Below are 86144 nucleotides of genomic sequence, written 5' to 3'. Positions count from 1 at the left end.
AATGGCTGCCGAAGCTTTTAATAGAGGAGGTATTGATGACAATAAAGCACAGCAATTTTTAAATAGGGTAAGAAACAGAGCCGGTTTAGGAAATGTAACTGCAACAGGTAATTCATTGACGACAGCCATATATAACGAGAGAAGGGTTGAACTAGTTGGGGAGGGCCATCACTTTTTTGATTTAGTAAGAACCGGCCGTGCAGCTCAGCAAATTGATGGTTTTACATCCGGAAAAAATGAATTATTCCCAATTCCGTCTATCGAAATTGAATTGGCAGGAAGCAGATGGGCACAAAACCCTGGTTATTAATAAAAATAAACTTTGAAAAAATGAAAATTATAAAGCAATTATCGGTACTATTTTTAGTAATCAACTTATTTAATGCGTGCACAAAGAAGGAGACTTCATATGCATTGCAGCAAATATCTGCCCCTACAGATGTTAGTGCAGAATTTAATATTGCCCAGGACGATTGAGGTTTATTTCGGGGATGTTGAAAATGAGGAACCTTCACTTGTAGCCCTTGGTGAAACCGTCGTTCATGTATATGCAGAAGGAGAATTCACTTTAAAAATTGTTGCCATTGGATTATCAGGGTTAAAAAGCGAGTTAAGTCGGATAGTAACCATTTCATTTGCTGCTCCAACAGATCTGGAGGCCACAATAGAACAAACTAATGCACTAGAAATTACAGTCACACCTACAGCGACTGGAGCAACAGTTTTCGATATTTATTTTGGGGATGTGGAAAATGAGGAACCCACAATTATTATGGCAGGAGAGGCGGCTGTAAATGTTTATGAAGTAGCTGGAGACTATACAATTCGTATAGTGGCTCGTGGTGCGGGAGCAGCTACAATAGAAATTTCTGAAGTGGTAACAGTAAATGATTCAGTATTTACTTTGGCTGAAAGTTTCCCGATTGATTTTGAATCTAATGAAACCCTTTCTGGTGTGTTTGAAGAAAGTGGTGGCGTTACAGGAACACCGATAGCTAATCCGGATGCATCGGGACTAAATACCTCTGCAACGGTTTATGAGTTTAATAAGGCAGATGGTGCCCCCTGGTATTCCGGTATATTCCATATATTTCCACAAGATATTGATCTAAATGCAAGCCAGGAATTTACCATTAAGATCTGGTCACCTAAAGCTGGTGTTAATGTAAGATTCCAGCTCGAAAAAGAAGGTGGTGGAGGCGGACCTACAGTATCTGTAGATCAAACAGTTTCTACGGCAAACGAGTGGGTTTCCTTAAGTTACGACTTCTCAGGCCTTGTAAATGCTGCTGATGCTTATGATAAATTCGTGATCTTCCCGGACTTTGATGACGTGGGTCAACCTGCCGGAGACGGTTCCATTTATTATTTAGACGATGTTATTCAAGGTTCTGAAGGTCCAATAGTAGCTACTAGCTTCCCAATTTCTTTTGAAATGAACGAGACCCTCTCCGGAGTGTTTGAGGATTCTCAGGGAGTAACGGGTGCACCAATAGCTAATCCCGATCAATCAGGTATTAATATGTCTTCAACAGTATTTGAATTTAATAAAGCAGCCGGAGCCGCATGGTATTCTGGATTATTCCAGATCTTCCCTGCCGATTTTGATATTAGTACAACACAACAGTTTACCATTAAGGTCTGGTCGCCTAAAGCAGGTATCAATGTGCGCTTCCAGATAGAGAAAGAAGGAGGCGGAGGCGGTCCTACCGTTTTCGTAGACCAAACGCTTGCAACGGCAAACGAGTGGGTATCTTTAACCTATGACTTCTCAGGTCTTGTAAATGTGGCAGATGCTTATGATAAATTCGTCATCTTCCCTGATTTTGATGACGTCGGGCAGCCTGCTGGTGATGGTTCTGTTTATTACGTGGATGACATACAACAAGGTGTTCCTCCGCCAACCGTGGCAACAAGTTTTCCGATTGGCTTTGAGATGAATGAAACACTGTCAGGTGTATTCGAAGACTCACAGGGAGTTACCGGCCAGCCGATTGCTAATCCAGATCAAACAGGAATAAATACTTCAGCTACCGTTTTTGAATTCAATAAAGCAGCTGGTGCTGCCTGGTATTCGGGGATGTTTCAGATTTTCCCTGCGGATATGGATATAAGTACAAGTCAGTCATTTTCTTTTAAAATCTGGTCACCTAAAGCAGGTATCAATGTGCGCTTCCAAATAGAAAAAGAAGGAGGTGGGGCAGTAACTTATCAACTTGATCAAACCTTGGCAACCGCTAATAGCTGGGTTACATTAACCTATGATTTCTCAGGAATTGTTAATCCTGCAGATGGGTATGATAAGATTGTAATATTCCCCGATTTTGATGATGTTGGTCAGCCTGCGGGAGATGGATCTATCTATTATATAGATGATATAACACAAGACTAAAAATATTTAATATGAAGAAGGTAATAAAAAGATATGGTTCATTTTTACTGATTTTTCTGGTCTTTATGGCCTGTCAGGAAGATGAACCCGGATTGACAACCTTAATAGTACCCACTAATTTAAGTATAGCGACAGATATTGCGAGTGACCAATCCGGAAATGTTTCGGTAACGACAACTGCAGATAATGCCCTTAATATTCATGTTATTTTCAAAGAGAATAATGAGCCTGTAGTGGTAAGACCCGGTGAACCGGCAACGTTCCAATATACCCAATCTGGTGAGTATTCCCAGATAATCACTGTTGTGGCATATGGTGCAGGTGGAACTGCCTCTTCAGAATCGATTAGTATTGATCTGGATGTAAGACTATTGATAGATCCTGCTATTTTGCAGAAATTGGCTGGTGATGGTACAAAGAGATGGGTTTGGAATAAAGAAGAGACCGGGCATTGGGGAGCAGATGCGGCCTTTAATGAGCAGAATGATGGTTTTCCGGCACCGCCGAACAGTATGAATCCATGTCTTTATGATGATGTTTTGGTATTTTCCTATGATGAAAACGATAGCTACGGCTATCAGTTAGAAACAGGAGTTAATGATGAAACGCTTATTGGATGGGCCGACGTACAATATTTCTTTCCAAATGCTACACCGCAACAATTTGTAGATGAATGTCACGATATTTCAACCGCCAATAGTACGGCGGTAAAAAGCATTGATACAGATACCAGCTTTCTGGTTGTGGAAGAGGATGGCGAATTATATTTGGAAGTGGAAAACAGTACGCTTTCCTTCTGGTCTGGCGCTACCAGGTATAAAATTATTGAACTCACGGACGACTTTTTACACGTACGCGGAGATCATCAACCCATACTGGAAACTATAGAGATTGCCTATTACCATCAATTCAGACCGGAGGATTACGACCCCGATGCAGCGTTCGAATCAGAATTTAATACCCTTTTCTGGTCAGAAGAGTTCGATGTTGCAGGCGCTCCCGACCCTGCCATTTGGAACTATGATTTGGGCGATTTGGGAGTTAACAATGAAGAGCAAATCTATACTAACGATCCCAGCAATATTATCGTCGAGGACGATTTACTCAAGATTACTGCTATTGCAGATGGCAGTGGTGGGTATACTTCTGCCAGGATTCAGACACTTGATAATTTTGAATTTCAATATGGAAGGGTGGAGATCAGAGCAAAACTACCTACCGGAGAAGGAACCTGGCCGGCACTTTGGATGCTTGGCGGAGACCTTTTGACTAATCCATGGCCCGCGGCAGGGGAAATTGATATTATGGAGCATGTTGGCAATAACCAGGATGTTATCCTGGGGTCTACACATGATCCAAATAATTTTGCCGGAAATGCACGCTCCGTTACAACAACACTTCCTGGGGCTTCTGATGATTTTCATTTGTACGGCATAGAATGGACGGCAGGAGAAATTACATTCTTAATAGATAATGAACCTTATGGAACACTGGAGAACAATGGTAGTTTACCATTTAATAAAGATTTCTTCTTTATTTTAAATGTGGCTATGGGCGGTGATTTGGGTGGTACAATAGACCCTGCTTTTACACAGTCAACTATGGAAGTAGATTATATAAGGGTATATCAATAATTCTCTTTAGTTAATTTGTTTAGCAGAAAAAAGGTTAGCTGGTTCCCCTAACCTTTTTTTGATTAAATTGTACAGGATAACGATGTTCGTGCTCTTTAGGTGGCAAATTGTACTCAAGAATTACTTAAAAAAAGTACTCCTTAAATTAGTTCCTTTACTGGAATCTATAGTCAGGCATCAGTTTATCACTGTAATTTCAATAGTAATCTAAATGTCTCTTAAAATGAAACAAAGAAATAAGCAGCAGATGGTTAAAAGAATAGCGGCTATGCTATCATTATCACTGTTATTCGTTAATTGCTCAACCAAAGAAAAAGAATCGCCCGAAAAATTGGTTGCAGAACCTGAAATAAAAATAATATCTACGACAGACATGAATGCCAGCATTTATACTACTGCCCATAAGACCGATCTAAAACTTTCTGAGACAGGAGCATTGGCATTCAATGATTTTAAACAACCTTTAGAGACTGAAATTGACGTACTGGTTGATCCGAATAAGCAATTTCAAACTTTATTAGGAATTGGTGCGGCTTTGACTGACGCAGCTGCAGAGACTTTTTATAAACTGTCAGAGGAAAATCAGAAATTATTTTTAGAAGCCTACTACAGCAAAGAAAATGGTATTGGATATTCTTTGGGGAGAACTATTATTCATAGTTGTGATTTTTCAACTGGGAGTTATACCTATGTAGAAGAAGGAGATGCTGAGCTAAAAACATTCAATATTGATCACGATCGCCAATACCGGCTTCCATTTACCAAAAAGGCGATTGAAGCGGCAGGGGGTGAATTAACTATGTATGCCAGTCCCTGGAGTCCGCCGGCATTTATGAAAACGAACAACAATATGTTGCAGGGCGGGAAATTAAAGCCGGAGTTTTATCAACCCTGGGCCAATTATTATGTAAAATTTATAGAGGCCTATGAGGCAGAAGGCATTCCTATTTGGGGCCTTACCATACAAAATGAACCTATGGCCGTACAGCGCTGGGAATCTTGTATTTATTCGGCAGAAGAAGAACGTGACTTTTTAAAGAACTACCTGGGACCAACACTGGAAAATGAGGGGATGGGCAATAAAAATATCATTGTTTGGGATCATAACAGGGATCTCCTTTTTCAGCGTGCCAGTGTTATTCTAAATGACCCGGAGGCGGCTAAATATGTTTGGGGAGTGGGCTTTCACTGGTATGAAGATTGGAAAGATGGTATTCCAATGTTCGATAATGTGCAAAATGTTCACGAGGTATTTCCGGAAAAGAATTTGATTTTTACTGAAGGCTGTAACGAAGGTTATGATATTACCAAAATAGAGGAAGTAAGACTTGCCGAACGATATGGAAGGTCTATGATAAATGACTTTAACAATGGTACTGTTGCCTGGACAGACTGGAATATTTTATTGGATGAAACAGGAGGTCCCAACCATGTGGGGAATTTATGTTTTGCTCCGGCACATGGAGACACCAAAACAGGAGAACTTACATTAACTTATTCATATTATTATATAGGACATTTTTCAAAATTTATCCGTCCCGGTGCCAAAAGAATTAGCAGTGTTTCAAGTTCAAATTCTTTGCTGTCAACTGCATTTGTAAATGAAGACGGTAGTATAGTGATCGTTGCAATGAATCAAAGTGATGATCTCCTAGAATACAGCGTTACAATGAATTCAAAAACAGCAAAAGTTGATATTCCCGGACACGGAATACAAACCATTGTGATGTCAGAATAGTAATTAATATGATTACTAATAAAACAAACTAAATAACAAACCAAATAAAACTCAAAGACATGGTAGAAGGTCATTCAGAAACAAAAATGAATAAGTCCTATACCATACTCATAAGCCTTATAGTTGCTCTTGGAGGGTTTTTATTGGGTTTTGACAGTGCCGTTATTTCTGGTGCGGTCAAGGGGATTCAGGTCTACTTTGAAATGACAGAATGGATGCTTGGATTCTCAGTTGGCTGTGTAGTTTTCGGGGCAATGGCCGGAAATTTATTGGCGGGGCCTATGAGCGATATGTTCGGCCGAAAGAAGATATTAATTATTGTAGCAGCACTTTTTACTATCTCTGCTTCATGGTCAGCAATGGCAACCGGTTATACAGAATTTATTATTGCCCGGATTATAGGAGGTATTGGAATTGGCGGCGCAATTTTAATAGCACCAATTTATATCGCAGAAATTGCACCTCCTAAACTAAGGGGTAGCTTGGTTTCATTCAACCAATTGAATATAGTAATTGGAATTTCCGTTGCATATTTTTCCAATTACTTTCTTGTAAATATGGAAGGGGAAAGCTGGCGCTATATGTTGGGTGTTGAGGCCATTCCTGCAGCTATTTATTTTTTAGCACTTTTTACAGTACCAAGAAGTCCCAGATGGTTGATCAGGAATTTGAATCAGGTTAAACTGGCAAGAAAGATCCTTGTTAAAATAGGTGGTGAAGAGTATGCCGAACTGACCATTGCTGAAATCCAACGCGGAATGTCATCTACCGAAGAAAAAGGTAAACTATCCGATCTGTTTAAATACAGAAATCGCACCATTATGATAATTGCCATAGGCATTGCTTTTTTTCAGCAAATTACTGGGATTAATGCGGTCTTTTATTATGCCCCAACCATATTTGAACAAGCAGGTGGAAGCACGGATTCTTCTTTTTTACAGGCAATTGTGGTAGGACTTACCAACCTGGTGTTTACCTTAGTAGCCATTTGGTTAATTGACAGGCTGGGCCGAAAACCCCTTTTGCTGATAGGAACTTCCTTTATGACTATTGCACTTTTAATGGCTGCTTTTGCATTTAATAATGCGACCTATGATTTTAATGATAACACCCTGGCCAAAATTAGTAACAATGAAATTAGAACGGCATTGTCAGATTTCAACGGTAAGTCGTTCGATAGCCAGACTGCCCTTTTCGAAGAGGTAGAGCCTGCAATGGATCAGGACCTGTTCCTGCAATTCAAACGAAATGAAATAACCAATTTTATACAGATTAATGCTACTTTAGTTTTAATTGCTATTCTTCTGTATGTTGCCGCTTTTGCCATTTCGCTTGGACCGGTTATGTGGACTTTGATTTCTGAGATCTTCCCAAGCAAGATAAAAGGAATTGCAATTTCGGTAGTGGGCTTTTTTAACTCTTTGGTAAGTTTTTCTGTTACTCAGGTATTTCCCTGGGAATTATCCAATCTGGGACCTACAGTAACTTTCGCCTTATACGCTCTATTATCCTTCTGCGCCATATTCTTTGTATATAAATTCGTTATCGAGACCAAAGGACGAACCCTTGAAGAAGTTCAGGAAATATTAATTAGGAAATAGATTAAAATATGAGACAAATTATATTTTTAGTTTGTTTTTGTGCTTTTTTTCATGCAGGTATAATCCTGAGAAAAAGGATTTTAAGTTAAGAACAATCAAATTATCAATAAATGAATCAACACCCAATATACTTCGGCGATATTAAAGCTCATTTTGAAAAACCTGAGATAAAAGGAGAACCTGTACGTCTTCAAAATGAAAATTTTTATAAAATTTCAAACAGCAATGTCATGAGACCGTTTTTCATGAGCATTGTCAGCAATTCAAACCATTGGATGTTTATATCCAGCAATGGAGGATTAACAGCAGGAAGAAAAAACAGTGAATCATCTTTGTTCCCTTATTATTCGGATGATAAAATTACTGAATCAGCAGATATTACAGGAAGTAAAACTATACTTCAAATACATGCTGATGGCAAAACCCATTTATGGGAACCTTTTTCCGATAGATATTCCGGAATATATAAGACTCAAAGAAATCTGTATAAAAACTTTTATGGGAACAAGATTGTTTTTGAGGAAATCAATCAAGATCTGGGCCTTACTTTCAGGTACCAATGGTGCTCGAGCGATGAATACGGATTCGTAAAAAAATCTACATTGGTCAATGATACCAGAAATGAGATACAAGTAACGGTATTGGACGGTATTCAAAATATCATTCCTTACGGAGTAACATCCGACTTGCAGAATAGACAAAGTAACCTGGTCGATGCTTACAAAAAAAATGAGCTTGAAGCAGAAGTTGGCATTGGCGTATTTGCACTGAGTGCGATAATTGTTGATAAAGCGGAACCCAGTGAAGCCTTAAAAGCCACAATTGCCTGGTCTACCGGAATTGAAAACGCAAAATATTTGGTCTCTTCCTTACAACTTGATAAGTTCAGAAGAGGAATAGAAATTGAACAGGAAGTTGACATAAAAGCTGAAAAAGGAGCTTATTTTCTTTGCGCAGATTTAACTTTAGAGCCTGATTCGGATAAAACCTGGATGATAATTGCCAATGTCAACCAATCAATGGTCAACATCAGTGAAATTTCTGAATTGATTAAAAAGAAAACAAACGTTATTGCTATAATTCAGGAAGATATTGAATTAGGGTCCAAACATTTATTGGAATTGAATGGAGCTTCAGATGGTATGCAATTGACGGCGGATACATTGAGAGATACCAGGCATTTTTCAAATACCCTGTTCAACATCATGCGTGGCGGTATTTTTGATGATGGTTATCAAATTGAAAAATGGGATTTTGTAAAATATATTGAAACCGCCAACAAAAAAGTATTTAAGAAAAAGGAAGGTCTCTTAAATAATCTTCCTGAGGTATTTACACTTGGTCATTTGAATGCATTGGCGGAAAAAGATGTGGATAAAAACTTTAAAAGAATTGCTATTGAATACATGCCTCTTAAATTTAGTAGAAGACATGGTGACCCAAGTAGACCCTGGAACAGATTTTCAATTAACACAACGAATGAATTAGATGGCTCTAAAATATTGGACTATGAAGGTAACTGGAGAGATATTTTTCAAAACTGGGAAGCTTTAGCACATTCGTACCCGGAGTTTATCGAAAGTATGATCCATAAGTTTTTAAATGCAACTACATTTGATGGCTACAACCCTTACCGTGTAACTAAAGACGGATTTGATTGGGAAATCATAGAACCGGATGATCCATGGTCATATATTGGGTATTGGGGAGATCATCAAATCATCTATCTATTAAAGTTTTTGGAGTTTATTGAAGACTATTACCCTAATAAATTAGCAACGTACTTTAAACAAAATATTTTTGTATATGCCAATGTGCCTTACAAAATAAAAAGCTATTCAGATATCTTAATCAACCCTAAAGACACTATTGAATTTGATCATGAATCAGATGAAAGGATTGCTCAAAAAAGAACTGAATTAGGTGCTGATGGTGCCTTACTTAGAGATGAAAATTATTTTATCTATAAAGTTAATCTTGTTGAAAAATTATTGGTAACGGTTCTGGCAAAAGTATCGAACTTTATTCCAGAAGGTGGAATCTGGATGAATACACAAAGGCCGGAATGGAATGACGCTAACAATGCCTTGGTAGGAAACGGCGTATCGATGGTGACTTTGTATTATTTACGACGATTTTTAAATTTCTTTGAAGGAGTAGTTAAAAATATGTCAGATGAAGACAATGAAGTTTCTAAAGAATTAGCCGAATTTTTTAACAAAGTACTCTCTACTTTAAATAAAAATAAAAAGATCCTTTCAGGGAAAGTTTCTGATAAAGATAGAAAGACAGTATTAGACGGACTTGGAAATGCAGGTAGTGATTATAGAACAGGCATTTATGCGAATGGTTTTTCAAGTGATAAAGATACCATTACGAAAAATGATTTGATACACTTTTTAGAAATCTCCAAAAAGTATTTAGATCATTCTATAGATGCCAATAAAAGGGACGACAACTTATTCCATGCATACAATATAATGACGATTGAGAATAATTCAGAAGTTTCTATCTCCTACTTACCAGAAATGTTAGAAGGTCAGGTAGCCGTTTTAAGTTCTGGATATATCTCTGGAGAAGCATCATTAGAGTTGTTGGATGCTTTAAAAAGTAGTGCCTTGTTCAGACCAGATCAATACAGTTATATATTGTATCCGGACAAAGAATTACCAAGATTTGATGTAAAAAACAATATCCCTTTCAAAAAAGTCGAAGCATCAGCCTTATTAAAGCGACTTTTAAGTAACGGAAACAACCAGATTGTTGTAAAGGACGTTCAAGGAAACTACCATTTTAATGGGACATTTAACAATGCAAAAAGCTTAAAAGATGCGTTGTCACAGCTTCCGGGAGAACAATATGGAGCATTGGTTGAAGAAGATAAAGATTTGCTACTAGAAACTTTCGAAGAGATATTTGATCACAAATCCTTTACAGGACGTTCAGGAACCTTCTTTGGTTATGAAGGTTTAGGATCAATCTATTGGCACATGGTTTCTAAATTGTTATTAAGCGTTCAGGAAACTTGTTTGTTAGCCATAGAAAATAAGGAAAATGAAGTAATTATAGGAAAGTTATTAGACCATTATTACGAAATTAATGAAGGCATAGGAGTTCACAAATCACCAGAATTATATGGTGCTTTCCCAACAGACCCTTATTCCCATACACCAGCAACAAAAGGTGCTCAACAACCGGGTATGACAGGCCAGGTAAAAGAAGATATTTTAAGCCGATTTGGGGAATTAGGAGTATTCGTGAGAGACGGGAAATTATTGTTTAATCCACGTTTGTTGAGAAAAGAAGAATTCTTAAATAAGGCAAAGAAATTCACCTTTACTGATATCAACAAGGAAATAAAAGAAATTGAACTGGAGAAAGGATCACTTTGTTTTACTTATTGTCAAATTCCTATCATTTACAAATTGGCAGAGAAACAAGGTTTGAAGGTTGTATTCAACGGAGATGCAATTCTTGAATATGATCACTTAAATCTTGATTTGGCAACAAGCAAAAAAGTTTTTGAACGTACTGGAGAAATTAGTCAAATTATTGTATCCGTTAAAAAATAAATTTAGAGACATGAAAGAAAATATTAAAACAACCATGTACATTTTATTGGTGATCCTCCTATGGCGGTTACAGACATGCTGATCACGATATTGAGCCTACATTAGATGAACTCAAAGAGGATATGAAACTATTATCTGCAATGGGCATTAAAATTGTGCGTACTTATAAAGTTTACTTGCCGGAAGCGACTAACTTATTAAAAGCTATTCGTGAATTAAAACAAGAAGATCCCGGCTTTGAAATGTACGTCATGTTGGGTGCATGGATTGATTGCAAAAATGCCAGGAATGATAAGGAGCCAGATCACGACCAGGAAAATGAAGCCAATACATCGGAAATTGAGGTAGCAGTTAATTTGGCTAATCAATATACAGATATTGTAAAGGTAATTGCAGTAGGTAATGAGGCCATGGTAAAATGGGCCGCTAAATATTATGTGCAACCAGCGGTAATTTTAAAATGGGTTAACCATTTACAAGAGTTGAAAAAATCAGGAAAACTTTCAAAAGATTTGTGGATAACAAGTTCCGATGACTTTGCCTCCTGGGGCGGACTTGGTACTGAATATCATACCGAAGATCTTGAAAAATTATATCATGCCGTAGATTATGTCTCTATGCATACCTATCCTTATCATAATACGCATTATAATCCTGAATTTTGGGGAGTTCCCGAAGAAGAAGAAAACCTATCCGATATTGAAAAGATAGATGCAGCCATGCTCAGGGCCAAAAAGTTTGCAATGTCTCAATACGACAGTGTTTCAGGCTATATGAAAAGTATAGGTGTTGACAAACCAATTCATATTGGCGAAACAGGTTGGGCATCTACCTCTAATGGACATTACGGGCCTGAAGGATCCAGGGCTACCGATGAATATAAGCAAGCGCTGTATTACAAACACATGCGCGACTGGACCAATGCAGAGGGTATTTCATGTTTTTATTTTGAAGGTTTTGATGAACAATGGAAAGATGCTAAAAATGCAAAAGGTTCAGAGAATCATTTCGGACTAATAAATTTAAAAAGCCAGGCTAAATATCCAATTTGGAATTTGGTAGATGATGGCACGTTTGAAGGGTTGACCCGAGATGGAAAACCCATTACAAAGACATTCAATGGGGATAAGGATGCGCTGTTGCAAGATGTATTGGTGCCGCCTTTAGCCAGTGAAACAAAAGCTCCTCAATAATTGAAACCCAATTGAACAGGGTCATGTTGAAAAAACATTCAATTAAAAAGTTTGAAATGATTAAAAAATTCGAATTAAAATTTTTAAAAGGCATTTTATTGCTTTTAACCGGCTTTCTTGTTTCATGTGCAAGTAATTCCAAAGCTGATATTGTTACCATTTCAGGACGCCAAATATTGGTAAATGATGCTCCCTATATAATTAAGGGTATATGTTATCATCCGGTACCTAAAGGGAGTGAGAAAAGGGATTTTGGAAATTTAACTCAAGATTTGTCTTTAATGGCAGATGCAGGTATAAACACAATCCGGGTATATGAACCAATCACTGACAAATCTGTCCTTGACCAGGTTCAGGAAGCTGGTCTCAAAGTAATTATAGGTTTTGGATATGATCAGGGAGGAATCAACGACATACATTCGGGAACGTTTATCGATTATGTCAACACTTATAAAAATCATGATGCCATATTGCTTTGGGAACTGGGAAACGAATATAACTACCATCCGGAATGGTTTGATGGCGATATAAAAAACTGGTATAATGCAATGAATAAATCAGCTCAGCTTATACATGAAAACGACCCTTCACATCCTGTTACAACTGCTCATGGCGAATTGCCTGATTCATTAGCCCTCTCATTATCTGAAAACATTGATGTTTGGGGAATGAATGTGTATCGCTATGATGATCCTACAACTATTTTTTCCGAATGGAGTGCAATTAGTTCTAAGCCAATGTATTTATCCGAAGCTGGAGGAGACAGTTATATGACCATTACAAAAGATGGCTACGATCAAGGTACTAACGAAAAAGCACAGGCAGATGCCAATAAGAAAATTTTAAATTCTGTCTTTAGTGCAAATGATATTTGTTCCGGTGTGGCCATGTTCTCATTTACTGATGGATGGTGGAAAGCTGGAAATCCTGAAACACAAGATCCGGGAGGATGGGCTCCAAACAGTACTGGTGTTCCGTATGATGGTACCCCAAATGAGGAGTTTTGGGGAATAGTGGATATTGATAGAAATAAAAAAGAAACATTTAGTGTGGTAAAAAATATATATACAGGTTTATCTAATAATAAATAAAAGTAAACAGTTTTCAATCATGTACTTTGAAGTCTTAAAATATAAAAAATTAAGTTTTTACCTTTTCAATCTTCTCCTCATTTTTATGATAAGCTGTAATGAAAAAACAGAACAGTTATCAGTTGAAGTATATGAATCTTCAGCTTCAGGAAATAAGTTGACACGAATTACTGAATTCCCTGAAGGGAAGAATGCAGTACAAATAAAAGTGCTCCCGGAAGAAGAATTTCAAACCATTACTGGTTTTGGAGGCGCATTTACAGAGTCTTCAGCATATTTATTAAACAAATTGAGCAAAGAAAATCGCAAAAAAATAATTGATGCCTATTTCAGTGAAGATGGTGCCAACTATTCGCTAACACGTACCCATATGAATTCTTGCGACTTTTCACTAAGCAATTATTCTTATACGCCAGTTGAAGGAGATAAACAGTTAGAGCATTTTACTATCAAGGAAGACCAAGACGATTTAATTCCGATGATCAAGGAAGCCATGGCAGCTTCCAAGGACGGATTCAAAATCTTTGGCTCTCCTTGGACTGCAGCGCCCTGGATGAAAGACAATAACAATTGGGTTGGAGGTAAATTACTTCCGGAATATTACGATACTTGGGCATTGTTTTTCTCAAAATATGTAGACGCTTATAAAGCAGAAGGAATTGACATTTGGGGATTCACAGTGGAAAATGAACCTCTGGGAAATGGTAACAATTGGGAAAGTATGCATTTTACTGCTGAAGAAATGAATGATTTTGTAATGAATCATTTAGGACCTAAACTGGAAGCAGATGGTAAAGGTGATCTCAAAATATTAGGTTACGACCAAAATAGAGATCATTTAAAAGACTGGGTAGATGAAATGTATAAAAATGAAGAAACTTCAAAATATTTTGATGGAACAGCGATTCATTGGTATGCTAGTACGTACGATTGGATGCCTGAAACTTTGCAATATGCTCACAATAAAGCACCAAATAAGCTCTTAATACAAGCAGAAGCATGTGTAGATGCAGAAATTCCGGTATGGCAAGATGATAAGTGGTATTTTGAAAAAGAAGCAACCGATTGGGGTTGGGACTGGGCTCCAGAAAAAGACAAACATTTACATCCTAAATATGCACCAGTAAATCGTTACGCAAGAGATATTATTGGTTGCTTGAACAATTGGGTCGATGGTTGGGTAGATTGGAACATGGTTCTGGATACAAAAGGAGGCCCAAATTGGTTTAAAAATTGGTGTATTGCACCTGTTATCGTCGATCCTGAAAAAGATGAGGTGTATTTTACGCCTATCTATTATGCACTTGCTCATTTTAGTAAGTATATACGACCGGGAGCTGTAAGGATTGGAATTGAAAGTTCAGATGAGACACTAATGGTTACAGCAGCCAGGAATCCGAATGGTTCAATCGCTGTTATAGTTTTTAATGAAGGGGATCAGGTTAAAAATATAAACCTGTCCTTAGATGGAAAAGATATCGATATACAAATAAGTGCACAAGCATTACAAACGGTGATAGTACCAAACATAAAAGAATAAAGTATAAAAACTACTAACTAAACCTAAATAATATGTCAAACATTAAAACTGCCGAAAGAGATAAAGTCCCTATTGGGCAAAAAGCCGCTTTTGGAGCAGGTCATTTTATATTAAACATATTACCTGGAACACTAGGTGTTTTTATTCAATTTTTCTTACTGACAGCTTGGGGAGTTGATCCCTTATGGGCCGGACTTTTGGGAGGTTTGCCAAGAATATTCGACGCTATAACCGACCCCATAATGGGATTCATTTCTGACAATACAAAATCTAGATGGGGACGAAGAAGACCCTACATTTTTATAGGGGCAATAATAAGTGGAATACTCTTCTTTTTGATGTGGCAGCTTGATGATAATGCCTCACAATCATATATCATTTGGCATGTAATGGTTGTTCAAATTCTATTCCTTGTTGGTAATACAATGTTTGCAACACCATTGGTAGGTCTTGGCTATGAAATGACTTCGGATTATAATGAAAGAACGAGATTAATGAGTTTTGCAAACAGCATGGGACAAATCGCCTGGATGATTGTGCCTTGGCTGTATGTAATTATTCCAGATTCAAATACCTTTAATACCCAAACAGAAGGAGTCCGGACTATGGCCCTTATTGTAGGGACAATGTGTGTGGTTTTTGGAATTCTACCGGCATTATTTTGCAAGGGTATTGATTCTTCACATATGGAGAACCGAAAAAAAATTAATTTCAAAACACTTGCTTCCAATATGAAAGAATTGTTTGTTGGAATAGTTCAAGTTTCTAAAAACAAACCTTTTATGAAGTTATGTGGAGCCACGTTTTTAGTTTTTAACGGGTTTCAGCTTGTAGCAGCATTTGGCGTTTTCATTATTGTATTTTATATGTATAGTGGTAGTTACGAACTAGCGGGTACCTGGCCAGCTTGGTTTAATACAATTAATGCAATGATTACTGCATTTTTAGTCATACCCATTATTTCAAAAATGGCAGGTAAATGGGGAAAGAGAAAGGCTTTTATAATTTCCACGGCCTTATCAATTGCTGGCTACCTCTTAAAATGGTGGGGTTTTGATAAAGAACTAAATAGTAAATTTAATGAAACCGGGTTAGGGAAAGGATTAAATTCAGCCATAGGCTCCATCTTCGAAGCTTTAAACCCAATATTAGATGATATTGGAATGTCTTGGTTCTCCATAGATCCGGGTAGTGAAATTCCATGGCTTATATTTTTGCCGATTCCTTTATTTGCTTTCGGAATGGGTGGATTATTTACTTTGATGATGTCTATGACAGCCGATGTGTGTGATTTAGATGAATTGGAAAATGGTATGCCACGTAAAGAAGGCACTTTTGGCGCCATTTATTGGTGGATGGTTAAATTAGGTCAGGCCATCGCACTTGTTCTGGGAGGATTAATTTTAAAGATCGTAGGATTTGATCCAAATGTTACCGAGCAATCTCTGGAAACTATGAACAACCTTAGAATCGCTGATATAGTAGTCCCATCGTTTACAGCAGCACTAGCTATATGGGTGATGTGGAAGTACGATCTTACCGAGAAAAGAGCCAAAGAAATTAAAACAAAACTAATAGAACGTAGAGGAGAATTATAATAAAAATAACAATTAAATAAAATATAATGTCATATGGAAAAGGGCATCAGTTTTCTTTAAAAGAAATCGATCAAACGCAAGATGCCGGAATTAATTTTTCTAAAATTTTAAAAATAAGATTATGTCGTCATTAAGAATAGAAAAGAGATTAGCATTGGCAGCGCTTGATTATGCCGATAAAACAACAGAAGAGCTAAAAAGCTTAGGTAAGCAGGTTTTGAAGAATGGAATGCACGGACTTTGTTTTAGTCCTTATGAGGAAGGTCAAAAGCCCGGGGATTTTATGACGGAAGCACAGATTCGAAGGCGTATGGAAATTATCAAACCATATACAAAATGGATACGGTCCTTTTCCTGCACTGATGGAAATGAGGCTATTCCTCGAATTGCGCATGAATTTGGCATTAAGACACTAGTAGGTGCATGGTTGGGTGATGATCCAAAAATTAATGAACAAGAAATTGCCAACCTAATTAAATTGGCGAACGAAGGTTATGTTGATATCGCTGCCGTTGGCAATGAAGTCATGTATAGGGGTGATTTAACAGAGGATGAACTGTTGGGGTTTATATATCAGGTTAAAGAAGCATTACCTAATGTTCCGGTTGGTTATGTTGATGCCTATTATGAGTTTGCTGATCGCCCCAGGATAACCGAAGCATGTGATGTCATTTTGGCCAACTGTTACCCCTTTTGGGAAGGCTGTGACCTGGATTACTCTTTACTGTACATGAAAGATATGTATCACAGGGCACTACAAGCTGGTAATGGCAAGAAGGTAATTATTTCTGAGACCGGATGGCCTAGCAAAGGCACCAGTCTTGAAGGTGCATTTCCATCATATGAAAACTATATAAAAAATTTCATTAATTCACAAAAGTGGTCTGAGGAAGAAGATATACAAATGTTCTATTTTTCATCCTTCGATGAGTCATGGAAAGTTGGAGCCGAAGGTGATGTTGGTGCATATTGGGGCCTTTGGGATAAAGATGAAAATCTTAAATTTTAGAGTGAATCGCCCACTATATTTTATAACTAATTATTGTTAAATGAATTACATTAACGAATTAAAAATAGAAGCAGGAAAAGCAATTTGCTATTCTGGTTTTAGAGAGGGACAAAGTCCCGGAGGGATTTACCCAAGTTATGAAGAGATAAAGGAGGATCTTTTAATGCTTCATAACCATTGGAAATACCTTCGCTTATATGACTGCGACAGGCATACTGAAATTGTTTTGGAAGTAATTGAAAAAGAGAGGCTGAATTTCAAGGTAATGCTCGGTGCCTATATTGTTGCAGAGGCCAATAATTATGGTTGTCCCTGGGGAGGATCATATTCTGAAGAACAACTGGAGAAAAATAAAATTACAAATGTCGCTCAGATTAAAAAATTGATTCATTTTGCAAACCAGTACCCCGAAATCATTTTCTCTTTATCTGCAGGAAATGAGGCTTGTGTTGATTGGACCGATCACTATGTACCAGTTGATAGTGTTATCAATTATGTGAAGATGATTAAAAAAGGAGCCAAACAAGCTGTTACTTTTTGTGAAAATTATCTTCCCTGGCTTGATAAGTTAAAAGACCTGGTAGAAGAAGTAGATTTTATATCTATCCATACATACCCTGTGTGGGAGTATAAGAACATTCATGAAGCCCTGGAATATACCAAACAAAATTATTATGCCGTAGCCGATACCTATCCCGATAAACCAGTGGTAATTACTGAAGCTGGTTGGACAACTTTTTCCAATGGAAGAGGTATTTGCCCAACGAATGTGAGTGAGGAACATCAGCGTATTTACTACAATGATTTAGTTACTTGGTGCGAAGAAGCAGACATTCTTACATTTGTTTTTGAAGCTTTTGATGAACCATGGAAAGGATCATCGGAAGCTCTGGAACCAGAAAAGCACTGGGGATTATTTAAAGTAGACAGAACTCCAAAACTGGTTATGAGAGAACTGTATTCTAATGAAACGGCTAACTAGGGATTATATGCTTAAAAACTTATAAATAGTATCTATTTTTATGTATGGATGTTCTGAAAACCTAAATAATTCAACCAATTTAAAAGCTGAAAATATCTTAGGCAATCCGCGAATATTCCCGTAACATAATTATAAAATGGGGAGACCTCAAGATCCTCTAAAATTCCATTATGTGCGTATTTGAATGTTTTGACCTTTTATCTTGCTAATGAAAAATCAATTAATTATAGGCATTTTATTGTTACTAACCACCTCAATTAGTAATGCTCAAAATAAGGAGTTACTTTTTGTAGAAAATTTTGATGGGGATCGACTTAATGAAAAATTCTGGAATTTTGAATTAGGTGATGGTTGTCCGGAACTGTGTGGCTGGGGTAATAACGAACGCCAGGTATATACTACGTCTAATCATTCACTAACAGATGGTTATTTATATTTGAATGCAAATTTTAAAGATGGTATATACACTTCCAGTAAAATTACCTCCAAAAACAAGTTCGAATTTCAATACGGTAGGATTGAAATCAGGGCCAAACTACCAGTTGGTAATGGCTTATGGCCAGCCTTCTGGATGTTGGGATCAAATATCTCCCAGGTGGGATGGCCTACTTGTGGTGAAATAGATATCCTGGAGTATGTAGGCAAAGAACAAGGGATGGTATTTAGTACATTGCATACAAAAGACAGCTATGGAAATAGTAAAAATACCAAAAAAGTGCAGATAGAAGATATTGAAATTGGTTTCCATGAATACGCCGCTAACTGGACCAAAGACAAGATCGAGTTCTTTGTGGATAACCAACTTATTTATACCTTTTCTCCGGAGGACAGATCAGTAGAAGTTTGGCCTTTTGATCAACCATTTTATATCATTTTAAATCTGGCTATTGGTGGGGCTTTTGGAGGCCCCGAAGTGGATGATTCTATTTTTCCACAGGATTTTGTAATCGATTATATCAAGGTTTATAAAAATTAACTAACAACTTTTTAATAATTATGAGAACAAATCAAGTACACTGCAAACCTGCTTTATTGGCAATAGCATTCATGGTGCTACTTTTTAGTTCATCAGATATGTATGCCCAAACCACAAATCAAATGAATAAGGAAATAGAAGCAAGTATAGATCGCTTGCTAACACAACTAAGCTTGGAAGAAAAAGTGGCTATGTGCCATGCCCAATCTAAATTTAGCACTCCTGGTGTGCCTCGTTTAGGAATTCCGGAAATCTGGATGTCTGATGGCCCTCATGGGGTTAGAGGAGAAATAAATTGGGATAATTGGGGATATGCCGGGTGGACCAATGATTCAATCACAGCATTTCCTGCTCTAACCAGTTTAGCGGCAACCTTTAACCCTGAACTTTCCAAAGCTTATGGCAAGAGTATAGGAGAAGAAGCCCGTTATAGAAAGAAAGATATTATTCTGGGTCCGGGAGTAAATATTTATCGCACCCCTCTTAACGGCCGTAATTTTGAATATATGGGAGAAGACCCATATTTGGCATCTATAATGGTGGTGCCATATATTCAAGGCCTACAGCAAAATGGAGTTGCCGCCTGTGTAAAACATTTTGTCCTTAATAATCAGGAATTATGGCGAAATCATATTAATGTGGAAGTAAGTGACAGGGCTTTATATGAAATTTATTTACCCGCATTTAAAACAGCGATTCAAGAAGGGCAGGCCTGGTCCATTATGGGTGCATATAACAAGTATAGGGGACAATTTTGCAGCCATAACGAACGATTGCTTACTAAAATTCTAAAGGATGATTGGGGTTTTGATGGCGTAGTGATTACCGATTGGGGTAGTGCCCATGATACCAAAGAGGCCGCACTTTATGGTCTGGATATGGAAATGGGAACCGGTACCGATGGATTAACAACTACCCTAAAAAATGCCTATGATAATTATTATCTGGCTTACCCATTTTTAGAATTGTTAAAAAGTGGCGAGATAGAGGAAAAATATGTAGACGATAAGGTGCGCAGAATTTTACGTTTAATGTTCAGGACCAATATGAATCCCAATCGTTCTTTTGGCAGAATGAATAATCAGGAACACCTGGATGTGGCAAGAAGTGTCGGGGCTGAGGGAATGGTTTTATTAAAGAATGAAGATTCATTTTTTCCAATACCTACTGATAAAAAATTAACGATAGCGGTTATTGGTGAAAATGCAACACGTGCAATGACCGTTGGTGGAGGCTCATCGGAATTAAAGGCTAAGAATGAAATTTCACCACTGCAGGGAATCCGGGAACGGTTTAAGAATGCTACTATTGTTCATGCCATGGGCTATGCTTCCGGACCCCCCGCCTATGGACGTGTAATTCCTTCGGAATTAGATGCTGAGGTTTTGAAAAAGGAAGCTGTTATAGCTGCATCGCAGGCCGATGTGGTGTTGTTTTTCGGAGGATTAAATAAAAATCATCATCAGGATTGCGAAGGCGGAGATCGCCAACAATTTGGACTTCCATTTGGTCAGGATGAACTCTTAAATGAGATCCTGAACGTGAATGATAATGTTGGGGTTGTGCTTGTCAGTGGCAATGCGGTAGGCATGCCCTGGCTATCTGAAGTTAAGGCGGTCATGCAAGCGTGGTATATAGGAAGTGAGGCTGGTCATGCCATAGCTGACGTGCTAAGCGGTACTGTAAATCCGTCCGGCAAGTTACCTTTTTCATTTCCAAAGAAATTGACAGACAATGCCGCGCATTACTATGGTGAAATCTCCTATCCCGGGGATAGCATTAACCAGCATTACAAAGACGATATTCTGGTTGGATACCGTTGGCACGATACCAAAAAGATCAAACCTCTTTTTGCATTCGGACATGGCTTGTCCTATACGACCTATGCTATTTCTGATGTAACAACAGATAAATCTGAATATACCGAAACAGAGTCCATAAAAATAGCATACACGGTTAGCAATACAGGAAACGCAAATGGGGCAGAAGTGGTTCAGGTATATGTAGGAAAGCTGAAATCAAAAGTGGACAGGGCTATAAAAGAGTTGAAGGGTTTTGATAAAGTAAAAGTTAAAAAAGGAACCAAAGAATCTGGTGAAATTTCAATTGATATTGCTGATTTAAAATATTACGAGGAATCTATTTCAAATTGGCGTCTGGAAAAAGGGGATTATATGATTTATGTAGGAAACGCCTCTGATAATATTGTGAAGAAATTAAAAATTAGCATTTATTAATGAGGAAGTTTGTTTTTTAGTACACCGTAGACAAATGTCCCAAATACAGCGGCTGCAATAACAATCAGCATACTTATTACACCCGTGCCCAATAGAACATACAAGGGGCCTGGGCAAGCACCTGCAAGTGCCCAACCAAGACCGAAAACAGTTCCACCTACAATATAACGGATGAAGCCACTGTCTTTTGGTATCAGGTATATTTTATCTCCTTCAATATTTTTTACACTAAATATTTTAAATAACCAAACAAACAAAACGCCCAAAAAAACTGCTGATCCAATGATGCCATACATATGAAACGACTGAAATTTGAACATTTCATAAATCCTGTACCAGGAAACGGCTTCAGATTTTACGAGGACTATACCAAAGAAAATACCTACCAATAAGAATTTTAAAACTTTCATTGTCCGAATATTAAGGGTAAAAGAAAATGGGTCATTATTAATCCCCCTATAAAAAAACCAACTACCGCAATTAGCGAAGGCCATTGAAGATTACTGAGCCCTGTAATAGCATGACCCGAAGTACAACCACCTGCGTAGCGTGTTCCAAAACCAACCAGGAAACCTGCAATAATAAGAATGGCCATTCCCTTAACTGTTAAAACATTATCCCATGCATAAATTTCAGAGGGTAAAAGATCTTCACCTGCATTGCCAAATCCAAGTTGGCCAAGGTCTGCAACGGTTTGAGAATTTAGGGCGATGGTGGAGCCATCAGACAAAAAAGTAACAGCTATAAAGCCGCCAATAATTGCACCCAGAACTACAACGAGGTTCCAACGATAAGCTTTCCAGTCGAACCGGAAGAAATCAGAATATTTTCCGGCACCACCAATACTGCACAGTGTTCTCAGTGTAGTTGACATGCCAAATGTTTTGCCAAAATAAATCAGCAATAACATTACTAAGGTTATTAAAGGTCCTGAAACATACCAGGGCCAGGGTTTAAGTATATAGTCCATTTCTATTATTTAAATCAAATATTACGCAATAATTGTAGAAATCATGGAATTTAAATTACATGTGTTCGACCTACTCAAAGATGCCTCTTTCAGCTTCAATCTTTAGGAATTAAAAATAATGGATTATTGTTTTTCGTAAACTTCACTCATAAAGCCTGGAAGGTCTTCATTAGAAGTGCTCGTCAACCTATCATTATTTAGGGTATACAAGATTAATCTGGTATTAATAAATAAGGACAATTGCGAATTTTGAAATTGCCAGACCCCTGAAGAGGTATTACTATTATCGGCACACCTTATATCAAAAAGACCGCCGGTAATGGAAGCAATATCTAAATTAACTATAGTTGAACTCCATGTACCATCACTATTTATAATTAGTGTTCCAGTAGCACAGGGAAGTTCAGTCAAAATATTCGTAGTCGTATTACCATCCATATTTATATCCTGGGCCGGATTTATATTGAGTTCAGTTAATCTCCAGCTACCCACAACCTCATCACTATTGTCTACAGTTGGTGCATTGTCGTCCGATGAACAGGCCTGTAAAATAAATATGAATACAATTAGGTGTAATAAAACCTTGATTTTTTTCATGGCTATTTTATTTTTTTCATAACCCGCCAAAGGTAAACGTTTTATACTTAAATAAAAACAGAAGTGCAGTGTTCACGGGCTGGGGGGATTTCAGCTAATGAAGCAATTTTTTGCCAAAATATTAATAGTAATAAATAAAAACAGATGTTTAATATTTTCGGGTTCAGTTTATAATAGGCCGTAACTTGTATCGCAACTCACCATTAATCGTTTTAAACTCATTAGGTATACCGGGGAGGCCTTTCCGAAGAAGCCAGGAAATATAATTAGGTATAAACCAGTTTAATGTAAACTTTAGTATTTTCGTTCGACTAACGACCAGGCGTTAGCAATTAAATATAAAACTAACTTGAATGTCTAAAACTTATTACGATCCTGCAGATCTTAGAAAATTTGGGAGCATTACAGAATGGAGTGAAGAATTAGGAACAAAATTTTTTGATTATTACGGTAAAGTATTTGAAGAAGGCGCTCTAACTGCCCGTGAAAAATCGTTAATTGCACTAGCTGTTTCACATGTTGTAAAATGCCCTTATTGCATTGATGCATACACAAAAGATGGTTTACAACGTGGTGTGACCAAGGAAGAAATGATGGAGGCGGTTCATGTTGGCGCGGCTATTGAAAGCGGAGCAACTCTTGTTCACGGTGTTCAGATGATGAACAAATACAATAAATTATCAATGTAATTATAATAAATGATAACAAAGTCCCTAAAGAAAAGAGAAAGTGAATTAGCAAATGTTAATAGGCAATTAGAAATTTTATCTAACGGAATTTTTAAAAGCGGTGAACTACCAACTTTCAAAGATAAAATATCTGAGATTGATCAATTCCCGTTAAAGCCAAGGCAGCTTGAGATACTCCAAATTAATCTTGGGTATATGTGCAATCAGGTTTGCGAACATTGTCACGTAGATGCTGGTCCGGATCGAAAAGAAATCATGACTAAAGAAATCATGGAACAGTGCTTAAAAGTAATAAAATCTACTGCAGCACATACTTTGGATTTGACTGGTGGTGCACCTGAGATGAATCCAAATTTTAGGTGGTTTGTTGAGGAAGCCTTTAAAGTTGGTATTAAGGATATAATCGTAAGGTCTAATCTAACCATTATTAGGTCGAATAAAAAGTACTATGATTTACCTGAATTCTTTAAGAAAAATAATATCCATATTGTTTCGTCAATGCCACATTGGACTCGCGGGAAAACTGATAAGCAAAGGGGTGAAGGAGTTTTCAATAAATCAATTAAAGCGCTTCAGGAACTTAATGCAGTTGGATATGGTTTGCCCGGAAGTAATTTGAGATTGGATTTAGTATATAATCCGTCAGGAGCTTTTTTACCTGGAGACCAAACATCCATGGAAAAAGATTTCAAAAAAGCACTTCTTGAAGATTTTAACATACAATTCCATGATTTGTTTGCGATCACTAATTTGCCAATAAGCCGTTTTTTAGATTATTTAATTGCATCTGAAAATTATGAAGATTATATGTATGCCTTAGTTGATGCATACAATCCTGAAGCGGTGAAAAACGTAATGTGTACAAATACAATTTCCATAAGCTGGGAAGGATGGCTTTATGATTGTGATTTTAACCAAATGCTTGACTTAAAAGTAGAAGGTAAAGTAAAGCATATAAAAGAATATAATGAGGACCTGCTTCAAAATAGAAACATTAGAGTATTTCAACATTGTTATGGCTGTACTGCTGGAGCAGGCAGTAGTTGTCAGGGATCTGTAATATAAAAAACATTATCATAGTCTTTAATAGAAATCCGGAATTAAGATAGATTAAAACTATGACCAAAGCGAATAATATCAAACTTCATGAATATTGAAATTTATGAGGTTTAGGCCTAATTAGAAAGTGTAGCTCAACCATATATGATTACCTTATTTAACGAATTAATTAAAACCCTTTATAAAACTAAAAAATGAGCTATTTAGAAGCAACCCAAAATTTATATAAAGAAGCGGCTTTGACTCCAGATGTTGGACTTTGCTGCACCACTAATCCGGTTTGGGAATTACCGGGATTACAAATTCCCCGTAATATGCAGGATATGAATTATGGATGTGGCAGTACGGTGCGTGCACGGGATCTGACGAATAATCCTAAAATTCTTTATGTTGGTGTTGGCGGAGGTATGGAATTATTGCAATTTTCGTATTTCAATCGTCAAAAGGGTGGAGTTATAGGTATTGATATAGTTGATGAAATGCTTGAAGCTTCGCGAAAAAATTTTATTGAAGCCGAGGCTCAGAACTCCTGGTTTAAAAGAGATTTTGTTGATCTTATTAAGGGGGATGCCCTGAACCTGCCCATTGAAGATAATAGTATAGATGTTGCCGCACAAAATTGTTTGTTCAATATTTTTAAAACCGATGACCTAAAACAAGCTATTGCAGAAATGTATCGGGTTTTAAAACCACATGGAAAATTGGTCATGAGTGATCCTACTTGTGAACAAACTATGAATAAGACACTTCGCAATGATGATAGATTACGCGCTTTGTGCTTAAGCGGAAGTATACCAATAGCGGAATACACTAAAATGTTAACTGATGCGGGCTTCGGAACAATAGAAATTAGAGCACGTAAACCTTACAGAATTCTGGATCCAAAACATTATGCCACAGACGAATTAATTTATATTGAATCTATTGAAGTTGCAGCCATTAAGGATCCAATGCCATATGATGGCCCATGCGTATTTACAGGAAAAGCCGCTATATATTATGGTGATGATGATTATTTTGATGATAATGCCGGTCATATTTTGTTAAAAAATCAGCCTTTAGCTATTTGTGATAAAACCTCTGGGGCATTGCAAGCTTTGAAAAGGGACGATATTTATTTTTCCGAATCTACCTTTCACTATGATGGGGGAGGTTGCTGCTAATAACTTCATGCCTTAAAGTACTAACTCATATACTTCATAAATAAAAATAGCGGGGGTTCATCCCCGCTATTTTTTTGTTTTATTGTGAAATATTTAAAGCAAATTGATGGGTAAATAATATATTGAGAAAAATAAATATCCTGTATTTGTATCACGATGATTTACCGGTGAATGTCATTCGAAATGATTATATTGAAGGAAATTATTTCTGCTTATTTTTCTATCAAATAAAACATTACCTCCAGGCATTTAAATCGTAACCGTTGCTCAAGGTAACCCAATTATGAACTCTATATGTTGCTACCGGCCTGAAATAGATGATTTTTAAGAATTATAATTCAATTTTATATGGCAAACCAATATTTAGATTTAGATACCCTCAAATTTTTGCTTTACGAGGTTCATCAACTTCAAAATGTTTTGGATCAGAGTCGTTTTAAGGACTATGACCAGGAATCTGTAGACCTTTTTTTAAACGCTGTCAAGGATTTTTCCGATAGGGAATTATTCCCTTTTTTCCGTGAAATGGATGAACAGCCTGCCCGTTTTGAAGATGGAGAAATAATTGTCCATCCGCAGGTAAAAAACTACATAAAAAAGGGCGGGGAAATGGGATTAGTTTCCGGACTGTTTGACTATGAAATCGGTGGGATGCAATTACCAGGGATGGTGGTTACTGCGTCGGCTTATATACAGGAAACAGCCAATAATCATTTGCCTGGCTACATTGGATTGACCCTTGGGGCAGCAGAGTTGATTGTAAAATTTGGCAGTAAAGAGCTTAATGATAAATTCATTCCCAAAATGCTCACAGGCGATTGGAATGGAACCATGTGCCTGACTGAACCACAGGCAGGAAGTTCTTTATCTGATATTGTGACCTCTGCTGAACCTTCCGGAGACGGCTATAAAATTTCAGGGCAGAAAATATTTATATCAGGGGGAGACTTTAAAGGCGCTGAAAATGTTGTTCACTTGTTATTGGCCCGAATTAAAGGTGCTCCCGCTGGTACAAAGGGAATTTCTTTATTTGTTGTTCCTAAAAACAGGGGGTCCGCCAATGGTGACCTTACATCTAATGATGTTACAACTTTTGCCGATTTTCAAAAAATGGGTCAAAAAGGCTATTGTACGACTCATCTTTTCTTTGGACATAATGACGATTGTAAGGGATGGCTTGTTGGGGAAGCCAATCAGGGATTAAAGTATATGTTCTTGATGATGAACGGAGCCAGGATAGCTGTCGGACGCGGAGCTGCTGCTATAAGCATGGCCGCCTATCAAGCGTCTTTGTCTTACGCAAGAGAAAGGCCTCAAGGGCGCCGTCTAACCGATACAGGTAAGAAAGACGTGCATCAGGAACAGACCCTTATAATAAACCATCCGGATGTCAAACGAATGCTTATGCTTCAAAAAGTTGTCGCGGAGGGTTCATTAAGCTTGATATTACTTTCCTCAAAATACCATGATTTGTCTGAGACTCATTCAGATAAGAAGGAAAGGGAAAAATACTCCTATTTACTTGAGATCCTTACACCAATTGCTAAAACCTATCCTTCTGAAATGGGGACGCTCTCTGTAAGTAATGGCCTTCAGGTTCTGGGAGGTTATGGGTTTTGTTCAGATTTTATCCTTCAACAGTATTATCGGGACATCCGGATTTTTTCTATTTACGAGGGAACAACGGGAATTCAGTCTTTAGATCTTTTGGGAAGAAAGATGACCATGAATAATGGTAAAGCTTTACAATTGTTGTCTGCAGAAATAATGAAAAGCATAAAAAGAGCATCTAAACATGATGATCTTTTGCCCTATGCAAAGAAACTTGGAACAGCTTTATCCTTAACAGAGGAAGTGTTGAATTTTCTGATGGATTTTGTTAAAAAAGGTGATTATGAACGATTTTTATCAGATGCTACGGTATTTATGGAGTTTTTTGGAAATATTGTGGTTGGCTGGTTGTGGTTGGATATTGCCGTTAAATCTCAAAATGCCATAGCTTTGAGTGACACCAAATTTTCATCCGCATTCTATGAAAGTAAGATCAATGCCATGAAATTTTATTTTAAATATGAAATTCCTAAAACAAAGGCATTGGCTGAGATTTTAATGGATAAACATGTGTTGACTACAGCAAATGAAAATCAGTTGTTTACCTAAATTTTGTCATAAGGCATTAGGGGCCGAAGAAATACTTTTTGAATAAAATAAGCGAAAATAAACGATGGATAGTATAAAATCTAAATTTGACCTAAGTAGTAAAGTCGCTATTGTCACCGGATCAAGTAAAGGAATAGGAAAATCTATTGCCTGGGGGCTGGCTGAAAATGGCGCTAAAGTGGTAGTAAGCAGTCGGAAGCAGGCTGCAGTCGACAAAGTTGCCGATGAATTTAGGGAAGCCGGCCTTGAGGCGGTGGGTATACAATGCCATATTGGCGATTCTGAACAGCGCAAAACACTTATTGCTAAGACTATAGAACATTTTGGAAGAATAGACATCTTAGTGAACAATGCAGCCATAAACCCCTATTATGGTCCTCTGGAGGGCTCAGACGAAGCTGTCTTTGATAAGATAATGAATGTAAACGTCAAGGCGCCATGGCTCCTCTCTAACCTGGTCCTGCCTTACATGAAAGAAAAGGGTAGTGGTAGTATTATTAATATTTCATCGGTTGAGGGATTAACTCCTGGATTTGGATTAGGATTGTACAGCGCAACCAAATCAGCTTTGATAATGCTTACCAAGAATCAGGCTAAAGAATGGGGCCGCTATGGGGTTAGAGCAAACGTACTTTGTCCTGGCCTGATCAAGACCAAATTTAGTGAAGGATTATGGACAGATGACAAATTGATTGCCGGATTTACAAAAGCCTTACCTCTGGGGCGGATAGCTGCTCCCGAAGAAATGGCCGGTATGGTCATGTTGCTGGCATCAGATGCAGGGTCTTATATGACAGGTGGGGTATATGTAGCAGATGGCGGGTACTTAATTTCAGGTTAAAATTCGATTATCGATTAAAATTAATACTATGAATTTTGAATACAGCGAAAAATCCATTGCCTTCCAGGAAAAACTTAAGCTATTTATAGCTAAGCATTTAATACCTGTACAGGAGGAAGTGGAAACTTTCCATAGAGACCCAGCCAATATTTGGAAAAAATGGCCGGGCCTTGAGGCATTGAAAGAAAAAGCCAAAACTGAAGGACTTTGGAATTTGTTTTTACCCGTGGGTTATGGAGCCTTAAGTCCTGGATTAACCAATCTGGAATATGCCCCATTGGCTGAGATCATGGGAAGGATATTATGGTCATCAGAAGTATTTAATTGCAGTCCCCCCGATACGGGTAATATGGAGGTCTTGGCGAAATACGGCTCTTCTGAACAGAAGGAAACTTGGTTGCAGCCTTTAATGCGCGGTGAAATCAGATCTTCATTTTTAATGACCGAGCCCGATGTGGCTTCTTCAGACGCCACGAATATCGAGACGTCTATTGTAGCCGACGGCGATGATTATGTTGTTACAGGTAAAAAGTGGTGGTCTTCAGGAGCCATGGACCCAAATTGCAGTATCACCATAGTAATGGGTAAGACCAGTTTTGATGCGCCCCGCCATCTGCAACACAGCATGATTTTGATTCCAATGGATACTCCTGGTTTAGAGATTATAAGATCATTAAGTGTTTTTGGTTACCATGATTCTCCGGAGGGACACGCAGAAATTGTGTTGGATAAAGTACGTGTGCCAAAAAGCAATCTTATTCTAGGTGAAGGCAGAGGATTTGAGATAGCCCAGGGTCGTTTGGGTCCGGGAAGAATACACCATTGTATGCGATTAATAGGGATGGCACAACGTTCTCTGGAGTTAATGTCCCAAAGGGCCTCTGAACGCAGTCCGTTTGGCAGAACTTTAGATACCTATAGCAGCATTCGTCAGGAAATTGCGCATTCTCGTTGTGAGATAGAACAAACACGTCTGCTAGTACTTTCTGCTGCGGATAAAATGGATAGGGTTGGAAACAAGGAAGCAAAAGACCTGATTGCCATGATTAAGATTGTAGCACCAAATATGGCCTTAAAAGTTATTGATAGGGCTATCCAGATAATGGGAGGTATGGGCGTTTGTGGAGATACCCCATTAGCACACTTTTATGCCTCTGCCAGAACCTTGAGGCTGGCTGATGGCCCGGATGAGGTTCATTTAAGTCAATTAGGGAAAAACACGGTAAAAAAATACACACAAATCTGAAAATGCCGGAAAGGGAACTAACAAAAACTGTTCGAAAAGGAGAAGAGCTTAATGTGCGGAACTTGAAAAAGTTCCTGTTGCATTATGATTTGATCAATGATGAAAAAAACGAATTAATCATCAGGCAGTTTTATAATGGATATTCCAATCTTACTTATCTGTTAAAAATAGAAGATAAGGAATACGTGTTGCGTCGTCCGCCCTTTGCGGCACCTAAACGGGGCCATAATATGGGTAGGGAATTTAAGGTGCTAAACAATCTTCATAAAGTATTCGACAAAACCCCGGAACCTTATGCGTTTTCAGAAGATGCGGAGATATTAGGAGCCCCTTTTTATATAATGAATAAAGTAGACGGAATAATTTTAACCGCCAATGAGGCCAGAGATCGTGAGGTTACTCCTAATGAATTTAAAACCATAGCGGATGCATGGTTGGATGCCTATGTGGAACTGCATGATGTAGACTATAAGGCAGCCGGACTTGAATCGTTGGGAAATCCGGAAGGCTATGTTGAGCGACAAGTCAAAAACTGGGGCAAACAGTACCTTGCTGCGGCAACAGAAGAAGTTCCTTCCGCCAATAAGGTCATGTCATGGATGGAAAAGAATCAGCCTAAAAACTATCATTACAGCCTTATCCATAATGACTATAAGTACGATAATGTCGTATTTGCTGATGATCAATGGAAAAAAATAGCCGCCATACTGGATTGGGAAATGTGCACTTTAGGTGATCCTTTGATGGATTTGGGCACTTCCCTTGGGTATTGGACCACAGCTTCAGATGCTGATTTTTTAAAGCAGGGACTTCCATCTCCAACAACTATGGCAGGCAATCCTACGCGAACAGAAATCGTGCAGCAATATGCGCTCAAAAGTGGCAGGGATATAAATAATCTTACCTTCTATTTTGCATATGGTCTTTTTAAAATTGCGGTAATTGCCCAACAGATATATTATAGATTTAAGCATGGACATACAACAGACCCTCGTTTTGCGAACCTGAATAAAGTTTCTGCCTTATGTTGTAATACAGCATGGAACGCCATTCAGAAGGATAGTATTGACTGACAACATTTGTCTTTTAAAATTTAAAAATATGCGATAAAAGATCAAGGGCGTTTGATTAAATAAAAGCGATATGCAATTAGAAAACAAAGTTGTGATCATTACAGGGGCAGGAAGTGGAATAGGAGCCGCATCCGCTGCTTTGTTGGCTAAACACAAGGCATTGGTCATCGTGTCTGATGTTAATTCTGAAAAGGCCCAAAATGTTGCTGATCAAATTAAAATATCCGGAGGCGAAGCATTTGCATTCAAGGCAGATGTATCTAAGTTTGAAGAAGTAGAATTATTAATAGCTCAAACGGTTAAGAATCATGGTAAGTTAGACGTCATGATAAATAATGCAGGTATAGGTGGTGAAAATCAAAGTAAGACTGCTGACCATACACTGGAAGATTGGGACAATGTTATTGCTGTGAATCAGACTGGTGTATTCTATTGTATGAAAGTGGCTTTGCAGCAAATGATGAAACAAGGCGATGGAAATATTATAAATATCGCTTCATTAGCCGGCTTAAAACCCTCAGGATACAACCTTTCCTATAGTGCCAGTAAATTTGCGGTTGTAGGTATGACCAAATCAGCCGCACTGGAATATGGGCGTAAGAATATTAGAATAAATGCGGTATGTCCGGGGTATACTCATTCCGCACTTTTAGACAAATTACTTGCAAGCAGACCTGATATGGGAGAAACGCTTAAAAAACTCATTCCTATGGACAGGTTCGGCGAGGCAGGTGAAATTGCCGAAGCTGTAGCATGGCTTGCATCTGATAATTCGAAATATATTACTGGTCAAACCATAACACTGGACGGTGGAACATCTTTATTATAAAATAATTTAAAAAATCAATGCTGAACAAAATAAAAATTTTACCCGGATGAATACATTAAAGATTATTAAGAAAGAGGGTTATACCATTGTTCAGATGAACCGTGGTAAGGTAAATGCCATTAATTATGATATGGTTCAGGAGCTTAGGCAAGTGTTCCGGGATATTGAAAATGACAGTGCAGTAAAAGGAGCAATACTTACAGGGCAGCCACACTATTTCTCGGCAGGATTGGATTTAATAGAATTATTTCATTATGACAAAAAGCAGATCGAAGATTTTTTTAATGTTTTTGGTGCACTTTTCATAGAACTAATGCAGATCACCAAACCTGTTATATCGGCAATTACCGGTCATTCCCCGGCGGGGGGCTGCGTTCTTGCAGTGGCAAGTGATAACCGAATTATGGCAGATGGAGAACAATATATTATTGGACTGAATGAGGTTGCTGTAAATATTCAAATTTCTCAGAACCTTGTAGAAACCTATGCCTTTTGGATAGGTCAGGGTTTGGCTAGCAGATATATTATGGAAGGGAAGCTGCTTAATGGAAAAGAAGCCTTGTCTGCCGGATTAGTAGATGAATTGGTTCCTTTAGAGAAAGTATTGCCAAAAGCCGAATCTAAGATGCAACACTATTTACAGGCAGATCAGGAAATACTTCTTAATACAAAAAATAAACTTCGCAAAAATTTACTCAGCAAACTTGATTTGAATGCCGAAAATTCGCTGAAAGAAGCTGCAACCCTATGGTGGAAACCTGAAATTCGAACCAAAATGGAAGCATACGTAAAGAGTTTCTCAAATAAAAAGAAAGGATAAAACAGAAATGAAAAATATGAATAAACAACTAAAATTTGTAAAGAGACCCTTAGGTGAGGCAGATGCTTCAACCTGGTCATTAGAGACTAACCCTATTCCCGAATTGCAGGATGGAGAAATTCTGGTGAAACAACATTATGTTTCCCTGGACCCGGCTATGCGGGGCTGGATGAATGATTCCAAATCCTATATAGAGCCAATGGCTATTGGCTCAGTTATGCGCGCGGGCGCTGTTGGTGAGGTTGTGGCAATTAATAAAAATCCCAATTTCAAAGTAGGGGATTATGTAGCCGGATTTGGGGGTGTACAACAATATGCAATTTCAGATGGTAAGGATTTGCGTATTATAGACCCGAAACTAGCTCCTCTACCAACTTATTTAAGCACCTTGGGCATGACAGGGATGACAGCCTATTTTGGTATTCTTGAAGTAGGTAAAATAAAAGAAGGAGATATTGTGGTAGTGTCAGGAGCAGCAGGAGCAGTAGGGAGTATTGTGGGTCAAATAGCAAAAATTAAAGGATGCCGGGTTGTCGGCATTGCCGGGGGTAAGGAGAAATGTAAATATATTGTAGAGGAGTTGGGTTTTGACGCTGCTATTGATTATAAGAACGAGAATGTTGTAACCAGGATGAAGGAAGAATGTCCAAAAGGCCTGGATGTTTATTTTGACAACGTAGGTGGCGAAATTCTTGATATTGCCCTGAGTAAACTGAGAATGCATGCCCGAATAGTGATATGTGGAGCAATATCGCAATACAACAACAAAACGGCCATAAAAGGCCCCAGTAATTACCTTTCACTCCTGGTAAACCGAGCCACAATGCAGGGAATGGTGGTATTTGATTATGCAAAAAGGTATGGCGAAGCTGCAAGGGCCATGGGTGCCTGGCTGGCAGAGGGAAAATTGAAAGGCAAAGAAGATATATATGAGGGAATTGAGAATTTTCCGCAAACCTATAAAAGGTTGTTTACAGGTGAAAAACTAGGCAAACTGGTGCTAAAAGTAGTAGAAGATGAAGGCCATACGATGTAAAGAATTCGGACCACCTTCTTCTCTGGTTTTAGAAGAAATGCCTGGTTTAAAACCCAAAGCAAAAGAGGTAGTGGTGCAAGTAAAAGCCTGTGGAATAAATTTCCCTGACACATTAATTATCCAGGGTTTATACCAGTTTAAACCAGAGCTTCCTTTCACACCGGGCAGCGATATTGCCGGGGTCGTAAAGGAGATTGGCGATGAGGTAAAACACCTGGCAGTGGGTGATGAGGTCTTCGGATTTGTCTTGAACGGAGGTTTTGCAGAGGAAGTAGTAGTGCCATCCAATACGTGTTTCCTGAAATCAAAAAAAATGAATTTCCCAATTGCAGCGTCATTTATGGTGGCATATGGGACCTCTTATCATGCGCTTAAAGACCGGGCAAAGCTGGCAAAGGGCGAAACATTGCTCGTGCTTGGCGCTTCGGGTGGAGTTGGTTTGGCAGCCGTGGAATTAGGTAAATTAATGGGCGCAAAAGTAATTGCGGCAGCGTCTACAGAAGAAAAATTGCAATTATGCAGAGAATATGGCGCTGATCAAACCATTAACTATTCCGAGCAAGATCTGAAGTCTGAAATAAAAAGATTGACTGATAATAAAGGGGTAGATGTTATATACGATCCTGTTGGTGGCGAATATTCTGAGGCGGCATTTAGGGGGATTGCATGGGAGGGGAGATATCTGGTAGTAGGATTTGCTTCCGGTACTATACCTAAAATGCCTTTAAATCTGCCTTTGCTTAAGACTGCTTCTATAGTTGGGGTATTTTGGGGCGATTTTGCTATGAGAAATCCAAAGGAGAATATGGAGAATACCAGGACTTTAATGAAATGGTATGATGAGGGCAGGTTAAGACCCCATATCCATAAGACTTATGAATTGAAGGAAGTCTCCAGGGCATTGGACGAAATTATAAACAGAAAGGTCAGAGGTAAATTGGTAATAGAAGTTTAAGTTTATCCCATTTCGAGATATTTTGCTTTAAATTAAAGTTCTGCTTAGTTTAAAGGATAAAATTCCGCATATACGGATAAAAACTACATAATTAATGAACTATAAGAAATGAGACTAAAAGACAAAATAGCCATAGTTACAGGAGGTGCCCGTGGAATTGGCCAGGCCATATCCGAACTCTTTGCAAAAGAAGGAGCGACAGTAATTATTATGGACCTGCTGCCGCAAGGACAGAAGGTAGCTGATAGCATAAATGAGACCGGGGGAAAAGCAGAGTATAATCAGGTTTCTGTAACCGATAAACCTGCAGTAGAAAAACTTTTCAAAAATGTAAATGAAAAATATGGTAAAATAGATATTCTTATTAATAATGCGGGAATTACGAGAGACAGAACGCTCGAAAAAATGAGCGAGGAAGAATGGGACTCGGTTATAGAGGTTAATCTGAAAGGGGTATTTATCTGTACCCAGGCTGTTGTACCTTATATGAAGGCCAATACGTATGGAAGGATTGTAAGTGCCGCTTCAAATGTTGGTTTAAGGGGTAATTTTGGACAGACAAATTATGCCGCTACCAAAGCAGGTGTTATTGCCATGGCAAAAACCTGGACGATGGAATTTGGCAAGTATGGCATAACGGCCAATGCCATAGCACCCGGTTTCACCATGACGGATATGGTAGACAAGATACCGGAAGAACATTTTGCTAAAATCAAAGATAGTATTCCCCTGCGTACTGTAGCTCAACCCATAGATATTGCCTATGGCTACCTATACCTGGCATCGGATGAAGCCCGTTTTGTTTCGGGTATATGCCTTACAATAGATGGTGGAACTTCAAGATAATTAATATGGCCAATTTAGAATTAGAGAATTTTGCTGACTTTCGGGCAATTGAAGGTCAAACTTTACCGGCCGGCGATTGGCTAACGGTAACCCAGGAAATGATTAATGACTTTGCCAAAGCCACCATGGATTTCCAATGGATACATGTAGATGTTGAAAAAGCAGAAAAATACTCACCTTTTAAAAAGCCGGTGGCACACGGTTTTATGTCACTTGCACTTTTAGCTAAACTTTTAAAAGATGTTTTGTTAGTTAAATCTGCCAAAATGGGTATAAATTATGGGTTGAATAAAGTACGATTTCCAAGCCCTGTTTTAGTAGATAGTCAGCTCAGGTTAATCTGTACTATTCAAAAAATTGAAAATTACGGGGAGAAGGGTCTGAAAATTACTAGTAATTGTGTGGTGGAGATTGAGGGATATGATAAACCAGCATGTGTGGCTGAATTTATTAGTTTGATGTTTGAGTAAGTTTCATAATTTATGTGAACAACATTGATCATTCAAATAATTACTAATTTTATAAATAAACCAATGCCAAACCAAAAAATATAGTGTCCTATGACCAGACTTTTTGACCTTCTTTACAATCAACTAAACACCAACCCTCTTGAAGCTTCCTTAAGTGGCCGGGATGTTGAAAGTAATTGGAATTCCTATAGCACAGAAGATGTAAAAAATTATGCAGAACAAGCTGCGTCAGGTTTAGTGAAACTTGGATTAAAGCCCGGGGATAAAGTGGCAATGGTAATCTATAAAAACAGGCCCGAATGGGTAATTATGGATTTTGCTCTGCAGATGGCCGGACTTATAAGTATTCCATTATACCCAACAATAAGTATTTCAGAGTTTGAATATATCCTGAATGAAGTAGAAGTAAAGGCTGCCTTTTGTGGCGGACTCGATCTTTATGATAAACTGTCGTCTACCCGAAAAAATGTTGCAAGTTTAAAGAGTATTTACACTTTTGATAATGTCAAGGGGAGACCATTTTGGGAAGAAATACTGTACAAGGAAGGACTAAAAGAAGTTGAAGAAATTAAGAAAAAAATTACCGGGGAAGATTTGGCTACTATTATATATACCTCGGGAACAACAGGTAATCCAAAAGGGGTTATGTTAACTCATAACAATATAATGCATGTTATTGTGGAGACCTCAAAATTTTTAGAAGTGGATACGGGTGAAAATGTACTGAGTTTTTTACCACTTTGTCATATTTATGAAAGAGCGGTTTCATTCGCATGGTTCCATGAAGGAACTTCAATTTATTTTTGTGGTACAGATAACCTGAGTGGACCGAATGGTGATTTGGCATCTGTAAAACCAGTAGTATTTACAACAGTGCCAAGACTGCTGGAAAAAGTATATGAAGCGATCTACAATAAGGGCCTGAACTTAAAAGGAGCAAAAAAGGCACTTTTCTTTTGGGCACTTCGCTTAACAGATAATTATGAGCTGGATCAAAATTTATCTCCCATTGATAAGATAAAATGGGGGATTGCAGATAAATTGATTTTTAGCAAATGGCGTGAGGCCCTGGGGGGGAATGTACGTCTGATTGTTACGGGTTCTGCCCCTTGCCCCATGAACATAATTCGCGTTTTTTGCGCGGCAGGAATCAACGTGCGCGAGGCCTACGGTTTAACCGAAACCTCCCCAACCTTAACCGTCAATAGCGTTAAACCGGGAGGGTCAGTAATAGGTACTGTAGGTTATGCAATAAACGGGGTAGAATTATATATAGATAAGTCGTCCGGAGAATATAATGAAGACGAAGGTGAAATACTTGCTATTGGGCCTAATGTTATGTCGGGCTATTATAAAAAACCTGAAATAAATGCTCAGGTGTTTAAAGATATAGATGGCAGAAAATGGTTTTGCACCGGGGATATTGGAAAATTGATCAAAGGCCCCAATGGAAAGGATTTTTTAAAAATAACAGACAGGAAGAAGGAGCTATTGAAAACTTCCGGAGGAAAGTACGTCGCACCTGCACCCATAGAAAATAGGATAAAGGAAAATTTTGTTATTGATCAGATCATGGTTATCGGGGATAAACAAAAATTTGTTTCTGCACTCATTGTGCCATCAGAGGATGGATTAAAGAATTGGTGCAGACATAAAAATATTAAGTGGACCAATTTGGAAGATATGGTAAAACAGGACAGGATTCTTGCAAAATATCAAAAAGTAATTGATAACTACAATCCCGAATTCAGTCATATAGAGCAAATAAAGAAATTCCGCATTGTCCCGGCTGTGTGGTTACCTATACACGAAGATGATTCTGTAGCCGAACTTACACCAACATTAAAGCTCAAAAGACGTGTGATAAGGGAGAAATACAAAAAGGAAATTCAGGAAATATATGCTTAATGCTGCTTCTTGTATTGCTTAAGAATTTAAGAGACCCTTATGGGTTTTGATTCTTTAGCGCGTTGAGGCTGTCCATTTCCTTTCTGAATCTTAGGATCACCAATGAATCTAATTGCTGTGAAATACTATCTTTCATTGCTGCCCAGTTGGCCGTATTCATTTTTGAATTATACTTTAGTATCTTGTTGAATTTTGCCACGTTAAACCGGTTGGCTTCCCAAGCTGCAGCTGTACTTTCCTCATGTTTTAAGTCTTGCAGGTATATTCCCACACCAAAGCCCAGGATAACAACAACTAAAACAATGGCTAAAATTTTGGTAGATTTTGGCATTTTTCAGGTATTAAGATCATGATATTAATGAGAACATCATGACGGATTTGGAGTAGAAAGGTAAAGCAAAGATACAAATTAGACTAACCTGACTGAAGTAGAGCCTACATTAAATTGGATGCTACCATGAATACCATAAAAATAACAAAAGCACTGCCAAGCGTCAGAACAAACGTGATAATTTTGGATTTTGTTTTCATATCCGTAAAATTAGATTTGTCTGCCCTAATTACAAAAGATATCCGTTCAAGTTTAATTTACTTGGACAAAATACTCTTAGATTCTTATTTGTCTAAATATGTGAATGCCTGGCTATCTTACTTGCCGACAATGGATGTTATTAATGAGACCTCGACAGGCGACTGAACGGTAGTCAAAGGTCTGGTAGACTCCTGATAGTTATCGGGATGACAGTGAAGGGCCACCTTGCTCTGCCATAGCGGCTACGCGAAGGCGTGGCTGGTGCGTTGGCATCCTGTCGCACAGGATTAAGTTCCGCCAATTGGCGGATCATGATCCTGATAAAGCTCCGCTTTGAAAACCACAAAAGGAATCCCTTCGCTTTATTTCAAAAAAGAAGCGAGCTCCTTTTTGAAACTCGCTTGTATTTCCAACTTTTTGTGGTTTATTCGTGACCTCGACAGGATTCAAACCTGTAATCTCTTGAGCCGTAATCAAGTGCATTATTCAGTTATGCTACGAGGCCAAATATATTATGTTCCCCAAAGGGCTGCAAATATATTTCTTTTTACATTTAAGGCAAAATTACTAGCTATCAATTAAATGGATTTTAAAAATTACATTAGAGATATTCACGATTTTCCTGAGAAAGGAGTGACCTTTAAGGATATTACCCCCCTTTTAAAAGATGCCACCGCATTGCAGGCAGCGGCAGATGCCATGTTAAAAATGATTGGCAATGTAAGGGTAGATAAGGTGGTTGGAATGGAAAGCAGAGGTTTTTTCTTTGCTCCAATACTTGCATCACGATTAAATGCCGGATTTGTTCCCGTACGAAAAGCCGGAAAATTGCCATCGGATAAGATTAGTAGAACCTATTCATTGGAGTATGGGAAAGACACTCTGGAAATGCATGCAGACAGTATTCAGCCCGGCGAAAGCGTAATTATACATGATGATGTTTTAGCTACAGGCGGGACTGCAAAAGCCACTTGCGAATTGGTGGAAGCATTAGGAGGCAAAGTAATACAATGTAATTTTTTACTGGAGTTGTTGAGCCTTAAAGGTGCTGCTAAATTAAATGGTTACCAGACTAAATCATTGGTTAGTTTTTAATCCAGGGCATTGGTAGTAATAAAGTAACGCCACCCAATAATGGCCATTTGATACTTGGAGGCTTTGGAAAGGTCTAATCTCTTTTTAGTAAAGGAAGGTAATATCAGTTTGTTAATCTTGGCAAGAAGCTTAAAGAGTCCTTTTTTCATGTATGGCTTTTTGCAAATATACTATCTTATACAGAATACAAATGAACGCATAGGGCTTTCATTTATATAAGTATATTCCTAAACTCTTATTAGGTAATTATTAGTATCAGGGATACCAATACGAATATAATTATCTTGGCAATAGTGATCATAACTTGTATTTTATAATGTTAAAAAAATCTTTTTGATTAATTAAAAATCGAAGATATGCGAATCCAACCTACCTCGACAAGTAAATCACCAATAATTAATGAGATTGAATACAGTATTGTAAGTAAAATGACGGTTTGAATTTTAAATTGATTGTAATGCCCTTGCTTAATGTTATAAATGGTAAGATAAATTAATCTAACAAGTTACAAATAGTAACATTTGTAGGGGGTATTTTGAACTTTTTTTGAAATGCAAGGGTTTTTTATTGATAAAAATCACCTTTTTTGGCTATTCCGTCATGAAATAAAAAAATACCGATCAGAAATGTGGCCGGTATTTTAAGTATATAAATATTAAATTTAGATGCTTTCTGGAATTAGTTCTCTTTTTTGGTTTTAATTACTATTACCCCATCTTTTGCTTTTTTTCCATACTTTTCAACCGCCTTATCACCTTTGTAAACATCTATGGTTGCAATCTTATTGGGGGATAAAGATTTAACATCTTCTTTACTGCCTTCTTTTCCGTCAATAATATAAAGTTGATCTTCATCTTCATCAGTATCAATAAAGAAAAATCCATTACCATTTTCACTAATTACTTCAATATCATCTTCATCATCTGTATCCTTAACTATAAATACCTTGGTATGTCCACCAGATGAGCTCTTTTTCTCTATCCGAACATGTTTACTATGCACCTTGTCTTCTTCCTCCATCTCTTCAAAGGCTTCGCGTGAAACTTCTTTGCCATTTACAATAATTATTTCCTTGCCATCATCTATTTTTATTTCAACAAGCTTATGTTCCTCATCATCGTTGTAAACCCAGGTGTTAACATCAGTTTCTTTATGTATAATCTTGTGTTTTGACTTATTATCACCCATAAAAAAGGAGTTGTTATCTTCGTCAAAAACAATAGTTATGGGATCAATGGGTTTTCCATCATTGTCGAATGAAGAGGAACCTCTTAATTTTTTGCCGTCCTTCTTCTTAGAGCGCATATCAATTTCGATATTTATAATCTCCTTCTTATCATTACGTACTGCCGTGTAAGAGAAATCTATTCCTTTGGCTGAAAGATCTTTTTTAAGTTCCTCCAGTTCTTCATTTGTGGTATCCTTATTTATTAGGATATCAATGGTTTTAAGACTTTCTGCAACCATAATAGCAGAACCCTGTGCTGTCTTCGGCACGTAGATCGTATGCGTGTTAAAACTTAAGAGAAAAATTGCTAAGGCAGGCAGGATTAGTGCCATTTTAAGTAAGTTTCTTTTGTGTGATTTTGATTTGTGTAACATGACCATTCGTTTTTTGATTAATGAACTGTAAAAATTATTTGTGATTGGTGTAAAAAATTGATTTCCGGATACTTTGAGTAAAGCGTATTTATATGCTTTGCCTGAGACAACACTTTGTATAGCCGTATCGTCTGCTAAAAACTCAAGATTTTGTTCAATATTTTTTTTGTATAGCCAACTAAAAGGGTTTGCCCACATAACAATGGTAACCAGATGGGCTATCAGTAAGTCCAGAGAATGCTGCTGGCAACTATGCGCACGTTCGTGTTTTAAAATTGCTTCAAGTTCCAGGGCCTCAAATTTGTCTGGGTTATAAAAAATATACCTGAAAAATGAAAAAGGGGCAATGTCCTTATCAGTTTCTATATAATTGTAACCATCCTTTTTAATGATTTTGTTTGAGTGAATCACTTTCCTTATGGCAAAGATTTGGAGAATAAACTTGAGTCCTAGTATAAGCATGCCTATACCGTATACTGTATAAATTAAATCCAACCAATTAATTAAGGGCTGACTTGTCTCAAAAGAGGAATTTACAGCTGAGGAATTAGGAGTAGTAAAAGGAGTCGCTGTAATTTCCACATAATTATTAATAACGATAAAAGGACAAACAAAGGCAGCAATTACCCCGATGAGTAAAAAATGGCGGTTAACCCGGAAAAAGGTTTCCTTTTTTAGAAATACCTGGTAGACTAAATAAAATAGAATAAGTATTCCCGAGGCTTTTAAAAGGTAAATCAATAATGCTTCCATCTAGTTTTCTTTTTCAATTAGTTTTATAATTTCCCTGAGTTCCTCAATGGATATTTTTTGCTCCTTTGCAAAAAAAGACACCATGCTTTTATAGGAATTGTCATAATAATCCACAAGAGTGTTAGAGATAAAGCGTTTTCTGTAATCTTCTTTTGTGACCAAAGGATAATAGCGATGGGTATTTCCAAATGCTTCATGCGAAACGTAATTTTTCTCCTCCAGCTTACGCACTATAGTTGATAAGGTATTATAATGGGGCTTGTCTCCCTTCAATTCGGCCCTGATTTCCTTTACAAATGCCTTTTCTAATCTCCAGAGGATTTTCATTATTTCCTCTTCCTTATTGGTGAGTCTCTGCATGATGCAATTAATTTTAATCAAACATATTACTATTAATTTAGTTAAGCAACTACTTTTGTAGTTATTTAACTATATTTTAAGTTTTTATTGGGTTGATAATTTAATTCTCAGGCATTGTCCATGGGTAAAAAATCATCTCTGATTTATCTGAAAAGATGGTGTTTATTTAATGATATGCACGCCCCGTTCCGGGCGTATTCTGCTATATTTGCTAAAACCTTTCTGATGTTCAATTTGTTGTTTATCGCAATTGGTTTGGCTTTATTAGTACTGGGAGGTAACTGGTTATTAAAGTCGGCTGTAGCTTTTTCTTTACGCCTGAACATATCCAGGATTATAATAGGCATGACTATAGTATCCTTTGCAACTTCCGCCCCGGAACTTATAGTAAGTATAAATGCGGCGGTTGATGGTTTTCCGGATCTGGCGCTGGGAAATGTTATTGGATCTAATATTGCTAACCTTGGTTTAGTACTGGCAATTATTCTATTATTAGGTAATATTGATGTGCGTAAGGCATTCTATATAACCGATTGGCCGGTGATGATGGCTGCTTCATTCTTATTTTTTGGTTTTCTTTATTTTGATGGTGTTTTACAGCCCTATGAAGGTGGAATTATGGTGCTTTTTCTTTTTCTTTTCTTGATTTTTTTACTTCGCTTTCAGAAAACAGCTGTTGTGGAAGATCTTCGCGAAGATGATAAGCCGCTACCTCTGTATAAAGCGGTACTTTTTTTAGGATTAGGGGGTGTAGCGCTTTGGGGGGGCTCGGAATTACTCGTAAAGGGTGCCGTTGGAATGGCTACTTTATATGAGGTTAGCGAACGTATCATAGGAATAACTGTTGTTTCTGTGGGTACGAGTATTCCGGAACTGGCCGCTTCTATTATTGCCATAATTAAAAAGGAAAAAGCTATTTCAGTTGGAAACCTTATTGGATCTAACATTTTTAATTTATTGGCGGTCCTGGGTATTACCTCGATGATCTCTCCAATTTATGTAATAGATCAGGGGCTTTTAACCAATGACATCTGGTGGATGCTTGGGATTTCATTTGTTATTCTGCCATTGGTATTCTTTCCCAAAGGCCTCCGACTTGGTTGGCGTGATGGAATAATTTTACTTTCTCTTTATATCTTGTTTTTGTATTTTACATTGTTTTATGGTCAATAGTTTGTTAAGATGGAGAATTCGGTAAAGTTTTAGATGAATACCCATTTAAAGACTATAGATAATTAAAAAACCCGTCTTTATAACTTTAAAGACGGGTTATGAATTGTAATTATCTAAAGGTAGTTAATTAGCTACTGCTTCTATTTTTGCAGACTTTACAGTTTTAATAATTCTTCCTGCAATCTTGTATGGGTCACCATTAGAAGCAGGTCTCCTGTCTTCCAGCCATCCTTTCCACCCTCTTTCAACGGTTATGATCGGAATTCGGATTGAAGCACCTCTGTCTGATACCCCATAACTGAAATCCTTAATAGATGCCGTTTCGTGCAGGCCGGTAAGTCTTTCGTCATTAAAAGCACCATAAACGTCTATATGATCACTAGCCACAGGTCTGAAGGCCTCACAAATTCTTTCATATATTTCTTTAGAACCACATGTTCTTAAAGTAGTATTAGAAAAGTTTGCATGCATTCCGCTACCATTCCAATCGCCTTTAACAGGTTTTGGATGTAATTCTATGTAATAGCCATATTTTTCAGAAAGGCGATTCAATAGATAACGTGCTACCCAGATCTCATCACCCGCTTTTTTAGCGCCTTTGGCAAAACACTGAAATTCCCATTGTCCTGGTGCAACTTCCTGGTTTATACCCTCGAAATTAATTCCAGCCGCGATACACAGATCCATATGCTCTTCTACAAATTCTCTCCCCCAGGTGTACCTTCCACCTACGGAGCAGTAATATTTACCTTGAGGTCCTGGAAATCCACCACGTGGAAACCCAAGAGGTAGATCCGTTTCAGTATCCATTAAAAAGTATTCCTGTTCAAATCCGAACCAGAAGTCATTATCATCATCATCAATTTGAGCACGATGATTAGATGAATGCGCTGTGCCATCTGCATTTAACACTTCTGCCATTACCAAAAACCCACCAGCTCTTTCCGGATCGGGATAAATAGCTACCGGCTTCAAAAGACAATCTGAAGAACCGCCTTCGGCTTGCTCTGTGGAACTTCCATCAAAAGACCATAAAGGGCAATCTTCCAATTTACCACTGAAGTCTTCTTCAATCTTGGTTTTACTTCTTAATTCTTGCGTTGGTTCGTGCCCATCCAGCCAAATGTATTCTAATTTACTCTTGCTCATAATCTTCGGTGTTAATTTTTCAATTTTGCGATCTCCAAAAATAAATTATTTTGAACACATCTATTAAAAAACTAGGGGTATTTATCAAAAAATTAGACATATTTATCAACACCCCTATTTTTTTAAGGGTATTTTGCAATATTTATATAATTAATCGATAATTCTATGAATTGTTTAATTTTGCTTTGATCAAATTATAAAATTCAGCTTATGTCCAGATTAAGATTCAATGCAATTACTGAAAGTTACCAACATAAACCGCTACCCATTACAGAAACAGGGCGGCGATCAGAATTTTTCGGAACCCATGTTTTTAATGAAGAAAGAATGCTGCAGTATCTTACGAAGGATGCTCTTTTAAGTGTAAAAGGGGCTATTTTTTCAGGCTCCAAAATTGATAGAAAAATAGCCGATCAGGTCGCGGAAGCAATGAAAGCATGGGCTATCAGTATGGGTGCAACACACTACACTCATTGGTTTCAGCCTTTAACGGGAGCTACGGCAGAGAAGCATGATGCTTTTTTTGATTTGTTAGCAGATGGAAGAGCTGTGGAAAAATTTGGGGGTGCTCAGCTTGTACAACAAGAGCCAGATGCATCTAGTTTCCCAAGCGGAGGTATACGAAATACCTTTGAGGCAAGAGGTTATACGGCTTGGGATCCAACCTCACCGGCATTTATTTATGGTACGACACTTTGTATTCCCACAATTTTTGTTTCCTATACTGGTGAGGCCCTTGATAATAAAGCTCCACTATTACGAGCATTACATGCGGTAGATATAGCGGCTACCGCCATTGCTAAATATTTTGATAAAAATGTCTCCAAGGTCCACGCAACACTGGGGTGGGAACAAGAGTATTTTCTAATTGATAAAGCATTGGCTAGTTCGCGGCCTGATTTGGTTCTTACCGGACGTACACTTGTTGGACACTTGGCTGCTAAAGGGCAACAACTGGATGATCATTATTTCGGTGTAATACCTTTAAGGGCCATTAATTTTATGCGAGATCTGGAAAAAGAATGTACTCGTCTGGGGATTCCTGTTAAAACCAGGCATAATGAAGTAGCACCAAATCAATTTGAGTTGGCTACGATTTTTGAGGAAGCAAACCTGGCGGTTGATCATAATTTGCTTCTAATGGATATTATGGAAAAGGTAGCGGATAGGCATAATTTTAAAGTCCTTTTTCATGAAAAACCATTTGCCCGAATCAACGGATCAGGGAAACACAACAATTGGTCTCTGGCAACAGATACTGGGGTAAACCTTTTAAGCCCGGGTTCAACACCCATGAAAAACCTGCAATTTCTAACCTTTTTTGTGAATACAATTAAAGCTGTAGATACTTATGAGGAACTGTTAAGGTCTTCAATTGCTTCTGCCAGTAATGATTACAGGCTGGGCGCAAATGAAGCTCCACCCGCTATTTTTTCAATCTTTATAGGTACACAACTAAGTAATGTATTGGATGAATTGGAAGGGGTTTCCAAAGGAAAGCTTTCCCCGGAAGAGAAAACGGAATTAAAACTCAATGTAGTAGGAAAAATTCCTGAGATTTTACTCGATAATACAGATAGAAATCGCACCTCGCCTTTTGCCTTTACAGGGAATAAATTTGAAATGAGAGGGGTTGGTTCAAAAACCAATTGTGCAAAACCAATGACCATTCTAAACACTATTGTAGCAAATCAATTAAGGGCATTTAAAAAGGAAGTAGATGTTTTAATTAATAAAAAGAAATTAAAAAAGGACGAAGCGGTTTTTAATGTATTAAGAGAATATATCAAGTCTTCCAAAAGAATTCGTTTCGACGGTGATGGTTATAGTGCTGAATGGGAAAAAGAAGCAAAAAAAAGGAAGTTGAGTAATAACAAAACCACTCCTTCCGCGATTCAGGTTATGACTTCCAAAGAAAGTCTGGAACTTTTTAATAGCCTGGAAGTAATGAGTACAATAGAAGTTGAAGCGCGGCAAGAGGTTGAATTAGAGACTTATATTCTTCACACCCAAATTGATGGCAGGGTCTTTAATGATTTGGTTTATAGCCATATTATTCCTTCGGCTATTGAATACCAAAATAAGTTAATTAAAAATGTTCTGGGCTTAAAAGAGATTTATGGAGCGGCACATAAAAAATTATCTGAAGGTCATCTTACTCTTATTGAACAGATTGCAGAGCATATGGTTGAATTAAAAAAGAATACCGATGATATGACCAATGCCAGAAAAATCGCAAACAATTTAAAGGACCTGAATAAGAAAGCTTTTGCTTACAGCGATAATGTTCGGCCCTATTTTGATAAAATCAGATATCATTGCGATAAGCTGGAGCAACTAATTGAAGATCAGTCATGGCCGCTGACAAAATACCGGGAACTATTGTTTATTAAATAAGCATATAATTAAAGCTCACATTTTGTGGGCTTTTTTTGTGGTTTATCCTATTTTTGCGGAAACCAAAACCCATGGATTCATCTACCAGCAAACGTTATGACCAAAGAGGAGTTTCTGCTTCAAAGGAAGACGTGCATAATGCCATAAAAAATATGGACAAAGGCCTATTTCCAAATGCATTTTGCAAGATTGTAGAGGATTACCTGACCAAGGATAAGGAATACTGCCTGGTAATGCATGCAGATGGTGCGGGTACCAAATCTTCGCTTGCTTATATGTATTGGAAGGAAACAGGGGATATGTCTGTTTGGAAAGGTATTGCCCAGGATGCGTTGATCATGAACCTGGATGATCTTCTATGTGTGGGTGTAACAGATAATATTCTGCTGTCCTCTACCATTGGGAGAAATAAAAACCTGATTCCGGGAGAAGTCATTTCGGCAATAATAAATGGCACTCAGGAATTAATTGAAGATTTAGCAAATCACGATATAACCATTTATGCAACAGGCGGGGAAACCGCTGACGTGGGCGATCTTGTACGCACAATAATTGTTGATTCTACGGTAACAGCCAGACTAAAAAGAACTAATGTTATAGATAATGCGAATATTTGCCCGGGGGATGTAATTGTTGGTTTGGCTTCCTATGGAAAGGCTACCTATGAATCAGAATACAACGGAGGGATGGGCAGCAATGGACTTACATCAGCAAGGCATGATGTTTTTTCAAAATATTTGAGCACTAAGTATCCGGAGAGCTATGACTCACATGTTCCGGAGGAATTGGTGTATTCAGGAAGTGTAAAACTTACAGATTCTGTTCAGGATTCTCCCCTTGACGCTGGTAAACTTGTACTTTCTCCTACCAGAACCTACGCTCCGATAATTAAAAAAATTCTTCAGAAATACGATTCTAAAGATATTCATGGTATGATACACTGCAGTGGGGGGGCACAGACAAAGATTCTTCACTTCGTAGATAAACTGCATATTGTTAAAGATTCTATGTTCGCCGTACCACCATTGTTTAAATTAATACAGGATCAATCTGGTACGGATTGGAAAGAAATGTATCAGGTCTTTAATTGTGGTCATCGCATGGAACTTTATGTGAAAGAAAGTGTTGCCAAAGATCTGATAACGATTTCCCGCGAGTTCGACGTAGATGCCCAAATTGTTGGCTATGTAGAGCCAAATGCCACCAAAAAACTAACAATTAAGAGTGAATACGGAACCTTTGTCTATTAAGGTATACGAATCACTCTTTTAAAGCGTTCTTTTTATAGTAGTTTTCAGCCCGATTCCTGGGTTGAAATTATATGCATACTTTAAAAAAATAGATGTTATGGAGAGAAAGGAATTTTTAAGAAGCCTGGGAGCAGGTGCGGCTTTTGCGCTTACCTTCCCTTGTATTAACGGTTGTTCAAGTGATGATGAAGAACTGGAAATGCAGCCCATACCAACAGGTGTTGACTTTACTGTGGATCTTAATTCACAGGAAGGTGCAGGGTTGCAGAATAATGGTGATTTTATTCTAAAAAATGATGTGGTTGTGGTAAAAAACCTGGAAGGTAACTTTATAGCTGCCAGTCAGATTTGCAGCCATCAACAAACAGATCAGGTGAGATTTTTGGATGATAATGGAGGAATTTTTCGTTGTTCTACCCATGGATCAGAATTTGATCAAAACGGGGCACCCTTAAATACAATTACAAACAATCCGCTTAAAACGTTTAACACAGAACTAAACGGTAATATACTTCGGGTTTTTGAGTAATTACGGATTAGTCACATTTTGATAATTACGTGAAAAGTTTGGCCCTAAATCTTTTCGTTTTTTCTTGTACATTTTTTTCAATTGACGAGAATGGTACAACGGTACGCCCAATATTTTCACAACTTAAAAAAACACAGTAAGTGAAAAGTTTGGTGGCACTACTTTTTGGTATTCTTGCCATGACTTCAGTTTATGGTCAGGCGAAAAATAATGTCACCGTAAAGAGATCTGTAAAATTGATGGGCAGTCCCTTTGAACTCACTGTGGTAGCACAAAATGAAGAAATTGGATATATCAATTTGGAAGAGGCTATTGCTGAAGTAAAACGTGTCGAAAAATTGATTTCTTCCTGGGACTCTGAATCAGAGACTTCAGAAATAAATCGGAATGCCGGCATAAAACCTGTTAAAGTTAGCTTCGAGCTTTACAAATTAATTGAACGTTCTATTCAGATTTCTGAAATCACCGATGGCGCTTTTGATATTACTGTTGTAGCAATGGAGAGGGTCTGGAAATTTGATGGTTCAATGTCCATGTTTCCAACTCCGGAACAAATCAGTAAGGCAGTTTCTAAAGTAGGCTATAAAAAAATCTCCCTGAATAGTGTTGAAAACACTGTATTTCTGAAAGAAAAAGGAATGAAGATTGGATTTGGGGCAATAGGAAAGGGTTACGCTGCAGATAAAGTTAAGGAACTATTGGTATCCAAACAGGTTCCTGCGGGTATGATTAACGCTTCAGGAGATATTTCAACCTGGGGGACAAAGGCAACCGGAGAGAAATGGTTAATAGGCGTGGATCACCCAAGAGGTAATGGCAAAATATTTACCTGGCTGCCACTAATAGAATCATCCGTGTCAATTACAGGTAATCTGGATAGATATGTAACTTTTAACGGTAAGAAATACGCACATTACATAGACCCAAAATCCGGGTATCCGACCAGTGGAATAAGCAAGGTAACCGTACTTGCCAAAAGTGCGGAACTATGTGACGCTCTTGCTACTGCGGTATATATTTTAGGTAAGGAGAAAGGAATTTCCTTAATAAATCAGCTGGGTGATACCGAAGTAATAATTGTGGATAGCTATAATCAGATGATTCATAGCCATGGGATAATTTTGGACATGAATGAATAATTTTCTCATTCTTCTTTTATAAGAACTCTTTCTATCTTGCTTGTGAAGAGGTTAATATACCTTTAAAAATTTGTAAATTTGGCATACTTAAGAGATGATTGAATGTTAGATAAATTAAATATTGTTAAACAACGCTTTGATGAGGTATCAGACCTAATAATTCAACCTGATATTATTTCAGATCAAAAACGCTATGTAAAGCTTAATAAAGAATACAAGGATTTGCGTTTGCTAATTGATAAAAGAGATCGATATATTGAGCTGACCAATAATATGAACGAAGCTGAGGAGATTATTGGTGATGGCAGTGATTCGGAGATGGTTGAGATGGCAAAAATGCAATTGGATGAGGCTAAGGCGGCTTTGCCCATATTGGAGGAGGAAATAAAGTTATTATTAATCCCAAAAGATCCGGAGGATGCTAAAGACGTAGTGATGGAAATACGCGCTGGGACAGGTGGAGATGAGGCCAGTATCTTTGCAGGAGACCTTTACCGCATGTATTCCAAGTATTGTGAGTCTAAACGATGGAGAACGAATATCATCGATTTGAGTGAAGGTACCAGTGGAGGTTATAAAGAAATTCAATTTGAAGTTAGTGGGGAAGATGTATATGGGACATTGAAATTTGAAGCAGGAGTACATCGCGTGCAGCGTGTTCCTCAGACAGAAACACAGGGCCGCGTTCATACCAGCGCAGCAACCGTAATGGTACTACCTGAGGCCGAAGATTTTGATGTACAAATAGATCCTAAGGATGTACGTATAGATTTCTTCTGTTCATCAGGTCCGGGAGGTCAGTCTGTAAACACAACCTACTCTGCGGTTAGATTAACACATATTCCCACAGGTTTAGTAGCTCAGTGTCAGGATGAAAAATCGCAGCACAAGAATAAAGATAAAGCCTTTAGAGTTTTGCGATCGCGACTTTACGATATGGAACTTGCTAAAAGACAGGAGGAGGATGCTGCAAAACGAAATTCACAGGTTAGTAGTGGAGATCGTTCAGCAAAGATTCGCACATATAATTATCCACAGGGTAGGGTTACCGATCATAGGATAGGCCTAACGCTCTACGATCTGCAGAATATTATCAACGGAGATATTCAAAAGATTATTGATGAGTTGATGTTGGTTGATAATACCGAAAAACTGAAAGAAGCTTCGGAGATTTTTTAGAAATCAGGATGAAAATTGAACACTTAGTTGAACAAATCCATAAAAAAGAATCCTTTCTCTGTATAGGTCTTGATACTGACCTGGAAAGAATTCCATCACATCTTCTGCATGAAGAGTCACCCATTTTTTCATTTAATAAGGCTATTATTGATGCCACCCATCACCTTTGTGTAGCCTATAAACCAAATATTGCTTTTTATGAGGCTTATGGCACAAGAGGTTGGGAAGCCCTTCGTAGAACTATCGAATACCTAAATGAACACTATCCTGAAATTTTTACCATTGCTGACGCAAAACGAGGTGATATCGGGAACACGTCATACCGATACGCAAAAGCATTTTTTGAAGATCTGGATTTTGATTCAATCACGGTTGCACCCTATATGGGCAGGGATTCTGTTGAACCATTTTTATCTTTTGAGAACAAACACACTATTCTCCTGGTCTTGACCTCAAATGAGGGTGCCTTTGATTTTCAAACTAAACAAATTGGTGAAAAAACTCTATATGAACAAGTTCTGGAAACATCAATATCGTACAAAAATTCTCAAAATCTAATGTATGTAGTTGGAGCTACAAAAGCGAGTCATTTAATTGAAATCAGGAAAATAATTCCAGATAGTTTTCTTTTAGTGCCAGGGGTAGGGGCCCAGGGTGGAAGCCTTGAAGAAGTATGTAAATATGGTATGAACAAAAATGTCGGGTTATTGGTGAATTCCTCACGGGGGATTATCTACGCCTCAAAAGAAAGGGATTTTGCAATTATAGCGGCGCAAAAAGCAACCGAATTACGCGATAAAATGGCAAAAGAAATTAGAAATAACTAAATACTATTGCACAAAATCCTCTAAAAGCTTTTTAAGTTTTCTTGCCTTCAATTCAAAAAATGCTGCAAGCTTATCATCTGTAGTCTTAAAGTCTGATGCCTTACTTAAAAAGTTCTGATATTGATATTCCATTAGGGCTAGAGCCTTATGTCCACTTGTTATTGGAGTAATTGCTCCAACTTTACAATATTGATTATCCATGGTCACATTCTTTGTTCTTACAAATATACGGCCAAAATGAAGGTTTGGATGTTTACCTAAATATGTATTCACCTAAAAATCAGGTGATTTATCTAATTTTTAACTAAATTGTTGAATATAAGCACCAAATGCTTCCAAAAATCTAAGATTGCAGGAGTTTGAATGTTTTAGAGGAATCATTGAAAATCAAATGTAAAATCTTTAGTAAATTTTTTTCTCAAATGTGAATTACAATTTGATCTTTTTACTCCAATAATTAATTTGGCACAAAAAAAACCGGTGCTCCCACCGGTTTAAACTAACTAACTCAAAAAATACTAACTCAAATAATTCGTTTAAGGATATCTGCCATATAAGTTAGCAGAACTACATAGGTTTAGAAATTGTAGTGATTTACCTTCAAAATTTTAACGTTAAAATGTTCTGTTTATTGCAAGAATTTTAAGAAATTTTCACTTATTGCTTTAAATTAAACAGAATTCATTGTAAAAACTGACGTTAATTGGATAAATAATTGATGACTTAGGAATCCCCATCGAATATTTAATAGTGATCGGAAATTAACTTCTCGGTTTCTGTTTTGTTTTTAAAAACATCAAAAGTTTTTCCTTGTGTTCGCAGGGCTCCAAGGGTATTTGCATATTGCGCGGCTTTAACGGGGTCTTTGTAAAAAGAAAACCCATAGGCCAGACCTCCCGCAAAAGAATCCCCGCATCCTGTAGTATCTACAACATCTTTCATAAAAACAGATTTTATAAATTTTTTCACAGTAGTATCGTCTTCCCGGTAATACACAACGCAGCCTCTAGAATCCAGCGTAACATAAAAATAAGTGACCCCTTTTGACAGTACGTGCTCTGCCATTGCATCCAAATGATCGGTTTTATCTTCTTCATAACTCGTCATTTCCTCATACTCATATTCGCTTTTGAACCAACACGCCTGAGATTCTTCAAGATTCATTTTAAGAACATCAATATGTGGAAGCCATTCATCCATATCCACCCAAAATTTTCGATATCGATCTCCGGTCATACTCATTGTAGTAGTTGGGCCATGGGCATCAAAGATTATCAACCCCTTTTTAAGCTTTTTAATATAACTAAGCGTACTAAGGGAAATTTCAAAGTCTGTGATAGGAACAAAAACATACGCATCAACATCATCCAAATCTGAAATATCTTTTGGCAAAATGGGCCTCATACATGATGTTTGTTTCTCTAATCGATTATTTTGATCTATAAACCTCAATTCTATAACAGTGCCTCTATCTTCCTCACTTCCAATATGAGAAGTGTCAATATTTGAATAAGGTTTAAACACTTCCAGAATGGGATCAAAATCTTTCTGATGTACATTGGTGATTGGAATAACAGTTCCTTCCTCTCCCAATAGTTTTGACAAAGCAATTACAGGATGTGTCACACAACCATATTTTTGTATAACCTCCTCCTGGTGCGTATAGATGGTATCTCTTGGTATTGGACCTAAAACCGCTATTTTAACCATAAGCCTTAATCTTTGTAAAATATTATTCTGTTAATATACTAAATAATATGCGGGGTAAAAAGGGCTTTTACTTTGGGGTTATGAGAAAATTACTGTTTTATTATTATAAACCATTGTTTTCCTGTTTACGTGAAGCTGAACGGCCCTGGAAAGTACAATTTTTTCGAGATCACGTCCTTTGGCAATAAAGTCTTTTACCCGGTGAGAGTGAGATACCATTGTAACATCTTGCTCAATTATGGGTCCGGCATCCAGAGCTTCCGTAACATAATGGCTGGTTGCTCCAATGATTTTCACGCCTCGTGCAAATGCAGCATGATAAGGTTTAGCTCCGGCAAACGCAGGAAGAAAGGAATGGTGAATGTTGATGATTTTATTTGGAAAATGGTCTATAATTTTACTGCTTATTATTTGCATATAACGAGCCAATACTATAAAATCTGTCTTATGTGACTTTAACAATTCTAATTGTTTCATTTCAGCCTCGCCTTTGGATTCCTTGGTTACAGGTATAAAGTAGAATGGAATTTCAAATTGTTCGGCAATATGTTTAGTGTCTTCGTGATTACTTAATATGAAAGGGATATCTACCTCTAGTTCACCAGATTTATAACGACTGAGGAGGTCATAAAGGCAGTGGTTGTATTTGGATACAAAAATGGCCATTCTCGGTTTTAGGTTTCCGGGATGTATACTCCATTGCATCTCATATGGGATCGCCAATTTCAACCCAAACTCTTCTTTGAACTTAGAAAATACAATCGCATTATTTGAAAACTCACTTTCCAGACGCATAAAAAAAACACCGAGCTCCTCATCGACATGCTGGTCCAGGTAAACGACATTTCCTCCTTTATTGTGTATAAACCCGGTTATAGCGTTAATTATACCCGATTGATCCGGACAGTGAATAAGAATTGTGTTTCTCAAAATGATTTATTTAAGCCTATAAAATTATAATATTATTAACAGAGGCTTGGTGAAACTAATGATTTTTATAAAGTTCTGATTGCAAGGTAATATTTTTTGCATTTTCCGTAAATTGCGGACCTAAAGAAGTCCAAAAATTATCAATGGAACAAAATAAAATCTATAAACCAAAGAATAAAATAAGAGTCGTTACCGCGGCTTCTCTGTTTGATGGTCACGATGCAGCTATTAACATTATGCGACGCATTATTCAATCTACAGGAGTAGAGGTCATTCATTTAGGCCACGACAGAAGTGTTGATGAGGTAGTAAATTGCGCTATACAAGAAGATGTCAATGCCATAGCAATAACCTCTTATCAGGGCGGCCATAATGAATATTTTAGATATATGTATGACCTTTTAAAGGAGCATGGAGCTGGTCATATTAAGATATTTGGTGGTGGCGGAGGTGTAATTCTACCAGTGGAAATAGAAGCCTTGATGAAATATGGGATTACCAGGATATATTCACCGGATGATGGCAGAACAATGGGATTACAAGGTATGATAAATGATCTTGTATCACAAAGTGATACCCCGGTTCCCGACTTAAAACTGGACAGTGGAACTAATCTGATAAAAGCTTTAAAGAAAAAACAGCCAAAGACTATTGCACGGCTGATAAGTCTCGCAGAAAACAGGCCTTCTGAATTTGAAGAACTCTTTTCCGGAATTCGCCGGGATAAAAAAGATGTCCCTGTTTTGGGAATCACAGGTACAGGGGGTTCGGGAAAATCTAGTTTAGTTGACGAGCTGGTCAGGCGTTTTTTAAGGGACTTCCCAGAGAAATCTATTGGTTTGATATCTGTTGATCCTTCTAAAAGAAAAACAGGAGGAGCTCTTTTGGGAGACCGGATCCGAATGAATGCAATCAATGATGATCGGGTGTATATGAGATCCCTGGCAACACGACAATCCAATTTGGCATTATCCAAATATGTAAATGAGGCTGTTGAAGTACTAAAAACAGCTGCCTTTGATCTGATTATTCTTGAAACCTCGGGCATTGGCCAATCAGACACGGAAATTATTGAGCATAGCGATGTTTCCCTTTATGTTATGACACCTGAATTTGGTGCTGCAACTCAGCTTGAAAAAATTGATATGCTTGATTTTGCTGATCTTGTTGCTATAAATAAATTTGATAAAAGAGGAGCTCCGGATGCCTTAAGAGATGTAAGGAAACAATATGCACGAAATCAAGGACTATGGGAAACAGATGTTGAGACATTACCGATATTTGGCACTATAGCTTCACAATTTAATGACCCCGGTATGAATCGTTTATACAAAGCGGTTATGCAACAATTAACAGAAAAAGCAAATGCAGATCTTGCATCAACCTTAGTGATCAGCCAGGAAATGGATCAAAAGGTATTTGTTGTACCGCCATCCAGGACAAGATATCTTTCGGAGATTGCGGAAAGTATTAAAACTTATGATACTAAAGTATCACATCAGGTTGAAGTAGCCCAGCAATTATATGGAATTTATAAAACAATAGGAGGTCTTTCCATAACTCCGCCAAAGTTAACCAGTTCGGGGATAGAAGCTTCCGGTTTGGATATTTCAGGGGAAGGAGAAAAAGATAATTTAATTCAACTTTTATTAGTTGAATTTGAACGGGTAAAACTCAATTTTGACCCTTATAACTGGGAGATAATACTTAGCTGGGATAGTTTTGTAAATAAGTATAAAGACACTAAATATGTTTTTAAAGTTAGAGGAAAAGAGATAAGTATAGATACACATGTCAAGTCACTATCAGGCCTTGCAATTCCCAAAGTGGTTTTACCAAAGTATAAAGCGTGGGGCGACCTGCTTCAATGGAAATTACAAGAGAATGTGCCAGGGGAATTTCCATATACTTCCGGACTTTACCCCTTTAAAAGGATGGGTGAAGATCCCACACGGATGTTTGCCGGTGAAGGAGGACCTGAACGCACAAACAGAAGGTTTCATTATGTAAGCCTTGATATGTCTGCCAAGAGATTATCCACTGCATTCGATTCGGTGACACTCTATGGCAATGATCCTGATCACAGACCCGATATTTATGGAAAGATAGGGAATGCGGGGGTATCTGTTTGCTGTCTGGACGATGCCAAAAAGTTATATTCCGGTTTTGACCTGAGTGATCCCATGACATCAGTTAGTATGACCATAAATGGACCAGCACCAATGCTATTGGGTTACTTTATTAATGCTGCAATTGATCAAAACTGCGAGAAGTATATACATCAAAATGGTCTTGAGAAAGATGTAGAATTAAAAATCAAAACACTTTATAAAGGAGATTCAAAAAATAGGCCAAAATATCAGGGTCCACTACCGGAAGGAAATAACGGCCTTGGTCTTTTTTTACTGGGAATAACCGGAGATAAAGTACTTCGCCCTGAGGTTTACAGAAACATTAAACAGGAGACTTTAAAAACAATCAGGGGAACAGTCCAGGCAGATATACTGAAAGAGGATCAGGCACAAAACACCTGTATCTTTTCAACAGAATTCGCACTGAGACTTATGGGTGACGTTCAGGAATATTTTATTCTCAATGACGTTAGGAATTTTTATTCTGTATCGATTTCGGGTTACCACATAGCAGAGGCGGGGGCAAATCCTATTACCCAATTGGCTTTTACGTTGTCAAATGGTTTTACCTATGTTGAATATTACCTTAGCCGGGGGATGGATATTAACAAATTTGGTCCAAACTTGTCGTTTTTCTTTTCCAATGGAATAGATGCTGAGTATGCAGTAATAGGAAGAGTTGCCAGGCGGATTTGGGCTAAGGCCATGAAAGTCAAATATGATGCAGATTCAAGGGCGCAAATGTTAAAATATCATATACAAACATCGGGTCGCAGTTTGCATGCCCAGGAGATTGATTTTAATGATATTAGAACTACATTACAGGCCCTATATGCTATTTATGACAATTGTAATTCATTGCATACCAATGCATACGATGAGGCTATTACCACACCAACGGAAGAATCAGTTAGAAGGGCAATGGCCATTCAATTGATTATTAACAAGGAATTAGGTCTTACCAAAAATGAAAATCCACTACAAGGATCATTTATTATTGAAGAACTGACGGATCTTGTAGAGGAGGCTGTTCTACTTGAATTTGACAGAATTACCGAGCGTGGTGGTGTTTTAGGTGCAATGGAAACTATGTATCAACGATCAAAAATTCAGGAAGAGAGTATGCATTATGAAATGCTGAAACACACTGGTGAATATCCAATAATAGGTGTAAACACTTTTTTAAGCTCTTCAGGATCTCCTACCATACTACCAGCTGAGGTTATTCGTGCTACAGAAAATGAAAAACAACAACAAATCAATACTTTACAAGGTTTGCAAATACGAAATAAACTAATTGCTCAAAAGCAGTTGAAAGAATTACAGGAAACAGCTATAAAGAATGAAAACTTATTTGAAAAACTTTTAGAGGTCACTAAAGTTTGTTCATTAGGACAAATTACACATGCATTATTTGAAGTAGGAGGCCAGTATAGAAGAAATATGTAAAGTTATTCCAGGAATAATCCGGAATGAATATTCAGTGAAGATATATATGCCTTAAGGGACTTGCTTAGTGCATATAATCATTGAATCCCCAACTTGATCCGCCACCATTTTTACCAATGGACTTTCTCCATTTCTTAAAGGATCTTCTGAAAATCTGAATTTCCTGACGGAGTAAATCCACATATTCTTTCTCTTTTAATCCATCATTTTCAAGTCCGTTACAATAGGAGATTATGTTCCGGATCATAATATTGATAAATGAAGCACTTTTCATTCGAACGGCATATGATTCAGAAGATTCTGCTCGCGCAATCTGCTGTGGGATTAAAATGGCATCAGTTAATAGAGAATCTGCAATATGATCTCTTAAACTATTGGATTGGTACAATTTCAGTAAATCTTTGTTCTGGGAAACAAACGAGGCAATTTCTCTGCTCATAGTGCAGAGTTCTATTGCTTTTCTGTAAACCGGTAAGGTTCTTAAGTTTTTGTAGGGCATTTTCTCTTTAAGCAAAAATTCTAGAATAAAGTTACGTCCAAATTTTAGATATCTTATTTAAAATATAAAGTAATTTTGTAACTTAGCTTTATAAATAATATTAAATAAGACAATTTACTTTGAATAACAAGATTGATGACTTAAACTGGCGCATCCTTAAACTTCTGCAAGAGAATTCAAGGCTGTCGATGTCCAATATTGGAAGGGAAGTAGGGCTTACTCCCCCGGCAGTGGCGGAGCGCGTCAAAAAAATGGAAGACCTCGGAATTCTCGAAGGTTTTAATGCGAAAGTATCGTATAACCTGGCAGGTTACCAACTAAAGGCCATTATTACATTAAGAGCTTTTATGGGTAAATTGAAACCTTTTCTTGAGATGGTTAAAACCCTGGAGGAAGTTATAAATTGTTACCGGATTACGGGTGATGAGAATATTATAATGGAGGTAGTTCTAAAGGATCAGACTCATCTTGAAAGATTAATTGATGAACTCATTAGATATGGGGAAACCAGGACACATATTATTCTGTCTGATGTGGTTTCTGATGCACCAATAAAGCGACTTAAGTAAAGTTCGTTAATTGAGGCTTAAATATTGTAAAAGAGTTAACTCCATTACGGGCTGAATTAGATTTAATGAAAGTAATTCAATTCAGAATTAATATCTTTTTTAAGAAATTATATAAAAAGTTATCGATTCAGCAGCATTTTATAACTGGACATCCGGATTTAGGAAATAAAAAGTTTTGAATATTTGTTGTTGAGGGATTTAATTACTTAATTTAACTTATAGGTCAATAAGTATGTATTCGCTATTCACTTTGAAAGGTTTTCAGTACAACTTTGAGCATTTGTAGAATTCTCAACTATTTTGGCCAGGTTTTTGATTATTTCAGAAATATGAAGCGAGTTTTATTTCTTCTTTTATTTGTATGCTTGGCTTATACAGGCAGTTCACAAACAAGGCAAGCAGTATTTAAAAAGGGAAGGATTATAGATTCTATCCGCATCAACGATTCAATCTCCGAAACATATAAATTATATCTTCCAAAAAAGTTTGATGGTAAGGGCACCTGGCCGATCATATTTGTTTTTGATATGGATGGCAAAAATAGTCAGGTGTTAAATATTTTTAAGGAAGCCGCAGAAGAAAACGGATTTCTACTTGCTTCGTCTAACGATATTAGCGACACACTTTCAATTTCTAAAAATGTTTTAATCGCGAGTAGGATGTTTCAGGAAGTTGCAGCACTTTTACCTGTGAATAGCAATAGATTTTATACTGCCGGGTTTACATCCGGAGCAAAATTTGCATCTTTAGTTCCCTTTTTTATAAAGCAGGTAAAGGGAGTGATATCATGTGGATCTTTCGTGGCAAGTGTTGAATTAGTAGACGATAAAAATCCATTTCATTTTATCGGAATTGTTGGTAATGAAGATTACAATTACACTCAAATGTTACAGGGCAGGGAATTGTTGAACAAAATGAAATTCCCAAATAATTTATTGGTGTTTGATGGAGGTGATCGATGGACTGATTATAGCCTTATAGACAAGGCATTAAAGATACTTACACTTTCGGCTATAGCTAAAGGGAATGTCGCTAAAAATGATGAATTTGTCATGAATAATTATCGCCAAAATTTGGCTGAGTTTCAAAAGCTATTAGATTCGAATCAGATGTTGCCTGCTAATAACCTCCTCAATGAAATCATTTCTGTTTACAGACCGCACCTTGAAGTTGATTCATTAAGGGAGAAAGAGAAAAATCTAACAAAAGATAAGTCCTATAGAGCTCAAAGACGGCTTTTTAATAATGTTCTTCTTCAGGAATTATTTATAAAAGAGGATTATAACTATAATTTAATTGATGATTTATCTGCTCTGAATTACAATAATCTGGGATGGTGGAATTATCAGATGACGGAACTCAAAAAATATGATAATAAGCCGGATCCTTTTGAACGACAAATGGGAAAACGATTATTGGGATATCTCAATGCACTTATCGAAGATAACATAGATATTGAAATGGGGTATCCGGTAGTTAATGATGAGGCATTAAGTTTTCTCTGGATGTTGAAAACAATTGCAGAGCCAAAGGCATATCAGTATTATTTAAAAATAATTTCGGATAGTTCTAAATACGAAGATTTTGGTACGGCCTTATTTTATCTGGAAGAATTGTTAAAAAATGGCTATGAGGACAAGACACGCCTATATTCATTAGATAATACAGCACTATTGAGAATTATGCCCGAGTTCAATGCTATAGTAAATAAGTACTTAGAGGGATCTCGTTATGATGCCATTATTGAGGAATAGATTTTGTAATTGCATTAAGGTCCCAATCAATTACTAATCCTTTGGCAATAGACTTTGCTACTTCTTTTCCATAAAGGTACTCGCATAGATATAAAGAGGCCTCGAAGCTTTTCGCACCACCTGCAGAGGTAATGTATTTACCGTCATGTACAAACAGTACACTGTCTTTCACTTTTAGAAGAGGAAACATATGCTTGTATTTTGCAATGTCGCTCGGAAAAGTTGTGGAGGTAACCTTGTCTAACAAGCCGGCTTTTGCCAGAACAAAAGCACCATCACAATGTGAAGTCATAAATAGCGCATTCTTGTCGACCCTTTTTACAAAATTAAGCATGGCCCTATCTTTTAAATCGGTATCCAGATGGTGTTCTGCACTGGGAATTACCAGTATATCTATAGGCGGAAGGGAATCCCTTAAGTAATTAAAATCAGGTAAAATGCGCAGTCCCTCAAAAGTAGTAATTGGCTCTAAAGTATTAGCCACCGTAAAAGTATTCATGGCCTTAATACCTTCTCTGTATTTGGTGTGCTGAAAAATATCATATGGGGCAGTAAATTCTGTATTATATGTGCCATCCATAATTAAAAAGGCAACATTATAATTATCAGGATGTAATTCAATATTTCTTGTAAGAATGTTACCTGAAGTTTTGGAATGATTCTTTTTGTCGAAGCATCCTGAAACCAAACCTAAAATGCACAAGAGGGAGAGAAATTTATTCATAGATTTTACTTTAGGGAATTTCTTAGAAGTAATTTTTTCAATAACAAAAGTAGCAAAATGCCAAGTAAACCTACAAAAGTGGCCAAATACCAGGTGGTTTGATAACCTAGCCTGGCAATGGAAATCATCCCCGAATTATGTGCGAAAATGTGAGAGATTGAAAAGGAAATACTATAAAGAGCCATATACTCTCCTTGTCTGCCTCTTTTTGCCCTATCCATGGCAAATGCATTAGAGAATGGGAACGCTATCATTTCTCCAAGTGTCATCAAAAACATCCCTATAACAAGGATACCAATCCATGTGGTGAAAGTTAGTATTACAAAACTGAAAGTAACTAGCATTAAACCAATTATCATATTGGTTATTTTAGATGAAGACCTTGTTTCTAAAAACTTTATAAGGGGCATTTCAAATACAAATATTAGGAAACCATTCATGGCTAATAGTAGACCTATCTTAGTTTCATTTAATGCGTGCACATCGTTATAGTAAATTGGGATTGTAGAAAAGTACTGCACAAATATGAATCCGAACAGCACCATTGCAATAATAAACACCAAATACGGCATATCTTTATATGCAGATAACGGAATTTTATTTTCAACGCTATCAAGGACTTTAGCCTTTTTAGGATTCAGGAGTACTAATAACAATATACCTGCGGCGATACAGCTAAGACCATCTACCCAAAATAACCCAGAGTAACCTAAGGTGCCAATAATTAGACCGCCAAGTACTGGTCCGGCAGAAAATCCAAGATTTATTGCAAGACGGATAAGAGTTACGGATCTGGTTTTGTTTTCAGGCTTACTATATGCGCTTAGTGCCACAAATGTTGCGGGTCTGAATGCGTCCGCAATGATCATTAACACAAAAATACCTCCACAAATTGCCCAAAATGAATCAAGGTATTGTAGTATTATAAAAAGCATACCTGTCAAACTAAGACTTACCAGCATCACCGGGTATGAGCCGAACATATCTGTTAATTTCCCTCCCAGCCAGGCACCTATAAGCGATCCTAATCCAAAACAACTCATGATAATACCTACATTTTCCAATGTGAAACCGAGATCCTGGGTAAGATAAAGTGACAAAAATGGAATGACCATGGTCCCCGCTCTGTTAATAAGGGTAATTAAAGACAGCCACCAAACCTCTTTGGATAATCCTTTAAATGAATTTATATAGCTAATATATACCGATTTCATTCTGTCTAAATCATAAAAAAGCCTGACATTCTTGCCAGGCTACAATCTTTAAAATAGTATTGATTCTAAACATAGCAGCATCGTTTCCTTAGATAAAGAAATGCTTTTACCACGCTGAGAATTAATGATCTGTTCATATTAAGTCTTGAAAAGTAAAAATATATAAAAAAAGAGATGTTGTATTTTTGAACGAATTATGTGTTTATGAAAAAAAATCTTTTACTTGGAATCATTAGTTTATATGTCGGCATTTTGGGATGCGTGGATAAGCGTAAATATCACGACACTATAAAGACGGATATAGTTGCCCAAAATTCGGAAATAGTTAAGGAGATCGTCTTATTTCAAAAGGAACTCAATGAAGAATTCAAAAACCCGGATACTTCTCCACTGCCTGACAGGTATCGAAAAGATTTTGAGGGATTAGATTTCTTTAAGCCCGATACTTCATTTAGAGTAATAGCTTCCCTGGAGAGAACGGCAGATGCAATTCCTTTTATGATGCCAACTACCACTGATCGCCTTTCTGAAGAAGTGCTATACGGGGTAGCAGAATTTACTTTAAAAGGTAAAAAATACAGTCTGGAAGTTTACCAAAACCTGGAGTTGATGGAAACGGAAGAATTTAAAGATTATCTCTTTCTGCCTTTTTTGGATAATACGAATGGCGAAGAGACTTACGCCGGTGGTCGTTATCTGGATTTAGCTATTCCTGAAGGAAATTCTATTATACTCGATTTTAACAGGGCTTATAACCCATATTGTGCATATAATAAGAAATACTCCTGTCCTATTGTCCCAAAAAGAAATAACCTTAACACCGAAATTAAAGCAGGGGTGAAAAGCTTTAAACAAAAGTCAAATAATTAAGCCCCGATGTGTTACCATCGGGGCCGGCATTTATTTAACTAAACAAAACAAACCAAACTAATTTTTCTATCTAGAAAGCAAATACAGCAGCCAATAAGAAAGAGGATAGGCTTTTAGATGCTTCTAAATCATTATTTATAAATGCATCATCAGATGCACTGTCTAATCTTATTTCAGGAATAAACGTGAGGTAATCACCAATTGTCACATTTCCCGAAAGGGTTATAGCAAAAACATCGGAATCATCAACTCCGGTTCCAATTGCACCAAAATCACCCATTTCTTTAAAATATTCACCTCTCAAACCAATAGTAAATGTATCTGATGTGGTATATTGAGGATATAAAGCCGCGCCATAAAAACCAACGCCATCAGTATCCTGGTAAGTGGCATTTATTCCAAGAAAAAATGAATCACCTATGTCAAAACCACCGGTATAGTCAATTTGGAAAAGTCCTTTAATATCAGTATCCGTAGGAACACCAGTAACAATGGTTTCATTGAAACCTTGTTTTCCATAAATAAAATTTAAGAATTGACCGGAATAGCCAACTTGGGCTCCAAAAGTATATTCACTAAAGGGGTTAATATCTGTAAAATCGGTTGGATTCATAATTGCTACCATAGCGGACCAATCGTTCCCAAGATCAAAATCGGCTTTTATACCGGCATGCGAAAAGGGTCCGTATGAAAACATATAGGAAGTACTGTAGTTAAAGTTACCAGTAGGCGAGATAACCTCATACCCTAGAAAAGTGTTGAAATTTCCAAAAGTTAGAGTGGTTTTTTCACTAACATTCCAGTAAACATACAGCTGGTTAATAATATTTGCAGAGCCAACCGGTGAGCCGAAAACTGCTTCTTCACCTCTTGGGCCAAAAACTAAATCAGCAACCACCCCTACTTTTTTGCCTTCATAAGTTCCTATTAAATTAACCATACCCAGTGCAAAACCAGGTCTGTTTGCAAATGAAGTTCCGGGCGCGGTTGGTCCAACAGATCCACCAGCATCGACTGGTATTACTTTGTTAAGGCCATTAAAATTTGCCCTGAAGTAGCCATCTGCGGATCCACTAAAAGAGAATTTCTTTTTCTCTTCTTCTTCTTCAACTACAATTACTTCAACATCCTGTGCAAAAGAAGCTTTGCCAAGCAATAACAATGCTAAAAGAAGTAAATTTTTTATGTAACTTGTATTTGTAAATGTTTTCATAATTCAATGTTTTTAGTTTCCTGTCAAGGAGAACGTTAAATGATATTTAAATTGATTTTATTGAAAATGTTTTATAACGGAGCGTTCTGCCAAACGCTCCGTTAGCTTTTCATCTTATTACTGTTCACTCATTCTAAAGTCGGCGTAAGCATCCATTCCATGTTCAGCCAGGTCCAGCCCGTCTATTTCTTCCTCTTTTGGGACTCTTATTCCTACTGTTTTCTTAAGCGCAAAAATGATTATGAAGGCCGAGATACAGCAGAATACTCCCACTGAAGCAATTCCGGTTAATTGATATATTAACTGTTGCCCTCCGGCTAAATCTCCAAATATGCCTACTGCAAGTGTTCCCCAGATTCCGCAAATAAGGTGTACGGTAACCGCTCCAACAGGGTCATCTAATCGAATCCTATCAATTAGAGCCACACCAAGGACAATTATCATACCAGCTATAAGACCTATAATTACTGCCTCGGTTGGCGACATAAGGTCAGCACCTGCTGTTATACCTACCAGGCCTCCCAATATTCCGTTTAGGAACATAGTTAGGTCCATATTCTTATACATAATTGTAGATAATGCTGCGGATGCAATACCGCCAGCCGCTGCGGCCAAACAGGTAGTCACAAGTACAAGTGATGTAGCAGCTGGGTCTGCAGATAAAACAGAGCCACCGTTAAACCCAAACCAGCCCAACCAAAGTATTAAAACGCCCGCTGTAGCCATTGGAATACTATGTCCCGGGATAGCATTTGGTTTCCCGTCCTTACTGAATTTGCCTATTCTGGCTCCCAAAAGATAAATTGCTATTAAAGCTCCCCATCCACCAACTGAATGTACCAGAGTAGATCCTGCAAAATCATAAAAGCCTCCTCCTTCTTCTCCTCCTAATGAAGAAAGGAATCCGCCACCCCATTGCCAGGAACCGGCTATAGGGTATATAAGACCTACATAAATGATTGTAAAAATCATAAAAGGACCTATTTTAATACGTTCGGCAACCGCTCCTGATACAATTGTTGCCGCTGTGGCTGCAAACATTCCCTGGAACAAGAAATCTGTCCACCAGGTGTAACCTCCATCGGCGTATTCAGCTGTCATTCCATTTGCCGGAGGGTCAATACCAAAACCGGCAAATTCGAAAATACCCATCGAGCCTTCTTCAAAACCGGGATACATTAAATTAAAACCACCTATATAATACAATAGTAGTCCTGCTGTAATAATAAAGATGTTTTTAAAAAGTATATTAATTGTGTTTTTTTGTCTGGTGAGGCCAATTTCTAAAAAGGCGAACCCTGTATGCATAAAAAATACAAGGGCGGTACATACCATCATCCAAACATTATTAGCTGTAAATAATCCTGCTTCCATTTCTTTTAAGTATTAGTTAGTGACTTTTTAGTTGATTCCGGCCTGGCCGTTTTCCTTGGTTCTTATTCGAAAAGCTTGTAAGACATCAGAAACAAAGACCTTTCCATCACCTACATTTCCTGTATAGGCGGCTTCCAGTACCGTGTTTATTGTTCTTTCAAGAAATTCATCGGACACGACGATTTCCAGATACCTTCTTTGGATGTCTGTGGTACTGTATGAAATACCCCGATAGACATGTCCTTGTTTTTCATTTCCTACTCCAGTTACATCCCAGTAACTAAAGAAATTTACCTCAATTTCATGAAGTGCTTTTTTAACATCATCAAATTTGGATTTTCTAATAATTGCTTCAACTTTTTTCATTTTTAAATTTTATTGTTGATCGCGGCAAATATATATTAAAATAATTAACACCCCATAAAAGTTTGGGGTGGTTATGTAATTTTTATATAAATTTTAATTAAACCCCTTTAATTTTGAGGGTATACTATTAAAAAGTTAATAATTTGTTTATTTGATGATTTTGTGGGGGAGTATTAACTAAATTTGTAGGAAAGCCAAAAAACCTACTTATTATTTCAATTATGAAGAGGTTTATAAATTACTGTTAATAAGGTAAATAGCATTTAAATACCGGTGGTAGTTATATTAATCTGGAGAGCCAAAGTCCCAATACAACCGCGAGAACGCCAACTGTAATACTACTTAAAGTATAAAATGAAAAGTGTAGTAATTGACCGGATTCAAGCAATCCGTGATTTTCTAAAGTAAATGCTGAAAAAGTAGTAAATCCACCGCAAAAGCCGGTAGATAGAATCAGGATTTGATCTTTTGAAAGAAGATTTCCTTTCATTGATGTACCCAGAATAAAACCAATTATTAGGCAACCAATAATATTAACCAGGAATGTGCCTAGGTAGAAATTATGAAAATAATCGTTGAAGGTTTTGCCAATAATAAAACGAAGAAAGCTACCAAACCCACCCCCAATAAAAACAAGTAAGAATTGTTTCATACCCTAAAGGTAAAAAACTAAATTGCTTTTTTGTAATTGGTTGGATTTAAATCCAGAGGATAAATTTTACTTAATGATTGCTCTGAAATACTTTTCTTTAACTTATTCACTCTCTGTCCAGCATTAGATACGCTAAAAAATAAAAGTGCAGCATTCAAAAGTATTAGAATAAAAAGAATTGTTAAAAAAGTGGTCATTATTAGAATGATAATATAATTGGTTAACGCAAAATTACTTCTTTTCTTGTATTATACGAATGAAACAGCAATAATGTTGTCAATCACCGCATTTTTGTGGTGTTTTTAGTAAATATGTTAATTTTTGAGGATGTACTTAATTAAAAATAAGAATATTACGAATATTATAAACACAATTCCTACCCACTTTACCCCCCGGTAATTTTTAGCGTGAAGTTTTTTGTCTTTTCGATAAGAAATTATCAAGATCAATGTGAATAACAAAATAAAAACTACCGCAAATATTAGTTGTCCTGTGCTAAACATATTCATTATTTTTACGCAAAACTAAAACAAAAAAACCATGATAAAGAAAATTGCTTCTGTTGAAATTTTTCATAAATCCTTTGGGCTAGGAGTATCCCAATCTATGAAAGCTGATCTGGGTGCTGTAAAGAACAAATTGAGATTTGACCTTATGGACGAAGAAAATAAGGAATATCTAGAGGCAGCACAAAACAATGATTTGGCAGAGGTAGCAGATGCTTTAGGGGATATGCTTTATATTCTATGTGGAACTATTCTGGAACACGGTATGCAACATAAAATTGAAGAAGTGTTTGAAGAAATACAGCGCAGCAATATGAGTAAATTAGGAAAAGATGGTAAGCCAATTTATAGGGAGGATGGTAAAGTGCTTAAAGGGCCAAAATATTTTAAACCAAATATTCAGGCTATTCTGGATAAATAAAACGGACACTAAACTTTAGTGCCCATTTCTTTTTGTTTTATTGGAATACTATACCTTGTACCTCCATCCAAACTTATCCTCAATCTTATTATATTGTATATCCAATAGTTGTTGCTTTAGGATTGATGCATATGAATTTTCAATTTTTGGTAATTCGTAGCGTTCTTCTTTATAGCCAAAGCCCAGTATTGGATTAATCACCGCTGCTGTTCCACTACCGAACATTTCTTTTAAAGAATTATTCTTTATGCCATTAACCAGTTCAGACACTTTTATAGGTCTTATTTCTACTTCAATTCCCCGGGCTTTTGCCAATTTAATGATGCTTTTTCTGGTTATACCATCCAAAATTCTATCACCTGTTGGACAAGTAATTAGTTTGTTATCTAGTCGAATAAAGATATTCATGGTACCGGCCTCTTCAATGAACTCATGTGTGCTGGCATCTGTCCAAACCACTTGTTGATACCCTTCTTCCTTCGCAAGGTTGGTTGGATAAAACTGTCCCGCATAGTTACCGGCGGCTTTGGTAAAACCAAATCCACCATCTGCGGCCCTGCTATATTTTTCGGCAATCTTTACTCTTACTTCACCTCCGTAGTAGGATTGTGCTGGTGAGCAAATAATAATAAATTTATATTCTTCAGAGGGAGAGGCAATGATACCTGCTTGTGTGGCTATAACAAAAGGACGGATATATAAAGAATTACCTGCCCCTGGTTTAATCCACTCCTCATCTAATTGTAAGAGCTTTTTAAGACCGTCAAAAAAATATTCTTCAGGAAATTCAGGCATTGCAAGACGGACACTTGATTTATTTATACGCCTGTAGTTTTCATCCGGTCTAAATAACCAAACACCACCTTGATCATCCTTGTAGGCTTTCATCCCTTCAAAAACTGCCTGACCATAATGAAATACCCTGGAGGAAGGTTCCATTTGCAAAGGCTGATAAGGAATTATTTTGGGAATTTCCCATGCACCATTTCTATAATCACAGACGAACATATGATCTGTAAAATACGCACCAAAAGGTAGATGATCAAAATTAACCTTACTAATCTTAGATGTTTCAGCCTTCTCGACTATCAGGTTTTTTGCTACTGTATCCATTGAAGTCACTTTTTCCAGGATTAAAATTAAACAATTATCACCTTTCATGACTTCTTTTTTCGAGGAAAAATCACCAGTTTTGCAGATGGGACATAAATATTATTAATAATGAAAAGTTTTAACATTTTACTTGTGTTTTTAGTACTGTTAGTGGGTTGTAAGAATAAACAAAAGCTATCTGAGGAAAGTGAAAATGTCCAAAATGAAAAGAATTATGCTTCATTTGGCAAGTTAATTGACTTCAAAGGTGCTATTGGAAGCGAAGAAATGCTAGATGAATTTCAGTCACTTAAGGATGCAGATACATTGGAGACAAAGTTTTCAGCCACAGTTACTGATGTTTGTAAATCTAAAGGTTGCTGGATGAAACTGAATTTGAAAAATGGAGAGGAAGTAATGGTGAAGTTTAAAGATTATGGCTTTTTTGTGCCCAAGGATATCGAGGGCAGGGAAGTTGTTGTAAATGGAATTGCTTTTGTAGCTAACATGAGTGTTGATGACCAAAAGCATTATGCCGAAGATGCTGGCAAATCCCAGGAAGATATTTCTCAGATTAAAGAACCTAAAAAAACTTTTGAGTTTGAGGCAGATGGGGTACTAATAGGGCAATAAGTTGATAAGAAAGATAATTACGACAGGAGATGGTTCTAAAACCATCCAAATACAGGATTGGAACGAGCAATATCATTCCATACACGGGGCAGTAAATGAGGCTTACCATGTTTTCATCGATAAAGGTTTTACATATTTAACCAATGAGGCCATAAGTATTTTGGAGATTGGTTTTGGAACAGGTCTTAATGCCCTTATTACTTTGATTGAAGCCGAAAAGAAGAACAAAATAGTTGATTATACCGGCATTGAGGCATATCCCATATCTATTGAGGAGATATCACAATTAGACTACATCGAAACTCTAAAAGCAGATGCTTTTAGAGAAGCCTTTTTGGAAATGCATAGAAGTTCCTGGGAAAACAAAATAGTAGTTAGGCCGCATTTTTCATTTAACAAACAAAAAAAGGACTTCCGAGAAATTTCTGACAGTAATCTTTACGACCTTATTTATTTTGATGCCTTTGGAGCCAGGGTACAACCAGAACTTTGGACAGAGATAATTTTTGAAAAGATGTACAATGCTCTTAAAGAAAATGGGGTTTTGGTAACCTATTCGGCTAAAGGAAGTGTGAGAAGAGCCATGCAAGCCGTTGGTTTTATTGTTGAACGGTTACCCGGACCACCTGGCAAAAGGGAAATGCTGAGAGCCATCAAAGTATCTGGAGAAACTAATTTTAGCAATAATTCATAAACGATACTGTTAAATCCAAATTAAACCTGATTGCCACGGGTATAAAAACCAATATCTTTGGCAAAAATTATGCGATGAAAGTTTTAATCACCGGGGCCACTGGTTTAATAGGGAGCGCGCTAACCGATTTATGTCGTGAAAAAGGGATTTCAGTAAATTATCTTACTACTGATAAGTCAAAAATTAAAAATGAAAAGGATTACCGCGGATTTTATTGGGAGCCAAAGATAAATGAGATAGATGTAAATTGTTTTGAAGGAGTTACAGCAATAATTAATCTGGCAGGGGCTACTATTGCTAAAAGATGGACTAAATCGTATAAAAAAGAAATTCTATCAAGTAGAGTAGATAGCTTAAAGACACTTTATATTGCTCTTAAAAATCTGAATCTGGAAGAAAGAATATCATTTATTTCGGCATCTGCCATAGGTATCTATCCAAATTCCTTATCTAATTTTTATACCGAAGAAGAAACAAGCTTAGATTCTAGCTTTTTAGGGGATGTAACTCAGATTTGGGAAAAGGAAATCGATAAATTTCAGGATCTTAAAGTTACTGTTACCAAAATACGGATAGGTCTCGTTCTGTCATCAGAAGGGGGAGCCTTGCCAAATATGGCCAGCGCGGTTAGAAGATATTTAGGAGCTTCATTTGGTTCAGGTAGACAATGGCAATCATGGATCCATGTGAATGATCTGGCCCGTATGCTCCTATTTGTAGCTGAAAATAGATTGCCCGGTATTTATAATGGCGTTGCGCCAAACCCTGTTACTAACTCAAAAATGGTTAAAGAATTGGCCAAGGTCCTTGATAGACCCTTGTTTTTGCCCAATATACCTCAATTTGTAATGAGACTTATCCTTGGTGAGATGTCTTATCTGTTATTTGTTAGTCAGCGTGTGAGCAGTAAAAAAATAGAAAAAAAAGGCTTTAATTTTAAATTTAATAATATTTGCAGAGCGCTGGAAAATATATACTTAGAGGAAGTTAATGAGGATAATCCGGATGATGTATTGGCCAAAGAATATGTATAGATTTTAACAAAGAACCCGGCAGATAACTTTTGAACATCCTTCAATCAGGATGTTTTTTTTGTGACATTTTGACATTTTTCAAGAATTGGCAGTACTTTTGCCATCCTAATTTGAGGTTTATATAAAGCTATATTAAATGAATAAAAAAGATAAGTCAGAAGAGATAAATGAAATGATACCCGAAGAACAGGAAATACAGGATGAGCAGGATTTGGTATCAGATCCAAATAAGCACCCAGAGGAAATAAAATCCATTGAAGAACAATTACAGGAAGATCTGAATAAAGAAAAAGATAAGTTTTTAAGACTTTTTGCGGAGTTTGAAAATTACAAAAAACGCACTACGAAAGAACGTATGGACCTTTTTAAAACTGCCGGTCAGGAAGTCATAGTAGCCCTGTTACCTATCATGGATGATTTTGATAGGGCTCTAAAGGAAATTTCTAAGTCTACCGATAAAGAATCGTTTAAAGGAGTGGATCTTATTAGCAACAAATTTAAAGAAACTCTTAAGTCTAAGGGATTAAAGGAGATAATAACCAAAGAAGGCGATGCTTTTGACGCCGAAGTGCATGATGCAATTACTCAGATTCCGGCCCCTCACAAAAAGTTAAAAGGTAAAATCATAGATGTTGTTGAGAAGGGATTTAAACTTGGAGATAAAATAATCCGACATCCAAAAGTGGTTGTTGGAAATTAAATTTACAAAAGACTTATGAAGCAGGATTTCTACGAAATATTAAGTATTTCCAAAAATGCCACAGCAGCCGAGATTAAAAAAGCATATCGCAAAAAAGCGATAGAATTTCACCCTGATAAAAACCAGGGAGATCCCGAGGCAGAAGAAATGTTTAAAAAGGCAGCAGAAGCTTACGAAGTTCTGAGTGATCCGGATAAGAAAGCCAGATATGATCAATATGGGCATGCTGCTTTTGAAGGCGGCGGTTTTGGTGGTGGAGGTATGAATATGGAGGATATCTTTAGCCAATTTGGTGATATTTTCGGCAGTGCATTTGGCGGTGGATTTGGAGGATTTGGAGGTTTTAGCGGTGGTCAACGCAGGATGAAAGGCAGCAATTTGAGAATTCGTGTTAGTTTAACCCTTGAAGAGATTGCTCATGGTGTAGAGAAAAAGGTTAAAGTGAAGCGCAAAAAGCAGGCTGCTGGCGTGACCTATAAAACTTGCACTACTTGCAATGGTGCAGGGCAGGTAACAAAAATAACCAATACAATTCTGGGTAGGATGCAAACGGCAGCTACTTGCAGCAGTTGCGGCGGAAGTGGACAAATAATAGATAATAGACCAAGTGATGCTGACGCTCAGGGCTTGAAAATAGTTGAAGAGACAGTTTCTATAAAAATACCACCCGGTGTAGAGGAAGGCATGCAGCTAAAAGTTTCCGGTAAGGGTAACGAAGCTCCTGGTAATGGAATAGCAGGCGATTTGCTGGTGGCCATAGAGACAATCGAACATGGATCCTTAAAAAGAGAAGGTGATAATTTGCATTATGATTTATACATAAGTATTTCGGATGCGGTTTTAGGTACCACCAAGGAGATTGATACTGTAACAGGTCATGTTCGCATTAAATTAGAATCCGGGATTCAGTCGGGCAAGATTCTAAGATTAAGGGGAAAAGGTATTTCCAGTATCAATGGTTATGGGACAGGCGACCTTTTGGTGCATGTAAACGTCTGGACACCAAAGGAACTAAATAAGGAGCAACGTGAATTTTTTGAGAAGATGCAGCATAGTGAGAACTTTGAACCTAAGCCTGAAAAATCAGATAAATCCTTTTTTGAAAAAGTAAAGGATATGTTCTCTTAACGAATTAAAGTTTTCTTTTTAAATAAAAAACGTATATTTGAATCAATATTGGGAAACCAATATTAATTTTCTTTTTCATAGCAATTTTTTTCCCATCCTTAATTCTTTTAAGGGTGGGTTTTGTTTTTTATGCGTTTGGACAACATATAACATTGCTCTTTTTTATTATAAAATTGATTATAAGTCGATTAATTATCTGGATATTATATTGACAATCTTTGATCTTATCAGAAATTTCGATTCTATTTCGCTTTATATACTATAGGAATATAAAATAAGAATGATAGATACAGGCTTTTATCGGCAAATCAATGAGGTGCAAAACAAAATGTTAAGAATTACAAAACCATTTTAATGCATTTCTATATCTTTGAATCCTATAAAAAGGGAATGATAATAGATTCTGATTTGTTAGCTTAATAATATTGTAGTCGTTGTAATTGTAATTTTTTCTAACTTAACTCAAAACTCATTTTGAACACTTTACTTATACAATCAAAATGTAACAAAAATTGCCTGAATGAATAACATCCTTGTTGCCAGTAATGTTACTAAAAAATTTGGCAACCAATTTGCACTAAACAATGTTTCACTGGCAATACCAAAAAATAGTATTTGCGGCCTTTTAGGCCCCAATGGCGCTGGTAAAACAACTTTATTAAGGATAATAAATCAGATTACCTATCCGGATTCCGGTGAAGTTATGTTTGATGGAGAACCACTGCAACCACATCATATTGCACTTATTGGTTATCTTCCTGAAGAAAGAGGCCTCTATAAAAGTATGAAGGTTGGCGAGCAGGCACTATATCTTGCCCAGCTTAAGGGATTGAGCAAATCTGACGCCAAACAGAAGCTTAAGTATTGGTTTGATAAACTGGAGATAGGGGATTGGTGGAACAGGAAAATTCAGGAACTCTCAAAAGGTATGGCACAAAAAATTCAGTTTATTGTAACAGTTCTTCATGAGCCTAAACTCCTTATTTTTGACGAACCTTTTAGTGGTTTCGATCCTATAAATGCCAATATTATAAAGGATGAGATAATAAATCTAAAGGAAAAAGGGGCGTCTATTATTTTTGCAACTCACAGAATGGAATCTGTTGAAGAACTATGCGAATATATCGCCTTGTTGCATAATGCAGAAAAGATTTTGGACGGCAGGCTTGAAGATATCAAAAAACTGTACAAAAACAATATGTTTAGAGTAGGGCTTGAATTGGAAAATGGAGAAAATTTTTTAGATCTGATTTCCGATAAATTTGATATATCCCATTCTCACCATGATATGAACAGAAAGCAGTTAGACTTTACAGTTCAACTGCCCACAGATGATACCAGATCTTTTTTGACATTTTTATCTTCAAAGTCGGTCATTAATAATTTTGTAGAGACCATCCCTACCGTTAATGATATTTTTATTCAAACAGTACAACGCAAAAATGACCATGAATAAATTATCTCTTATCATTAAACGCGAATATCTGGCCAAAGTTCGAAACAAATCATTTGTGATCATGACTTTTCTAAGTCCCATACTGATGGTGGGAATGATCGTGCTTGTTGCTTATCTCACCAAGGTAAATGATAGTCAGAAGAGAATAATTGCGGTATTTAATGAAAGTGATTATTTTTCTAATGACTTTAATACTACCGAAAGAACTTCCTATATTTTTTTTAAAGATTTGTCATTGCAAGCCGCTAAGGATTCTACTTTAAGTCTTGGCTTTTCCGGTCTTTTACATATTCCTAATCACAGCGACCTTGAAGAGGTAGCCCAAAGTTCTTACTTTTATTCAAAAGAAGCTCCAAATAGTTCTGTTCTGGATCCTTTGGAATATATATTTGAAGAACGCTTAAGACAAAGAAAACTTATAGATATTGGGGTTTCTACAGAGGAATTTACTACAATAAATGACAGATTCGAAATTAATATAGCAACTTTCACAGGAGAACAGAATTTAAAGGGGATAAATGAAATGAAAGCCTTTGTGGGGGGCGGTTTTGGTTATTTGATAATGATGTTTATTATAATTTACGGTGGTTTTGTGATGCGCAGTGTTATTGAAGAGAAAACGAGTCGTATTATTGAAGTAATAATCTCATCAGTAAAACCATTTCAATTAATGTTAGGTAAAATTATCGGGACTTCCTTAGCGGGAATAACACAATTTACAATCTGGATAATTTCTGCATCCTTGTTGCTTTTTGTAGTTTTTTTAGTTTTTGGAATTGATCTGACGGGTCTGAGTGATCAATCTGGCACATCTCCGAATCCTATGAATAGTATTTCGCCTTTACCACCAGCGCCAGATACAATGCAATTGTATGCAATCGAATTCCTGGAGATACCTTGGTTTATGCTTATTTCTCTTTTTTTGGTGTATTTTATTCTCGGATATTTAATTTATAGCTCAATTTATGCCGCTATTGGGGCAGCGGTGGATAACGAGACAGATACTCAGCAATTTATTTTTCCTATAATACTTCCTTTAATGTTGGCCATTTATGTTGGATTCTTTTCCGTATTTAGCAACCCCAATGGTCCTATTGCTGTTGCGTTTTCACTATTTCCGTTAACCTCACCAATTGTTATGCTGATGCGTTTACCCGGAGGGATTGGAGAAGGCGGGGTTCCATTGTGGCAGGTAATTCTATCCATTATATGCTTAATTGTAACTTTTATTGCTATCGTATGGCTTGCTGCTAAAATCTACCGGGTGGGAATTTTAATGTATGGTAAAAAACCTACTTATAAAGAACTGTACAGATGGCTAAAATACTAATAATGCAAGATGAGAAACCTGGCAAGGTAGAGAATTTTATTCGTGAAGAGGTTTGGGACTCCAGCCTTTTATTTTCAATCCATTTTTATATTAATGACAGTTTTAATGCGTTAAAGATAAAAGGCAGAATCCGGTATGTAATTGACTCTAAATTCCAGGAAAATAATATCAAAATCCCGTTTCCTCAAAGAGATGTTCACTTATTTAAAAAATAAAAGCTTAATATTAATTGATGAATTGTTATAGTAAGTCTAGAATAATAAGATGGTAAAACGTATTGGATTATTCTGGTTCTTACTTTTAGTAAGTGGAATTTGTTTTGCTCAAAGCACGGATATTTTGAGAGTTGAATATACTTCGCTCCCGAAAGAAGAAACGGGTAATGCAGCATCGCGATACCGATTTTTACTAAATGTTCCTATTAAGGTTGGCTTAGATAAGTATTTGGTATTAGGGGGTGAGTTTAATATTATTGATTTTGATATCACTCAGGATTATCCATTTGATTCCAGTGAGTTGAGTACCCTTTATGTCATTGATCTTAATGTGGGTTATATTTTTAAATTCAATGAAGACTGGCGATTTGTGGGCATTGTAACTCCAAGAATAGCATCTAATTTGGTAAATGGCCTTCAGGGAGATGACTTTTTATTAAACCTTACTGCTACTATGTGGAAGGAGAAAAAGGATGTTGAGAAACCCTTTAGATTAATATTAGGCCTGACTTATAATAGTACTACCGGTCTGCCTTTTCCCCTACCTCTAGTGAGCTATCACAAACGGTTTCACAGGTCCTGGTCGTACTCCCTGGGAATTCCAAGGACGGATATAAAATATCACATTAAAGATAAACACATCTTGCAAATGGCACTATTTTTGGACGGTTACTTTGTAAATGTGCAAAATGACATTCTTTTGCCGGATGGTGAGCTTGGATCCTCTGTTTCTCTTTCGGCTATTGTTGGCGCTGTTGGTTACCAATATAAAATTAATAAGCGTATGTCTTTTTATGGAGTTGGCGGAATTACGATAAACCAACGAGGTTTGCTGAGAAATAGTAAGAGGGATAAAGTATATACCTTAACTGAAAAAAAGGCTGGAAGTCTTTACTGGAAAGCGGGATTTAAAATTTCAATTTTTTAATAATAAAAACATGTCAAAAATACTTGTTATAGAAGATGAAGCAGCTATCCGCAGGGTTTTAGTTAAGATTTTATCTGAAGAAAGCGAAATGTATGAATTGGATGAGGCAGAAGATGGTTCACGTGGTCTGGAAATGATTAAAAAAACGGACTATGACCTTGCCCTTTGTGATATAAAAATGCCTAAAATGGATGGGGTTGAAGTTTTACAGGCAGCAAAAAAAATAAGACCGGAAATACCCTTTATAATGATTTCAGGACATGGGGATTTGGATACTGCTGTAAATACAATGAGGTTGGGGGCTTTCGATTACATCTCCAAACCACCAGATTTAAACAGACTTCTAACTACAGTTCGGAATGCGCTGGATAAAAAGGAACTTGTTAAAGAAAACAAGATCTTAAAGAAAAGAGTTAGTAAAGGCTATGAAATGATTGGTCAAAGTAAGGAAATTACCACTATCAAGGAGATGATAGATAAGGTTGCGCCAACAGATGCAAGAGTTTTAATTACCGGATCAAATGGTACCGGAAAGGAACTTGTGGCCCATTGGCTACATGAAAAAAGTGATCGTAGTAGAGGACCATTTATTGAAGTAAATTGTGCGGCAATCCCTTCAGAATTGATTGAAAGCGAATTATTTGGTCACGTAAAAGGGGCCTTTACTTCGGCGATCAGGGATAGAGCAGGTAAATTTGAGGCTGCGAATAAAGGAACTATCTTTTTGGATGAGATTGGAGATATGAGTCTTTCCGCTCAGGCCAAAGTACTTAGAGCCTTGCAAGAGAGTAAAATTTCAAGGGTTGGTACGGACAAAGATATTAAAGTTGATGTGCGTGTAATAGCTGCAACCAACAAGGATCTTCAACATGAAATTGCAGAAGGAAAATTTAGGGAAGATCTCTATCATCGTTTGGCCGTTATACTCATAAATGTACCATCTTTAAATGACAGAAGAGATGATATTCCGCTCCTAATAGATCATTTTACTGCCAAAATTGCCTCTGAGCAAGGGATAGTTGACAAAAAGTTTACCAAAAAGGCTATTGAGCTTTTAAAAAGTTATGATTGGACAGGTAATATTCGTGAATTAAGAAACGTAGTGGAACGCCTGATTATACTTGGGGGTACAGAAATTTCCGAAGAAGACGTTGCCCTGTTTGCAAGTAAATAGTTGATTTGGGCATAGGTAAACTTTTATAGTTCTCTTAGGAAATCCTTCCGCACTATTTATTACAATCCTTTAATTTGTCAAGTGCTATTGCCGTAATTTGTTGTGTTCTAAAATTGTAATACTTTTTCGCTTCGCTAAGATTCGGCTTTAGAAGTTCCTGTTCACAATGTGCATAAATTTTGCTTGCAAACTCATAGGCCTCTTTGCATTCTACACTGATGACAACCTCATTCAGAGAATTTTGATAATTTACAAGCGACAGATCAATTTTTCTTTCCAATTCCTTGCCCACTGGCATAACCATACTTAATTTTTCTTTTTCTGCATTTTTTGTATTCATCACAAGCATATCATTGGCATATAAACTTCCCTGGTGTTCATCGTGTTCTCTTATAGCTTCTAGGCTTCCCGAAGAATTATCCAATGCTCGTGCTAAAAGAATTTTAGCGCTGTTTAAGGAAGAGACTCTAGTGGCTTTCTTTAGGTTATCCAAACCTTCATAAATACTCTCTTTAGCATAATCGCAACCGCAGGCTTCAATTTGCTCTTTCGATTTTTCAATGGCATTAAGTGCTTTATAAGCAAAGAAACGCGAAGAATTAATGTCTTCCGCGGCAAGAGCGCGTTCTGTTTGGGACTTGATGTACCCAATATTCGACCCTGCATATTCACAGGCTTTACTCATATCAAAAGAAGACATAGAGAAAAGCACAAGGAACATCAGAATGGTACATAAGACCTTCATAGCTTCAGAGTATTAATTATGTAAAATTTAGGCAGGGTAAAGATAAAGAGAGTAGCCCCCGGCGCCTTATTTATTCGTTTAATTAACCGGTCTTTCCTGATTAAAGGTCGAATGGCACATTATTAAGGATAAAAGGTTATTTTTAAATTTGAGCCTTTTTTAGGACAACAAAATATTATATATTCAACTCATGAAGAAAATCGATATAGCGGCCTACAAGATAGTTTCCGAAATAAAATTAGCAGATCTCAATACTTTGGAAAATCTTGAAAGTACAGAAAAGAAACTCAAAAAAAAACTTGAAAAATTGCGTGAAGATTTAGGTGATTTTCAAAATAAGCTATACGCACATGGCAAATATGCCGTCCTGATTTGTTTTCAGGGGATGGATACCTCAGGTAAGGATAGCCTTATTCGTGAGGTGTTTAAAGATTGCAATGTTAGAGGAGTGGTTGTTCATAGCTTTAAGGTACCGACGGAACTTGAACTGGATCATGATTATATTTGGAGACACTATATTGCACTCCCACCAAAAGGAAAATTTGGAGTATTTAACAGAACCCATTATGAAAATGTTTTGGTAACTAAGGTCCATCCTGAGTATATTTTAAACGAGAATATTCCAAATATAAATTCGGTGGCAGATATTGATAAATCATTTTGGGACAAACGATATAAACAGATTATTGATTTTGAGCGCCATATCACGGAAAATGGTACCCTTGTATTCAAATTCTTTTTAAACATTTCTAAAGAAGAACAAAGACAGCGCTTATTGAGAAGATTGCGGCTGCAAGATAAGAATTGGAAATTCTCACCTGGTGATCTAAAAGAGCGCAATCTTTGGGATAATTATCAGAATTGCTATGAGGAAGCCATTAATAGAACGTCTAAAACCAATGCACCGTGGTTTGTTATTCCCGCTGATGATAAGAATGCTTCGAGATTAATAGTAGCTAGTATATTGCTGGAATCGTTAAAAAAATACAAAGATATTAAGGAACCAGAGCTTGATGATAAAATAAAGGCTAATATTGAAACCTATAAATCCCAATTAGAGAAAGAAGAATGAAAAATTTATGCCTACTACTTCTATTAATGGTTGGAACTGTCTGGTCCCAAACGGATGACAAAGAACAGTTTAAAGCAATTTACAATACATCGCTTACTCAAGGTAAGGCTTATAATTGGTTGAATTATTTATCCAATCAGATAGGAGGTCGACTTTCAGGTTCTGTGCAGGCTGAACTGGCAGTGAAGTATACCAAACAAAAATTGGATTCCCTCGGACTGGATCGGGTGTGGTTACAACCCGTAATGGTTCCTAAATGGGTTAGAGGAGTACCTGAATTTGCCTATATTGAAAGTAAACCGGGAATTACCAATAATGTGCCCATTTGTGCATTGGGTGGGTCCGTTGCCACCCCTTCTGGTGGCATCAAGGCAAATGTTATTGAAGTAAGTGGTATTGAAGAATTGGAAAAGCTCGGGCGAAGTAAAATTGAAGGTAAAATTGTCTTTTACAATCGCCCTATGGATCCGGCGAAAATTAAAACATTTGAGTCATATTCTGCAAGCGTGGATCAAAGGTATTCCGGGGCTAAAGAAGCTTCAAAATATGGAGCAGTAGGGGTTATTGTTCGTTCTATGAGCCTTCGTCTGGATGATTATCCTCATACCGGACTGATGAGTTATGGGGAAATTCCTTTAAATAATAGAATTCCTGCCGCCGCAATAAGTACCAACGGTGCTGAATTGTTAAGCACTACATTACAACTTAATCCGGGGATAAAATTTTATTTTAAGCAAAATTGCAGGCAAATGCAGGATGTTCAATCCTATAATGTTATAGGAGAGATAAAGGGCAGCACATATCCCGAAGAAATTATAGTAGTTGGTGGACATCTTGACTCCTGGGATCTTGGTGATGGTTCCCATGATGATGGTGCCGGCTGTGTTCAGAGTATGGAAGTTCTTCGGTTATTGAGAATAACGGGATATGCACCTAAGCGAACAATCCGTGTGGTACTTTTTATGAATGAAGAAAACGGTTTAAGAGGTGCAACTACCTACGCGGAGATTGCATTAAACAAAAAAGAGAAACATGTATTTGCGTTGGAAAGTGATTCAGGGGGCTTTACACCCAGAGGTTTTTCTTTTGACTGCCAGGAAACGGATTTTGCCAAAATTTTACAATGGAAACCTCTTTTTGAGCCATATCTAATTCATTTGTTTGAGAAAGGAGGAAGCGGTGCGGATATTGGTCCTTTAAAAAATGACCAAATTGTACTTGCGGGATTGCGACCCGATTCACAGCGGTATTTCGACCATCATCATGCTGAGATTGATACATTTGAACATGTTAATAGACGTGAACTTGAACTTGGTGCTGCCACAATGGCTAGTTTGGTATACTTATTTGATAAATATGGTACAAGTTCAACAAATATTGAAGGAGGTAAATAGTACCAAGCTACTATTTCTATATTACCCCCAAATGCAGGTTATAAGAAGGCCAAAATGAGCACCTGTAAATATAAATTTATTACATTTGCAGCTTATTAAAAAAATGAGATATGCAAGACGGAATTTACGCAAAATTCAATACTTCAAAAGGAGAAATAACTGTAAAGTTAGCTTATGATAAAACCCCTGGTACCGTAGGTAATTTTGTAGCATTGGCTGAAGGAAACCTGGAAAATAGTGCCAAACCAAAAAACACACCTTATTATGACGGACTTAGTTTTCACAGGGTAATCCCGGATTTTATGATTCAAGGTGGTTGTCCTCAGGGAACCGGAACAGGAGATCCCGGTTATAAATTTGATGACGAATTTCACCCGGATTTAAATCATGCAGGACCAGGAGTGCTCTCTATGGCTAATGCAGGTCCCGGCACAAACGGCAGTCAGTTCTTTATTACACATATCGCTACGCCATGGTTAGATAATAAACACACCGTTTTTGGAAATGTTATTGAAGGACAGAAGGTTGTTGATGAAATTGCTCAGGGAGATTCTATTAATAGCCTGGAGATTGTTCGTGTTGGAAGCAAAGCAGAATCATGGAATGCGGTTGAAGCCTTTAAGTCCTTTGAAAGTTCAGGGGAAATTAGATTACAGGAAGAAAAGAACAAAGCAGAGGCAGAATTGGAAAAAGTTGCTTCTGGATTTGATAAAACAAACAGTGGACTTCGTTACAAGATTCTTAAAAATGGAGATGGTAATAAAGCAACAAAAGGAAATACTGTTTCTGTTCATTATGAAGGTTCATTGACTAACGGACAAGTATTTGATTCGTCCTACCAGCGCAAACAGCCTATTGATTTTCAATTGGGAACAGGACAGGTAATACCTGGATGGGATGAAGGAATTAGTATGTTAAAAGTTGGTGATAAGGCACGTTTTGTAATTCCATCTGAACTTGGTTACGGGAGTGCTGGTGCCGGGGGTGTAATACCTCCTAATGCTACGCTGGTTTTTGATGTTGAGCTTATGGAAGTTAAATAAATAATCATATTCTTATAAAAATACTAGAGAAGTAGAGACCTTCGATAGCTCTATATAATTAAGTAAAACTTCTTTCAATTTTTTGAAAGAAGTTTTTTATTTAACCCTGTTTGCACTAAAAACAAGTAGAATTAAATTGATAGCCAGTAAAAAGAAGAGGATTACAAAAAAAATAGACATAGTAACTTATTAAGGTTATTTAATGGGGAACCTTCTTACTTATATAACACCTTTGTGGTTGAAAACCCTACCTGTTAACCATTTATTAAATTATTTCATGGAGTTGTTTACAAAAAGGGGGAATGTCATATTGTATAATCTAATTATAAAATTAAAGAAGGTTGAACAAAAGACCAAGCCTAACCTTAGTTAGATATCAACATTTGTTAATCATTTCTGTATTCGGGTTCACAGCATCCAAACTTTCAAAAAGTTAGGGTTGGGATCAACCAATTTTATAGTCTTATAATTAGAAAAAAAAAGCCTCCTGTGATCAGAAGGCTAATATTCATACTAAAGTTCATTTATACCGCCGTAGGATCCGGTGTCATTCGTAAGTAAGGTTTAATTTCTTCTACTCCTTTGATAAACATATCTCGTGCTTCATCAGTTGATATAGATGGACTTACTACTACATCCTCCCCATGGTTCCAGTTGGCCGGAGTAGCCACTTTGTGATAGGCAGTTAGATGCAGAGAATCTATGACCCTTAATAATTCGTGAAAATTACGACCGGTAGAAGCAGGGTAGGTAATAATAAGTTTAACCGTCTTATCCGGAGCTATTATGTATACCGAACGCACCGTAAGATTATTGTCGGCATTAGGATGTATCATATCATATAATGAGGAAACTTTCTTGTCCTCATCCGCAATTATAGGAAAGTTAACCGTTGTATTTTGTGTCTCATTAATATCCTTTATCCATTCATTGTGGGAATCTTTACCATCAACACTAAGGGCTAACATCTTTACATTTCGTTTGTCAAATTCTGCTTTAAATTTAGAAGCTGTCCCAAGTTCAGTTGTACAAACAGGGGTGAAGTCAGCTGGATGCGAAAAAAGAATACCCCATCCGTCACCTAAATAATTATAAAGATTAATTGTTCCTAAAGAGCTTTCAGCAGTAAAATCAGGGGCAATGTCACCCAATCGAATTGTAGCCATATTTAATTTTTTTAAGTTGAAATTTAAAAGTGTATAAAATTAGTAGTTAATGAAATGATTTTGGTCAATATCAGGTTAAATATCTATTAAAGTTTAGTGAATTAAACAGTCCTGACTTCTGAAAACAAAAAAATGCTATAAATGTTGAGCTTGGTTACAGGAAATCAAAATCACTATTTTTGAAATATGGAAAAAATAGAACTGGATGCATTGCGGTATCCCATTGGTAAATTTGAAGTGCCTTCTTCAATTTCTGCAGAGCAAGTTTCTGAATGGATTAATATTTTGGAACATTACCCAAATAGATTGGAATTACTGGTAAATGAATTGTCAAATACTCAATTAGAAACTCCCTATAGACCTGGCGGGTGGACTGTGCGACAGGTTGTTCATCACGTTGCCGATAGCCACAACCATAGCTATATTCGCTTTAAGTGGGCATTAACAGAAGAAACTCCTATAATAAAACCCTATCTTGAAAAGGAATGGGCAGAGCTTTTTGATACACGGACGGCCCCTGTAGAATTATCGCTAAATCATCTCAGAGCAGTACATGCCAAATTGGTATATTTACTTAAAGGGCTTTCTTCTTCAGATTTGAAAAGTAGTTTTATACATCCAGAGAGTAAAGAATCAACTACAATTGTAGAAAATATTGGTCGATATGTCTGGCATGGTAACCATCATTACAGCCATATTAAAAATCTTTTACAAAGAGAGGGTTGGAATTGAAAGGGCAGAGTAAATAAATCTCAACTAATAAACTGAGGTTTTTTTACTTTTTTCATTAGTACGAACATCGGCTTTTGTTTGTCCAAAACCTGATCAAATTTCAATTGCTTTATTTTTAGGATATTATATCCGTTTTTAAGATAGAATTTCAATGCTGGCCCTATTTGCATAGTTTCCAACCAAATTAGTTGTTTGTTAGAATTTAGGCAGTATTTTTCAACCCAACGCAGTGCAAGGCTCCCTATCCCAAAGCCTGAGAATTCATTTAAGATATATATTTTTTCGAGTAATATGGCTTCCTTTGAATTATATTGTTTTATTGGAGCACCATTGATAAGTTTAAGAATGCCAACCGCTGTATCTCCCTTATAGATTAGACAAAGAGATGATGAATTATCTTTCAATTCATGTCTTACCACATCTAAGGTAAAGCTTTCTTCAATGTAAGGAGTAGGATCATTATTTTCCCATAAGTGCAAATAGTGCTCTTTGTATGCCTTTATTCCTAGTTTACAATAGAGCTCACAGGTTTCACTTGTTACGGCTTCAAATTTTATTTCCATTTTATATTACAACCTATACTCGGTTTTTGAATCGGATTTATTGGTTTATTGTTTAACAAAGCCTCTATAGCATTACTTAGATCCAATCCGGTTGAGGGAATCCCATTTCCTGGTCTGGAATCGTCTAATTGGCCCCTATAAACAAGTCTTAGGTTTTGGTCAAAAAGATAAAAATCCGGAGTACATGCGGCCTCATATGCCATGGCCACTTCCTGTGACTCATCAAATAAATACGGAAAACTATATCTTTCTTGTAATGCTGTTTGTTTCATAAGTTCGGGGGCATCCTGAGGATAATTTACCACATCATTACTAGAGATAGCTATAAAAGCTATTCCCTTAGATTGGTAAGTAACTGCCAATTGTACTATTGTAGAATTTAGGTGTTTAACAAAAGGACAATGATTACAGATAAACATGATCACCGTACCTTTTTCCCCATTTATTTGATT

Annotated in this window: 79 protein-coding genes and 1 tRNA gene (1 of these 80 only partly in view); 56 read left to right on the top strand and 24 right to left on the bottom strand. The window is 37.1% G+C overall.

The window, feature by feature from the left end:
- The 15 genes from Q0X66_RS04690 to Q0X66_RS04620 all read left to right on the top strand — a co-directional run.
- On the top strand, nucleotides 1-310 hold a 310-nt coding region (locus Q0X66_RS04690; protein WP_297703701.1), incomplete at its 5' end, for a RagB/SusD family nutrient uptake outer membrane protein.
- A gap of 20 nt (nucleotides 311-330) precedes the next feature.
- Nucleotides 331-477, top strand: coding sequence for a hypothetical protein (locus Q0X66_RS04685; protein ID WP_297703699.1), 147 nt, complete (start codon nucleotides 331-333; stop codon nucleotides 475-477).
- Nucleotides 446-2392 carry a hypothetical protein gene (locus Q0X66_RS04680; RefSeq protein ID WP_297703697.1) on the top strand — a complete coding sequence of 649 codons (1947 nt, stop codon included), beginning with the start codon at nucleotides 446-448 and terminating at the stop codon, nucleotides 2390-2392. The genes Q0X66_RS04685 and Q0X66_RS04680 overlap by 32 nt, the downstream gene beginning before the upstream one ends.
- An 11-nt stretch (nucleotides 2393-2403) precedes the next feature.
- A complete protein-coding gene (locus Q0X66_RS04675; RefSeq protein WP_297703694.1) occupies nucleotides 2404-4026 on the top strand; it encodes a glycoside hydrolase family 16 protein in 1623 nt (540 codons plus the stop codon).
- Between the two features lie 223 nt (nucleotides 4027-4249).
- Nucleotides 4250-5764, top strand: coding sequence for a glycoside hydrolase family 30 protein (locus Q0X66_RS04670; RefSeq protein ID WP_297703692.1), 1515 nt, complete (start codon nucleotides 4250-4252; stop codon nucleotides 5762-5764).
- Nucleotides 5765-5823: 59 nt separating this feature from the next.
- Nucleotides 5824-7365 carry a sugar porter family MFS transporter gene (locus tag Q0X66_RS04665; RefSeq protein ID WP_297703689.1) on the top strand — a complete coding sequence of 514 codons (1542 nt, stop codon included), beginning with the start codon at nucleotides 5824-5826 and terminating at the stop codon, nucleotides 7363-7365.
- A gap of 110 nt (nucleotides 7366-7475) precedes the next feature.
- On the top strand, nucleotides 7476-10937 hold the full coding sequence (locus tag Q0X66_RS04660) for a hypothetical protein (protein WP_297703687.1): 3462 nt from the start codon (nucleotides 7476-7478) through the stop codon (nucleotides 10935-10937).
- A 122-nt stretch (nucleotides 10938-11059) separates the two neighbouring features.
- The gene (locus Q0X66_RS04655; RefSeq protein WP_366938667.1) at nucleotides 11060-12130 is read left to right on the top strand and encodes a glycosyl hydrolase family 17 protein; all 1071 of its coding nucleotides are present in this window, start codon (nucleotides 11060-11062) and stop codon (nucleotides 12128-12130) included.
- A 56-nt stretch (nucleotides 12131-12186) separates the two neighbouring features.
- Nucleotides 12187-13221, top strand: a complete 1035-nt coding sequence (locus Q0X66_RS04650; protein WP_297703685.1) for a glycoside hydrolase family 2 TIM barrel-domain containing protein — start codon at nucleotides 12187-12189, stop codon at nucleotides 13219-13221.
- Nucleotides 13222-13306: 85 nt separating this feature from the next.
- The gene (locus tag Q0X66_RS04645; RefSeq protein ID WP_297703683.1) at nucleotides 13307-14761 is read left to right on the top strand and encodes a glycoside hydrolase family 30 protein; all 1455 of its coding nucleotides are present in this window, start codon (nucleotides 13307-13309) and stop codon (nucleotides 14759-14761) included.
- A gap of 32 nt (nucleotides 14762-14793) precedes the next feature.
- The gene (locus tag Q0X66_RS04640) at nucleotides 14794-16359 is read left to right on the top strand and encodes an MFS transporter (protein ID WP_297703681.1); all 1566 of its coding nucleotides are present in this window, start codon (nucleotides 14794-14796) and stop codon (nucleotides 16357-16359) included.
- 121 nt (nucleotides 16360-16480) lie between these two features.
- Entirely contained in the window at nucleotides 16481-17368 is an 888-nt protein-coding gene (locus Q0X66_RS04635) for a glycosyl hydrolase family 17 protein (protein WP_297703679.1), read from the top strand.
- Nucleotides 17369-17408: 40 nt separating this feature from the next.
- Entirely contained in the window at nucleotides 17409-18350 is a 942-nt protein-coding gene (locus tag Q0X66_RS04630; protein WP_297703677.1) for a glycosyl hydrolase family 17 protein, read from the top strand.
- Between the two features lie 208 nt (nucleotides 18351-18558).
- The gene (locus Q0X66_RS04625) at nucleotides 18559-19326 is read left to right on the top strand and encodes a glycoside hydrolase family 16 protein (protein WP_297703675.1); all 768 of its coding nucleotides are present in this window, start codon (nucleotides 18559-18561) and stop codon (nucleotides 19324-19326) included.
- A gap of 71 nt (nucleotides 19327-19397) precedes the next feature.
- On the top strand, nucleotides 19398-21563 hold the full coding sequence (locus Q0X66_RS04620; protein ID WP_297703707.1) for a glycoside hydrolase family 3 C-terminal domain-containing protein: 2166 nt from the start codon (nucleotides 19398-19400) through the stop codon (nucleotides 21561-21563).
- Here Q0X66_RS04620 and Q0X66_RS04615 read toward each other — a convergent pair.
- The 3 genes from Q0X66_RS04615 to Q0X66_RS04605 form a co-directional block, all read right to left on the bottom strand.
- Nucleotides 21560-21973: a DUF6691 family protein gene (locus tag Q0X66_RS04615; protein WP_297703673.1), complete on the bottom strand. Its 414-nt coding sequence runs from the start codon at nucleotides 21971-21973 to the stop codon at nucleotides 21560-21562. The two genes, Q0X66_RS04620 and Q0X66_RS04615, sit on opposite strands and share 4 nt — an antisense overlap.
- The gene (locus Q0X66_RS04610) at nucleotides 21970-22533 is read right to left on the bottom strand and encodes a YeeE/YedE thiosulfate transporter family protein (RefSeq protein ID WP_297703671.1); all 564 of its coding nucleotides are present in this window, start codon (nucleotides 22531-22533) and stop codon (nucleotides 21970-21972) included. Before Q0X66_RS04610 ends, Q0X66_RS04615 begins: the two co-directional genes overlap by 4 nt.
- 123 nt (nucleotides 22534-22656) lie before the next feature.
- Nucleotides 22657-23130, bottom strand: coding sequence for a hypothetical protein (locus Q0X66_RS04605; protein WP_297703669.1), 474 nt, complete (start codon nucleotides 23128-23130; stop codon nucleotides 22657-22659).
- A 353-nt stretch (nucleotides 23131-23483) separates the two neighbouring features.
- Here Q0X66_RS04605 and Q0X66_RS04600 point away from each other — a divergent pair, with 353 nt between their 5' ends.
- The 14 genes from Q0X66_RS04600 (at nucleotide 23484) to Q0X66_RS04535 (ending at nucleotide 38225) form a co-directional block, all read left to right on the top strand.
- Complete coding sequence (locus Q0X66_RS04600) at nucleotides 23484-23819, top strand: arsenosugar biosynthesis-associated peroxidase-like protein (RefSeq protein ID WP_297703667.1); 336 nt, start codon at nucleotides 23484-23486, stop codon at nucleotides 23817-23819.
- Between the two features lie 9 nt (nucleotides 23820-23828).
- Nucleotides 23829-24884 carry an arsenosugar biosynthesis radical SAM (seleno)protein ArsS gene (arsS, locus tag Q0X66_RS04595; RefSeq protein WP_297703665.1) on the top strand — a complete coding sequence of 352 codons (1056 nt, stop codon included), beginning with the start codon at nucleotides 23829-23831 and terminating at the stop codon, nucleotides 24882-24884.
- Between the two features lie 188 nt (nucleotides 24885-25072).
- Nucleotides 25073-26041 (top strand): arsenosugar biosynthesis arsenite methyltransferase ArsM, encoded by a 969-nt coding sequence (gene arsM, locus Q0X66_RS04590; RefSeq protein WP_297703662.1) that lies wholly within the window; start codon nucleotides 25073-25075, stop codon nucleotides 26039-26041.
- 348 nt (nucleotides 26042-26389) lie between these two features.
- Entirely contained in the window at nucleotides 26390-28201 is a 1812-nt protein-coding gene (locus Q0X66_RS04585) for an acyl-CoA dehydrogenase (RefSeq protein ID WP_297703660.1), read from the top strand.
- Between the two features lie 64 nt (nucleotides 28202-28265).
- On the top strand, nucleotides 28266-29042 hold the full coding sequence (locus Q0X66_RS04580) for a glucose 1-dehydrogenase (protein WP_297703658.1): 777 nt from the start codon (nucleotides 28266-28268) through the stop codon (nucleotides 29040-29042).
- Nucleotides 29043-29070: 28 nt separating this feature from the next.
- Nucleotides 29071-30288 carry an acyl-CoA dehydrogenase family protein gene (locus Q0X66_RS04575; RefSeq protein ID WP_297703656.1) on the top strand — a complete coding sequence of 406 codons (1218 nt, stop codon included), beginning with the start codon at nucleotides 29071-29073 and terminating at the stop codon, nucleotides 30286-30288.
- Between the two features lie 2 nt (nucleotides 30289-30290).
- Nucleotides 30291-31361, top strand: coding sequence for a phosphotransferase family protein (locus Q0X66_RS04570; RefSeq protein WP_297703654.1), 1071 nt, complete (start codon nucleotides 30291-30293; stop codon nucleotides 31359-31361).
- 70 nt (nucleotides 31362-31431) lie between these two features.
- Nucleotides 31432-32190 carry an SDR family NAD(P)-dependent oxidoreductase gene (locus tag Q0X66_RS04565; protein WP_297703652.1) on the top strand — a complete coding sequence of 253 codons (759 nt, stop codon included), beginning with the start codon at nucleotides 31432-31434 and terminating at the stop codon, nucleotides 32188-32190.
- A gap of 46 nt (nucleotides 32191-32236) precedes the next feature.
- Entirely contained in the window at nucleotides 32237-33010 is a 774-nt protein-coding gene (locus tag Q0X66_RS04560; RefSeq protein ID WP_297703650.1) for an enoyl-CoA hydratase/isomerase family protein, read from the top strand.
- A 7-nt stretch (nucleotides 33011-33017) separates the two neighbouring features.
- Entirely contained in the window at nucleotides 33018-34046 is a 1029-nt protein-coding gene (locus Q0X66_RS04555) for an NADP-dependent oxidoreductase (RefSeq protein WP_297703648.1), read from the top strand.
- Entirely contained in the window at nucleotides 34027-35001 is a 975-nt protein-coding gene (locus tag Q0X66_RS04550; RefSeq protein ID WP_297703646.1) for an NADPH:quinone oxidoreductase family protein, read from the top strand. Before Q0X66_RS04555 ends, Q0X66_RS04550 begins: the two co-directional genes overlap by 20 nt.
- Before the next feature lie 108 nt (nucleotides 35002-35109).
- Complete coding sequence (fabG, locus tag Q0X66_RS04545) at nucleotides 35110-35847, top strand: SDR family NAD(P)-dependent oxidoreductase (protein WP_297703644.1); 738 nt, start codon at nucleotides 35110-35112, stop codon at nucleotides 35845-35847.
- Nucleotides 35848-35852: 5 nt separating this feature from the next.
- A complete protein-coding gene (locus Q0X66_RS04540) occupies nucleotides 35853-36317 on the top strand; it encodes a MaoC family dehydratase (protein WP_297703642.1) in 465 nt (154 codons plus the stop codon).
- Between the two features lie 90 nt (nucleotides 36318-36407).
- On the top strand, nucleotides 36408-38225 hold the full coding sequence (locus Q0X66_RS04535; RefSeq protein WP_297703640.1) for a long-chain fatty acid--CoA ligase: 1818 nt from the start codon (nucleotides 36408-36410) through the stop codon (nucleotides 38223-38225).
- A gap of 37 nt (nucleotides 38226-38262) precedes the next feature.
- Here Q0X66_RS04535 and Q0X66_RS04530 read toward each other — a convergent pair whose 3' ends face one another.
- Nucleotides 38263-38556 carry a hypothetical protein gene (locus Q0X66_RS04530; RefSeq protein WP_297703638.1) on the bottom strand — a complete coding sequence of 98 codons (294 nt, stop codon included), beginning with the start codon at nucleotides 38554-38556 and terminating at the stop codon, nucleotides 38263-38265.
- 632 nt (nucleotides 38557-39188) lie between these two features.
- A tRNA-Arg gene (locus Q0X66_RS04525) sits at nucleotides 39189-39262 on the bottom strand.
- 77 nt (nucleotides 39263-39339) lie between these two features.
- Between Q0X66_RS04525 and Q0X66_RS04520 the strand changes: the two genes are divergently transcribed.
- Nucleotides 39340-39852: an adenine phosphoribosyltransferase gene (locus Q0X66_RS04520; protein WP_297703636.1), complete on the top strand. Its 513-nt coding sequence runs from the start codon at nucleotides 39340-39342 to the stop codon at nucleotides 39850-39852.
- Here the strand turns inward: Q0X66_RS04520 and Q0X66_RS04515 are convergent.
- From Q0X66_RS04515 to Q0X66_RS04505, 3 genes are all read right to left on the bottom strand, one after another.
- A complete protein-coding gene (locus tag Q0X66_RS04515) occupies nucleotides 39849-40001 on the bottom strand; it encodes an SsrA-binding protein (RefSeq protein ID WP_297703634.1) in 153 nt (50 codons plus the stop codon). The genes Q0X66_RS04520 and Q0X66_RS04515 overlap by 4 nt on opposite strands.
- A gap of 529 nt (nucleotides 40002-40530) precedes the next feature.
- A complete protein-coding gene (locus Q0X66_RS04510) occupies nucleotides 40531-42207 on the bottom strand; it encodes a M56 family metallopeptidase (protein ID WP_297703632.1) in 1677 nt (558 codons plus the stop codon).
- Nucleotides 42208-42567 carry a BlaI/MecI/CopY family transcriptional regulator gene (locus tag Q0X66_RS04505; protein WP_297703631.1) on the bottom strand — a complete coding sequence of 120 codons (360 nt, stop codon included), beginning with the start codon at nucleotides 42565-42567 and terminating at the stop codon, nucleotides 42208-42210. It abuts the gene before it with no gap.
- Between the two features lie 225 nt (nucleotides 42568-42792).
- Here Q0X66_RS04505 and Q0X66_RS04500 point away from each other — a divergent pair, with 225 nt between their 5' ends.
- The gene (locus Q0X66_RS04500) at nucleotides 42793-43740 is read left to right on the top strand and encodes a calcium/sodium antiporter (RefSeq protein ID WP_297703630.1); all 948 of its coding nucleotides are present in this window, start codon (nucleotides 42793-42795) and stop codon (nucleotides 43738-43740) included.
- 123 nt (nucleotides 43741-43863) lie between these two features.
- On the opposite strand, the gene Q0X66_RS04495 is transcribed toward Q0X66_RS04500, so the two are convergent.
- The gene (locus tag Q0X66_RS04495) at nucleotides 43864-44889 is read right to left on the bottom strand and encodes a glutamine synthetase beta-grasp domain-containing protein (protein ID WP_297703629.1); all 1026 of its coding nucleotides are present in this window, start codon (nucleotides 44887-44889) and stop codon (nucleotides 43864-43866) included.
- 210 nt (nucleotides 44890-45099) lie between these two features.
- Here Q0X66_RS04495 and Q0X66_RS04490 point away from each other — a divergent pair, with 210 nt between their 5' ends.
- The 6 genes from Q0X66_RS04490 (at nucleotide 45100) to pyrF (ending at nucleotide 52210) form a co-directional block, all read left to right on the top strand.
- Nucleotides 45100-47286: a glutamine synthetase III gene (locus Q0X66_RS04490; protein ID WP_297703627.1), complete on the top strand. Its 2187-nt coding sequence runs from the start codon at nucleotides 45100-45102 to the stop codon at nucleotides 47284-47286.
- Between the two features lie 71 nt (nucleotides 47287-47357).
- Nucleotides 47358-48536 (top strand): AIR synthase related protein, encoded by a 1179-nt coding sequence (locus Q0X66_RS04485; RefSeq protein WP_297703625.1) that lies wholly within the window; start codon nucleotides 47358-47360, stop codon nucleotides 48534-48536.
- Nucleotides 48537-48633: 97 nt separating this feature from the next.
- The gene (locus tag Q0X66_RS04480; RefSeq protein WP_297703623.1) at nucleotides 48634-49065 is read left to right on the top strand and encodes a ubiquinol-cytochrome c reductase iron-sulfur subunit; all 432 of its coding nucleotides are present in this window, start codon (nucleotides 48634-48636) and stop codon (nucleotides 49063-49065) included.
- A 140-nt stretch (nucleotides 49066-49205) separates the two neighbouring features.
- Entirely contained in the window at nucleotides 49206-50204 is a 999-nt protein-coding gene (locus tag Q0X66_RS04475) for an FAD:protein FMN transferase (protein WP_297703621.1), read from the top strand.
- A 102-nt stretch (nucleotides 50205-50306) separates the two neighbouring features.
- The gene (prfA, locus tag Q0X66_RS04470; RefSeq protein ID WP_297703619.1) at nucleotides 50307-51383 is read left to right on the top strand and encodes a peptide chain release factor 1; all 1077 of its coding nucleotides are present in this window, start codon (nucleotides 50307-50309) and stop codon (nucleotides 51381-51383) included.
- A gap of 8 nt (nucleotides 51384-51391) precedes the next feature.
- Nucleotides 51392-52210, top strand: coding sequence for an orotidine-5'-phosphate decarboxylase (pyrF, locus tag Q0X66_RS04465; protein WP_297703617.1), 819 nt, complete (start codon nucleotides 51392-51394; stop codon nucleotides 52208-52210).
- Nucleotides 52211-52213: 3 nt separating this feature from the next.
- On the opposite strand, the gene Q0X66_RS04460 is transcribed toward pyrF, so the two are convergent.
- The 3 genes from Q0X66_RS04460 to purU form a co-directional block, all read right to left on the bottom strand.
- Nucleotides 52214-52483, bottom strand: coding sequence for a hypothetical protein (locus tag Q0X66_RS04460; RefSeq protein ID WP_297703615.1), 270 nt, complete (start codon nucleotides 52481-52483; stop codon nucleotides 52214-52216).
- A gap of 471 nt (nucleotides 52484-52954) precedes the next feature.
- Complete coding sequence (locus Q0X66_RS04455; RefSeq protein WP_297703613.1) at nucleotides 52955-53920, bottom strand: carbohydrate kinase family protein; 966 nt, start codon at nucleotides 53918-53920, stop codon at nucleotides 52955-52957.
- A 78-nt stretch (nucleotides 53921-53998) separates the two neighbouring features.
- A complete protein-coding gene (purU, locus tag Q0X66_RS04450; protein WP_297703611.1) occupies nucleotides 53999-54850 on the bottom strand; it encodes a formyltetrahydrofolate deformylase in 852 nt (283 codons plus the stop codon).
- 143 nt (nucleotides 54851-54993) lie between these two features.
- Here purU and Q0X66_RS04445 point away from each other — a divergent pair, with 143 nt between their 5' ends.
- On the top strand, nucleotides 54994-58431 hold the full coding sequence (locus tag Q0X66_RS04445; protein ID WP_297703609.1) for a methylmalonyl-CoA mutase family protein: 3438 nt from the start codon (nucleotides 54994-54996) through the stop codon (nucleotides 58429-58431).
- Between the two features lie 64 nt (nucleotides 58432-58495).
- Here Q0X66_RS04445 and Q0X66_RS04440 read toward each other — a convergent pair whose 3' ends face one another.
- Nucleotides 58496-58870, bottom strand: coding sequence for a hypothetical protein (locus tag Q0X66_RS04440; RefSeq protein WP_366938666.1), 375 nt, complete (start codon nucleotides 58868-58870; stop codon nucleotides 58496-58498).
- A 179-nt stretch (nucleotides 58871-59049) separates the two neighbouring features.
- On the opposite strand from Q0X66_RS04440, the gene Q0X66_RS04435 reads away from it, so the two are divergent.
- Nucleotides 59050-59499, top strand: coding sequence for an Lrp/AsnC family transcriptional regulator (locus Q0X66_RS04435; RefSeq protein ID WP_297703605.1), 450 nt, complete (start codon nucleotides 59050-59052; stop codon nucleotides 59497-59499).
- Nucleotides 59500-59828: 329 nt separating this feature from the next.
- The gene (locus tag Q0X66_RS04430) at nucleotides 59829-61253 is read left to right on the top strand and encodes an alpha/beta hydrolase (protein WP_297703603.1); all 1425 of its coding nucleotides are present in this window, start codon (nucleotides 59829-59831) and stop codon (nucleotides 61251-61253) included.
- On the opposite strand, the gene Q0X66_RS04425 is transcribed toward Q0X66_RS04430, so the two are convergent.
- Nucleotides 61240-61977 (bottom strand): DJ-1/PfpI family protein, encoded by a 738-nt coding sequence (locus Q0X66_RS04425; RefSeq protein WP_297703601.1) that lies wholly within the window; start codon nucleotides 61975-61977, stop codon nucleotides 61240-61242. The genes Q0X66_RS04430 and Q0X66_RS04425 overlap by 14 nt on opposite strands.
- Before the next feature lie 5 nt (nucleotides 61978-61982).
- Nucleotides 61983-63191 (bottom strand): MFS transporter, encoded by a 1209-nt coding sequence (locus tag Q0X66_RS04420; RefSeq protein WP_297703599.1) that lies wholly within the window; start codon nucleotides 63189-63191, stop codon nucleotides 61983-61985.
- Between the two features lie 204 nt (nucleotides 63192-63395).
- Here Q0X66_RS04420 and Q0X66_RS04415 point away from each other — a divergent pair, with 204 nt between their 5' ends.
- Nucleotides 63396-64061 carry a DUF1684 domain-containing protein gene (locus tag Q0X66_RS04415; RefSeq protein WP_297703597.1) on the top strand — a complete coding sequence of 222 codons (666 nt, stop codon included), beginning with the start codon at nucleotides 63396-63398 and terminating at the stop codon, nucleotides 64059-64061.
- 70 nt (nucleotides 64062-64131) lie between these two features.
- On the opposite strand, the gene Q0X66_RS04410 is transcribed toward Q0X66_RS04415, so the two are convergent.
- The 4 genes from Q0X66_RS04410 to crcB all read right to left on the bottom strand — a co-directional run bounded on the left by Q0X66_RS04410 (nucleotide 64132) and on the right by crcB (nucleotide 67666).
- Nucleotides 64132-65274, bottom strand: coding sequence for an outer membrane beta-barrel protein (locus tag Q0X66_RS04410; protein WP_297703595.1), 1143 nt, complete (start codon nucleotides 65272-65274; stop codon nucleotides 64132-64134).
- Nucleotides 65275-65391: 117 nt separating this feature from the next.
- On the bottom strand, nucleotides 65392-66648 hold the full coding sequence (gene amt, locus Q0X66_RS04405; protein WP_297703593.1) for an ammonium transporter: 1257 nt from the start codon (nucleotides 66646-66648) through the stop codon (nucleotides 65392-65394).
- A gap of 27 nt (nucleotides 66649-66675) precedes the next feature.
- On the bottom strand, nucleotides 66676-67014 hold the full coding sequence (locus tag Q0X66_RS04400) for a P-II family nitrogen regulator (protein ID WP_297703591.1): 339 nt from the start codon (nucleotides 67012-67014) through the stop codon (nucleotides 66676-66678).
- Between the two features lie 280 nt (nucleotides 67015-67294).
- Nucleotides 67295-67666, bottom strand: a complete 372-nt coding sequence (crcB, locus tag Q0X66_RS04395; RefSeq protein ID WP_297703589.1) for a fluoride efflux transporter CrcB — start codon at nucleotides 67664-67666, stop codon at nucleotides 67295-67297.
- Between the two features lie 540 nt (nucleotides 67667-68206).
- Between crcB and Q0X66_RS04385 the strand changes: the two genes are divergently transcribed.
- The gene (locus tag Q0X66_RS04385; RefSeq protein WP_297703585.1) at nucleotides 68207-68593 is read left to right on the top strand and encodes a nucleoside triphosphate pyrophosphohydrolase family protein; all 387 of its coding nucleotides are present in this window, start codon (nucleotides 68207-68209) and stop codon (nucleotides 68591-68593) included.
- 48 nt (nucleotides 68594-68641) lie between these two features.
- On the opposite strand, the gene Q0X66_RS04380 is transcribed toward Q0X66_RS04385, so the two are convergent.
- A complete protein-coding gene (locus Q0X66_RS04380; protein WP_297703583.1) occupies nucleotides 68642-69754 on the bottom strand; it encodes a branched-chain amino acid aminotransferase in 1113 nt (370 codons plus the stop codon).
- Nucleotides 69755-69814: 60 nt separating this feature from the next.
- On the opposite strand from Q0X66_RS04380, the gene Q0X66_RS04375 reads away from it, so the two are divergent.
- From Q0X66_RS04375 to Q0X66_RS04330, 10 genes are all read left to right on the top strand, one after another.
- Nucleotides 69815-70318: a DUF4920 domain-containing protein gene (locus tag Q0X66_RS04375; RefSeq protein ID WP_297703581.1), complete on the top strand. Its 504-nt coding sequence runs from the start codon at nucleotides 69815-69817 to the stop codon at nucleotides 70316-70318.
- Nucleotide 70319: 1 nt separating this feature from the next.
- Nucleotides 70320-71012: a tRNA (5-methylaminomethyl-2-thiouridine)(34)-methyltransferase MnmD gene (mnmD, locus tag Q0X66_RS04370; protein WP_297703578.1), complete on the top strand. Its 693-nt coding sequence runs from the start codon at nucleotides 70320-70322 to the stop codon at nucleotides 71010-71012.
- Nucleotides 71013-71086: 74 nt separating this feature from the next.
- Nucleotides 71087-72046 (top strand): TIGR01777 family oxidoreductase, encoded by a 960-nt coding sequence (locus Q0X66_RS04365; protein ID WP_297703576.1) that lies wholly within the window; start codon nucleotides 71087-71089, stop codon nucleotides 72044-72046.
- Nucleotides 72047-72182: 136 nt separating this feature from the next.
- Nucleotides 72183-72746, top strand: coding sequence for a nucleotide exchange factor GrpE (locus tag Q0X66_RS04360; protein ID WP_297703574.1), 564 nt, complete (start codon nucleotides 72183-72185; stop codon nucleotides 72744-72746).
- Between the two features lie 15 nt (nucleotides 72747-72761).
- Nucleotides 72762-73874, top strand: coding sequence for a molecular chaperone DnaJ (dnaJ, locus tag Q0X66_RS04355; RefSeq protein WP_297703572.1), 1113 nt, complete (start codon nucleotides 72762-72764; stop codon nucleotides 73872-73874).
- Between the two features lie 520 nt (nucleotides 73875-74394).
- A complete protein-coding gene (locus tag Q0X66_RS04350; RefSeq protein WP_297703570.1) occupies nucleotides 74395-75330 on the top strand; it encodes an ABC transporter ATP-binding protein in 936 nt (311 codons plus the stop codon).
- Entirely contained in the window at nucleotides 75323-76660 is a 1338-nt protein-coding gene (locus Q0X66_RS04345) for an ABC transporter permease (RefSeq protein ID WP_297703568.1), read from the top strand. Before Q0X66_RS04350 ends, Q0X66_RS04345 begins: the two co-directional genes overlap by 8 nt.
- Nucleotides 76645-76875 carry a hypothetical protein gene (locus Q0X66_RS04340; RefSeq protein ID WP_297703566.1) on the top strand — a complete coding sequence of 77 codons (231 nt, stop codon included), beginning with the start codon at nucleotides 76645-76647 and terminating at the stop codon, nucleotides 76873-76875. The genes Q0X66_RS04345 and Q0X66_RS04340 overlap by 16 nt, the downstream gene beginning before the upstream one ends.
- Before the next feature lie 49 nt (nucleotides 76876-76924).
- Nucleotides 76925-77803 (top strand): DUF6268 family outer membrane beta-barrel protein, encoded by an 879-nt coding sequence (locus Q0X66_RS04335; protein ID WP_297703564.1) that lies wholly within the window; start codon nucleotides 76925-76927, stop codon nucleotides 77801-77803.
- Nucleotides 77804-77813: 10 nt separating this feature from the next.
- A complete protein-coding gene (locus Q0X66_RS04330; protein WP_297703562.1) occupies nucleotides 77814-78977 on the top strand; it encodes a sigma-54 dependent transcriptional regulator in 1164 nt (387 codons plus the stop codon).
- Nucleotides 78978-79029: 52 nt separating this feature from the next.
- Here Q0X66_RS04330 and Q0X66_RS04325 read toward each other — a convergent pair whose 3' ends face one another.
- Nucleotides 79030-79722: a hypothetical protein gene (locus Q0X66_RS04325; protein WP_297703560.1), complete on the bottom strand. Its 693-nt coding sequence runs from the start codon at nucleotides 79720-79722 to the stop codon at nucleotides 79030-79032.
- A 190-nt stretch (nucleotides 79723-79912) separates the two neighbouring features.
- Here Q0X66_RS04325 and Q0X66_RS04320 point away from each other — a divergent pair, with 190 nt between their 5' ends.
- The 3 genes from Q0X66_RS04320 to Q0X66_RS04310 all read left to right on the top strand — a co-directional run bounded on the left by Q0X66_RS04320 (nucleotide 79913) and on the right by Q0X66_RS04310 (nucleotide 83231).
- Nucleotides 79913-80794: a PPK2 family polyphosphate kinase gene (locus Q0X66_RS04320; protein WP_297703558.1), complete on the top strand. Its 882-nt coding sequence runs from the start codon at nucleotides 79913-79915 to the stop codon at nucleotides 80792-80794.
- Nucleotides 80791-82188 (top strand): M20/M25/M40 family metallo-hydrolase, encoded by a 1398-nt coding sequence (locus tag Q0X66_RS04315; protein WP_297703556.1) that lies wholly within the window; start codon nucleotides 80791-80793, stop codon nucleotides 82186-82188. Before Q0X66_RS04320 ends, Q0X66_RS04315 begins: the two co-directional genes overlap by 4 nt.
- A gap of 110 nt (nucleotides 82189-82298) precedes the next feature.
- Nucleotides 82299-83231: a peptidylprolyl isomerase gene (locus Q0X66_RS04310; RefSeq protein ID WP_297703554.1), complete on the top strand. Its 933-nt coding sequence runs from the start codon at nucleotides 82299-82301 to the stop codon at nucleotides 83229-83231.
- 524 nt (nucleotides 83232-83755) lie between these two features.
- Here Q0X66_RS04310 and Q0X66_RS04305 read toward each other — a convergent pair.
- Nucleotides 83756-84397, bottom strand: a complete 642-nt coding sequence (locus tag Q0X66_RS04305) for a peroxiredoxin (RefSeq protein WP_297703552.1) — start codon at nucleotides 84395-84397, stop codon at nucleotides 83756-83758.
- 186 nt (nucleotides 84398-84583) lie between these two features.
- Here Q0X66_RS04305 and Q0X66_RS04300 point away from each other — a divergent pair, with 186 nt between their 5' ends.
- Nucleotides 84584-85129 carry a YfiT family bacillithiol transferase gene (locus Q0X66_RS04300; protein WP_297703550.1) on the top strand — a complete coding sequence of 182 codons (546 nt, stop codon included), beginning with the start codon at nucleotides 84584-84586 and terminating at the stop codon, nucleotides 85127-85129.
- 20 nt (nucleotides 85130-85149) lie between these two features.
- On the opposite strand, the gene Q0X66_RS04295 is transcribed toward Q0X66_RS04300, so the two are convergent.
- Together Q0X66_RS04295 and Q0X66_RS04290 are read right to left on the bottom strand one after the other, a co-directional pair.
- Nucleotides 85150-85692, bottom strand: coding sequence for a GNAT family N-acetyltransferase (locus Q0X66_RS04295; protein WP_297703548.1), 543 nt, complete (start codon nucleotides 85690-85692; stop codon nucleotides 85150-85152).
- A protein-coding gene (locus tag Q0X66_RS04290; protein WP_297703546.1) for a thioredoxin family protein crosses the window boundary here: on the bottom strand, nucleotides 85683-86144 show its 3' portion. It continues 93 nt past the right edge of the window; only the last 462 of its 555 coding nucleotides appear in the window; its start codon lies beyond the right edge, outside the window — the gene reads right to left on this strand; its stop codon occupies nucleotides 85683-85685. Before Q0X66_RS04290 ends, Q0X66_RS04295 begins: the two co-directional genes overlap by 10 nt.

Origin of the sequence: uncultured Eudoraea sp., from assembly GCF_947260015.1 — a bacterium.
Taxonomy (GTDB): Bacteria; Bacteroidota; Bacteroidia; order Flavobacteriales; family Flavobacteriaceae; genus Eudoraea.
The sequence above is the reverse complement of the archived record's forward strand: the minus strand, read 5'-3'. Positions and strand labels throughout refer to the sequence as shown.

Bases quoted from the DNA above. Each gene is read 5' to 3' on its own strand.
- pyrF (WP_297703617.1), top strand. From the start codon at position 51,392: ATGAAAATTGAACACTTAGTTGAACAAATCCATAAAAAAGAATCCTTT.
- Q0X66_RS04385 (WP_297703585.1), top strand. From the start codon at position 68,207: ATGATAAAGAAAATTGCTTCTGTTGAAATTTTTCATAAATCCTTTGGG.
- Q0X66_RS04650 (WP_297703685.1), top strand. From the start codon at position 12,187: ATGATTAAAAAATTCGAATTAAAATTTTTAAAAGGCATTTTATTGCTT.
- Q0X66_RS04625 (WP_297703675.1), top strand. From the start codon at position 18,559: ATGAAAAATCAATTAATTATAGGCATTTTATTGTTACTAACCACCTCA.
- Q0X66_RS04445 (WP_297703609.1), top strand. From the start codon at position 54,994: ATGGAACAAAATAAAATCTATAAACCAAAGAATAAAATAAGAGTCGTT.
- Q0X66_RS04580 (WP_297703658.1), top strand. From the start codon at position 28,266: ATGGATAGTATAAAATCTAAATTTGACCTAAGTAGTAAAGTCGCTATT.
- Q0X66_RS04660 (WP_297703687.1), top strand. From the start codon at position 7,476: ATGAATCAACACCCAATATACTTCGGCGATATTAAAGCTCATTTTGAA.
- Q0X66_RS04425 (WP_297703601.1), bottom strand. From the start codon at position 61,977: ATGAATAAATTTCTCTCCCTCTTGTGCATTTTAGGTTTGGTTTCAGGA.
- Q0X66_RS04400 (WP_297703591.1), bottom strand. From the start codon at position 67,014: ATGAAAAAAGTTGAAGCAATTATTAGAAAATCCAAATTTGATGATGTT.
- Q0X66_RS04665 (WP_297703689.1), top strand. From the start codon at position 5,824: ATGGTAGAAGGTCATTCAGAAACAAAAATGAATAAGTCCTATACCATA.
- Q0X66_RS04600 (WP_297703667.1), top strand. From the start codon at position 23,484: ATGTCTAAAACTTATTACGATCCTGCAGATCTTAGAAAATTTGGGAGC.
- Q0X66_RS04485 (WP_297703625.1), top strand. From the start codon at position 47,358: ATGGATTCATCTACCAGCAAACGTTATGACCAAAGAGGAGTTTCTGCT.
- Q0X66_RS04500 (WP_297703630.1), top strand. From the start codon at position 42,793: ATGTTCAATTTGTTGTTTATCGCAATTGGTTTGGCTTTATTAGTACTG.
- Q0X66_RS04540 (WP_297703642.1), top strand. From the start codon at position 35,853: ATGGCCAATTTAGAATTAGAGAATTTTGCTGACTTTCGGGCAATTGAA.
- Q0X66_RS04615 (WP_297703673.1), bottom strand. From the start codon at position 21,973: ATGAAAGTTTTAAAATTCTTATTGGTAGGTATTTTCTTTGGTATAGTC.
- Q0X66_RS04410 (WP_297703595.1), bottom strand. From the start codon at position 65,274: ATGAAAACATTTACAAATACAAGTTACATAAAAAATTTACTTCTTTTA.
- Q0X66_RS04345 (WP_297703568.1), top strand. From the start codon at position 75,323: ATGAATAAATTATCTCTTATCATTAAACGCGAATATCTGGCCAAAGTT.
- Q0X66_RS04535 (WP_297703640.1), top strand. From the start codon at position 36,408: ATGACCAGACTTTTTGACCTTCTTTACAATCAACTAAACACCAACCCT.
- Q0X66_RS04570 (WP_297703654.1), top strand. From the start codon at position 30,291: ATGCCGGAAAGGGAACTAACAAAAACTGTTCGAAAAGGAGAAGAGCTT.
- Q0X66_RS04360 (WP_297703574.1), top strand. From the start codon at position 72,183: ATGAATAAAAAAGATAAGTCAGAAGAGATAAATGAAATGATACCCGAA.
- Q0X66_RS04575 (WP_297703656.1), top strand. From the start codon at position 29,071: ATGAATTTTGAATACAGCGAAAAATCCATTGCCTTCCAGGAAAAACTT.
- Q0X66_RS04490 (WP_297703627.1), top strand. From the start codon at position 45,100: ATGTCCAGATTAAGATTCAATGCAATTACTGAAAGTTACCAACATAAA.
- Q0X66_RS04510 (WP_297703632.1), bottom strand. From the start codon at position 42,207: ATGGAAGCATTATTGATTTACCTTTTAAAAGCCTCGGGAATACTTATT.
- Q0X66_RS04620 (WP_297703707.1), top strand. From the start codon at position 19,398: ATGGTGCTACTTTTTAGTTCATCAGATATGTATGCCCAAACCACAAAT.
- Q0X66_RS04430 (WP_297703603.1), top strand. From the start codon at position 59,829: ATGAAGCGAGTTTTATTTCTTCTTTTATTTGTATGCTTGGCTTATACA.
- Q0X66_RS04335 (WP_297703564.1), top strand. From the start codon at position 76,925: ATGGTAAAACGTATTGGATTATTCTGGTTCTTACTTTTAGTAAGTGGA.
- Q0X66_RS04305 (WP_297703552.1), bottom strand. From the start codon at position 84,397: ATGGCTACAATTCGATTGGGTGACATTGCCCCTGATTTTACTGCTGAA.
- Q0X66_RS04340 (WP_297703566.1), top strand. From the start codon at position 76,645: ATGGCTAAAATACTAATAATGCAAGATGAGAAACCTGGCAAGGTAGAG.
- Q0X66_RS04635 (WP_297703679.1), top strand. From the start codon at position 16,481: ATGTCGTCATTAAGAATAGAAAAGAGATTAGCATTGGCAGCGCTTGAT.
- Q0X66_RS04640 (WP_297703681.1), top strand. From the start codon at position 14,794: ATGTCAAACATTAAAACTGCCGAAAGAGATAAAGTCCCTATTGGGCAA.
- Q0X66_RS04550 (WP_297703646.1), top strand. From the start codon at position 34,027: ATGAAGGCCATACGATGTAAAGAATTCGGACCACCTTCTTCTCTGGTT.
- Q0X66_RS04645 (WP_297703683.1), top strand. From the start codon at position 13,307: ATGATAAGCTGTAATGAAAAAACAGAACAGTTATCAGTTGAAGTATAT.
- Q0X66_RS04420 (WP_297703599.1), bottom strand. From the start codon at position 63,191: ATGAAATCGGTATATATTAGCTATATAAATTCATTTAAAGGATTATCC.
- Q0X66_RS04415 (WP_297703597.1), top strand. From the start codon at position 63,396: ATGAAAAAAAATCTTTTACTTGGAATCATTAGTTTATATGTCGGCATT.
- Q0X66_RS04300 (WP_297703550.1), top strand. From the start codon at position 84,584: ATGGAAAAAATAGAACTGGATGCATTGCGGTATCCCATTGGTAAATTT.
- Q0X66_RS04495 (WP_297703629.1), bottom strand. From the start codon at position 44,889: ATGAGCAAGAGTAAATTAGAATACATTTGGCTGGATGGGCACGAACCA.
- Q0X66_RS04605 (WP_297703669.1), bottom strand. From the start codon at position 23,130: ATGAAAAAAATCAAGGTTTTATTACACCTAATTGTATTCATATTTATT.
- Q0X66_RS04325 (WP_297703560.1), bottom strand. From the start codon at position 79,722: ATGAAGGTCTTATGTACCATTCTGATGTTCCTTGTGCTTTTCTCTATG.
- Q0X66_RS04480 (WP_297703623.1), top strand. From the start codon at position 48,634: ATGGAGAGAAAGGAATTTTTAAGAAGCCTGGGAGCAGGTGCGGCTTTT.
- Q0X66_RS04585 (WP_297703660.1), top strand. From the start codon at position 26,390: ATGGCAAACCAATATTTAGATTTAGATACCCTCAAATTTTTGCTTTAC.
- Q0X66_RS04440 (WP_366938666.1), bottom strand. From the start codon at position 58,870: ATGAGCAGAGAAATTGCCTCGTTTGTTTCCCAGAACAAAGATTTACTG.
- amt (WP_297703593.1), bottom strand. From the start codon at position 66,648: ATGGAAGCAGGATTATTTACAGCTAATAATGTTTGGATGATGGTATGT.
- crcB (WP_297703589.1), bottom strand. From the start codon at position 67,666: ATGAAACAATTCTTACTTGTTTTTATTGGGGGTGGGTTTGGTAGCTTT.
- Q0X66_RS04455 (WP_297703613.1), bottom strand. From the start codon at position 53,920: ATGGTTAAAATAGCGGTTTTAGGTCCAATACCAAGAGATACCATCTAT.
- arsS (WP_297703665.1), top strand. From the start codon at position 23,829: ATGATAACAAAGTCCCTAAAGAAAAGAGAAAGTGAATTAGCAAATGTT.
- Q0X66_RS04375 (WP_297703581.1), top strand. From the start codon at position 69,815: ATGAAAAGTTTTAACATTTTACTTGTGTTTTTAGTACTGTTAGTGGGT.
- Q0X66_RS04565 (WP_297703652.1), top strand. From the start codon at position 31,432: ATGCAATTAGAAAACAAAGTTGTGATCATTACAGGGGCAGGAAGTGGA.
- Q0X66_RS04320 (WP_297703558.1), top strand. From the start codon at position 79,913: ATGAAGAAAATCGATATAGCGGCCTACAAGATAGTTTCCGAAATAAAA.
- Q0X66_RS04555 (WP_297703648.1), top strand. From the start codon at position 33,018: ATGAAAAATATGAATAAACAACTAAAATTTGTAAAGAGACCCTTAGGT.
- Q0X66_RS04330 (WP_297703562.1), top strand. From the start codon at position 77,814: ATGTCAAAAATACTTGTTATAGAAGATGAAGCAGCTATCCGCAGGGTT.
- Q0X66_RS04380 (WP_297703583.1), bottom strand. From the start codon at position 69,754: ATGAAAGGTGATAATTGTTTAATTTTAATCCTGGAAAAAGTGACTTCA.
- Q0X66_RS04295 (WP_297703548.1), bottom strand. From the start codon at position 85,692: ATGGAAATAAAATTTGAAGCCGTAACAAGTGAAACCTGTGAGCTCTAT.
- Q0X66_RS04315 (WP_297703556.1), top strand. From the start codon at position 80,791: ATGAAAAATTTATGCCTACTACTTCTATTAATGGTTGGAACTGTCTGG.
- prfA (WP_297703619.1), top strand. From the start codon at position 50,307: ATGTTAGATAAATTAAATATTGTTAAACAACGCTTTGATGAGGTATCA.
- Q0X66_RS04670 (WP_297703692.1), top strand. From the start codon at position 4,250: ATGAAACAAAGAAATAAGCAGCAGATGGTTAAAAGAATAGCGGCTATG.
- Q0X66_RS04630 (WP_297703677.1), top strand. From the start codon at position 17,409: ATGAATTACATTAACGAATTAAAAATAGAAGCAGGAAAAGCAATTTGC.
- Q0X66_RS04530 (WP_297703638.1), bottom strand. From the start codon at position 38,556: ATGCCAAAATCTACCAAAATTTTAGCCATTGTTTTAGTTGTTGTTATC.
- dnaJ (WP_297703572.1), top strand. From the start codon at position 72,762: ATGAAGCAGGATTTCTACGAAATATTAAGTATTTCCAAAAATGCCACA.
- fabG (WP_297703644.1), top strand. From the start codon at position 35,110: ATGAGACTAAAAGACAAAATAGCCATAGTTACAGGAGGTGCCCGTGGA.
- Q0X66_RS04675 (WP_297703694.1), top strand. From the start codon at position 2,404: ATGAAGAAGGTAATAAAAAGATATGGTTCATTTTTACTGATTTTTCTG.
- Q0X66_RS04560 (WP_297703650.1), top strand. From the start codon at position 32,237: ATGAATACATTAAAGATTATTAAGAAAGAGGGTTATACCATTGTTCAG.
- Q0X66_RS04365 (WP_297703576.1), top strand. From the start codon at position 71,087: ATGAAAGTTTTAATCACCGGGGCCACTGGTTTAATAGGGAGCGCGCTA.
- Q0X66_RS04350 (WP_297703570.1), top strand. From the start codon at position 74,395: ATGAATAACATCCTTGTTGCCAGTAATGTTACTAAAAAATTTGGCAAC.
- Q0X66_RS04310 (WP_297703554.1), top strand. From the start codon at position 82,299: ATGCAAGACGGAATTTACGCAAAATTCAATACTTCAAAAGGAGAAATA.
- Q0X66_RS04520 (WP_297703636.1), top strand. From the start codon at position 39,340: ATGGATTTTAAAAATTACATTAGAGATATTCACGATTTTCCTGAGAAA.
- Q0X66_RS04685 (WP_297703699.1), top strand. From the start codon at position 331: ATGAAAATTATAAAGCAATTATCGGTACTATTTTTAGTAATCAACTTA.
- arsM (WP_297703662.1), top strand. From the start codon at position 25,073: ATGAGCTATTTAGAAGCAACCCAAAATTTATATAAAGAAGCGGCTTTG.
- Q0X66_RS04505 (WP_297703631.1), bottom strand. From the start codon at position 42,567: ATGCAGAGACTCACCAATAAGGAAGAGGAAATAATGAAAATCCTCTGG.
- Q0X66_RS04610 (WP_297703671.1), bottom strand. From the start codon at position 22,533: ATGGACTATATACTTAAACCCTGGCCCTGGTATGTTTCAGGACCTTTA.
- Q0X66_RS04655 (WP_366938667.1), top strand. From the start codon at position 11,060: ATGAAACTATTATCTGCAATGGGCATTAAAATTGTGCGTACTTATAAA.
- Q0X66_RS04515 (WP_297703634.1), bottom strand. From the start codon at position 40,001: ATGAAAAAAGGACTCTTTAAGCTTCTTGCCAAGATTAACAAACTGATA.